This window comes from Rhodococcus sp. ACPA1 (genome assembly GCF_002300195.1).
GTDB classification, from domain to species: domain Bacteria; phylum Actinomycetota; class Actinomycetes; order Mycobacteriales; family Mycobacteriaceae; genus Rhodococcus_F; species Rhodococcus_F opacus.
Window position 1 is genome coordinate 1 of sequence record NZ_NSDX01000010.1, and the last position, 115,343, is coordinate 115,343.

Below are 115,343 nucleotides of genomic sequence, written 5' to 3' on the forward strand. Positions count from 1 at the left end.
TGAATCCGACGTCGGTGAAGAATTCCGGTGCCCAGCGGGCGGCGACGGCGGCCTCGTCGGTCAGTCCCATCAGCTGCATCCCGGCGGGGTTGAGGTAGCGCAGGCGTCCGGTGTCGTAGTCGGCGAGTGCGACCATGTTCTGGGCATGCTCGATCGCCGACAGCAACATGCGGGCTTCCGCTGTTTCCGGTTTCATCCTGGCCGTCCTCCCAGCCTCGATGTGCTGTACACCCTTGCAGGTCGAGCCTTCGCATTGCTTGTGATGAGTCGAGTGAACACCGACAGATCCGATCAGTCGATGGGCGATGCGTCCAGGCCGCGGGTGCACCGTCCCTCGCTTGCATCGTGACGGTGCCGGTGGTCGGGTTCAGTTACGTTTTCGGGTTCGGCGTTCGGGGCCCGTCGATTCCCGCACCGCCGCCTACGTCCGCGGCAGATTCGGCCGAACATCCGGACGATCGGGCTATTTCAGGAGCAGCAGGGTGAGCAATCGCACCGCTCTCCGACACCTCTTGTTTCGACATATATCAATATAGACAGAGATTGAATCAGGAGGCAGACCCAACAGGCGAACCGATACCCGGCCGAAGACCGGGGCGGCGCCTCCAACAGGCCTCGATGCTCGTAGTCCCGCAGCGTCTTCCGCATTCACTCCGGCGCGGGCGGCGCCCTCCCAGTGGTACGCATGCCGGTCGGTGACCGAGGGCCAATGCGGGCTACCGATTGCGTGCGGTGACGAGCAGGTACTCGGCCTCGTAGAGTGTCCGACCGGGCGCATCGGCCCGATTCCATGCGGTGAGGAACTGCAGGAAATCCTCCTCGAGGTTCGCGATCCGATCCGGGTCCGCGGCATTGTGGCGGTACACGGCGATCGTCGGGCCATAGTTGCGTTTCCAGAACTCCCGGAACTCGGTCGGGTCTGCGAAGCGGTCGATCACGAGCGACTGACGGTGCGCGTCGAGCGCGGTCACCCGGTCGCCGAACAGGTCGCGGACGTGTTGCTCGTCGCCCCACAACGGCGGCGGGGTCGCACCGCGCGGCGGGGGCGGTGCGTAGGGTCCCATGGTCTTGAACAGGTTGCCGATCAGGCCCTGCGGTGTCCAGTTGATCATCGCGATGGTGCCGCCGGGCCGGCAGACTCGCAGCATCTCGTCGGCGGTCTGCCGATGGTGCGGCGCGAACATGGCTCCGACGACCGAGATGACGGCGTCGAAGCTGTCGTCGTCGAACGCCAACGCCTCTGCGTCGGCCTCGACCCAGTCCAGCTCGACGCCGCGCTGGGCGGCGATCGCTCGCCCGGCGACGAACAGTTCCGGCGTCAGGTCCGACGCGACGACGGTGGCGCCGCGTGGGGCAGCCGGGATCGCGGCGTTGCCGCTGCCGGCGGCCACGTCGAGCACCCGCTGGCCGGAGCGGATATCGGCTGCCTCCACGAGCACCTCGCCGAGGGTCGGGATCAGCTCGGCGGCGACGGTCGGGTAGTCGCCGGAGGCCCACGACGCCCGGTGCTTGGCCTTGAGCGTGCGGTCGGTGTCTGTATCGGGGGAATGGTGGTCATGAAAGTGTCCTCGTACTCGATGTCGGGTGCCGGGATGTCGGCGCACCTATAGACGCCGGTCGGTTCGGAAGGATGCACGCGAGGTGATCGGCATGGTCGCCTACGTGCGACTGATGCCTCGACTCGTTGCCGCGAACCGGGCCCCGCCAGCTCCCCGAGTCGCTGGCGGAGTCCGCCTCAGGAAGCCTGATTGCGCTGCCGGGAACCCGCGCGGGTCTGAAGGTCGGCGACAAAGTCAAGGTTATGCCGAGGGCACCTCGGTGTTCACGATTGTGAGCATTGATGGCGACGAAGCGCTGATCGAGTCGGTTCTCAGCGCCCCGGGGACCTACCCATTCCACTGCAAGCTTGAAAGTCTCGTCCCGGTCGAGTCCTGAAATAGCCAAAAATGCGCCCGGAGCTGCTCAGATGACACGCCCCGATTTCGGGATGATTCTCAGCGGTGCAGGGCGGTGACCGGATCGCGAATCTGGGTGCGCTGCTCGGTGTCGAGGCCACGGACTCGGGGCCGATTTCGGCCTCGAGCGAGGTTCTGAGCCACGTCGAATACCGCACCGCGAATGTCCTTACGGCGCTGTGTGGCTAACTGGTTCTGCTCGTGGATAACTCGGTCGTTGTGGCCGGCGATCATGACGCACGGCACTTTTGACGGCCGGGGCCTGGCCCGCGTGGGCCACCACTGTCGGACGGGTTGTGCCATGCTGGGGGCACAGTGACGAAGTCGCGGGGGTGACATGACTGTTCATACGTTGGTGCGATCCACGGGCAGACGTGGCTGGACGGTGCGGTGCGATGCGTGTGAGCACACCTTCGCCGCTGCCGTGGCAGGTCGGCCCGAGGCGGTGGCCTTCGCCGAGACGAACGGGTGGATCGTCGGCGAGCGCACGTGGTGCCCGATGTGCGCGGCGGCCCACACCTCCCGCCGCACAGCCTGAAGTCGCCGGTCCACAGCCGTGACCCGGAACTCCGGGGCGGTTGCCGGGCTGTGAGGATGAACTCGAACATTTTTCGTCTTGCATTGAAGGGAACAGGGTCTGATGGGGGAGCTGGCCGCGGCGAGCACGGTACATGTGATGGTGTCGTACTGGTGGAGCCGCGGCGACGGTCTCGCCAACCACCAGCTCGGCCAGATCCTCACCCGCGCAGCAGGTGTGGATGATGTTGATCTCACCGATCCGCAGTCGCTCGACCGGGCCTTACGTGTCGCGGTCGCCGATCCCGCGGTGCTGGCCGAGCTGGACCAGTGGTGGCAGATGGTCGAAACCCGCAGGGCCGGAAACGGCACCCGCAACCCGGGTCTGGGCCTGGATCAGTCGATTCGGTACCTCACCGACCGCCTCGACGCCGTCACCGTCACACCGGAGGCGCTCGGCGAGTGCCGCCGGCAGGTCGCCGCGGTCGATCAGACGATCATCAGCGCGAAGAACCTCCCCGAACTCGCGCACCCGGACGCCGAGATGCTCGACCTCCTCGGCCGCTACCTGGAGGCACGTTCCCGCGTTCTGGCCCTGACATGACGACCCCACCCGGGTGAGCCGGTGCCGGGCGCGGGCCACAGGGGTGGACCGGCGAACCGCCACCCCCGGAAGCGACCTGCCAGCATTGCCATTAATGCGTGCATTGCCTGGCGATGCTGGCGATTCGGTGACTAGTGGGGACGTGTCGTTCCCTCTGGTCATGCCGCGTATTGGCCGCGGTGGTTCAGAGGTTCCAGAGTTGGAGCAGAGCGGTCCGCAGGCTGGGGGAGGCGATCCGGTGATCGGACCGGAGCCGGGGGCCCGGGTGCCCGAGGTCGGCGAGGGTCTGCTCGGCCTCCGAAACTGGGATGGGGGAGAGGTCCGCTCGGCTGCGCAGGAGGTGACCGACGGCGCCGCGGCTGTGGAGGATCGCGATCGCCTCGGAATCCACGACCGCTGGGGGGTAAATCCACTCGTTGTCGGCGGTGACGAAAATCAGGACGTCACCACGCTCGAGGCGGCTCTCGGACTTGTCGTGGTGGAACCATTCGAGCTGGTACTTCGCTGCCGGCCCGGCAGGGCCGCGATGCCGGCGCGCCTGCGCGGCCCACGTGTGCTGCTCGGTAGGACCGGGCGTGAAGTCGACGGTGTGCCGCAGAAACATCCGGGGGATCTTCGCGGGCAGGAACCCGGGGTCGGCGCGCCCGCGGCTCGTGACCCCGGGCAGTGGTACCGCCCGACCGATCTGCCACTGCGCGGTGGCGTTGTCGAGGAACGCCTGATCGACCTCGGTGATCTCCTCAATGCCGTCGATGAACGCCCGCACGGCGGCGACGACCTCCGGGTCGTCGGTGATGACCGCGGCCTCCTCGGCGAGGGTGGAGCTGTGAGAGGCGTTGGCGGAGCCGATGACCGCCCGCCGGTCGGTGGCGATGACATCGGCGTGCAGGTTCGGTGACGACAGCACCCGCACCCCGGCGTCCACGTAGTACGCGAGCGCGACCGGGGAGGTCGCGTGGGCGCGCACCGCGGCGCGGGAGGCGTTGACGACAAGGACATCCCCGGCGCGCAGCGGCAGCAGGGTAGGGGCGTCCTGGCCGAGGTGCGCGACCGCGGCACGGCGGGGACCGCGCGTGCGGATCGCGCGGGTGATGTGCGGCCACGGACTCGGCCCATGGAACGTGGTCCCCATACCCGGAAACGGTAGCGGGTGCGAACACCCGGTTGGGTGGATCCGCGATCGGCGGGCTCACAGACCGTACAGTGGATTCAGGCCGCTGACCTGTGAAGATGACACGTCCCCTTTCCCGCGCGGGGACCGATTCGCGCAGCCCGCTACTGGTGTGAGGCGGTTGCCGTCACGGGCGCGGCCATCGGTCGATTCGGTTCGGCTGCTCGGTACCACCCACGCATGCCGAGGCCGAATACGTCGAGGTTGACCTGTGTCGGGGTGGGGTGCGTCCACGCCTGGGGTGGGTGAACGGGTCCCCTGGGGTTGCTTCAGTTCGGGCGCTGGAGTGGGCAGAGTTGTCTCTGTCACCGACGCACCTCCCCGACATCCTCAGGAGCGAATGAATGATCAACGCCCGCCGAACCTTTACCGCCATCGCCTTCACTGCCTTTACGGTCCTGAGTGCGGCCGGGGCAGCGTCCGTCGCTCAGGCCGAGCCGATCGGCCCGAACGGTCCCACCGGTGGTCCGTGCCCGATCGTGAACACGGACTCGAACGGAAACGAGACGGTGACATACGGCAAGCCCGGCGACCGCAATGGCGCCCTGGTGTGCGGTGCGGACGGCGAATGGACGGTCGGCAAGACCAAGGCCAACCCCGGGCAGATCCAGATCCAGCCCGGACTCTCCCGCGGGTAACCGACAGCAGCCTCCGCCATCACCTCTCGAGGGTGAGTGCCCCGCATCGATGCCGATGCGGGGCACGACCGGTTCCGGGCCGGTGCGTCAACAGTCTCGAACGATCACCGTGGGATGCGAGATGACTCCGCACGCGCACGGCCCAGCGGCCCGCGGCGGATCGTGCACGGTGGGTTCACGGTGGGTTAAGGGCTGTATTCCGACTTGCTTAGGTGGCATGAGCGACTGCTGTACGTGCTCGGGTGACGAAGTTAGGGCTTGATCCACGACTCAAGCCAACGGAACCCGTGCTGCGGATCAAGGACCACAGTCCAGTCCCCCGATCCTTCCGTCAGCCCCGTCGTCCTCCACAAGCGCGGCAGCCTTGGCGAACTGCTGCTTGATCGCATCATGTACCAGGTTCTCGTGGGTTGTCAGAAAGATCACCACACCTGATGTACTTCGTCGAGCACCACGACAATCTGTGGAATGAGCAACGTCTCACAGCGGATCAGCTGATTCCGATGGCCCTGCGGCTCTTCGTTCTTCTGTTCCTGTCTGCTGTCGGCTACGTGGTAGTCACTGCGATGTCGCCATCGGCATCACGTCGCTAGGAGAGGGCAGTATCAGGCCGTCGTCGGAATGGTGAATAGTGCGGGCAGGAGACGACCTGTCGAGGCACGGGATACTTCGCGTGCCGAGTCCTGTCCGATCCGTCATTCACCAGCGTTCCTCAGCCGGTCTCACGGCAACACCTCGAGACCCAGGGCCTGGGGCGGGCCTTCATCGACTACCTCGAAAACGACTGGGACGACTTCGTCGCTTGATTACACCCCGAGCCGCGGTGCCGGGCTGTCGATGCGGCCGGCCACCGTGGCCGAGGACGCCCGGACCACCAGGACGGGTTCGAGCGCGACACTCGAAACGTCCTCTCCTTCGATCAACGACACCAGCCGCTGTGCGGCGGTCCGACCCATCAACCCGAGGTCTGTCCGGACGCTGCTGAGGGGTGGCTCGAGATATGCAGCCTGCGGAATGTCGTTGTATCCCACCAACGCAACGTCGTGTCCGACTCGCATGCCGTGATCGCCGAGGGCGCGGCCCGCGCCTATCGCAGTGTGGTCGTTGGCGCAGAACAGGGCCGAAGGGCGTTCGCGCTGAGCGAGCAGGGACGTGACGTACCGGTGCCCGTCCTCAACGCCGAACCCCCCGGCTTCGGGGCTCGACAGCACGGTGACCTGCGGGTGCCCTGCCATGACCTCCATGAATCCGGCTACTCGATCGATCGAGGTACTTGCCGCGGCCGGACCCGGCACCACGGCCACCCGCTCGTGTCCCATTGTGACGAAGTGCTCTGCCACCAGAGAGCCGCCGCGTCGGTCGTCGGCTGTCACCGATACCGCATCGTCGGACCGGCGCATCGCGAAGACGTACGGCACCGAGCTCGATTCGAGCTGGTGTGGAACCTCACGCCCCACCTCGGTGTCGCACAGTACGAATCCGTCGACTTTCCTGCTGAGGAGATGATCGATAGCCTCGGACCGCACCTCCGGATCGCCGTGGGTGGCGATGACCGCTGACAGGTATCCGAGTTCTCGCGACGCTTCCTCGATGGCGGTCGCCAGTATTGCCATCACGATGTCGCTGAGGACCGGAACGACGACACCGAGCATGCGCGAGCGCCCGCTCCGCAAGCTGGACGCAACCGGGTTGGGAACGTATCCCGCCTCGCGAGCCAACTCTTGGACCCGTTTGATCGTGGCCGCGGCCACTCGTCGGTTGTCACCGCGCAACGCACGGGACACGGTCGAGACGTCGACGCCGGCAAGTTCCGCCAGTTGCTTCATGTTCATGGTGGACAATCTTGTTCCCTCCCCGTAGACCCATCGTCGCGGCATATCGTTGCGAAGGCGAAACACCGATTGGGCCCATCGAGCCGGGCCCGCAGCACTGCCTGAACGGTCCATCCTACGCCAATCGATTGTTATGCCGCATCGCCCACGCCGCCGAGATCGAGGTCGAACCGCGTGGGCGCTGTCGGTCTCGGCGCCCCTGAGTGCGTCGATGAACTCGGGGCAGCAGACTGGCAGCAGATCGGGGCTCGTAGAGTCGGTGAGCCGATCTGTCTTAAATGGCGTCAGCGGTCATCGGCACGAAAATCGTCGCCTGGCTGTCTGGATTCCGGGTGCTGACATCAATGGGGAAACTAGAAACTAGGCATCGTGACGGGTAACGGCTCGAGTCGCCGATGATCAATGGCTCAGGCTGGAGGTTTCCGCCAGGCTCATATTGCGGGTCTCCGGCGCCCACATTGCCGAGATCACCAATCCGACGACAGTAATCGCGAAGGCCCCGTACATCGTCGTTGAGATGCCGAAATTCTCGAGGAAGATAGGCACCAGGAACGTGCCCACGGCCGCCCCGAATCGGCTCAGCGCGGTCACAATACCCATTGCAGATCCGCGTAGCTCGGTGGGAAAGAGTTCGTTGGGGTAGACAAACGACATGACTTCCATCCCCCCGCTGAACAGTGCATAGGCGGCGAAGAAGACAGCTGCCCAGATTGCGGGGGCATCCGAGAAGATAGCGAGGAGCAGCATTGGGATAGCCGCCCAAGCGAAGCTTTGAATCGTCATGGTACGGCGTCCCACGCGGTTGACCAGGAGGAGCGCGATGACGCAGCCAACCGCGAAGAAGAGCTCAATGGCGGCCGAGCCCAGAGTGCTCGCGCGTCCCTCCAAGTGCATTGCGCCCACCAACTGAGGTCCGAAGGCGAAGATCGCATACACCGGAATGATGAGACAGATCCATATCGCGGTGACGAACAGCAGCCGACCAACGTACCCGGCTTTCACGACTGCGAAGAGGCCCCCGCCTGCGCGCGCTTCTGCCGGCGATTCATCGACTCTGACGCCGGGTCCGAACACCTTGGCCATGACCGAGTTGGCCTCCTCGACTCGCCCATTCCGTGCCAGCCACAGGGGGGACTCCGGAGTGCCGATCCGCATGACGGCGATGATGGCAGCGGGGACGGCAGTACTTGCTAGCATCCATCGCCACGCTCCGTCCCCGATCGTGGACAACATGATTTCCCCTGTGACGTAGGCGGCCGCGCCTCCGACGAAGAAGAGAGAGATCAGTACACCCAGCAACGGGCCCCGCAAACGCTTGGGACTGAATTCGGTTAGCAGTGCCGGCGCGATCGGGTAATCGATGCCGACCGCCAAACCAACCAGCAACCTCATGATGATCAAACTGAATGCGCCCTCTACGAAGAACGAGGCGATCGACAACGCCGAGATAGCTGCGAGATCCCATTTGTAGATGCGCTGCCGTCCGAATCTATCTGTCAGGTAGCCGCCGATGAACCCGCCGAAGAAGACCCCGAGCAGCACCATCGCTGCAACGGCACCCTTGGCTGCGGCAGACAAAGCGAATTCGGGACCAATCTGCACCATCGCCACACCGAAGATCGCGAGAACGTATCCATCGATGAAGGCCCCCCCACTTGCACAGGCGGCAAGCCGGATATGGAACAGACTTATGGGTACGTCATCGAGGAGGCTTGGCATTGTGGTCTCCGCTAGGTCTGACGGCATACCGTCAGACTTCGTCGTTTCGATCTTGATCATTACTCTCTCCTGCCGGACGAGCGCTCGCCACATATGCCAAACGTTTGGTAAGACGATACGAGCGACTTCCCTGCAACACAAGAGCGGGAACGGAAATATGCACATCTGGTTGCGGCCGCGGGAGAGCTGGACGGCAAGAGCAACAGATCTGCGGTTGCCAAACGATTGGCAGGCAGTCGATTTATTGCTACCGTGCTTGCAGTCACATCGGCTCTATTGGGCTCGGACACACGTCCTTGGTAGGGCCGGTGCGATGACGACTTCCGGCAACCCCTGCGGCAAAGCCGCCGACCCGTCTACTGATCCGATCCGACAGGACTTCCGTGCCTGACACCGCTGACGACTCAAGGAATCGCCATGAACGTGAACCACGTACCGCCGGCAGGTGGTCGGGTGACCTCCCATCCGACCACCGCAGACTCGGTGCGTCTCGACCATGATGTGGACGCATACCGCACGCAGCGTCGCCGCCAGCTCAACGAACTGAATCGCCGCAACAACGCCCGCCAAGTTCGGACCGAAAAAGACGCAATAGTCCACTTCGCCCGGATCTGGGCTCCGTACGGCGGAGCACCAACAGAGGAGGTCTTCCAAACATTCGGCATCTCCCGCCAGCAGTTCAACGACAAACTTTGGCAGACGGTTGAGGGTGTTGAATTCGACGCGTCGATCGTCCGCGAACTTGCACGCGTCTACACGCGACAGCACCCCTAACGGCCAAGTTGCCTCCAGAAAAAATCTCCATTCAAGGAATGGAGATGCTCGAGACGGCCATGAGGCAGTTCATGGGTCCACGAGTCTCACCATATGAGGTCCGTCGACCGTGGGCCGACCAGTTCCTTCCGGCAAAGGTGCTCGAGTGGGTTGGACCGCGGATTCACTCGTACTTGCTGCGACATGCACCCACACCAAATTGAACCAATGCATCAGCATCTCGAAGGAGAGAGCGTAGTGACACGTGTGGAGAATCCAATGTCGTTGGAACGCGGCCCCGACTGGTCCAACCGGTTGGTCCTGGCACCCCTGACAAATCAACAGAGTCATGTAGATGGCAGTCTGCACGAAGACGAACTGCAGTGGCTGCGGACACGCGCCGCAGGCGGGTTCGGGATGGTGTTGACGTGCGCTGCGCACGTGTCGCGCGGAGGGCAGGGATTCCCCGGGCAGCTCGCAGTATGGAGTGACCGATTCTTGCCTGGTCTGGCCAGGCTCGCCACAGTATTGCGCGAGCAGGGAACTCCATCGGCGGTCCAGCTGCACCACGGTGGCATGCGTGCGCGGCCAGAGCTTTCGGGAGTCCCTCCGATTGCCCCGTGGGATGATCCCTCCAGGGGAGTTCGTGCGATGACGACGGACGAGATCCACTGCTTGATCGACGATTTCGCCAGTGCTGCTCGACGGGTCGAGCGAGCCGGTTTCGCAGGCGTGGAGGTCCACGGTGCTCACGGTTACCTGCTGTGCCAATTCCTGGACGCGCGCCGCAACAACCGTACCGATGGCTACGGCGGTACGTTCGACAATCGGTCACGAGTGATCTTTGAGGTACTGGAGGCCGTACGAGCAGCGACGGGGCCGTCGTTTCAGGTGGGTGTGCGCCTGAGTCCCGAGCGTTACGGCATAACGATTTCCGAGAGCCGTCTTTTGGCTGAAGAGGTGATGACGTCGGGGCTCGTCGACTACCTCGATATGTCACTGTGGGACGTGTCAAAACGGCCACATGGGGACGATTCCGGCAGCACGCTCATCGACGCCTTCGCTTCCCTGTCGAGAGGAAAGGCAAAGCTCGGGGTCGCTGGCAAGATACTGTCGGGAACCGTTGCGCAGTCGTGCCTTGACCGTGGTGCCGATTTCGTACTCATCGGCACTGCGGCCATCCTTCACCACGACTTCGCGGCCAGAGTGCTGGCCGACCCCGCGTTCACTAGCCTTTGCCAACCCGTTTCGCGGCGGCACCTGGAGACACAGCATTTGGGGGGCGCCTTCATTGATTACCTCGCGACCGACTGGGATGATTTTGTCGCGTGACAGACCCGATGTGCGATGGCGGGCTGTCGACCGAGTCGCCCGACTCAGAGGATGCCCGGACCGCAAGCGCTGGGCCCAACGCGACACCCGGGACGTCTCGTCCTTCCAGCACGGACACCAACCGTGTAGCTGCAACTTCGCCCATCGAATCGACTGCGAGATGCCGAGGAACCCAGCCAACCCAACATAATGTCCGACACCCAACTAACAGGAACTGGCCGCCGGTGTCCTTGAACAGCTCGAACTTCGCAGTTATCGCCACTCCCCAGCCATCGGCGGTGGCACACACTATTCCAGTGACTCTGTTCGATTGCGTGCACGGGCGTCTCTACCTACAAAGAGGTCCGAGTGCGGGCAGCAAGGTTCGACGTCGACGCCCTGATCAGGCTCGACTTCATTCTCGACGTCGACCTTCCCGACCCGCCCGACGTCACCACCGTGTAGCAAAGGATTGCCTGGTCGAACGGTCGGTCCCGTTATCTCCCGGCCCACCGTCGGGGCGCTCGTGGTCTCTCCCCTGGAAGTTATGAATGTTGTTGCTGCTCTGCGATCCATGCGGCGATCTGCGCCCGCGTATGGAACCCGAGTTTGGTGAGAATGTGCTCGACGTGTCCCTGGGCGGTGCGAGGGGAAATCACCAACTGGTCAGCGATTGCTTTATTGGTCAGGCCCTCGGCTATCAGTTCAGCGACCTGCCGCTCTCTTTTGGTCAGTGTGACTGTTGTGTCGCCGGTTGACGGCGACGGAGCCGCCGGGACTCGCTCGCCGACAGCGTAGGCGACGGCAGCCTCGAGCCCGAGTTGCCTACCTTCCTCAACGGCAGTCATGAAGGTCTTGTCGGTTAGCGTCCGCCGACAGGTTTGCACGCACTCTTCATGGTGCACGAGGAGGCCTGGAAGCAAGACCGGCGACGTTCCGACGACATGAGCGAGGGACTCGGCGGCTCCCATCAGGACAGCGGCGCGGTGTGCCTCGCGGGCATCACCGGCGATCCATGCGAGCGCGTCGAGGCACGCCGCTGAACCCACCGGGTCCTGCACACGTCTCGCGATCCGTATTAGTGCTTGCTGAAGAAGGTCCGTGGCCCGTGCGCGTTCACCTTGCTGCCACACCGCAACGGCCATGCCCCATCGCGCAAAAGCCGAGTTGACGGATTCACCTTGTGTGTCGGTGATGTCGAGGGCTTCCTGATAATAGGCCATCGACTGTGCGGTCTCTCCGCATAATACGTTCGAGAGCCCCAACATGATCAAGGCCTCGACTTGAAAGTAGATGCGGTTCTGTTCGCGAAACACTTCGAGGGCCTCCGCCAGAAGCGTGGGGGCACGGGTGTAGTCACCAGCGAAGACTTTGAGGACTCCGTCGGCGTGGACGGCCAGTGCACGCGGCAGCGGATCGGTCATCTGCTCGGCGAGCACGCGTGCCTCCGCTACGGCCGCTGCTGCAGAGCTGAGGTCGCCCTGCCAGTCAGCGAGGGCACTGACAGAATAGAGTGCTTTGACCCGATCGATGGTTGGTTGCCCGCTCTGGCGGGCCAGAAAGTGATCGAGCCAATACCGCCCTTCGCTGCACAGTCCTCGGGAGCTCCAGAAGAGGTGCATGGCGTTGGAGATTCGGAGGCCGGTGTCCGGATCTTCGGACAGGTAGTAGTTCAGTGTCTCCCGCAGGTTGGATTGCTCCCGCTCGAGGCGTGCGATCCATTCGAGCTGCCGCGGGCCGATCCATTCGGCCTCGGCGTTCAGCGCCAACTGCAGATACCAGTCACTGTGCCGACGAATCAGTTCCGGTAGTTCCTCGGTTTGCTCAGACCTCGTCCGGCCGTACTCGCGCAGGGTCTCCAGCAGTCGGAAGCGCACGACGTCGTCGCGTTCCTCGCGGATCAGAATCGATTTCTCGACGAGAGAGGTGATCGCGTCGAGGAGGGCTTCCGCTGTCAGGTTCATCCCGCAGACGGATTCTGCGGCGTCGAGTTCGACTCCGCCAGCAAACACCGAGAGACGTGCCCACACAAGTTGTTCCAGTGGTGTGCACAGTTCGTGGCTCCAATCGATACACAATCGCAGCGTCTGTTGCCGTGTCGGTGCAGTTCTGCTACCACGGGTAAGCAATGCGTAGCGGTCGGTGAGCCGCTGCAGAATCTGTTCCGGTGACATGGCCTGCAGTCGAGCCGCGGCCAGTTCGAGAGGGAGAGGTAACCCGTCCAGGTGCTGACAGATTCGGGTGACCGCCATTCGATTGTCGTCGGTGAGCTCGAAACCTGGTAGCGCAGTCGCGGCGCGGTCAGCGAACAATGTCACCGCGTCGTAGCTGGGCAGACCTTGAAGAGACGGATCACGGTCGGGATTGGGGACGCTGAGCGGGGGAACACGTAGTGCAACTTCGCCGCCGATGCCGAGCGGCTCACGGCTCGTGGTGAGAATTCGGACCCCGGGGCAGGTTCGAAGCAGCGACTCAGCTAACTCGGCCACCCCACCCACCAACTGCTCGCAGTTATCGAGCACGAGCATCAACTCGCGCGAGGAGAGGAACTCAATCAAGGCTTCCTGGCGTGGAATCGCCATCTGATCTCGAATACCCAGCGCCCCTGATACCACATCGACCAGTAGGGATTCTTCGCGGAGTTCTCCCAACTCGACGAACCAGACACCATCGGCAAACGCACGGTGCACGTTGTTGGCAACCTTCAGCGCGAGGCGCGTCTTACCGACACCGCCGATGCCCGTCAATGTGACCAGGCGAGAGGATCGCAGAAGGGTTTTTGCTTCGGTTAGCTCTCTTCGTCGCCCGACGAAACTGGTCAGCTCGAGGGGGATGTTCCCTTTGGTGCCCCGGCCGGATTGCGCGGAATGTGCGTGCGACATCGGCACCGGGCCGTGCGGCTCGGAAACTGGTTCGGCACGAAGTGCCATGTCGTCGACCTGGTGCCCGTGGCGGAGCTGGGTGCCACGAAGCTCGTTACCGAGTTGCTTCGCCGATGGGCGTTCGTGCGGATCACGGGACATGGCCCGCGCGATCGTTTTCGATATGTCGTCGGAGATGCCGTGGCCGCTCAAATCAGGGATGGGGTTGGTCGCGATGCGTAGGAACTGCGCGACGATTTGCTCGCCGCTGCGGCGTTCGAACGCGGCATGGCCGGTAAGTACGCAGAACAAAGTGGCGCCGACGGAATAGACATCCGACGACGGGGTCGGCGGATCTCCCCGGAGAACCTCGGGGGCTGTAAAGGCGGGTGACCCGGTGACCGAGCCGGTGGCGGTCTCGAACCCTCCCGAGATATGAGCGATCCCGAAATCTGACAGTGCCGGCTCCTGATAGTCGGTGAGCAGAATGTTCCCGGGTTTGATATCCCGATGAAGAATGCCCAGCCGGTGTGCGGACTCCACAGCACCTGCGATCTTCACTCCGAGGCGCAATGCTTCGTTCAATGCCAGTGGGCCTTGGCGGCGGATCCGCGCCTCGAGAGAGCCTTGCGGGTGATATGGCATCACAATGTATGGGCGACCGTTGTCGGTGGACCCGACCTGAAGGACTGTGACGATGTTCGGGTGCCCCGTCAACCTGGCCATTGCGCGCTGCTCGCGGAAGAATCTCGCCCGGTTCTCTGCATCCAGGTCGGCGGTCAGAATTTTCACAGCGACCGTGCGGTCGAGCTCGTTTTGTACGCATCGGTACACGACACCGAAACCGCCTCGCCCAATTTCTTGGGCGTTCCCGAATCCGGCAGCTTCCAGCTCGAACGTGATTGTCGACCCCATGCTGCGCTGGGTCCGCAGAGGATCATCTTCGGACATCGGGCACCCGCGATTCATCTGGTTTCGGCACCAATGCGATGCCGCACCCTACTCAACCTGCCAATGCTGTGCCTCAAGAGTAACTTGTGCGCATTACCAGCCTCGGTGCGAGGCTTCGGAGCGGGCACGGTTGTTGTCGCACGCAGGGCGCGACGGTCGTGGAGGCGTCGTGCGCCGCCGAGGTGACCGCGCCCACCGCGCGCCGGGGATCTCGACTCCGGCGATCATGGGCGAAGTCAACCGGTCGGTATCGGCACCCACGTCGAACGCAGGCTGCACCTGCCCGACGGGCACTCCGCGGAGAACGTGCGCGAGATCCTCACACGCAACCGTCTCGCTGCGTGGCAGGGATGTTTGTGGGGCCTCCAGTGCCCGAGCGGTCTAGTCGCACCAAGCCCATTCTGCAACGTATCTCGTTCGGCCGTAATTAGTTCCAGCTCTGACGGTGTCGATCCAAGATCATCACATGACGATGAATGAATCCAAGCCCGGGGACATTAGGGCAGGCCGGTTCCTATCCTGCGGGCTGCCTCACCGACGGACGCCCCGAAGTCGGCGCCGAGATCGTCGTTCAGTCGACTGATCGGTAGGGCCAAGGTAACGGCACCTACGACGCCGTCGTTTCGGTGCACGACGGCGGCGGCGATGCCGACGGAGCCGTCCCCTGATTCTTCTCGATTGAACGCATACCCGTTGCGCCGGATCTGATCGAGTTCTTCTTCGAGTTCGAGGCGGGTTTGAACCGATCGCGGCGTCACGGCCGGCAAGGTTTCACTGGGATACAAACGGCGGAAATCGAACGGGTTCAACGCAGCAAGTATGGCCTTGCCCGCCGCTGTGAGGTGCGCAGGAGCTCGGTCTCCGAGTCGCTCGACCACCCGCAACCGATGGCTTCCCGGAACGAAGTCGACAACGACGACGTCACGCCCCTCGAGTACAAGCAATCCGCTCGATTCCGACGTCACGTCGCTCAAGCGCTCGAGCTGCGGCCGAGCGACCGACTTCAGATCGAGATCCGCGAGGACCCTCAGTCCTACTTCGAGGAGAACGGGCCCCGCCTCGTATGCCTTGCTCTTGACCTGTTGCGTCACGAAGCGGTGATGCTCCAGCGTCGCGAGCAGTCGGTGTGCCGTGGATCGAGCGACCCCGAGCTCACGAGCAACATCGGCGACTCGCACAGCCGGAACAGTGCCGAACATCAGCAAGATCTTCAACGCATTGCCGACCGAACCGGTCACTCCTGAACCGCTGGTGTTCTCTCCTGCCGGGGAGTCGCCAAGACTACTATCGCGCATCCGCCGAACCACTCCCTTGCTGCAAAGCGAACCTGATTCCGCCACGCGGAATCTAGTAGCACCTTACAGCCCTTCGTTAAGGCGAACGGAAGGGCAAACCCTGCTAACCATCCCTTCCCTCAGCATTCGTGTTCTGCTAGGTTGAATGTCATTCCTATCAACGGAACGGTCGAAAGCCGCTCTTTACAGATTGCTCGCGGCAGCGCCTATTGGCTCCTATACAGAGGAGGCCGCGGCCGGCAGCTCAGGAGACAACATGTCAGAAAAGCCCGAATCCACGATTGGTGAACTCGGCAAACAGGGGATGGGTCGCTTCACGGGCGTGCAGACGTTCATGCGCGCCCCTTACCAACCCGATCTCGAGGGTGTGGACATCGCACTCGCGGGAATCCCGTTCGACTTCCAGGGCGGACGAGGCTCCGCGAAGCAGGGGCCGTCGCAGGTACGGCAGATGTCCGGCCTCATCCGACGGGTGAGCTTCGACGGCGTCTCGCCTTTCGATCTATGTCGAGTCGCCGATATCGGTGACGCCGTCCTCAATCCCATGAGCCCTCGCGTAAGCCAAGACCTCGCTGCAGAGTTCGTGGGCAGGGTGGCGGACCGCGGTGGAGCCCTCGTGGCTGTTGGAGGTGACCACGGGACCACCTATCCGATCCTCAAGGGCCTCGTCCGGAACGGCCCGGTCGGCCTGATCCACTTCGATGCCCACCCGGACACCTACGACGATCCGTACGGTGGCTACATCCATCACGGCAACGCGATCCGGGCCGCGATCGAAGAAGGATTGGTCGACCCGAAACGCACCATCAGCCTGGGCATTCGTGGAACTCGCTTCATGTCCACCGACCGTGATTACCACGCACAACATGGAATGCGCCTGCTCACGATCAACGACGTGATCGAACTCGGAATCACAGAAACCGTCGCCGAGATTCGCCGTGTGGTCGGTGACGGCCCGACATACATCACCTTCGACATCGACGCGCTGGATCCGCCCTATGCCATCGGTACGGGGGCACCCGAACCCGATGGGTTGTCGATGCGCGAGGCATTGGCAATCCTGCGAGGACTGAAGGGGTTGGACATTATCGGCGGAGACGTCATGGAGGTGGCGCCGCCACTCGACCCGAGCGGTCACACGGCGCTGAATGCCGCAAACATCATGTTCGAGATCATTTGCGCTATCGCGCTCGCTCGCGTCTCCAAGTGCGGAATCGCAGGCAACGGAGCGCGACATGAAGTATGAGGAATTCGAGAACCTGAGCTTCGAGCGCCGCCCCAACGGTGTGCTCCTGGTCCACATCGATCGTATCGCGGCCGACGCGCGAACTCATGACGAGTTCGCGGAGGTGTGGCGCACGATCGGGCGCGACGATGACACGCGAGTCGCGGTTATCACCGGACGGGGGAAGGTGTTCTCGGCCGGCGGGGATCTCAAGGAGCACGGCACCCCTGCGGCTAGCTTGCGCTCCGACCGAGTACTGAGGTCGGGCAAGGTCGCCCTCGACATCGTCTACAACATGCTGGACCTCGACAAACCCATTATCTCCGCGATCAATGGGGTCGCGGTCGGGGCCGGACTTGCCGTCGCACTGACCGCAGATATCAGCATCATCGCCGAGGACGTGCGGATCACCGACGGTCACAGCAGGATCGGCGTGGCGTCCGGTGACCATGCCGTAATGCTCTGGCCGTGGATGTGCGGGATGGCCAAAGCCAAGTACTACCTCCTCACCGCTGACTTCCTGACTGGGGCAGAGGCGGAGCGCATTGGTCTCGTCAGCAAGGCGGCGCCGGCGGAAGCGGTGCTGGATGAAGCGCTCGCCGTTGCCGACCGACTCGGGCGAGGGCCGCAGCGGGCACTGCGATCAACCAAGCGTTCACTCAACCATGTGTTGCGCAGCGCTGCGCCGGCCTTTGAACTATCGGTGGCGCTCGAAACCATCGATTTCTACCAGGAGGACGCACTGGAAGGACTCACCGCCTTCCAGGAGAAGCGGGAACCGCAATTCCCTTCGGCCTCGGGTAGCGCGACTGCCTAGGGCAGGGCGAGAGGGTCCCCGGCTTCTAGGACAACGGCGTTCTGCTGCCAGCGACCCTCAGGATGACGACGAGTCCCATCCGGACTCGTCGTCATCCGCATTCTCGATTGATCGTCGTAGTCATCAGGCAGTCTCCTGGTGGGGGCGTGCGCCTGTCTCGCAATCCCGCTGTTCTCGTGAGGTAGTCGCGTACGGTGCGCTAGCTCGCAGGAAGTCGGATTCTGCTTGACCAGTGAGCTTCCGGAGGAAGTGCGTTGACGACGCGCAGGCGGGAGATCGTGAACGATCGCGCTGAGAGTTGCGTGCGCTCGATCAGGTTCCCCGGAACGATTGCACCCACACCGCACCATTCCTCTCACGCAATTCGATCAGCATCTCTTGTGCTGCAGTATCGAACAAACGTAGAGTACGACCGGTTACCAAACGATTGGCAACCGGCAGGACGTGCTGGCGCTGCTGCTGCCGGTGTTCAGTCTCGTGAACGAGCTCCGAGGCGATGCCACGGCTGACGCCGGCTCTCGGTAGGGCCGCAGTCGACGACGAGGGGCACGAGCGCCACCCTGGATGCCAAACGTTTGGCATATTGGATGGTGCCTCCACAACGGAATCGGACACACCGAAGGACTTGTCATGACGACCGACCTGAACGCCGGGAGATCCCCTCTCGACCTCGAATCGCCACATTCGATCCCTGTCACTGCCACCGCTACCCCCGGCGGGGACGCTCCCGATGTTGACACTGGCCCACTGGCGTACGCCAGGGCGCAACTTTCGGACGCGATCGCGGTACTCGACCTGGATCAGGGCGTCTACTCCATGCTCGCCAATCCGAGGCGCGAAATGACCGTCAGTATTCCACTGCGGCGAGACAACGGAGATGTCGAGGTGCTGACCGGTCACAGGGTGCAGCACAACGTCTCTCGCGGCCCCGGCAAGGGCGGGCTGAGGTACAGCAAGGATGTCACTCTCGACGAGGTCCGCGCCCTTGCCATGTGGATGACGTGGAAATGCGCGCTCGTCGACGTGCCCTACGGCGGGGCGAAGGGTGGGGTTCGCTTCGACCCGAAGCGGTACTCCCGAGAGGAGGTCCAACGAGTCACACGCCGGTACACCAGCGAGATCATTCCCATCATCGGACCCACCCAGGACATTCCGGCGCCGGACATCGGCACCGATGAGCAGGTCATGGCATGGATGATGGACACCTACTCCGCCAGCCAGGGGTACACGGTGCTGGGCGTCACCACCGGAAAGCCGCTCGCGCTCGGCGGATCCCTCGGTAGGCCCACCGCGACCTCGCTGGGAGTGGCACACGTGGCCTTGGCGGCCCTGAGCCATCTCCGGAGGCGACCGACCGCGACAGCCGCCGCAGTTCAGGGCTTCGGAAAGGTCGGACGGGGCGCCGCGCGGTACCTCTGGGAAGCCGGAGTCAAGGTGGTCGCCGTCAGTGACGAATACGGTGCCATCTTCAATGCCGGCGGTCTCTCCGTACCGGATCTCGAAGCATACGTAGCGACATCCGGCACGGTTCTCGGGTTCGATGATTCCGAGGATCTCAACGACAGAGACGCACTGCTGTACCTCGAGGTGGACCTGCTCATCCCGGCGGCGATCGAAGGGGTTCTACACGGCGAGAATGCCGACCGCGTCCACGCTTCACTCATCGTGGAGGGCGCGAACGGCCCGACGACACCGGCCGCCGACGAGATCTTCCGTGCGAATGGGCAACTGGTGGTTCCCGACATCCTCGCCAACGCGGGGGGCGTCATCGTGTCCTACTTCGAATGGGTGCAGGCGAACCAGGCCTATTGGTGGAGTCAAACCGATGTCGAAAATCGCCTTCGCGAACGAATGGAGCGGGCATGGCATCGCGTCCTCGAATATGCTGCGACCCATCGTGTCTCGCTTCGCCTGGCAGCTACCGTGCTTGCTGTGGACACGGTGACAACCGCACATCTGACCCGTGGTCTTTATCCGTGACGACCCGTCGACCACGAATCCTGACGGGCAGGGTCGTACTCGCTGCTGCCGCTGCCGTTGGGACGACCGGCCGATTCACCGCACATGATGCTGAGACGAAAACGAATGGGGCAACAGACCATGGATGACAAGCGGGTCAGTGTCGACATCGACAGCGCCGGAGTCGCGACTGTGACCATGACACGAGGAACGCAGCACAACGCCCTCGACGGTCCCATGATCGCCGCACTGCTGGCGAGCGCGGAGCAGCTTCATCGAGATTCACGGGTCCGCGCGGTTGTTCTCCGTGGGGACGGCGAAAGCTTCTGCGCTGGGTTGGATGTGAAGCACTTCCTTCAGACGCCGGACAATATCGACGATCTGCTGGTTCGCGCGCCCGGGGAAGTTGCGAACCTGGCTCAGCGTGTGTCCTACGACTGGCACCGACTTCCGGTGCCGGTCATCGCTGCGATCACCGGCAATTGCTTCGGCGGGGGATTGCAGATAGCGCTCGGAGCTGACATCCGAGTCGCCGCACCGGATGCCCGCCTGTCGATCATGGAGGTTCAATGGGGTCTTGTACCTGACATGGGAATTACCCAGTCGATATCAAAGGTGGTCGGCATCGACGTGGCCAAGGAGCTGACCTTCACGGGCCGCATCCTGTCCGGCAGCGAGGCCAAGGATCTGCACTTGATCACCCACGCTGTCGACGACCCATACGCTTACGCGCAGCAGCTTGCGCACGACATCGCGAGTCGCCCGCCGAAGGCCGTGCGCGCCGCGAAAAGGCTCTTCAATGAGGCGTGGACCGCTGATCCTGCCACCGGGCTAGCCATGGAGACCGATCTTCAACGGGATCTCCTGGTCGACCTCGAGTCCCGATGAAGAGCGCAGTGAGCCTGGCGCCCTTGTGCGGCAGGAAGGCCCACCGTATGGTGTGTGCCAAACGTTTGGCAGACCACGTTGTGCTCCGACACCACTAGAGAGGTTGCGGGCTCAGCAGCGGATCAGCTGATTTCGGCAGACCGTGCATCGAAAGCTAGAGGGGATTACCGACCAAGATGGCGCATTACAAGAGCAACGTCCGTGACCTGGAGTTCAACCTGTTCGAGGTCCTGGAACTCGGCAGGGTGCTCGACACGGGCGTCTACGGGGACCTCGATCGTGAACTCGTCACCGACATTCTGCAGGAAGTCAGCCGCTTGGCCGAAGGACCGGTTGCGGAGTCGTTCGAGGTAGCGGATCGCGCACCGACGACGTTCGACGTGGACAGCAATTCTGTGGTCGTACCGGATGCGCTGGCGAAGACCGTTCGCATCGTCGCGGAGTCAGGGTGGGCACAGCTGGGGCTCCCCGCCGACATGGGCGGCTCGGCGGTCCCGTCCGTCCTGGTCTGGGCGGTCAACGAGATGTTGTCTTCGGCAAATGCGCCACTGACGTTCTTCAACTTCTCGTCGACCATCGCTCGGGTCGTGTTCGAGTTCGGGACCGCACAGCAAAAGCAGTGGGCGAAAGCCGGCTTGGAGAGGGGCTGGGCGGGAACCATGGTGTTGACCGAGCCCGATGCCGGTTCCGATGTCGGCGCGGGGCGGACCAAAGCGATCGCTCAGCCGGATGGAACCTGGCACCTACAGGGTGTCAAGCGTTTCATCACGAACGGCGACGTCGGCGACACGGCGGAGAACATCTTCCACCTCGTCCTGGCCCGACCTGAGGGTGCGCAGCAGGGAACCAAAGGTCTGAGCCTGTTCTATGTACCCAAATGGCACTTCGATCCGGTGACCATGGAGCTCGGGGCGCGTAACGGCGTTTTCGTCACCGGCCTCGAGAAGAAGATGGGCATCAAGTCCTCGCCGACGTGTGAGCTGACCTTCGGGGGTACCGACGTTCCCGCAGTGGGGTGGCTCGTCGGCGACGTGCACGACGGCATCGCCCAGATGTTCCGGGTCATCGAAAGCGCGCGGATGACAGTGGGCACCAAAGCCATCGGCACTCTCTCCACCGGCTACCTCAATGCCCGCGACTACGCGAAAGAACGCATTCAGGGTGTCGACATGACCGAGATGAGAAACCCGGCCGCGCCGCGGGTTCCGATCGGCCACCACCCGGCCGTCCGCCACAGCCTCGTCTTGCAGAAGGCGTACGCCGAGGGTCTGCGCGCCGTCTACCTCTATACCGCGGCGCATCAGGATCGCGAGGTCGCACTCGAGGTGTCCGGTGCGAACGCGGACTTGGCGCAGCGAGTCAACGATCTCCTCCTGCCGATCGTCAAGGGCGTCGGTTCGGAACGTGCATGCGAGCTGCTCACCCGTAGCCTCCAAATCTTCGGCGGCTCGGGATACCTTCAGGACTACCCGCTAGAGCAGTACCTCCGCGACAGCATCATCGACACGCTCTACGAAGGCACCACAGCGATTCAGGCCCAAGACTTTCTGTTCCGCAAGGTACTGCGCGACAACGGTGTCGCCCTCTCGCACGTCACGGAGCAGATCGAGCGGTTCATCGGATCGGCACCTGCTGAGTTGAGAGCCGAGTGCACACTGCTTCACGTGGCACTCGGCGACATCGGTGAGATGGTCGCAGCTTTCGGATGCTATGCGGCAGGCACGAACGACGGGCGAGAGATTTACAAGGCAGGCCTCGGGGCCGTTCGGCTGCTCGAAGCGGTGGGAGATCTGCTCATCGGATGGCGGCTCCTCGTGCAGGCGACTGTCTCACTGACTGCCTTGGCCAGTGACCCGGAAGTCAAGGATGCGCCCTTCTATAAGGGAAAGATCACGACGGCGTCCTACTTCGCAAAGACCGTACTCCCCGGCATCACGGCAACGAAGCAATCCGTCCTCGACCTCGATCTCGCGATCATGGAGCTCGACGAGAACGCCTTCTGACTCGGTGAGAAAGATGCAACACGTCGTGGCCTCGCCCGACTTCGGCGAGGTCCACGACGCACGGCCGGCGGGGCCGATTCCACCCGTGTTCATGGCGCCCACCGAAAATGTATAGTCATCCATCGTGGGCAACTTGGACTCGACGGCGACGGTCGAATCACCGCGCGGGGGTTCCCCCTCCTACCCGATCGGATCGGTCGGCAATGCACTGCAGATGCTTCTTATGCTCCGGAAATCACCAGCACTTCGTGTGACCGAGGTATCGCACGACTTGAACATTGCGCCTTCCAGCGCGCATCGGATACTTGCTGTGCTGCAGCAGTTCGACTTCGTCGAGCAAGACGTGACGACCCGCGCATACGCCCAAGGTCCGGCGCTGCTCGATATCGGATTGGCCGCCGTCAGTCATCTGCCTGTCCGCCAAGCCGCTCACCAGTTGATCCGGAACCTGCGCGACGTCACAGGTGAGACGACCGAGCTGTGTATTCTCGACGGGCCCGACGTCATCGTCGTCGACGTCGCCGAAGGATTGCTACCGCTGCGAGTAGTCGATGATCTCGGCGACCGGATGCCGGCCCACCTCACAGCAGCGGGAAAAGCAATGCTTTCCCACATGACCACCGCTGACCTTCGAGAACTCTTCCCAGACCCGGAGGAGAAGCTCCACACCGTGACTGAACGATCCATCGGCACCCGTGCCCTACTCGACCAGCACCTGGCCACCGCCCGCGAACTGGGCTATACGACCAATCTCGGGGAGGCAGGCCCGGAATTCGTCGGCGTGGCCGCCGCCATCGTCGACGAGACCGGGACAGTCCACGGCGCCGTCACGCTGGCACTGCCGTGGGCGCGAGCTGCCGACGGCTTTGCCAGCCACCTCGGCCCCCAAGTCAGACGCACCGCAGAGACCATCGGCACAGTCCTGTAACCGGTTCACACCTTCCCATCGTTGGTCGCGTTGACATGACCGGAAGATCGCCGGCCTTATCGCGAGCGGGATACAGCACGGCGCTCGACGGTATTGAGTGCTGGGTCCTCGCTCACATGTGAACGAGTGTTTGCCGACAGCAAATGTCGTCTCGGCCGGTAAGTCACGAGATGCGGGAGACCACACTGATTAGTCAGTGTAAGAATGTCGAGTTCGACGTGAGCGGTGATTTGACGGCCTCGGCGGCCAGAAAGTGACTTCGAAGCACTCGTGATGCCGGGCACGCAACCGCTCCACCTCGACGGCGATCTTCGACATGGGCCAGAAGTGCCCCGGAGCAACATCCGGGGCACTTCTGCGTATCTGCTCTTGAGCCGCTCACCCTGGCAGCGCACTGGTCCCTGACCACCCATTGTTCAGGCGACGGGTGGTCGCCGAATTCGGCCTCAGGTCCGCTACACGCTTCAGTGGTGCGTTTCAAACCAGCGGCGACGGACTCAGCCGTACTGGGACCGCGTCGGTCCTCGCCGCCCACAGTAACGTCCTTGAATCCGACTCGGCCGCAGTCGGGTCGGTAAAAGGCTGTTGCACAACAGTTATGAACTATTAACCCGCCAGCACAGGAGTTCCCTCAGATCGCACGGTCGATCCCCGCCTCCGCGTTCGGCTTCCTCGCCTCGAATCTCGGCGAGTCTCTGGCGCTCGACCGTGGACGAGGGTCAGAGTAAGGGCTTCGCAGCCACCTCGGCCCTCAGGCGAGGCGAACCGCAGAGACTGTCGGCGCGGTTCTATTCGCGACTGGCCGGCACTTCGCGCATCACCTGCCGATGCTGCTGACTGCGGTTCTGCCGTGCGGCGAGAGGGAGTGCCACGGTCAGTGCAATGATCACTGCAGACGAGAGATGAGCGATACCGAACCCGGAGTGATCGGCGACCGCGCCCGTCATCGTCGCTCCCAGGCCGATTCCGGCGTCCATGCTGATGTTCCATGCGGCACTGGCGAATCCGACTCGGTGCGGGGGTACTGACACTAATGTCCTCATCAACGTCACGTTCTGGATCCAGCCAAGGCCAAACCCGAAGGCCATCGCCCCGGCCAGAGCGACCGGGAATGCGGCATTCGCCGATGTGACGGCGACCGAGAAGCACATGGTTCCCGCGATCGCTGCGACGACTCCGATCTGTGCCGTCGACCGACGGTCGAGAATCCGGTGACTATAGTGTCCCGCGACGAACCGGCCCGCGACGACGGTGCCGCCTACCGTCGCCAGGATCACTCCGGCATGTGTGGACTGGGGATAGCCGACGAGCGGAACCAGCGCTGAAAGACCACCATACGCAGCAGCGATGCCAACAACGGCCAGGCTGGCCAAGGCGATAGGCCGTTTGAGGACACCACGCGTGGACTCGGAATCCGAATGCGCACCGATAGCGCCATACATGGCCCGCGGGAGACCAAGCGCCGCCAGCGCTGCTGTTACGGCCATTGCAGTCGCGACTACGGACACTGCCACCACACCCCCGGCTCGGAAGAGTTGCATTCCGATCAACAGAAAGACGGTCTGAGAGGCAGCATTGGCCATGCCCTGTGCGGCGACGGCCCGACCGAGCCGATCGCTGGTGGACAGGTGAGGAGGCAGCGCAGAGCAGGCCACTGTCACCAGGCCGAATCCGAGTCCTCGGACCGCGCTGATCACCATCAAAGCGGTGATGTCGTGTGACCACTGTACGAGAGCGATGCACGGCAACCCGAGAAGCAGACATCCGGACACCACAACTGGACGAAAGTCGTAGCGACGCAGCAATGTAGGGGTGGCGAGTTGGGCCGCGATAGTGGCGGTCATAAACACCCCGGTTGTTCCCCCCGCGGCGAAACCTGAGCCTCCAACGGCACTGACGAGGAGCGGAGTCACGGGGAAGATCAACGCCCAGGACCCGAATACGTTGGAAACGATGAAGATCACTCCACCCAACGTGGCCATCCGAGGTCTGCGAGTCACCACCATGAACGCCCTTTCGTACTCGTGAGTGGAAGCCCGGTTCGCGCAGGCCAGAGATAGAGATGGTGCCAATGGCAAATCCTCTTCGAGCGCAGCCCGCATGCATCTGAGGCGAACTGGAACGTCGATAATTCTGCTATGCAGAATTGAAATCCACCCTGAGGTCCGTTGCCGGCATCCGCATGAAGTCAAAGTCAGGATATATAACCGAATCCTGTATACCAGGTCTCGCCGAAGGTAACACTACGGAAATCACGCTATTCTTATCTATGGATAGCCGTTCTATTAGGCAGAACTTGCATCAGCGTCGTCCCCGGCTGCGGCAACGAAGGCAGGCTGCTCCGGTGGAGGTGGAAACCGTCATGCGTGCCCAGTTCCGCGGTCGGGCGACGTGCGCAGGCCGCGCCATTTCACGGAAGGGGGTGCCCAGCCGGGCCACCACAGGCTCCGGCCAGGCTGCTCTCCGGTCAGGTGTCTTGTGCTCACGGGCTGGCAAACGTAGAGTGATACCAAACGTTTGGCAACCGCCCATGCAGCTTCCGGAAAAGCGGGAGTGACCTGCGGTGGGCTGCCGCTCCTCGCTTCTCTAGTAAACAACGGCCACTAACAGGAAGGTCAGGCGCAGTGTCCACACGTGACGGCCTCGGGAACCATCAAGAGCAGTTCTATTCGAAGTCCTCGATTCCTCGACCGCATATCACCCGTTCCGAGGGTATTCGCTTCTACGGCGCTGATGGCACGGCGTATATCGATGCGAATGCTGGTGCGGCAGTAGCGAATATCGGTCCCGGTAACGAACGCGTCCTTCAGGCGATGGTCGACCAGGGCCGACGCATGACGTTCTCGTACGTTCGTTTCTCCCGACACGACCCCAACATCGAGCTGACGGCGCGGATCGCCGAGCTCGCCGGACCCGGATTTGAGCGCATCCACCTTGCGAACGACGGGTCCGAGGCCAACGAGATGGCCATCAAACTTCTCCGGGTCGCGGCCTACCAGGCAGGAAAGCCGGCGAAGCGGAAGGTCATCTCACTCACGCCGTCCTACCACGGCGGAACGCTCGGAACGATGGGGTGGACCGGGGACAGTGAGTACACCGCCTACTACGGCGACATGATGGTGCCCTCGACGAAGGTTCCCGCGCCGTTGACGTACCGCCGCCCCGACGGAATCAGCATCGAGGAGGCGGGATCGCTCGCCGCCGAGCACCTCGAACGCGCGATCCTCGAACTTGGTCCGGACAACGTCCTCGCTTTCATCATGGAGCCTGTTGGCGGAACAGCAACCGGCGCGAACGTTGCACCGGAATCCTATCTGCGCGCCGTTCGCGAGATCTGCACCCGCCACGATGTCTTTCTCGTCTTCGACGAGGTCATGTCCGCGACCCGGACCGGAAAATTCCTGGCTGCCCAGCACACCCCCGACGCACGCCCCGACGCGATCGTGATCGCCAAGGGCCTGGGCGCCGGATACGTCCCGCTCGCTGCGACTGCGGTCTCGGCGGAACTGCTCGAGCGCCTCACCTCGAACGGTGGCTTCGATCTGTCGCACACGTACAACGCGAACCCCATCTCCTGCGCGGCAGGCTGTGCGGTTCTCGACGAGATGACCGAGCGAGGCCTGATCGAGAACGGCGCGGTCATGGGTCGAGAGCTGACCAAGCAGTTGCAGGGTCTGGCGGAGAAATGGCCGCTGATCGGTGATGTCCGCGGCCGCGGGCTGATGGTCGGCGTCGAGATCGTCGCGGACCGCGCCACGAAAGCCTCCCTTCCCGGTGCTGCCAACGCGACGGGCGAGATCCGTCGTGTTGCCATGGAGAACGGATTGCTCATCGGTGGTCGTCGACTCAACGGGGGAGCCTTCGGTGAATTCCTCATGCTCACGCCCGCATTGATCATCACCGAGGCCGAAGTCACCGAGATCGTCGAGCGGCTGGATACGACCCTCGCGACGGTGACGAAGCGGCTGCAGGCCGCCGGATATCTCTCGGCCTGAGAAACGGAGACCGCATGTCTGTTCTCGACCCCCTCACCATTGCCGATCCGGGGCAACTCACTGCCGACCTGGTCCACCTGTCGACCATCGTCGACTCCACCGTTCCTGGCTGGACCAGGCAGGCGTTGACCGAGGCCGATGTCGTCGGCCGGCACTGGGTCAGAGCTCGAATGGCGGAGGCCGGCCTCGACGCTCACATCGACGGCGCAGGCAACGTCATCGGTGTGCTCCGCGGGACCGCGCCTGGCAACAGCGCAATCATGACCGGATCACATACCGACACCGTCGAGGGAGGTGGGCGATACGACGGCAACGTCGGTGTCGCATCCGCCCTCGAGGTGGTGCGGACCCTCCGCGCCAACGAAGTTCGACTCCGCCACGACCTCATCGTCGTCGACTTCTTCAGTGAGGAGCCCAACCGGTTCGGAATCAGCTGCATCGGCTCGCGGGCGCTGACGGGGTTCATCACCGCTGAGGATCTCGACCGGGTGGACTCGGACGGTGTCCGGTTCGCCGACGAGTTGGTGCGCATCGACATCGACCCCAGTGCGCTGCTGTCCTCACGGATGGACACCAGCCGCATCAAGGCGTTCGTCGAGCTGCACATCGAGCAGGGGCCGTATCTCGAGGAGCAGGGCAGCGATATCGGCCTCGTCACTTCCATCACTGGGATCAAGCGATTCCGGGTCGCGTTCAGGGGCCGTCCGGATCACGCCGGAACGACGCCGATGAACCGGCGGCACGACGCGGGATGTGCCGCCGCAGGATCGGTCCTGGCCATCGAACAGATCGCCTCCGCGAACGTCGACGGTAGAGGAACTACCGGGTTGGTCACCTTCACACCGGATGCAGTGAACATCGTCACCGAATCCGCCGAACTCTGGGGCGAGTTCCGCAGCCCCGATCTGCGCTGGCTGGACGACGCCGGAACCGAGTTTCACAGCGCGGTGCAGCGCGAGGGCGCCAGCCGTTCGGTGGAAGCCCAGCTGGACTGGCTCCCGTCGGAGCAGCCCGCCGGCATGGATGATCGGTTCATCGAGGTCACCGCGCGGGAGGCAGACCGACTCGGACTCAAACAATCCCGCCTCTACAGCGGCGCCGAACACGATGCGGCGATTATTGCGAAGAAGATCCCGACAGCCATGATCTTCGTGCCGTCGAAGGACGGCCGCAGCCACTGCCCGGACGAGTTCACCGCCGACAAGGACATCCACTCGGGCGCGAACGTACTTCTCAACACGATCATCACCCTTGATCGCGAGCTCGACTTCGCCTGACCGCGCCGTCTTCGCGACTGGTTCGGACTTCGCACTCTGGAGAACAACATGGATTTGTCACACCTTCTGTACCGAAGCGCGTTGCGTTATCCCGACAACCCGCTGTGGGTCTCGCTCGACCGTGCGCCCGTCACCTACGCGGAAGGCGCAGCCCGCGTTAGCTCCCTAGCCAACGCCATCCTGACCCGCGCTCCTCAGCGGGCGCGGGTCGCGATTCTGTCGACGAACCGCTACGAGGGGCTCGAAGGCTTCCTGGCCACCATCACGGCCGGCTGCGCCGCGGTCACCCTCAACCCGCGAGGCCATCAAGAGGACTACCGCCACGCTCTCTCGGACTCCAGGGCCACCATCGTCCTGTGTGATGCAACGCTCGCCGACCGACTGACTCCCCTTCACGAGGATCTTTCGCAAATCGAGCACTGGGTCAGTTTCGGCGGGGACGTCCCCGGTTTCGAACGGCTGGACGACTGGCTGAAGTCGCCGAGCGAACGTCCGGACATTGTGATCGAGCCCGATGATCCCGCGTGGCTGTTCTACACATCGGGAACCACAGGCAAGCCCAAGGGAGCTGTGGAGACCCACCGGAACCTGCTCGCGATGACGCGCCACTTCATGCTCGAACTCGGATCCGATCTCGGGTCCAACGACGTGATGCTGCACCTCGCTCCGATCTCGCACGGATCGTGCAGCGTCGCGATGCCACACCTCGCGGTGGGCGCGGCGAACGCGTTTCCGAGCTCGCTCAGTTTCGACCCCTCCGCAGTGCTCGAAACGATTGATCGCCTGAACGTCACTGCAACGATGCTCGCCCCCACGATGATTCGGATGCTGCTCGACGCTCCTGATGTGGAGAAGCACGATCTGTCAAGCCTGAAATCGGTCGTGTACGGGGCTGCTCCCATGCCGGTCGCCGACCTGAAGCGCGCGCTCGAGGTCTTCGGCCCCGTGTTCGTGCAGTTCTACGGACAGGCAGAGGCAGCCGCGACCATCACCTGTTTGCCGAAGGCCGAGCACCGTCTGGACGACGAGGACTGCGTCCGACGACTCGCCTCGGCCGGCCGCGAGACCTTCTCGACTCGCATTCGAATCGTCGACCCCGAGGGACGGGAAGTCCCCGCCGGCACCGTCGGAGAAATCACCGTCCGCGGTGAGCTGGTGATGTCCGGCTACTGGGAACGCCCGGACGCGACAGCCGAAACGATCAAGGACGGCTGGCTGCACACCGGCGATGCCGGCTACCTCGACGAAGGGGGATACCTCTTCATCACAGACCGCATCAAGGACATGATCATCAGCGGTGGATCCAACATCTATGCCCGCGAGGTAGAAGAGGTCCTCGGCCAGCATCCGGACATCGCGCAGGCCGCGGTAATCGGCATCCCCGATGAGAAGTGGGGTGAAGTCGTCGCAGCTGTGGTTGTCGCGCAGGAGGGCACAGATCTGACTCCCGAGTCCGTCATCGATTTCGCACGAAAGTCGATGGCCTCGTACAAGAAGCCACACCACGTCTGGATCGTGGACGAACTGCCAACCAGTGCCTACGGCAAGATACTGAAGCGTGAACTGCGTAAGCAGTACCAGACCGCGGGGCAATAGCGGAGTGATCGAGTATCCGTCGCCCCGCCCCTCGAATGGCGTGCTCCACGAAACGCCGGATTCGGTTTGGTAATGACGTGCGCAGCGCATGTGTCCCGGGCTGGCCAGGCATTCCCCGGACAGTTGGCCGTATGGAACGATCGTTTCTTGCCCGGCCTGACACGACTGGCCTCCGCACTGGCCGAGCGGGATGCGCCCTCGGCAGTCCAGCTCCATCACGGTGGTGCGCGCGCACGCCACGAATTTGCAGGACTTGAGCCGGTCGCCCCCTAGGATGATGCATCCAGAAGTATCCGCGTACTGATCACCGAAATCTGTTACATAGTACGAGATTTCGCTTCTACTGCACAACGGGTCGAGCACGCGGGACTCGATGGCGTCGAGATTTCTGGAGCGCACGGTTACCGCCTGTGCCAGTTCCTGGACTCGCGACCCAACACCAGGACCGACGGCTACGGTGGCACGCTGGAGAATCGTTCCCGGATGGTTCTCGAGGTTCTCGAGGCGGTGAGAGCGGCGACCGGACCCTCGTTCCAGGTCGGTCTGCGTCTGCGCCCCGAGCGCTCCGGTGTCCTTCTTCCGAGAGCTGTCACGTGGCAGAATGCACCATGACATCGGACCTTGTCGACTATCTCGATGTGGGATGTAGAGAAGCGCCCACACCGTGAAACCAGCCCGAACCGGCTCTCACGCGACCTGGCCGCTGGTGCCACACTGCTGGATGTCTTCGCATCGCTTCCGCGAGGGAGCACACGGCTCGGCGTGGCGGGCAAGATCCCGTCCGGCGCCGTGGCCCAGTCGTGTCTTGATCGGGGAGCGGACTTCGTTCTAGTCGGAACGGCGGCGATTCTTCAGCACGACTTAGCTCGCCGAGTGTTGATCGATCCGTCTTTCAGCAGCATCGATCAGCCGGTGTCGTGAATATCTCGCGTCGCAGGGACTGGGCCGCACCTTCATCGACTATCTCGCGAATGATTGGGACGATTTCGTCGCGTGATGATCACGCCCCTGGCCGAGGTGCCGGTCCTACCAAGGCGCCGCGCACCTCGGACGAGGAGGCACGGACGATCAGAGCGGGCTCCAAAGCGGCGCTTGCCGCATCACGTCCCTCGATCAACGACACCAGCTTGCGCGCTGCCGTCCGCCCCATCGCGCCCAGATCCGTGCGGACGCTGCTGAGGGGTGTTTCGAGGTATGCGGCCTGCGGAATGTCGTTGTACCCGACGAGCGCGACGTCCTCGCCGACCCGCAGACCGCGGTCGGCGAGCGCCCGGCCTGCTCCAATCGCAGCGTGGTCGTTCGCGCAAAACAGGGCAGTGGGGGGTTCCTGGTGCTCCGCGAGAAGCTCCGTGACGTAGCGATGCCCGTCGTTGACACCGAATCCCCCGAGACTGGAAACGGACACGACGGTGATCTGCGGGTGTTGCGCTATCACTTCGGCAAATCCGGCCACTCGATCGAGCGACGTACTCGCTGCGGCCGGCCCGGGGACCACTGCCACCCGTTCGTGTCCCATGGCGACGAAATGCTCAGCCACGAGCGAACCGCCACGGCGATCATCGGCAGTCACCGAAACCGCGCAATCCGACCGGCGCATGGCAAAAACGAACGGCACAGATTCCGATTCGAGTTGAGAGGGAATTGCACGCCCCACCTCCGTGTCGCACAGTACGAAACCGTCCACCTTCCGGCTGAGGAGATGATCGATCGCGGCGGAGCGCACATCGGGGTCGCCGTGTGTCGCGATGACGGCCGAAAGGTAGCCCAATTCTCGGGACGCTTCCTCGATGGCTGTTGCGAGTATGGCCATGACGATGTCGCTGAGGACGGGGACGACCACGCCGAGCACGCGCGAGCGCCCTCCGCGCAGACTGGACGCAACAGGATCGAGAACATAGCCCGCGTCGAAAGCCAGCGTCTGGATGCGTTCGATCGTGGACGCGGCCACGCGTCGGCTGTCACCTCGCAATGCGCGTGACACAGTGGACACGTCGACACCGGCCAGCGCTGCCAACTGCTTCATATTCATCGCGGTCAAGTCGTCCCCCCCTTTTCGAGTTAGTTGCGGTCGTGAGGCAAAGGATAGGAACCCGGCGTCGGGCTGTTAGAGCCACCAGTCCAGTGGTGCGCACAGCAATCTACGCCAAACGATTGTCATCTGCGTCATACTCTCGCTTGATTTTGAAACCGTGCTCTCCCGAGATCTCGCCCCTTGCGTTCACTCGACGCGGTCGATTATCGTCACACCAAACGTTTGGCAAGGCCTAGGTCACATGAGGGCTGCAGACGAACGAGAGCGGTACGGGTGTCCACCTGCCGCGGACCTCGACGTCGTCAGCCGATCGCGACCGGGCAGCCGGAGAGTCGGAACGGTGAAGCAACACGCCGTCGTGACAGCCTCAGCGCCATGGGGGTCCGGGTAATCAGGCCGGCCAGACCAGACGTACCGTCACACCAGGCCCCGCGCACCGGCCACATCCAGCCACGAAACCCGAAGAGACATATCGACATGGGTATACGGCAAGCGCGCGAGTCCACCCAGAACAGGAGCGTCACATGTCCGAGATCGCGGGCACCGCGTACCCATCCACATCACCGTCCCCGCCTAACGGCGATGCTTCGCTCGACAATGAAAGACTGAGTCTGTTCCAGATCCGGCTTGCCGCGTGCGCGGGCGGTTCGGGGTTCATCGACGGTTACGTCCTGTCGATTTTCGGTGTTGCGCTGATCCAGATCGGGCCGGAGTTCGCTCTCTCGTCCGCCGCCAAGGGCGCCATCGCCGCGACGATTCTCATCGGTGTCTTCTTCGGAGGCATCGTCGGTGGCTACCTATCGGACAAGTTCGGCCGGCAGCGGATCTACAAATGGGATCTCTTCGCCATCGCCGTACTCTCCATTGCGTCGTTCTGGATCGATGGGCCACTCGCTCTGCTCATCATGCGGCTGCTCATCGGTTTCGCCGTCGGAGTCGACTATCCCATTGGTTCGGCCCTACTCACCGAGTTCAGTCCGAAGCGATTCCGTGGGCCGCTCTTGGGAGTGCTCATCTCGCTGTTCTTCCTGGGCGGTGCCGTTGCCTATGGCGTCGGCCAGGTGCTGTTGTCCACGGTCGGGGACGACGCCTGGCGATGGATGCTGGTCAGCGCTGCCGTCCCCGCGCTGCTCATCGGGGTGCTGCGCGTCGGAACCCCCGAATCTCCGTACTGGCTCACCCGAAACGGGCGCATCGAAGAGGCGAACACCGTTATGGAGCGCGTGTTCGGTCCCGGGGTTACGGTCGACGAGGTCCCCGCTGAAGGGGAGCGGACCGTCGGGCTCCGCGGAATCATCCGCTCCGGCTATCTCGGGCGCCTCGCCTTCGTGATCGCCAGCTGGACCAGCGCGATAATCCCCGTGTACGCGATCTTCTCGTTCGGCCCTCAACTCATCGGCGCGCTGCATCTCGAAGGTAATGCTGCTACCTACGGGTCCGCCGTCATCGAGCTGTTCTTCGCTGTTGGCTGCTTGCTCGCACTCGGGATCGTCAACAAGGTTGGCCGTAGAACCCTGACCATCCGGAGTTTTGCCCTCAAGTCCGTTCCGTTGCTGCTGCTTGCCGTGTTCTCCGATGCGCCGGCCATCTGGATCGCCGTATTCTTCATCGCGTTCGCCCTCTTCAGCGGAGGTCTGGAGGTGATGAACTTCGTGTACCCCAACGAGCTGTTCCCCACCGACCTTCGCAGTTCTGCCATGGGGCTGGTCACCGCGTTCACGCGATTTGGTGCGGCCGCAGGAACTTTTCTCGTACCGGTTGTACTCGAGCAGTACGGCATCTCCGCCACCATGTACGCCGCCTGCGCCATCACGTTGGTCGGTCTGCTCGTATCCATCGTGTGGGCTCCCGAGACCCAGGGGATGAAGCTCAGCGAGTCGTCCAGTCTCCACCACTGAGATATGTTACCTGCAGTGTTCCTGCCAGGTCCGACTGCACGGATCGGGTTGGACGACGAAAGTGCGGGTGGGGGAGTGGCTCTCGTACTTCAATCGACGTCGCCTCACTCCGCCCTCGGACACCTCACCCCAGAGGAGTTCGATCAACGACTGATCGCGTCGTCTGCGCTGTCAGTCGCCGCATGAAATCGGGTGTCCACTCCCGGGGGACGACCTCAGACCTGGCTGCCGTCGCCGCGGCCCTCGCCAAGGTGCCGGAGCTCGACCCGGCCAAGGTCGACGACCTCGACCTCGACGAGGACAAGATCAACATCTCCGGCGGGGCGATCGCGCTCGGTGACCCGTTCGGCATGACCGGTGCCCGCATCACCAACGCCCTGCTGAACAACCTACTTGAGCAGGACAAGGCCTTCGGCGTCGAGACCATGTGCGTCGGCGGCAGCCAGGGCATGGCGATGATGCGCGAACGCCTCAGCTGACTAACAGTCACTGCAAGACAATAGGATTCGCTATGAAGATCGAGTATGACACGGGCTTCCACGAGGTGGCCGACGGCGTCTGGATGGCTCGCTACGCGTGGCACGACGTCAACGTCACACTGGTGGAGGGCGGCGGCGGTGTTCTCCTCGTCGACACTCATTCCTCGGCCGAGGCGGCACGCGCGGTGCTGGCGGACGTTCGGCGACTCGGCCGCGGCGACGTCCTCGCAATCGTGAACACTCACGAGCACTTCGACCACGTCTTTGGAAACGCAACCGCGAAAGCCGTGTGCGGCGACAACATCCCGATCTACGCAACTCGTCGTGCGGCCGAGCGCACTCCTGTGTCCGCGGAGTTGTTCAAAGACCGGTACCGGCGGGAGCATGCGGCGGACCCGACCAAGGATCCGCGGACGTCCGAGATCCTCGGAACGCCCGTCCTTCCCGCCGACCACCTTTTCGACGATCGGATGACCGTCGACATCGGTGGTCGCCGGGTCGAGCTTGTTCATCCAGGGCGCGGCCACACGGCCGGGGACCTCGTGGTGTGGGTGCCTGATGCCAACGTCATGCAGTTCGGTGATTTGCTGGAAGCGACAGGCCCACCGGTCTACATCGATGACTGCTATCCGCTGGAGTGGGCGAGCGCCCTCGATTCTGCACTCGCACTCTTGGATGCGCGGTCGGTTGTGCTTGCGGGACACGGGCAACCCGCCGATCTGACCTGGGCGCGAGGTCAGCAACTGGAGATCGCCAGCGCTGCTGACTCGATCCGCCGGCTGGTCGACGAGGGTGCGCCGATGGCCCTCGCCCGCGAAGCAGCATCGTGGCCGTGGCCACTGGACTGGAGATTCTCGGGAGCGCTGCAGGCAGGCTACGCCCAGCTTGGTGTGCGGGCGTCGTCAGCCGGCGGCAGGAGCTGAGTCTGGCGCGAGCCTTGCGCACCCCGTATCCATCGCATACGTTGGGCAAGCATGCCAAACGATTGGCGTTAGCAGTCGATCTGCTTCCGTTCGCACTGGTCAGCGCCCTCGTCAGTCACCTGCAACAAACCTTCCGACGACAGAATGGTGATCAAACCCATGGTGCATACCGGCACGGCCTACCCGTTCATTGACGGCAAGAATTACGTCCCGACCTCAGAGGACGTCGACCGCATCGTCGATCCCTCGACAACCGAGGAGTTCGCAGTCGTCCCGCGCTGCTCGCCCTCGGATGTGGATCATGCCGTGCGAAGCGCCGATCGCGCGTTCGGGACATGGCGACGTGTGTCGCCGAGTCAGCGTTCCACCGCGCTGCTGAGGATCGCCCAAGCGGTGGAAACCAGGGCCGAGGAGTTCGCGCAGCTCGAGTCCCGTAATGCAGGTAAGCCGATCACCGCAGCACGCGGAGAGATCGAGACCGTCGTTGATCATCTCCGCTTCTTCGCGGGGGCGGCGCGAACCCTCAGCGGCGCGACCGCGGGGGAGTACCTCGCTGGCACGACCTCCTACCTACGTCGTGATCCGCTCGGCGTCGTCGGCCAGGTCACCCCGTGGAACTACCCGCTGATGATGGCGGTGTGGAAGTGCGGCCCCGCGCTGGCCGCGGGTAACACTGTCGTGCTCAAGCCGGCGGAGTCCACCCCTCTGACCACCCTGCTTCTGGCCGAGGTGGCCGCGGAGTTCCTCCCAGCCGGAGTTCTGAACGTCGTCACCGGCGCAGCCGACTGCGGTGAGGCGATCGTCGGGCACCCGCTGGTGAAGATGGTGTCGATCACGGGATCGACGGCGGCAGGTCGTCGTGTTGCCGAGCTCAGCGCGCGGGGCCTCAAGCACTCCCATCTGGAGCTTGGCGGGAAAGCACCTGTCGTCGTGTTCGATGACGTCGATCCCGCGGCGGCCGCCCAATTCATCGCTCTCGCGTCTTTCTGGAATGCGGGGCAAGACTGCACCGCGGCTGCGCGAATGATCGTCCACGAGTCGATTTTCGACAGCTTCCTCCACGAACTCCGTGCCGCCGCGTCAAGCATGACAATGGGTCTCACCAGTGACGCCGCAACCCGATTGGGCCCCGTCAACAATGTTCGGCAACACGAACGCGTGCTTGGCTTTCTCGACCGTTGCCCGGACCACGTCGACGTGCTGCGGGGTGACGCTGCGAGGGCGCTGCCCGGTTACTACGTGGATCCGACCATCTTGGTCGGAGTCCAACAGGACGACGAGGTCGTGCAGAACGAGATCTTCGGACCAGTGGTCACGGCGCAGTCCTTCAAGACCGCGGAGGAGGCGTTGCAGCTCGCGAACGGCACCCCATATGCCCTGGCCTCATCGGTGTGGACCCGCGACATCGACCGAGCACTCCGCTTCACTCGCGAGCTGGAATTCGGCTGCGTCTGGGTCAATCACCACCTCAGCGTGACTCCCGAGTTCCCGCACGGTGGAGGGAAGGCCTCCGGCGGCGGCAAAGACCTGTCGACGTCGATCGTCCACGAGTACACAGAGGCGCGGCACGTGATGTTCGGGTCGCTGCCCGAGTAAGACGCGTCCCGGCCACCAAACCCTCTCAAGGAGATCTGCATCAATGTCTCTCACCACTGCCCTTTCCCGCCAAGTGCTCGAGCGCGGCGTCCTCCTCGGTGGCGAGGAGATCTCCACCTCGAGTCGGGCGCATGTCACAAACCCGTACGACGGCGAAGCAGTCGGGAGTGTCGGCCAAGCGACCGCCGCGCAGGCCACCGCGGCGGTCGGCTTAGCCCATGCCGCGCTCGACGCTCCAATCCCCGCACACGAGCGGGCCACAGTTCTCGACCGGGTGGCCGAGGAGTTGCTGCGCCGGCGTGAGGAGCTGGCACTGCTGATCTCGTCCGAAGTGGGTAAGCCGATCGCCCTGGCACGATCCGAGGTTGTCCGGGCAGCAAGCACGTACCGGGTGTCGGCCGCTGTTGCGCGAACACGCACTGGAAATATGGTCGCAATGGACGCCACGGCTGCGGGGGCGAACAAGTTGGCCTACACCGTAAACCGCCCGATTGGGGTCGTCACCGCAATCACGCCGTTCAACTTCCCACTCAATCTGGTTGCTCACAAGCTGGCTCCGGCGTTGGCTGCAGGATGCCCGGTCGTATTGAAGCCTGCCCCGCAGTCCCCGCTCACCGCGTTCGTGCTCGCCGACATCTGTACTGCCGCAGGTCTCCCGGCTGGGTACCTCTCGGTGGTTCCAGGGGAGCCGGCAGAGATCAGCGCCTCGATCGTCCAGGATCCGCGAGTCGCGGCGATCAGCTTCACCGGGTCGACCGAGGTCGGCTGGCACATCGCGGCAAGCGCCCCCCGCAAGAAGGTCCTCCTCGAGTTGGGAAACGCGAGTCCGGCCATCATCGAGCCCGACGCCGACCTCGAACGAGCAGCGAATCTCCTCGCTCCGAACGCGTTCGTCTTCGCCGGGCAGACCTGCGTCTCGGTCCAGCGGATCTACGTCGATCGCGCCGTACACGGCGAGTTCCTCGACCTGCTCGTCGCACGAACCGGTGAAATCGTCTCCGGCGACCCACGGGACGAGCAGGTCGTGTGCGGCCCACTGATCGACAACCGGGTGGCCGAACGCGCCCTTGCAGCAATACGTTCCGCAACCGAGCAAGGAGCGGAAGTCGTTTCCGGCGGCGAACGCCGATCCGACGGGGTTGTACCCCCGACCGTGGTGAACAACGCTGCGCAGTCCAGCGATCTCATTCAGAAGGAAGCCTTCGCCCCGGTGGTCAGTGTCGTCGGAGTAGAGAGTTTCGACCAAGCGATCGACATGGCGAACGACTCACAGTACGGCCTGCAGGCCGCCGTCTTCACCCAGAACCTCGACAAGGCCCTGGCGGCCACCGACAGACTCGATTTCGGCGCGGTTCTGGTGAACGAGGCACCGTCGTTCCGCGCCGACAACATGCCCTACGGAGGACTCCGGAACTCCGGAAACACCAAGGAGGGGCCCGAGTCGACCGCCTCCGCACTCACCGTGGAGCGACTCTGTGTCTTCTCCCGATGACTGCGGACGCGGACCGGACAAGATGATCTCCTCGGTGACGCACCCCGCACCCGCCGCGGTTGTCGAGGCAGTGATGGCGCTACGGCGTCAGGGAGTCGAGGTCGACGACAGTGCACTGACCAAATCGCTGTACTCCTCGGATGCCTCGGTTTACCGGGTACCACCGAGCGCTGTGGTGTTCCCGCGGGCCATCGACGAAATCGACGCCATCATGTCGGTCTCCACCGCACACGGCATCCCGATTACCAGCCGCGGCGCCGGCACATCGATCGCAGGCAACGCCATCGGCACCGGACTCGTGGTTGATCACAGGAGACACCTCAACGGCGTGCTTGGCGTGGACTTCGAGAGCAACCGGGCTCGAGTACAGGCGGGCGCCGCACACGCGACGCTGCAGCGAGCCGCAGCCCCGTACGGTCTGCGTTTCGGTCCAGATCCGTCCTCCCACTCTCGATGCACGATCGGCGGAATGATCGGAAACAACGCATGCGGTTCGCGGGCTCTGGGGTACGGACGCACCAGCGACAACGTGTACGGCCTGCATGTGGTGACCGGTACGGGTGAGCACCTCCGCCTCGGAAGCCTCGCAGACGGATCCAGCGACGGGTCATCTGTTCTGCGGGGATTGCAAACCACCACGATGAACTCGCTAGCCACCATCCGCACCGAGTTCGGCCGGTTCGGGCGGCAAGTCTCGGGCTACGCGCTTGAAAACCTGCTTCCTGAGAACGGCTTCGACGTCACGAAAATGTTGGTGGGCAGCGAAGGAACGCTGGCAACGGTAGTGGAGGCCGATATCCGTCTCGTTGCCGACGCTGCGCACAAAGTCATGGTCGTGCTTGGATTCCCCGACATGATCGCCGCTGCCGCCGCGGTCCCGGCGATCCTTCCATTTTCTCCGGTTGCCTGCGAAGGCCTCGACCGTCGCATCACGAACGCAGTCGCGGACAGGTCGGCTGCAGTACGCGACCTTCCAGAGGGCGCCGGATGGCTGTTCGTCGAAGTGGTCGGCGAAGAGAAGTCTGCCCTCGCCGCTGTGGCCGACGCTGTGGCCGACGCCAGCCGGGCCTTGGACCATCGGGTCGTGACCTCGTCGGCGCAAATGGCTGCCCTGTGGAAGATCCGTGAAGACGGGTCTGGTCTGGTCGCACGTACGTCCACAGGCCGCCCCGCCCACGCAGGATGGGAAGACGCGGCAGTGCCTCCGCAGCACCTCGCGGATTATCTGACTCGTTTCGAAGAGTTGCTCACCGGCCACGGGTTCACGGGTGTCCCATACGGTCACTTCGGGGACGGGTGTGTACACGTACGCATCGACTTCGACCTCGACGACAGTGGGGGTCGCCGGCGCTATCGGGACTTCCTCGACGATGCAGCGACACTCGTGGCCAAATACGGGGGATCAATGTCGGGTGAACATGGTGACGGTCGAGCGCGCGGCGAGCTGCTCGCGCACATGTACTCGGCTGCAGCCATCGACGTCTTCCGGAAGGTCAAGGCGCACTTTGATCCCGAGAACCTGCTCAATCCCGGAATCGTTGTCGATCCCGTTCCGGTGGAGGCCGATATCCGCTACACGACGCCACTGCCCCTGGCGCGCTCCGCGGCGTTCAGCTATCCGGACGACTCGGCCGGTCTCTTCGATGCCGTGCACCGCTGCACGGGCGTCGGACGATGTGTCGCAGCGAACCCGGCACCTGACAGCGTCATCTGCCCATCCTTCCAGGCCACGAGGAACGAGAAGGACTCCACTCGCGGGCGGGCACGGGTGCTCCAAGACGCGGTGTCGGGAAAGCTCGGTCCGAACGGTTTGCAGTCTCCGGAAGTAGGCGATGTGCTGGACCTGTGTTTGGGCTGTAAGGGGTGCAAGTCGGACTGCCCGACCGGTGTCGACATGGCCAAGTACAAAGCCGAGGTGCTCAACGCTCGGTATGCCGGGCGGCTGCGCCCGCGTTCGCACTACTCGCTCGGCTGGCTGCCGTTGTGGTTGCGTCTCGCGCGTCGCCTCCCAGCACTGTTCAACGGCCTCAGCAGCGTAGAGCCTCTGCACCGGCCGCTGATGTGGTTCGCGGGTATCGACGCACGACGCTCCATCCCTCAGTTGGCCGCGTCCACCGACAGGGCCGCGTTCAAGGCTGCGGTGAAGACTGGACCACCGGGTGTCGGAAAGTACACGCCAGGTCGAGAGGTCGTTCTCTTCGTCGACACCTTCAGCTCGAGCTTCAATCCGCGGGTGGTAACAGCCACCATCGACCTTCTGAACGACGCGGGATACGCGGTCCATCTGCCCGCAAGCGAGGTGTGCTGCGGACTGACGTGGACTTCGACCGGCCAACTCGACGGAGCGCGGCGGCGGCTGCGGCGCACGGTTGACGTGTTGTATCCCTATGTACAGCGTGGCGCCACCGTGCTGGGAATCGAACCGTCCTGTACCGCCGCGCTGAGATCTGATCTGGTCGAGCTCGTCGACACCTCGGACGCGGCACAGGTGTCCTCGGCAGTGCGTACCTTGGCCGAACTACTCTCTGCGGACGCCGATTACACCCCGCCAGACCTCTCAGGCCTGGAGATCACCGCGCAGCCCCACTGTCATCACCATGCCGTGATCGGCTGGGACGCCGACCGTGCACTTCTGGAGCGAGCCGGCGCCAAGGTAACGACGGTCGGTGGTTGCTGTGGCCTGGCCGGAAACTTCGGTGCCGAACGTGACCACTACGAGGTGTCCGTAGCGGTAGCCGAGACGCAGCTCCTCCCGGCGCTGCGCACCCTCCCCCCTCAGGCCGTTGTCCTTGCCGATGGATTCTCCTGCCGCACCCAGATCGACAACCTCCACCCCGCCACCGAGGTGCTCCACCTTGCCGAGCTCCTCGCCGGCCGCTGACCTTCACTAAGGTCAGAGACAAACTCTGCCCGCCCACCGAGCCGGTGGGCGGGCAGAGTCAAGTAGTTACTCGAGCTCTGCAGATCAGTAGCAGACGACCGAGCGGAGGCCGCGTCCGACCTTCATCTCCTCGAACGCATGCGGCACGTCGCCGAGCTCGATCCGACGTCCCACCAGCTTGTCCAGGGGAAGCCGACCCGACATGTACAGTTCCGCCAGCATCGGGAAGGTAAGCGACGGGGTGGAACCGCCGTAGCTGCATCCCACGACCGACTTGCCGTTGAGGGTCACGTCGAGCAGGTTCAAAGGCAGGGCCGTACCGCCCGATGGCATGCCCACCAGAACTGCGGTTCCTGCGGCACATGTCATCGACACGCACTGCTCGGCGGTGTCCACCCGCCCCGCTGCCTCGAAGGCGTACTCGACGCCGCCGTCGGTCAACTCCCTAATCTGCTCCACGACCGTTCCGTCGGCGGCATTTATGACGTGCGTTGCACCGACCGCCTTGGCTGCTGCCAACTTCTCGTCGGACATGTCGACTGCAATGATCGGGTTGGCGCCGGCAAGTGCAAGGCCCATCACCACCGATAGTCCGACACCTCCACATCCGACAACCGCGGCGGAACTCCCCGCCGGCACTTTGCCTGTATTGAGCACCGCCCCGATTCCGGTGGTTGCAGCACACCCGATGAGTGCGGCGATCTCGAACGGAAGCTCGGCGGGGATCGTAATGGCGCCGGACTCCGGCACCACCGCGTACTCGGCAAAGCTGCCGACGTTGAGGAAGGCGTGAATGCTGGCACCTGCTCGGCGGATGCGGGTGGTCCCGTCCGCCATAACCGCGTCGTTGGCGGTAGTGTCGCGGCACGCCCACTGCCGACCGCTGACGCAGTACTTGCACTTGAGGCAGGGAGCGAACCAGGACAGTGCGACGTGCTCCCCGACTCGGTCTGGGGATACTCCGGGGCCGACCGATTCAATAATTCCGGCCCCCTCATGGCCGAGAACCGTCGGAACCTTTGAGCCCCAGTCTCCGTTGGCGACGTGCAGGTCGGAGTGACACACGCCGCTGGCCTTCAGCCGCACGCGGATCTCGCCCGGGCCCGGCGCCTGGATGTCCACGACGTCTAGTTCGAGGTTCCCTTGGGCAGTGAACACGAGCGCGTTGGCCGTAATCGAGTTCATGATTGTCCTTCGTCGAGATGGCAGTCGAGGATGACAGGGCGGGCTCCAGAGGGGATTCGGGAAACGATGGCCAACCCTTGCCAATCGTTTGGAACGATACCTGAAGGCCACGCTGCAGTCGATGGTTGAGCATCGGATTGCGTAGCGAATCAACAGCCTTGGATCTTGGGATGTCACACGCGGCTGCAGCTGCGGCAGCGCGCAAATTTCGCGCGGCGTTCGGCTCCAGGTGTCGGTTGTTGCGGACATATCTAAGGACGAAAGTGACGCGCCGGCGAGACTGAGGGCGGGGGAGCATCTGTTGCAGAACTGTTTCATTAGCTCAGCTTCAATTGCGTCCACGTAAACACTCACTCTCGGACTTGTGTGCGACACACATCACAGCTATGGTCGATACCAATCGATTGGCAAAGCGATCAGTGATGAGGATGAAAGCCGCCACACCAGGACAGGCGAGAGTCCGACCAAATTGCACTGCGATGTGAGCATCCCCCAGTAACCGCGGACGCGACGGTCACCCCACCGGCGGGCCGTCCCGCAGCGTCGACAGGAGAAGAAACATGAAGAAGCCTATCTCTGCAGCAGCGTTCGCCGGGAGCGTTGCTCTACTCACCGCGTGTGGCGCGTCGCCTGGAGCGGAAGATGCGATGACATTTGTGTCGTGGGGGGGCGACGGTCAGGCGCTTCAGGAGCAGTACTGGACCGATCCGTTCGCGGAGCAGAACGGCATCACGGTGGTTCAGGACTCGCCGACCGATTACGCCAAGCTTCAGGCAATGGTGCAGTCGGGCAACGTTTCCTGGGACGTCGTACAGGTGGCTACCGACGTCGCTGTCGCCAAATGTGGTGAACTGCTCGAACCGATTGACCGGACCGTTGTCGACATGTCACAGATCGATCCGGATCTGATCTTCAGCGACTGCGGGCTGCCGGTGCTGCAGCAATCGTTCGTGATGGTCTACAACGAGGACCTATTCGGCAACAATCCACCCACCTCGATTGCGGACTTCTTCGACACCGCGAAGTACCCGGGTAAGCGGGGGATGTGGGATTATGCAGTGCCAGGACAGCTAGAGCTTGCTCTCATGGCAGACGGTGTCGCGCCCGAGAATCTCTACCCACTCGACTACGAGCGCGCGATGGCGAAGTTGGCCACATTGCGGAACGACGTCTCGTGGTACGGGACGACTGCCCAGTCGACCGAGCAGCTCAACTCGGGCGGGGTTGCGATGGCGTTGGTATATAGCGGCCGGGCGCATACCGCCGCGAAGGACGGCGCACCGTACGCGCCCGTGTGGAACACCGCGATGCGAGCAACGGATCAGCTCACCATCCCAAAGGGGGCTCCCAACAAGGAGGCGGCACAGAAGTTCCTCTCCTACATCGCGACGCCCGCGCCACAGGAGCAGTTGGCGGAAGCAGTTCCGTACGCACCGACCGTCGAAGGCTCCAGTGTCGAACTGGACGAGCTCGGCAGGAAGTTCTCTGCGACAGAGTCCGGCCATCTGGATGACACGCACATCGTAGACATGAAGTGGTGGAGCGAGAATAACGACCGAGTTGACCAGGCATGGCTTACCTGGCAGGCGGGCTGACGCCATGACACTTACAGCTGACGTCGACGGTCGCCACTCCAGCGACGCTCGACCCAACGGCGAAGGGGAATCGTCGTCGCGACCCAAGCACCGCAGGAGGCTGCCATCGGACTGGCTCTGGCTGGCGCTACCGGCGTTGGCGATGATCACGGTGCTCTTCGCCTGGCCGACGTTCGAGGCGCTGCGGCGGGGCTTCACGGATTTCCAGGCTCCCCAGGTCGGCGGATTCGACAACTTCACGTGGTTTCTCGGCGAATCAGTGAACGTCACCATTCTTGTCCGAACTTTGGTCACAGGTGTGGCGATCACGATCGGATGCCTCCTGATCGCCTACCCCTACGCCTACCTCATCACCGTCGCGAAGCCGATGTGGCGAACGGTTCTCCTCGGTGTGGTTCTGGTGCAGTTCTGTTCGTCGCCCGTGGCATTGACGTTCGCCTGGGTGATCCTGTTGCAGGACAATGGACCGGTGGACCAGCTCGGTCGTTCTCTGGGGCTGGAACAGCTGCAACTCTCGGGATCGGTACCCGGCGCGACCATCGCGATGATTCAGGCGATGCTTCCGTTCATGGTGCTGCCGCTGTATGCGACGATGAGCAGAATCGACATGAGTCTTGTGCGTGCCGCACACACCCTGGGCGCTCGTCCTGCCGTCGCATTCTTGAAGGTGTATTTTCCGCTCTCGATTCCGGGGGTTCTGGCGGGAAGCCTCTTGGTCTTCGTCATCTCGCTCGGCTTCTACGTCACCCCGGACCTACTGGGATCGCCCAACCAGGTACTTCTGTCACAGTTCCTCTATACACAAATCAGCACGCTGTTGTCCTGGGGTCGTGGCGGTGCCATAGCTGCAGTCATGATCGTGGCCACCGCGGTTCTGTTGCTCGCAGGAAGACGGTTCGTCGGGCCGGCAATCACGTCCCTGGGCACCGACTCGAGGGAGAGTTAATTCGTGTCGCGCATAGCTCCAAGCAGGTTTCTGCTGGCCGTCTGGGCAGCCATCGTGTTCGTATGGATTGTGGCGCCGATCGTCGTCGTGACGATCGTGAGCTTCACGAGCGCGGGAAGCTTTGTGTTCCCGCCTCCTGGATGGTCACTGCAGTGGTACGAGAACTTTTTCCAGAACGCCAAGTGGTACAACGCCTTTTTGAACTCCCTGCAAACAGCCACCATCGTCATGGTCCTGGCGACAGTCCTAGGCACTATAGCTGCGCTGGGGCTCCATCGGTCCAAGTCGCGGCGTCTGGTCGCAGGTATCCAGTCGATCATTCTCCTTCCCACCGTTGTTCCCGCTGTCGTCGCCGGCATCGGAATGTACTCGATGTTCCTCCAGTGGCGGATCTCCGGCACTGTCCTCGGTTTCGTTCTGGCTCACGTAGTGCTCGTGCTGCCGTTCGTGGTGATCAGCGTGACCTCTTCACTACAGAGTCTGGATCGAAGCCTCGAACAGGCTGCGGCCTCGTGCGGCGCACCGCCGGTGACGACTTTCATGCTGGTGACGCTCAGAATCATCCTGCCCGGTGTGGCGACGGGCGCTTTGCTGGCCTTCCTGGGGTCCTTCAACGAAACCCTCGTGTCGATCTTTCTCGCCTCGCCGCTTCAAACCACCCTTCCGGTCCAGATGTATTCGAGCGTCGCAAGGGACTCGGATCCGACAATCGCTGCAGCATCAGCGTTGGCGAGCGGCGTGACTGTGGCGCTGTTCCTTGCTGTCATCGCCGTACGTATCACAAGGAGTAAGAAGAATGCGGTCTGAAACGCACAGCGGGGCGGGCGTTGCCCTTGACCTCGTAGGCCTCAGCAAAAACTACGGCAAGAATGGCGTGGTCAAGTCGGTCGATCTGTCCATTAAGCCGGGCGAGTTTGTCACCCTGCTGGGCCCCAGTGGGTCCGGAAAGACGACGACGCTCAGCATGATCGCCGGTTTCACTCCAGCGACAGCGGGAGAGATCCTGCTCGGAGGAGAGTCGATCAGCTCTCGTCCGCCGCATCGTCGCAACATCGGCGTGGTTTTTCAGAACTATGCTCTATTCCCGCATATGACGGCATCGGAGAACATCGCCTTCCCACTCAAGCGGCGGAAGATGACTCGGGCACAGATCAAGGAGAAGGTCGGTCTGGCACTCGATCTCGTGCATCTCCGAGAGTTCGGTGATCGCTACCCGAAGCAGCTCTCTGGCGGTCAACAGCAGCGAGTCGCCCTAGCCAGGGCCGTGGTATTCGACCCTCCGATTCTCCTCATGGACGAACCGCTCGGCGCACTGGACAAGAAGCTGCGTGACTCCCTCCAAGGGGAGATCCGCCGCATTCACCGAGAGCTTGGCGTCACCATCATGCTCGTCACGCATGATCAGGAAGAGGCGCTGACGCTGTCGGATCGTATCGCGGTGTTCAACGAGGGCAGGATCGAGCAGTGCGACACGGGTGAAACCCTGTACCGTCGGCCGGCCAGCCGTTTCGTGGCGAACTTCCTCGGTGAGTCGAACATCTTCACCGGACCCGCTGAGGACATCGGCAATGAGGCTGTCGTCGCCATCGGCGACTCACGAGTTCGCGTCGAAAGAACGGATGCTCCGATCGGAGTGTCGGCGTCCTTCCTCCTGCGACCGGAGGTCTGCCGAGTCGGCGCTTCGAACTGCACGAATGCCTCCGACGGATGCTCGCTGCCGGGCGTGGTGGCGGATCTTGTCTACCTCGGCGCCACCCGCCGCTTGGAAATCGATGTTCCGGGGCACGGCCGGATCACGGTGCGAGAGCCTGCGGTGACCGGCGATCAGCTTCGCCGCGGCGACGACGTCACCATCTCGTGGGACTTCGGTGCTGCAACGCTTCTGCCGGATGCGCAGAGCAGCGCGGAGCGGGAACTGGCGACGCCCGCCCTCACCTGACCGTGATCGGGAGAGGGCTCTGCCCCTGATTGGGGTGTGGACCATGAACATACTGCACACTGGTGCACGAAAGGACTGAACGATGACTATTACCGCGTCTTCAGAAATTGCAATCAAGGATCTGCCGAACGTTGGTTTACCGCGTGATGCCTATGTCAGCCCGGACTGGTTCCAGCGGGAACTGGACACATTCTTCCTCAAGCGGTGGCACTATGTCGGGCACATATCGCAGCTTGCAAACCCGGGTGACTTCATCAAGTTCGACTTCGTCGACTACTCGGTGATCGTGACCAAAAATCGTTCCGGTGACCTGAACGCCCTTCACAATGTCTGTCGTCACCGGGGATCACGCCTCGTGGATGCGGAGGAAGGGAACTGCAAGCGTGCCATCGTGTGTCAGTACCATGCGTGGTCCTTCGATCATGACGGAAAGCTCATGTCCGCGCCTCGCATGCATGCTGACTTCGACAAGTCCGCCTATCCGCTAAAGAGGGCAGCAGTGGACGTCTGGGCTGGTCTGGTGTTCGTCAATTTCAGTGAAAACCCGGAAACCACCGTCGCGGAGCATCTCGCCGCAGCAGATCTGAGCCAGTACAGGCTCGAGCACACTCGGGTGGCATGGGACGTGAAGAAGATTCTGAATTGCAACTGGAAAGTGCTGTGGGAGAATGGCTTAGAGTGCTATCACTGTGCTGTGAACCATCCTGAGGTCAGTAAGGTAGTTCGCGTCGAGCGCGACGGGCCGCTCGGGGACACGATCCCCGACGGGGACTTCGACTGGACCGATAACTACCCGCTCCTGGACGAGTCGTTGACGATCGACGGCAAGTTCGGTGTCAAGAAGATGCTCGGCGATCCCGACAGCCCGCCGACCCAAGCCTCGTACGTGTCTTGGCACACGGGTTCGCTGGAGATGGTCGTCCTGCCCGACTTTGTCAAAATTACGACCTACAAGCCACTTACCCCAACGACGACCGAGTCCCGCGTCATCGGCCTTGTGAACGCAGACGCAATCGAGGGCGTCGACTACGACCTCGCGCATCTGCGCGAAGTCGGCATTGTCACCCGTCAACAGGATGACGACCTGTGTGAGTTGATCCAGCGTGGTCTCAAGTCTCCCGCATACGAGCCTGGTCCTTACAACGATGTCTACGAGACCATCAACCGCAATTTCAAGCGGCTATACCTCGAGGCGATTGGGCGATAGTCGTGGCCGAGGCGTGCTCACGCACGCCTCGGCGCACGTCCGTGTCACGTTATGAGAGCGATGGTGAACTGGTGAGCGACAGCGGAGGTGTCACGGTGAAGCCTGCCCGTGCTGACCGCACGTCCGATATGGCGGTGCTGGTGAACGAGCGTCTAGATGTCGCGGACGACGTCATAGCCCTCACCCTTACGCCGGCGCCAGGTACCGACGGGTTGCCGGCGTGGGGGCCCGGCGCTCATATCGACGTCGTTATCAGCGATTCTGTGACTAGGCAGTATTCGTTGTGCGGTGACCCCCGCGATCGCGATAGGTATCGCATTGCGATTCTGCGGGTGGCGGATGGCCGCGGCGGATCGCAACTGCTTCACGATATTGCGGTTCCGGGGCGCGAGCTGATAGTCCGCGCACCGCGGAATCACTTTGAATTGGTTCCCGCGGAAAGCTATCTCTTCGTCGCCGGCGGGATCGGCATCACCCCGATTTTAGCGATGATCGCCAGCGTTGAGCGAACCGGATCAGACTGGAAGTTGCTGTACGGAGGTCGGACTCGGGCCTCGATGGCCTACAGGGACGAATTGGCGGCATACGGCGACCGGGTCGTCCTCCAGCCACAAGACGAGTTCGGACTGCTCGATCTCCACGGAGTTCTGTCGAACACGCCACGGGGTGCGGAGGTGTACGCATGCGGTCCCGAGCCGCTGTTGACGGCCCTTGAGGCGGCATGCTCGCATCAGGGAAGGGCAGCGCCCCATTCGGAGCGGTTCAGTCCCAAAGTCATCGAGAATGCCCTGGACATCCAATTTGAGGTTCGCCTTGAGCGCAGTGACCGCACCGTTATCGTGCCTGCGGGGCGTTCCGTACTGGAAGCTCTTGAGGCGGATGGATTGGCGCCAGCGTTCACGTGCCGCGAGGGGACGTGCGGAACCTGCGAAACCGTTGTTCTGGCGGGGCGCGTCGACCACCGTGACTCACTCCTGTCAAACGAGGAGAAGGAAGCGAACGACACCATGATGATCTGTGTCTCGCGTTGTCACGATACGCGGTTGGTGCTGGATCTCTAAGACTTGGAGTCCTGTGGCGTGCCGGGGTGTTCGATGATCGTCGTCGGGCACCCCGGTGCAGAGGGGCTACTCCCGTGTATGCGGACCGAGCGTCCATCGTCGGGGACGCACGTCGTGTACATCCGGCGAGTTTCGAGAATTGCCCAATTCCGCGCGCGAACTCATGTCACGGATGATTGAGTCTGCACTGTCCAGAACTCGTGTGCATCGACGTCGGCGGCGAGGAAAGTCTCCACCACGATGAAGTTATAGAAGACATGACTGGGCCCCATTCTCAATTCCAACGAATTCCTCGCCTGCGAGGTGTTCCATCGCTGACCGAGGAGCAGGCCCTTGTTGACGATTGGAGGCTCGAGTACAACAGTTACCGACCACAGGGATCGCTCGAGTTCCGATCACCCGAGGCGTACCCCGCTTGAGCACTTCGATCAACTGATTCGTGCTGCAGGACCGAAACGCCTGCGTCGCAAGGGCCTCTGAGGTGAACTCGTCGACGATATGGAGGAACCGCACCTGTCGGCCGTCGACCGTGGTATCGACCTGGAAGTCCAACGCCAACATCTGGTCCGGATCCGTGGCCCGCAACCGTTGATTGCGACCCTCGCCGATTCGGCGTTTCTAGCGAACTTTGACCGGACGTCTCAAGCCTTCCTCGGGCCACAATCTCTGTGTGCGCTTATGGTTCACGGCCAAGCCTTCTGCTCGACATAGGGCGCGGGCTCTGCGTCAGTCCCTTCCGGTAGCTCTCGTGAACGGGCCACCCATGTCTTCGCCCGAGGGTCGCGCGAGCTGTTGCGGGAACCTCTCCGGCGCCGCCGCGACTGGTGAAGCCACTATCAGACAACCGCCCAAGCGTTACCGTGTCGTCGTCGATCGCGAGTTCGGAGAACCGACGCAACAGTGGTACCAACTCGGGCAGTGTCGGTGCCAGGCGCTTGCCGGCGGGCATTCCCAGAAGAATACCAGCGCCGCAATGACCTTCGGTCCGTATTTTGCGGGCCGAGGTGCGCGTGCTGTGACGACGCGAGGGATCAACACCGTATGTAGTACCTATGCGAGCGTGGTCACGGTTCCAGCCGGTCGTGCGACACAGTTCGTCGAGGATGATTCCCTGGCGACCTTGTCGGCCCGCGTGTAGCGGGTCGCGATCGTCTTCGGCACAGCTTTGCGCTCGGCCCTCGACAGTCCCATCATCCGGCCCTACCGCCACCACCCGAACTCCCGACCGACACGCCGCTACGCGGGCATTATCAGGTGAGGCAACGAATGGACCTACGCGGGATTTCCGATGAGTCAACGCGGAGCCTTGCTGCGGGCGCCTTTGCGGCGGTAAAGTCGGCACCAATCGATTGGCAAGATGCGGCTGATGCCCCTCGGCCTTCCGGTTTTCCACGCTTCAGTCGTTCCTCGACATGCGCTCGACCGCCGTCGCCGGAATCGGCTCGACCGACACATCAATCGCGAGAGGATCGCCGAGTGAAATTCCCCAGTCTGCGGCGTATTAGACTGTGTCTCAGTGTGGTTGTCGTCCTCGCCAGTGTTGCCGTAGGGTGCACTGCGGAATCCTCCGAGGGCCCCCTCAAGACGCCTTCGTCTGGAGAAGGTTGGGAACTGGGCCCTGCGACGTACGGACAGGTCGTTTCCGACAACATTCCGGTGCGAATGGATGACGGTGTCGTCCTCGACGCGACCGTCAAATATCCAGCAGATGTGGCTACCGGAGAACGCGCTCCGGGAACTTTTCCCGTAATAGTGAATATTACGCCGTACGCTCCCGATACCGAGCCGTATGCGGTCGAACACGGCAAACTATTCACACAGCATGGATACATCTTTGCCAGTGTTTCGATCCGAGGTACCCAAGACTCGGGCGGTAGTTTTGGACTCTTTTCCGGGCGCGATGCTGCCGACGGTGTGGAGATCGTCGAGTGGGCGGCGCGAAAATTGGACGGCTCTAATGGCGCGGTGGGCGGCTACGGCTGTTCCTACCCTGGCATGGCACTGATTGCCACAGCCGGCATGGTTGGTAAGGGCTCGCCTCTAAAGGCCATCATCCCGGCGTGCACTGGATGGGACTACATTCGCGAGATGTCGCTCGTAGGAGGTATTCCGACAGGTGATTCGGTCCTTTATGATCAAATGGGCGAGTTCGTAGGGAACCAGCCTTCCGCCCGAGATGCTTTCGGTGTAGTGGCAAACGATTTGCGCACGGGTGGGCCGGCCGCCTACAACGAGTTCTGGCAAGAACGCCAGCCGATTGGCTATGCAACAAAGATCGTCGATAACGACATTCCGACGCTTTTGTGGACGGGCTGGAGTGATGTCGGGCGACGTGGAGCCTTGGAAATGTATGCGGCAATGCAGAATGCAGCTGTCCGCGTGGAGTCAACCAACGGTCCTGCTTTCTCTGACTCGGCATCGGGAAAGTACCAGCTGATCGTAGGCCCTTGGCACCACACTGAAGGTCTGGACCCTGCCGTCATGCTGAGATGGTACGACACTTGGCTCAAGGATGAGGCGACTGGCATCGACCGCACGGAGCAGCCTATGCATCTGTACGAGCAGGGAAGCGAACGCTGGATTAACGCGGCGTCCTACCCATTGGACTCCGATTATGACCCGTTCTACCTTGGCCCAGCCGCCACCTTGGCGAACGGCCTCGCGACCACCCCGGGGCGCGAAACGATTGCTTGGACGCCACCAACCGAATCTGATGGAGTTCTGAATTTTACGACAGCACCATTCACCAATGGCGTGACTTTAGCCGGTCCCTCAAGTGTCGAGGTCTTCGCCCGAACCAACACCACGAATCTCGCACTGATAGCGACTCTTTTGGACGTCGCGCCAGACGGCACTGAAATTCCGATCACTTTCGGTGTCGTTCTCGGCAGCCAGAGTGCTCTAGATTCCGATCACACGTGGCGCGACAGCAACGGGACACTCATTCGGCCCTACGCCACCCAGTCTCAGGATACGTACCTGACGCCGGGACAGCAGCAACTGTTCAGTATTCCGTTGCACCCGAATCTTTGGTCGGTCGAGCCTGGGCACGCTCTGCGCATCCGATTCACCACTCAACCCTCCGCCCAGGATTGCGACATCGACGGCGGTGTGGGAGTGCTACTCCCGTGCCGGCCGAATGATCCTCAGCGGGCTTCGCTCGCTGGTGGCATCTTCGACATCGAGTGGTCGGCGGATGACCCTTCTGCGGTTAACCTTCCTCTGCTCCCTTATCGATGTTTTGAGACATCAACTGCAAGAGCAACGTCAGGCAGTCACGGCGCAGTCATCCCGGTAGAGTGGTCCTCCTCTGAGAATCACTGCTAGGGCATGTCGGGGGGCGACCCCGACGACATCTCCCTCTTTCACCGATGACGTTCTCCCCGATGATGACGCTGTCTCCGTCGATGCTGGTGTCGGCGTCGCAGCCGAACGAGTTGACTCGGAGCCAGCCGCTAGCTGCACCCCGTGTAGCGGACTACTTGCGGCCTACGGTGCCTTGCGTAGGCGAGAGCCTGCTAAGGCTCGGGTCGTGAGAGGGCCGACCTGAGCAGTCAACAGGCCAGTGCCTCCAGGTAGGTCAGGAGGGCGGTGATCGCGATGGCCAGTCCGATCGCGATCGTTCCCGCTCGTTCATTGTTGTCGGCACCGTTCCCAGTCATCGGTGTCCTTCCGTCCGTACTTCGTCACCCCGGTTCGGCAACCGCGGTGCGGTGCGGGCGTGTCGTCGCGAGAAGGGTTTTGTCCGTGCACCTGTGGATGTGTCTCGGTGTCCCTGCCGTCACGCGTCGAGGTTGATGGTGATAGGGACATGCCGGCGTGCGTAGTCGGTGCACGCCGGCATCTCGGTGGGTCCTCTGTGGGGGTACGAGCACTCAACCGGGTCCGGTCACTGCCCGCCCACCCGTTAGGTGAGGTTCTGGGTGTAGAACTCGGTCAACTTGTCGAAGGGGATCATGTCGACCCGGTCGTAGAGGTCGACGTGACCGGCACCGGGCACGATCATCAGTTCCTTGCGGTCACCGGCGAGGCGGTAGGCCTCTTCGGTGAACTCGCGTGAGTGCGCGTTTTCGCCGGCGATGAACAGCATCGGGCGGGGCGAGATGGTCTCGATGTCGTTGAAGGGGTAGAAGTTCATGAACTTGACGTTGCTCGACAGCGTCGGCTGGGTGGTGGTGTCGGGGCTGTTGCCGCGCGCGGTGCGGTAGAAGTCGTAGAACTCGCGCTCGATCGGGCCGGACTGATCGGTCAGCTGTTCGGGTGTGCCGCCGGTGTATTCGGTGGGTCCGCCGGTGAATTCGATGTCTCGCTGGGCTGCGGCTTGCGCCAGGGCGGCGTTGCGCTGATCGAGGGTGACCGAGTGGCCCAGCCCATTGCGGGCGGCACCGCCCATGTCGTACATGCTGACCGTGGCGACGGCCTTGATGCGGGGGTCGATCTTCGCGGCGCTGATGACGAAGCTGCCGCTGCCGCAGATTCCGAGCGCGCCGATGCGTTCGGTGTCGACGAAGGACTGGGTGCGCAGGAAGTCCACGCCGGCGCTGAAGTCCTCGGTGTAGATGTCGGGGGCGACGGCGTTGCGGGGCTCGCCGGCGCTGTCACCCCAGAACGACAGGTCCAGCGAGAGCGTCACGAAACCCTGCTCGGCCATCTTGGTGGCGTAGAGGTTGGCGCTCTGCTCCTTGACCGCGCCCATCGGGTGCCCGACCACCATGGCGGCGTTCTTGGTGTTGCGGTCGAGGTTTTTGGGGACGAACAGGTTGCCGGAGACGTCCATCCGGTACTGGTTCTTGAATGTCACCTTCTCCATGGTGACCTGGTCGCTGGTGTAGAAGTTGTCGGCACCTTGGGACAGATCACCGGAGGCCAGGTTCGCGACCGGCGAGGCAGGATCTGCCGATGAGGTGGGCGAGTCGGCGGCCGAGCAGGCCGAGGCGGCCAGGACGGCGAGCGTGGCAATACCGGCGCCGGCCAGCTTCATTGAGCGGTGAGTGCCTCGCCGTGTGCGGGGGGTGTTCATCGTTGTTGTGCTCCTTGTGGTGTCGTGTCAGAGGGTGAGCAGCGTTTTGATGGCGCGGCGCTCGTCCATCGCCTGGTAGCCCTCGGCCGCCTGGTCCAGCGGGAGGGTGAGGTCGAAGACCTTGCCGGGGTCGATCTCGCGGCGCCAGATCAGGTCGATCAGCTCCGGCAGAAAGCGGCGGACGGGTGCGGGGCCGCCCATCAGGTGAATTTCGGCGAAGAACAGTTGGTTGGCGGGCAGGGTGACACCGTCGTGGGAGACGCCGACGTAGCCGACGTGCCCGCCGGGCCTGGTCGAGCGGATGGCCTGCAGCATCGACTCCTCGGTGCCGACGGCTTCGATGACGCTGTGTGCGCCGAGCCCGTCGGTGAGTTCCTTGATCGCGGCGACGCCCTCGTCGCCGCGGGATTCCACGATGTCGGTGGCACCGAATTGGCGGGCCAACCCTTGGCGGTCGGCGTGCCGGGACATGGCGATGATCCGTTCGGCGCCGAGCTGTTTGGCGGCGAGCACACCCATCAGGCCGACGGCACCGTCCCCGACCACGGCCACGGTCTTGCCGGGTCCGGCCTCGGCGGCGACGGCGGCGAACCAGCCCGTCCCGAGGACGTCGGAAGCGGCCAGCAGCGAGGGAACCCGGTCTTGGTCCGGCTGACCGGGCGTGGCGACGAGCGTTCCGTCGGCGTAGGGGATGCGGGCTTTCTCTGCTTGGGTGCCGATGTCTCCGGCGACGAAGGAGCCGTGTACGCAACGGGATTGGTAACCGGCTCGGCAGATCTCGCAGGTGTTGTCGGAGACGGCGAACGACCCGACGACGAAGTCGCCGACTTTCAGGGTCCTCACGGCCTCACCGATTTCCTCCACGACGCCGACGTACTCGTGTCCCATCAGGGTGTGGTCGACCGGTTCCACACCCCGGTATGGCCACAGGTCGGATCCGCAGATGCAGGTCGCGGTGATCCGGATGATCGCGTCGGTCGGCTCGATGATCTTCGGGTCTTGCCGCTCGACGACGCGAACATCGCCGGGGGCATACATCACTACTCCACGCATGGTGGTCCTCTTCTGTCGTTGGGGGTCAGCGGGCGGTGTAGCCGCCGTCGATGGGCAGGGCGACGCCGACGACGAAGCTGGCGCCGGGGCTGCACAGCCACAGCACGGCGGCGGCCATTTCGTCGGCGGTGCCCAACCGGCCGATGGGTTGGTTGGCGGCGGCTTCGTCGGGGTCGAGGTCGCCGGAGGCGATCATGTCGGTGACCAGTGGGGTTTCGATGGTGCCGGGACAGATCGCATTGATCCGGATGCCGCGGGGCGCGTATTCGAGTGCGGCCGAGCGGGTCAGACCGATGACACCGTGCTTGGCGGCGTGGTAGGCGGCCCGGCTGGGGAGCCCCACGAGGCCGCCGAGGGAGGAACAGTTGACGATCGCGCCGGAGCCTTGGGTGCGCATGTGGGCGAGTTCGTGTTTCATGCAGGCCCACACCCCGCACAGGTTGATGCCGGTGACGCGGTCGAAGGTTTCGGCTGGCTCGTCGGCGGCATCGGTGGCGGGGGCTTGGATTCCGGCGTTGTTGTAGGCGAAGTCCAGTCGACCGAACGTTTCGACCGTCGAGGTGACCGCGGCGGCGACCTTGGTCTCGTCGGAGACGTCGCAGTGCACGGTCAGGACCTGGTGCCCGGTGTCACGCAGCTCGGTGGCCGCGGTGTTCAGCGCGTCGTCGTCGACATCGGCGAGAGTCACCGCGGCACCGGATTCGGCGAACGCCCGCGCTGTGGCACGTCCCATGCCGGAACCGGCGCCGGTCACGAAGGCGACCTGGCCGGTGAAGTCGTACGTCGGGTTCACGATGATGTTCCTTTCATTGGGGTGGTCAGGCTGCGCTGATGGTGAGGGTGTCGGTGCCGTCGGCGCGGATGATGGCGTCGAGTCCGGTGTCGATCTCGCCGATCATCACGATCCCGGGATCGGGAATCGTGAACCCGTCTTCGCGGTAGTAGATGGCCAGGTCATTGCTGGGTGCCCAGTAGCCGAGTTGTCCTGCGCGGTAGCTGCTCTGGCCCGCACCGTCGGCGAGCTCGCGAGGCAGCGGTCCGGCCTTCTCGCGACCGCCGAGGTCGTGCAGGGTGATCGTCACTGGTAGCAGGGAGGCGAAGTCTCGTGCGGCGGCGTTGTCGTAGAGTCGTGCGGTTGCCTCCGTCGCGCCGATCCTCAACCGAATCTGCATGAACGGTGCGTCCTGACCAGGTTGTGACGTCGCAGGTTGCGCTGTCGGTGACGCCGGCGTCGCACTGTGCGCGGCGGGGTCCGATGTGCTTGCGCAGGCGGTCAGCCCGGCTACGGCTGTCGCGAGGACGACCAGCCCGGTGATCCTGGGGCGCATGGGTTTTCTCCTCTCGATGCCGGTGTTCAGCCGCGCTCTAGCTCACTGACGTGGGGACCCGCAGCGTCTCGTCGGAAGGTTGGGGCGGCGGGTTACCGGCGGCAGGACGCGCCCGGTTGGTCGCCAGCAGTGCGATCGGTATCAGCGCGGTGGCCGTGATCGCGGCGCCGAGGACCGCCGGCCCGACCACACCCAGTGACGTCGACAGGGTGGTCGCGGCTAACGCCGTTCCGGCGGCGGTGCCGAGGTTGAAGGCAGCGGTCGCCAGCGACGAGGCCAGCCGTGAGCCATGTCCGGCGAATCGCATGGTCTGGGCAATCAGCACCGGGTTCGCCCCGAGCCCGGAGGCACCCAGGACAACGATCAGACCCACCACGATCGCCGAGTGGCTCGCGGTCGCTGCCAGGACGAGCAGCAGAACCGAGGTCACCGTCACCGCCGCGGCGATGGTCGCCAGCGGCCACCTGTCGCCGATCCGACCGGCCAGCGCGGTCCCCACCAGGGCACCCACACCGAACCCGACGAGTACCAGCGGCACCAGCGCGGCGGAGATGCCGGCGCGGTCGGTCAGCAGGGGGCTGATGAAGCTGTAGGCGCCGAGGAATCCGGCCTGCGCCAGCATGATCGCACCCAGCACCGCCCACACCCGCCACGGCCGCACTGCCGAGACCTCCGAGCGCACCGACACACTCACCGTGTCCCCGGTCGCGGTGCCCGGAGCGAACCGAACGACAGCGACGATCGCCGGAACCGCCAGCACGGCCAGCATCCAGAACGGACCCCGCCACCCGGTGAACTGGCCGGCGAAGGTGCCCAACGGGACACCGGCGACCACGGACAGGCTCAACCCGCCCGACATCACCGCCAATGCCCGCGCGCTCGCCCCGGGGCCGACGACCGCGGCCGCCACCACCGCACCGGTCGCCCAAAACGTGCCCGTCGCCAGCGCGGTGAGGACGCGGGAGGCGGTGACGACGGTGAACGAGTCGCTGACCGCGGCCACCACGTGCCCGGCGGAGAACACCATCAGCGCCCCGATCAAGGTGGCTCGGGCGGGCAACCGCAGCGTGGCCAATGCCATTACCGGTGGGCCGATGATCATGCCGACCGCGAACGCCGTGACCAGCAACCCGGCCCGGGCGATATCCACACCCAGATCCGCGGCGACGTCGGGCAACAGTCCGGCGACCATGAACTCGGTCGTGCCCATCAGGAAGATCCCGGCCGCCAGCACATACACCAGCACAGGCAGGGGAGTGCCGGTGTTCGGTCGGACAGGCGTTCGCGTGGTCATGTCACCTCGTCGATATCGAAGGATTCGGTCTCAGAGCACCTCTGCGCTCGCAGCACCCATGCAACGCCGTCAGCTGCCCGCGTGGGAGGCGAGGATTAGGGGGGTGCTGGCAGCACCCCCCTCACAGCACCTGGCATCGGCCGACGCGCGGGTCGTAGCCTCGTTTGTATGGAGTCCACCAACCGAGTCGCCGAGATCGGCCAATTCCTGGCGTCACGGCGGGCCAAGATCACCCCTGAACACGTCGGGCTGCCCGTCTACGACGCCGCCAAACGCCGCGTCCCCGGCCTACGCCGCCAAGAGGTCGCCACCCTGGCCGGGCTCTCGGTCGACTACTACACCCAGATCGAACGCGGCAAGGTCACCGGCGTCTCCGAGTCCGTGCTCGATGCCATCGCGCGTGCCCTGGAACTTGACGACGCCGAACGCTCCCACCTGTTCGACCTGCACCGCAGTGCCCTCACCAGCCCGCAACGAGTTCGCTCACGCCGCACCACCAAGGCGGTGCGTCCGATGGTGCAGCGACTCCTCGACGGCTACAACGGGCCCGCATTCGTGCGCAACGCACGCCACGACCTCGTCGCCGCGAACCGCCTCGCCTACGCCTTCTATTCGCCCCTGTACCCGGACCAACTGCACCCCGATCCCAGCAAGGCGGTCAACTTCGTCCGGTTCTGCTTCCTCGACCCCCGCGCCCACGAGTTCTATCCCGACTGGGACCAGATGGCCGACGGCGCGGTCAACCTGTTGCGCACCGACGCCGGCCGCGACCCCTACGACCGCGGCATCTCCGACCTCGTCGGTGAACTGTCCACCCGCAGCGACGAATTCCGGGTCAGGTGGGCCAAACACAATGTGCGCCTGCACTACACCGGCACCAAAACCTTCCACCACCCCGTCGTGGGTGAGATCACCATCGGCTACGAAACAATGCCGCTGCCCGCCGACCCCGGCCTGGTCCTGACCCTCTACAGCGTCGAACCCGGCAGCCCGTCCGCCGACGCCATGACCCTGCTCGCCAACTGGGCGGCCACCACCCTCACCGCCACCGCAGCCGACCACCCGGCCCTCACCACCGGCGAATAGCGCTTCGGCGACTCCGACCTTGTCGAAAGGACAATTATGACGACCATCGCAATCATCGGGGCCGGCCGAGGGCTCGGCGCGGCAACGGCCAGACGTTTCGGGCGTGACGGATTCACTGTCGCACTGATCTCGCGCACCCAGGACAAGGTCGACCGAATCGCGGCCGAACTCGCCGAGCACGGGGTGCAGGCGGGCGGATACGCCGCAGACGTGCAGGACCGGCCGAAGCTGGCCGGCGCGCTCGATCGGGCAGCCTCCGAACTCGGCCCGATCGAGGTACTGCAGTACAGCCCGGTCCCGCGCAAGGACTTCCTGCGCCCTGTCCTGAAGACGACGGCCGCCGACCTCGCCGCGGCCGCCGACTTCTCCATCCTCGGCCCCGTCACCGCCGTCCAACAAGTGCTTCCCGGAATGCGGCAACTGGGGCGCGGGACGATCCTTCTCGTCAACGGTTCCAGCGCAGCGACACCGAACCCCAACGTGGCGGGCACCTCGATCGCCTTCGCCGGCGAATCGGCCTATGGTGCAATGCTCCACGAGGCGCTCACACCTCAGAACATTCACGTCAAACAGCTCATCATCCCCGGCGCAATCGGAGGCGGGGACCCGCTCTACGCCCCCGATGCCCTGGCCGATCAGCTCTGGAACATCCACGCCCAGCCTGGCCCCTTCCGAGCCACCGTCAGCGGAATCGGCCTGACCACGTGAGTATTCCACCGAATGACCGATAGTGGCGACTCAGCGCCGCGGGTGAGATCACCAGGCGGTCGGCGATGCCACCTCATCGACCAGTGATGACCCGTCGCGCAGCTCATCCAACTCGACGAGGCACACCGTCGGCGTAGTCGCGCTGCACAGCGGACGCGACCCGCATCGCCAGCCGCGTCTTGCCGACACCGCCGATCCCGGTCAACGTCACCAGCCGAGACCCGGCCAGCAGATTCTTCGCCTCGGTCAACTCGTGCCGGCGGCCGACGAAACTCGTCAGCTCCTGGGGAAGACTTCCCGTCGCGCCCGGCGTGGAGGAAGGCTGCGACAATCGCCCGCCGCGCCAGGTCGGTTGCTCCCCGTTCCCCTGCGCATCGGCCTCCGCACGAAGTGCCATCTCGTCGACCGGGAAGCCGTGGTCGCGTTGCAGCCCTCGCAGCTGTTCCCCGAAGTCGGCGGCAGTGGCCGGGCGCTGACCGGGGGTCCGGGACATCGCGCGGGCGATCACCGCGGACACTTCGTCGGGGATTCCGTGCTCACGCAGGTCGGGCACCGCCTGCGTGGTGATCCGCCGCGCATCGACGTACCTTCCTCGGGGACTGTACTCACTGTGGAATTGCTCTTGGGGGTGTGCGAGCTGGTGGTGCGTGGAACATGGTTGTTGTGAGGTTGCCCCTCGGGAGTGGACACCGGATTTCATGCGGCGACTGACAGCGTAGACGACGCGATCAGTCGTTGTTCGAACTCCACTGGGGTGAGGTATCCGAGGGCGGAGTGACGGCGACGTCGATTGAAGTACGAGAGCCACTCGAACAGCTCCAGCCGTGCCTGCGACTTCGACGTCCAACTCCGTCCGTGCAGCCACTCCCTCTTGAGTCCTTGGAAGAACGACTCGGCGAGAGCATTATCGTAACTCGAGCCGACCCGTCCCCGACTCTGCTGGATCCCATGACGGCGGCATACATCGACGAAAGCTGCTGCGGTGTACTGGGCGGGCTCAACCGGTCGATGCAACACCTCGATCACGGAGGTGTGCGATGGGATGGGGCAGCAAGCAGATGTTTCGGGCGCCGGTGGGTGCCAGGCGGCAGTGGGCGGCGGACAGGGCATTGCGACCTCCGATGCGTTCACCGGGCCGGCCGGAGCCCTCTCGTGCGGTGCAGCGGGACTTCTGGCGGCGGATCGCATCGGGAGTGACGACGGTCGAGGCCGCGGAGGCCGTCGGCGTGTCGTGGCCGGTCGGGTGCCGTTGGTTCCGCCACGCTGGCGGCATGCCGCCGATCAGCCTGGACGAGCCCACGGGCCGCTACCTGTCGTTCGCCGAGCGTGAGGAGATCGCACTGCTGCGCGCCCAGGATGTCGGCGTGCGCGACATCGCTCGTCGGATCGGACGTGACCCGGGAACGATCTCACGCGAACTGCGCCGCAACGCAGCGACCCGGGGCGGCAAGCCGGTCTACCGGGCACTGGTGGCGCAGTGGAAAGCGCAACAGGCCGCGAAGCGCCCGAAGACGGCGAAGCTCGTGGACAACGACAGGTTGCGAAAATACGTGCAGGAGCGGCTCTCCGGCAGCGTCCGCCGACCCGACGGCACGATCGTCCGCGGGCCGCAGACGCCCGCGTGGAAGGGACTGAACAAGCCGCATCGGCAGGACAGGCCATGGGCGACGGTGTGGAGCCGAAGAACAGATCTCGCACCGGCTCAGGATCGACTTCCCCGATGATGAGTCCATGCGCATCAGCCATGAGGCGATCTACCAATCGTTGTTCATCGAGGGCCGTGGCGCGCTCAAACGGGAGCTGGTCGCGTGCCTGCACACCGGGCGGGCGCTGCGGGTCCCCCGAGCGCGGTCGCAGAACAAACCGCAAGGGCATGTCACCGAGGACGTCGTGATCAGCGAACGCCCCGCCGAAGCCGCCAATCGCGCCGTCCCGGGGCACTGGGAGGGGGATCTGATCATCGGAACCGGCCGGTCCGCAATCGGCACGCTCGTCGAGCGCAGCAGCCGATCGACGATTCTCGTGCACCTGCCTCGGCTGGAGGGTTGGGGCGAGAAGCCACCCGTGAAGAATGGTCCTTCCCTCGGCGGCTATGGCGCCGTCGCGATGAACGCCGCGCTGACGACATCGATGACCACCCTCCCCGAGCAGCTCCGCAAGACCCTCACCTGGGACCGCGGGAAGGAACTCTCCGGTCATGCCCAGTTCGCCCTCGATACCGGCACGAAAGTGTTCTTCGCCGACCCGCACTCACCCTGGCAACGACCGACGAACGAGAACACGAACGGCCTGCTGCGCCAGTACTTCCCGAAGGGAACCGATCTGTCCAGGTGGTCCGCCGAGGACCTCGAAGCCGTCGCCCTGGCGATCAATAACCGGCCCCGCAAGATCCACGACTGGCGAACCCCGGCCGAGGTCTTCGCCGAGCAGCTATGCTCACTGCAACAGCCAGGTGTTGCGACGACCGATTGAATCCGCCCTGTGATCCGCGGTCACTGTGGAAGATGACGCCACCGACGTCACCACCTCGGGTGCGCACTGCCATCTCGATCGCGTCCGTGACGAGATCGGTGCGCATGTGGTCGGCGATGGACCAGCCCACCACCCGGCGTGAGCAGATGTCGATCACCGTGGCCAAGAACAACCACGAGGATCCCACGGGGATGTAGGTGATGTCCCCACACCATTTGGTATCGACAGCCGTAGCGGTGAAGTCTCGCATCACCAGATCCGGCACCGACGGAGCCGACTTGTCCGCGATGGTCGTGCGCTTGCTGCGGCGCAGGTGCCGGCCGACCACGTGGTGGATTCGCATCAGCCGGGTCACCCGTTTGCGGTTGATCTTGCGTCCGCGGGAGCGGAGTTCGGCGTGAACGCGCGGGGCGCCGTAGGCGCTGCGGTGCTCGGCATGGATGGCGCGGATCTCGGCGACTGTCGCAGCCTCCTCCGCCGCGTGCTCGGCGCGAGCATCCTCGGTGGCCAGGTGCCGGTAGTAACCGGAGCGGGAGGTTCCCAGCACCCGGCACAGCCGCTGCACGGAAGAACTCGGCGCGATGGTCGGAGATGAAGTCCCAGCGGCGGGTCTTCACTTCACCTCTTTGATGCTTCTATGTCAAGCCGCCGCCGAAAGCGATGATTCCGAGGCGTTTCCGGTCGCGGACTCGTGGACGCGCAGGACCTGAAACACCCGGTCGGAAACACGTCGGCGGAGCAGGCGCACTGCTTCCCGCTTCGTCTTCCCGGCTGCCTGCAACTTGGCCACGTAGTCCTTGCCCGGCCCGCCGCGAGCGACCTGCGTAGTGGCGATCGCGTGCAGCGCGGCGTTCACGGCACGGTTGCCACCGCGATTGAGGCGGACCCGCTCGTGGGCCGACCAGACCGGGATCGGGGCGGTGCCGTTGAACTTCGCGTAGGCATCTTTCGAGTGGAACCGTCGAGCGTCGGCTGTCTCGCCGATGATGACCGCGGCGGAGAGGACTCCGCACCCGGGTATCGCGAGCAGCGACGGCGCGATCCGCCGAACGCGGTCACGGATCTGGCGCTCGAGATCGTTGACCTGCTCGGTCAGCTGCCGGCACCGGTCGAGGAGTTCGCCCGCGATCTGGGCGACCACACCGGTGAACGCGGTCAACCGTTCGGCGAGCTCGTCCATGACGCGATACCGCCGGATCCCCCGCACGGGAATCACCAATTCGGGGTCCAGTTCGTGCAGGTGCCAGCGAAGCCTGTTGATGAGTTTCGTTCTCTCGCAGACCAAGTTGCGTCGGTGATCGGACAGGAGCTTGACCTCCCTGGTGGATTCGTCCAGTCGGGCGATCGGCAGATTCTCCTCACGCAGCGCGGCCATCGCCACGGCGTGGGCGTCGATGGGGTCGGATTTTCCCGGCTGGCGGGCGCTGCGCCGGTGCAGGGCCATCAACTGGGTCTTGACCCGGACCACCGCGTGGCCCCGGGACAGCAGATCCGATTCGAGCCGCCGAGTCACATGGCGGCAGTCCTCGAGCGCGAACTGCACCTGCGGCCACTGGGCGGCCCACTCGATCGCCGACAGATGACCCTCGGTGGTGGCCTTGACGGTCCGCTGCCCGACCTGACGGCCGATGTCGTCGACCGCGACGAGGGTGTGGGTGGATTTGTGGGCGTCGACTCCGATCACGATCAACTGGCGACTCCAATCCGGTTGACGGGCTGTAGGCGTCGGATCGGTGCGTTCGCGGGCAGGCCTCAATCGGGCATCAGCGGCAGGCTTCTATCAAGCCACACGAACGACCCTCCGGGCCCGGTGGGACCGCACATCAAGACAAGCCACCAGGCCGTGGACCGGGGCAGCAAAATACCGAGCGAATCCCACCGGACCTCTCCAGGATGACATTGACGCGAAATACGCGGCTGCCCGGCGCAGGATGTCGCGTTCGAGCTGCCATTCCTTCTCGGCACCGCGTAACCGGGCGTTCTCTGCCCGCAGCCGCGCGAGCTCGTCCGCTTGGGTTTCCCCACCGGCGGTGCTGCGGGCCTCCGGGCGTCCATTGCGGGCGGTGGCCTTGCGAACCCACGTCCGTAGCGTTTCGCCACTGATGCCCAGGTCCGCGGCGACCGCCGCATATGTGCGCTGGCCGTCGGCCGCGCGGTACAGCGCGATCGCGTCTTTCCGGAATTCCTCCGTGTACAGAGACTGGCGTCCCACTTCGACATCCCTCCTGGCTCTCCTAGAACCATTGTCAGGGGTGTCCACTCCAAGGGTGCAACCTCAGTTGCGCTTTCTAAGGCTCTCTAGCGACCACGGGTGGGGCCGGCAGAATCCGCGGCGGTGGGCGTGGCGCCGGGATCTCTACGGGCCATGTGGCTAGGGTCGGGCAGGTGAGCGGCAGCGAGCGGGTGGTGATGTTCGACATCGACGGCGGCCTGGCGGACCTGTCGGCATTCACCCACCTCCTGACCGGCCAGCCGGAGGGGAGCCGTCGACAGGCGTGGCAGCGGTTCTTCGACCATGTCGGGCAGGCGGCGGTCATCGAACCGGGCCGAGATCTGGTGGAGGCGGTGGCCGGTCTGGGGTTGGTGGTGGTGTATTCCACGACCCGGCCCGTCTCCTGCGCAGGTCAGACCCGGATATGGCTCGGGCATAACGGTTTTCCACCCGGCCGGGCGCTGTTGTGCCGCTCCCGCAATGACGTCCGACCGGCGGTCGAGGTCAAGGCCGGCCACTGCCGAGCCGTTGGGTCGTGGTTGTCGGCATTCGTCGACGACGACCCGGAAGCCGTGGACGCACTGCGCTCCGGCGGGGTGCGGGCGCACTCGTTCGACGAGTTGTCGGGCCTGCGAATACGCGAGCTCAAGACAGTGCTGGCCGCAGGGCGTCCCGCCGCGCGGACCGGCAACGGGACGAACCGGCGACGGCGTCACCGCACCACACCGCACCACCGACCGGGGCAGGTGGCACAGAGATCGCCCTCAGCCGGGACTTGACCAGACTCCGGTGATCGGTGTTGCAGCGACTCCCGAGACTTCTTACTCATGCTGACTGCCTGGGGCGATGAGAGCGGATCGCAGCCCGACCGCGACCCCGACACGTACCTGATCGCGGCAGCGTTATGCGACGAGGACGATGCCCGGACGTCCGCAAAACAATGGAAGCGCTCCGCCTGTCCACGGAGAAAAAGGTCCATTGGCACGGCAGCAGCGCCGACCGCCGGCACGACCTCATCGAGGCCGTCGCAGCGCTCCCGCTGGCAGGACTCGTCGTCATTCACACCGAAGCCGCCGTCTCCGACCGGTGCCACCGCAGAAAATGCCTGGAGTATCTGCTCCCCAACCTGGCCGAGATGCCGTGCAGCCACATCACACTCGAATCCCGCAGCCACCTGGACGCCAGCGATGTCGACATCCTGCAGAAAATTTCGAGCCCCGAAGGTGATCACCTCATCGCTGCGGGTGAATCACGCAGTCGGCATGGTCGAGCCGGCGCTCTGGGTCGCGGACATCGTGTGCGGAGCGGTGGTCCAATCCCGGGTCGGAAATCCCAGCTACCTGGCGAAACTGGCAGGTGCGGTCGACCTGCGCCAGATTTGATCCGGAAACGACGCGAGCCACAGGCCTCGTCGTCCGGCGAGTAATCCTGTGGCTCACTTCCAGCCCCACCTCGATGGGTGGCATCACCATGGAATATACCGTCACCGAGGCGGTCAGTACCCGAGCTCGCGGTCCAGTCCGGGGCCGTTCGCCTCCACAACGCCGGGGCGCTGCCTGAGGGGTCCGGATTTCGGGCCGGGTGGGGCGGGAGGGCGGATACCCGCAACCTCGGCCGTTCATTCAACTCCCGAACAAGCTCGATCCCTCACCGGGCTCAACAATCGGCGGGTTGGGCGTTTCAGTCGGTGGAGGATTGACGTGCACCGAGAACGTTCCGGTTCCGCGACCACCGGCACTATTGACCGTGCAATTAACCAAGGTCTGCCCGACCGGGAATCGGTCGCCAGAGGTGCGGTCGCAGCCCTCGAAGACGGTTCCGGGCAGATTGGCGGGTGCGGGCCATGTAACCGCGGCGGTGCCCGATTGGTCCGCGTCGGTGTAGATGACTGAGGGCACCAGCAGGGTGCTGGTGAGATTGGCACCTGACAGGTTCGCGCCCGTGAGGTCTGCGGCTGCGAGGTTCGCGCCGGCAAGGTCGGTGTCGGTGAGGTTCGCTCCGACGAGTTTGGTGTTGGACAGGTCAGCTGCGAGCCAGTAGCCACGAGTGATGTCCGTGCCTGATAGATCGGCGGAATGGAGAACGACGGTGAGACCGTATGAATCCTTGAGGTTGACGTTGTTGAGCTTCGCACCGGACAGGTCCGCTAGATGGATGTTCGCGCCTTCGAGGTTTCCGCCCGAGAGATCCGCGCCCTTCAGGTTGGCTCCGACGAAGTTCACTCCGTGAAGGTCCGCACCCCTCAGATCCGCACCGGGGCAGGAAGTCAGCGGCTCGAGCGGCCACGGATTCGGCACCCTAATCGTGCACGTCCCAACCACCGTGTCCGCCAGAGCAACAGGGGCTGTGATCCCAACTCCAGCCACCCCCGCAACCGCGACACCGAGCCAGGAGATCGCATGCCGCCAAGTGCGGCGCGGTCGGAAACGATGCACAGCAAGACTCATCTTCACTACAGGTTCTTACCAACCCCACTGAGTTGAAGGTATCCGCTGCGCGAATGAATCTCAGAGGGTTGAGGGACCCAGGACCTTAGACGCCGGCGGCAGATGTCGCCGAGGACGGCACCGCTTACCACGCCGCCGCACTGAACACAATCAACGGAATCGCCTGCAATACAAGCACTCCACCTGCACGACGGGGGCGACCACCACCGGTCAGCCGGGCAAATCCTGCCATGGGGGCCACGATAGCGCAGGGCAGCTCACGCGGTCGTGGGAATGGCGATCTGCTCTCTCCCGTCGATGGCAGAGAGCAGATAGTGCGGGGAGGTGACCACCTGTCGAGGCACGGCAATCGCCTGCCGGTCGGTGTCGAGGTAGAGGCGGTATGCGAGCTGTCCGTCCCGGTGGCCGCCGGTGTCCGGGTCGACAGCACCGAGGAAGTATCCGTGCGAGGCGCCGGCGGTGGAGAAGATCGCGCGCGCCCACTCGGCGGGCTCGGCGGGCGGCAGATACCGTGGCCGACCTGTCTCGGCGTCGAGGGTGTGCACGAGGACCGTGACCGCGAACCCGGCCACGGCCGGGAACCACTGCTCTGCCGCGACGTCGAACGGTGCGATGGAGGTGTGGATCCGCAGTTCGATGTCCTGTCCGGTGCGCGCCGACACCGTGATGAGGTGCGGATCCGCTGAGATGTCACCGGTGGCCAGAGACGGCAGAGCCTGGTCGGCGCTGGGGTTTCCGGTGCTTGCGGACATGGGACAAAGGGTACGGGGGCTTCGGCGCCCGGCTGAGAGGGCGACCGGGAGTTCGCATCGCCGACGACAGGACCGGCTGAATGTTCCATTTAGCGGAGACGACATGTCCCCCTGAAGGATTTTTGGCCGAACATGCACAGCGCCGGCCTTCGTCTCGACGTCGCCGGGTGGCACAGTTCGGATCACCGCCCACCCCGGGGCAGGATGAGACCGTGAGCGACCGAACCACAGCAGACCTTGAGCGTGAACTCGCCATGCTCGCCTACGTACGCGACCGTCTCCGGGCTTCGGAGGGCGAAGGCTTCCGTATCCCGACCACCGCCGTCGACCAGGTTCTCGATGAGCTCAACAGTCTCGAACGATCGCCGTGGGATCCGGCTTGATTTCGTCCGCGCAGTCCGAGCTACTTACGGATGCGCAGCGGTTCACGGGCGGCTCCCGAAGTGCCGTCGGTGCGGACCTCTGGCCGGCCAGGATGTAACGAAGACAGCTGACCTCGCGAACCAGACTGCGGTGCCATTCCCAAAACCTTCGGGATCCTGATGCCCCCGCCTGAACCTCCTGGGATTGGGGGGTCCTCGACACGGACTGATTGGAAACCCCGCAATGACTTCCCCGACAACGCCGCCCGGCTGGCATCCGGATCCGGTTGATCCGAACCTCGTGCGTTACTGGGACGGCGCTCAGTGGACCGGAGACACCCGGCCGAAGGCCGGTCAGACCCCGAATCCGCCTAAGAAAAAGGGGGGTGTTCGGGAAGGTGCTGCTGGTCGTTGCCGCTGTGCTGGTGGTCATGGCGATCCTCGGGACAGTGCTCGGTGGGAACGACAAGAAAGACGACAGGCCCGCGGTAGCGGCTGCGGCGACCCTCGCAACCACTACCACGACCGCGGCACCCACGACCTCGAAGGCAGCGGCGTCGACGTCCGCACCGGCTACGACGCCCCCGGTGACAACCACCCAGGCGCCGGCCGCTGCGCCGAGGCCCGCGATTCCGGCATCGGACCCGAGGTGCGCCCCGGCGAACGAATCACTGGTCGCCATGGTCGAATCCGGCTTCTCGGCTTCCGGGCTGTCGCTGATCAACGGCACGGTCATCGACTCCGGACCGTACACGTTCCTGGGCGGCACCACCGTCGACACCACCGGCAAGGTGAAGAACCGCTCCGATGTCTGGGTGATCTCGAACGGCGCGGTCTATGCCTCGACCGGCGGCGCCCGCAACACCACAACCTGGCCGAAGGCCAGTGCGGCACCGCTGCAGATCTCACCGGGTGACGAGATCGTCCAGGCGCTCGACACCTGCGTAGTCAACCTGACCCGCTGATGGCCGGAGTTGTCGTCGCTCGTGGGCTTCGCGGATAGCGCGGTTGCGGTGAGTTGGACGACGGAGCAGGTGGCTGCCTCGAACTTGGCCGTACCTGCGGATACGGCGCTTTTCGGCGGTACTGCAGAGCAGTCGGGACGGACGACTGGGTCCGCCCCGACTGCGTGCGAGCACTCCGAGCTAGCCGAGCAGATTGCTGAACCATTCCAGCAGTTTGCTCAAACACTCCCACAGTTCAGGGACGTGCCGGAGCGATACCACGGTCCGAATGCCATTGAACAGCAAATGGATTCGCTCTGCCCGTGTCATCTTATTCTTTACTTCACTATTTGATTGTTCTCTATCTATTTCTCTTTTAATTTCCATTTTAGTTATTCCTTCCGGTGATCCATCACCTTTCTTTGTTGTCCGAAAAATGGCATAATACGATCCAAGGAGTAATTCTCTGGAGTGCTCGTCGCCGCCATTCTTCGGTGTAGAGGGTCCCACATTACAGGATGCGTCACCGCAGGTCTAGTGCCCATGGCGTGTATTTTTCTGCGGATTGGGAATTGCGTATTCGGGTATTAATAGCCCCGCAATAGTCAAAGCTAAATGGAAATTCCGGAGTAATACTTATATCTGCACTTAATATTGTTCGCCCACTCTGGCAGCTGGCTGGAACCCTGAAGGTGAGTCCTCGGCTCGGAGTTCCTCCCCGTGGATGAGTGCGGAGGCCGGCTGATGAGTTGGCGCGACTATCGTCACGACTACCTGCGAGCAGGGCTGTGGCGGGTGGGAAATCGGTGCGAGCAGACGGGGCCGTTCCATGGAAATGTGAGGAGCGATGGTGCCGACTCAGGAGTGCTCGACCACGGACTGCGGGCGGCCAGCTGCCTTCGCCACCCGCAGCGAACCCGCCTGGTGCCTCGACTGCATCGACAACTTGGTACGCGCTGGTGGCCTCGAACCGGCGGAGCCGTTCACCAAACCGAGCACGTGGCGGCTCACCACCTGCAGCACCTGCGGGGTGCAGGCCCACTACCTGCTCAAGTACATCGTCGGCAACAACGCGGCCGGGATCGCGACCTGTCGGGCATGCCACTGGAAAGCCTGGCCGGGCAACCGAGGCCCTCGCCCGGGAGCCACTCCCGATCGGGAGAAGATCGCCCGCCGACTCGACGAGTTCGGGTACAAGCTGATCGATCCGCTCGACGAGGTCAGCGACGACGGCAATGGCCCCCTCGTGGCCAAATGCCGCCAGTGTGGGCGTATCTGGGCCGCCCGCATGGCGGACTTCGGATGGCACTGCAACTGTTCCCGCAATTCCCGCTCCTCGAACCCGGCAAGCCCCCGTGCTGGCCGGGTGCTGCTGTCCGAGTCGGACTCTCCGGCGCTGCAGTGGTGGGACCACGAACGCAACGACGAGGCGACGTTTCGCACCGTAACGGTCCGGGCCACCCGAGCGTGTCAGTGGCGGTGCCCGGAGTGCGGGCTGCGATTTGAGGCGAAGCCGGCGACGATGACCGACCGGCCGACCTGCCCGGACTGTTCGACCCGCCGGCAAGAGGAATGGGAGATCGAATACGCGCAGTGGAGGACGACCCCGATCGCTGACGTACCCGAGCTGGCGGCAGCGTGGGCGGACGACGCCGACCCACGAAAGGTGATGGTGGCCAATGGCACACAACGGCGGTTCCGTTGCCCGAAGGAACACTATCCCCGGCTGACCCCGATACGGTTCCTCAAGGCAGGGTGTCCGCAGTGTCGCGGCGCGAAGACGGCGACCGCGAAGAAGTGGCTCGCCGACACCTCGCCTGAAATCGCCAGCCAGTGGCATCCGACATTCAACGGCACGCACACTCCACAGAACGTGGTGTGGAACTCGCAGCGCACAGTCTGGTGGCGGGCGGACTGCTGCGGCCACGAATGGCCGGACACAGTCCGGGCGCGCGACAAGTATCAGCGGCTGAGGTGCCCGGCCTGTCGCACCTTCCTCGGCTCGCTGGCCTGGCACGACCCAGGGTTGGCCGCGGAGTGGAGCCCGGCGAACCCGATCACCGCATGGAACGTGCGCCCACACACCTCCACGCCATTCGTGCCGGAGTGGATCTGCGCCACCAACCCCGGACACACGTGGCAGGCACCGCTGAGCAGCCGCTCGAACGGCGCCGAATGCCCGGACTGCCGCGAGGCCGGCAAATCGCGAGTGGAGCTGGCTCACCACGCCGCCGCCGAGGAGCTGTTCGGCAACGCGCGCTCCGGGGTGACCATGAAGGACAAGGCCTTCACCACCCGGAAGTCGTGGACCACCGACATCAGCGTCAGCGTCAACGAGCACACGCTGGTGATCGAGTACGACGGCGCGTACTGGCATCGCGCGCCGGCGAAGGTCCTCGTCGACGAACGCAAGAGCCGAGACCTGCTCGCGGCCGGATTCTGGGTGGTGCGGCTGCGCGAAGACGACCTCCCCGCTCTGGAGATTGACCATCCCCGCTACCGGGAAGTGCGGGTGCACTCCAGCGTTGCGCGACCAGGACCCGTCATGGAGGACATCCGCGACTGGGTCACGGACCTGACCGCGTAACTCGACAGGAAAGTGCCCCTCCTTGAGGACATCCGAGCGGTGGAACGGAACAAGGACGCCCTCGAGCAGGCGGCACGGTCTGCGTGAACTCCCCGGATCCGCTGCGCGGCAAGGTCGCCGCGCAGCTCACCGCCATGTCTATGCCCGGTGGTCCGCTGCACACCAAATCCGACGCGAGCACGATGATCCGCTTCGCGGCATCACCGGCCTGGCTGCGGTTTCGCCGCACCGTCATCGACTGGTGTCTGGCGCGGGAAACCCCACTGCGCGAGGGCCGGGTGGCCATTCTGATGGCCGGTCCGCCCGGTGCCAGCAAATCCACCGCCCAAGCCCATATGGTGGGGGAGCACCTGCAGGGGTGGCGGCATATGGATGCGGACGAGTTCGAACTTCGCCTCCTCGCGGCGGCTGACGCGGACGGCTTGCTGCAGCAGTTCCTGCCCGAGGAGCTTCGATCAGCTTCCGGGCAGCCGAGCCGCTTCTATCCGAACGACCTGTCCGCACTGGTCCACATCGAATCGAACTTTCTGCTCGAAACGGTGGTCACGCAGTCGTTGAGGGAGTACGTGATCATCGACGGCACGAGGGCCTGGAAGCCATGGGTGCCCGAGTTGGTGACGCGACTCGGGCGGGAGCAGTACACGATCGGTGTCGCCGACGTCGAAACCTCCCGATGTAGAAAGGGTGCACGCTGCTCAAGTGATGGTCATGCCGCCGTCGACGACTATCGTCTGTCCGGTGACGTAGCCGCCCGCCTCGGATGCAAGCCACACCACCGTACTCGCCAACTCTTCTGGTTCGCCGGTTCGTCCGAGGAGCATGCGCCTGTCCAGTTGTTCGATGTGGCTCTTTGGGTATTTCCTGCTGATGGCACTCGTGAAGACGCCTGGAGCAATTGCATTGACGCGAATGCCTTTTCGGCTGCCCCATTGTTGTGCGAGGTCGCGGGTGATGCCGGCGATGGCAGCCTTGCTCGCGCTGTAAGCAGCTTGCGGCAGGCCCGTGTTCGTGATTCCCAGAATGCTCGAGATGTTCACTATCGAGCTCCCCGGTTGCATCACTCGCCCGCATGCCTGTGCCGCCCAGTAAGAACCGTGTAGGTTCACATCGATCACGGATCGGAATTCGTGAACGCTCTCACCGATCGCAGGTCCTACGGACATGAGTTCGGCGTTGTTGACCAGGACATCGACCCTCCTGAACTTGTCCAGTGTCGCTTCGACCAGAGCAGTGCAGCGGCCTGGATCCGTGATGTCGGTCGGAACCGTCAGTACACGTCGACCTGATCGGCGGACGATGTCGGCCGTTTCGTGGAGTCCGTCCGTGCGAGGAGCGGCGAGGACTAAGTCTGCACCCGCTTCGGCCAGTCCTTTGGCCAGGGCCGCGCCTAGCACCGATGAAGCGTCGGTGACGATCGCGACGCGGTCGTCGAGGCGAAATCTGTCGAGGATAGTCATCCGTCTGCGCTCCCGCGGATCAGAACCACGCGGGGTTCATGTCGAGTGTCGTTCTGTCCAAGCTCGCCAACAACTCCACCTGCGGTCCGACCTTCGGCAGTTCGTAGGCGTAGAAGTACCGGGCCGCTTGCCGTTTTCCATCGTAGAAATTGCCGGCCTGACCATCCGCGGCGATGACTTGCTCGAGCCACATCCATGCGATGACGGTGTGCCCGAAGGCTTCCAGGTAGATGGTCGAGTTGGCGAGTGCAAGTGAGGGGTCACCTGATTCCCAGAGCGCGGCTGTCAGGTCCACAATTCGTCTCCAGGTAGAGGCCAGTTCGGCCGCATAACGCTCGGCGTCTCGGCCTATCGCCTGTGCTCGTTGCACGGTCGCCGCGATCTTCGAGTCCAGTAGCTTTAGTCCAGCGCCGTCCTGCATTGTGACCTTGCGGCCGAGCAGGTCGAGGCCCTGTATTCCGTGAGTACCCTCATGAATCGGATTCAGCCTGTTGTCGCGGTAGTACTGTTCGACGTCGTAGTCCCGTGTGTAGCCGTACCCTCCGTGAACTTGTATGGCGAGGTTGTTCGCCTCCAGGCACCATTGTGACGGCCAGCTTTTTGCGATCGGGGTCAATACGTCGAGCAGTAACGTCGCGTTGGAAGCATCTTCCTTGTTGTCGGCGCTGTCGTGTTCGTCCACCAAGAAGGAGCAGTACAAGCCGAGTGCCAGCGCTCCTTCCACGTAGGACTTCTGCGCCAGCAGCATGCGGCGCACATCGGCGTGTTCTACCAGGGCCACTGGAGGCGAGGACGGATCTTTCGCGCCCAGTGCCCGGCCCTGTGTCCGCATCTTCGCGTACTCGACCGACTTCAGGTAGCCGACGTAGCCTAGGGCGATGGCCACGAACCCGACGCCGATCCGCGCCTCGTTCATCATGTGGAACATATAGCTCAGCCCACGATTTTCTTCGCCGACGAGAAAACCGATCGCCCCGGCGTCGCCCTCCGGCTGATGCGTGCCGTCACCGAAGGCAAGGAGCGTGTTGGTGGTTCCGCGAAAGCCCATCTTGTGATTCAGGCCGGTCAGCGTCACATCGTTGCGGATGCCGGGTTCTCCGTCCGGGCCGGGTAAGAATTTCGGGACAATGAACAGCGAAATTCCTTTCACCCCAGACCCGCCGCCGGGAACCTTTGCCAAGACGAGATGGATGATGTTCTCGGTCAGCTCGTGGTCGCCGGCGGAGATCCACATCTTGGTACCGGTGAGTCTGTACCGGCCGTCGTCCTGTTTCACGGCACGAGTGGTGATGTCGGCCAACGACGAGCCGGCCTGCGGCTCCGACAGACACATGGTTCCGAAGTATCTGCCCTCGATCATCGGGCGGACGTAGTCGTCTACCTGCTGGTCGGTGCCGTGGGTCGAAATCAGATTCGCATTTGCGATGGTGAGGAACGGGTACGACGAGGTCGAGGCGTTGGCGGCCTGAAACCACGCCATCGCGGCACGGGACACCGTCGTCGGCAACTGCATGCCCCCGACGCGCTCGTCGAACTGTCCGGCCAGTAGTCCAGCCGCGGAGTAGATGTCGAGAGCCTGCTTTACCTCCGCGATCATCTCTATCGAACCGTCTGGCGACATGGTCGGCTCGTTCGCATCGGACTTCTTGTTGTGCGGTGCGAAATGTTTGTGGGCGATGTCCGCGCTGAGTTCGAGCACCGCGGCGAACGTGTCCCTCGAGTGCTCGGAGAACCGTTCGCGCGATGTCAGCGACACCACATCAAGCCACTCGTACAGCAAGAAGTCCAAGTCGCGGCGTGACAGCACGTCGGTCATCGAGATCTCCGAATCCTGTGCAACATCACATCGACACCCCGCCGTCGACGGGAAGCACGACGCCCGTGATGTACGCGGCTTCCTCCGACGCGAGGAAGCAGATGGCGTCGGCCATCTCGGATGGGTCCGCGAGCCGGGCGATCGGACCGGTGAGCTCGGAGAGCTTCTCCTCCGGGATCGTGGCGGTCATGCGTGTGGCTGCATTGGGCGAGATCGCATTGACCGTAACTCCGAAGGCAGCCAACTCTTTTGCAGCAGTCTTGGTGAATCCGATGATCCCTGCCTTCGCTGTTGCGTAGTTCGCCTGTCCGCGGTTGCCTCGGAGCCCGGTGTACGACGTGATATTGATGATGCGCCCGAATTCTTGCTTGCGGAAGTGGGGGACCGCTGCGCGGGTAAACCGAAAAGTACCTCCCGCGTGCACCTGCAGGACCTGATTCCAGTCGTCGTCGGTGAGCTTCCACAGCACTTTGTCACGCAGGATTCCTGCGTTGTTGACGACGATGTCGACGCGGCCGGTCTCGGCGACAACGGTCGAAATGACGTGTTCGACATTGTCGGTAACGCTGACGTCCGCTGGGATTCCGATTGCACCGACGTCTGCGGCCGAGCTGGCAAGTTCGTCCTTGTCGAAGTCGACCATGAACACGGTCGCTTGTGCCTCTACGAAATGTCTCGCGATCGCCTGCCCGATGCCGCGGGCCGCGCCGGTGACGATGACGGATTTGCCTGTGAAGTCGTACGTGATGTTGCCCATTGCGTTTTTTGCTTTCGGTTTAGTGTTGTCAGGGGGTTGTCACGACAGGCGTTCGAGAATCATGGCCATTCCTTGGCCGCCGCCGACGCACATCGTCTCCAGGCCGAACTGTTTGTCGTGAAATTCCAGCGAGTTCATCAGCGTGGTGGCAATACGGGCGCCGGTCATGCCGAAGGGGTGACCGAGTGCGATCGCGCCTCCGTTGATATTCAGTCGGTCGTCGTCGATGCCGAGTTCACGAGCCGACGGAATGACCTGAGCCGCAAATGCTTCGTTGATTTCTGCCAAGTCGATATCACCGATGCTCATGCCGGCGATGTCGAGTGCGCGCCGGGTCGCTTCGACGGGTCCCAGACCCATGATCTCGGGTGAGAGTCCCGATACGCCGGTCGATACGATGCGGGCCAGGGGGGTGAGTCCGAGCTCCTTCGCCTTCGCGTCCGACATGATGACCAGTGCTGCCGCGCCGTCGTTGAGCGGGCATGCGTTGGCTGCGGTGACGGTTCCGTTCGGACGGAATGCCGGCTTCAGCTTGCTGACGGCGTCGTACGTCGTTCCGGGCCTGGGGCAGTCGTCAGTGCTGACCACGGTGCCGTCGGGGAGGGTGACGGGTGTGATTTCGCGGGCGAAGAAGCCCTGCTCGATTGCGGCCTCGGCGCGATTGTGGCTGCGGACGCCGAATTCGTCTTGTTCTCGGCGTGAGACCCCACTGTATTCCGCGACGTTCTCGGCAGTGTGTCCCATGGTGATGTACAGATCGGGAAGTGCCCCGGTTGTTCGCGGATCCACCCACGGGTCCTGGTTGCCACCAGCGCGCCGTTCGGTGAGGGACTCCGCGTCGGAGAACACGGCGTTGTGCGTCTCGGGGTTCTCGTCGGCCATGCCTGTGTTGAAACGGCTGACAGTTTCGACTCCGGCGGAAATGAAGATATTTCCTTCGCCTGCCTTGATCGCGTGCAGTGCCATCCGGGTGGTCTGAAGGCTCGAGGAACAGTAGCGGTTCACGGTGACGCCTGGTAGATGGTCCATTCCGGCGAGAACGCTCACTGCCCGTCCGAGGTTGTATCCGCTTTCGCCGGCGGGCTGAGCCGTGCCGAGCATGAGGTCGTTCACCGTTCGGGGATCGACCTCGGGCACCTTTCCCAATGCGGCGAGCACCATCTGTGCTGCCAGGTCATCGGGGCGCATCTCTCGGAGTGAACCCTTGACTGCGCGACCGATCGGGGACCGGGCGGTCGCGACGATAACTGCTTCAGGCATAAATCTCGTCCGTTCATGTTGTCGACCAGTGGGTCGAATATTCGATCTTGCGGTCTACTTATCGCAGTATGGCTGCGCCGGGAGTGGTGGTCAAGTAGGCCTGTCGTAAGCCGGTTGCGGCGTGCTTACGTAACGGCCGCAGGCGAATACGCGGTCTTGGGCGTGTGGTGGGGCGGCTTGTTCGGCGGGTTTCGACGCGTATGACTCGACCGCGAGCGCCGAATTTGCAGTCTGCGCCGGTTCGGCTGGCCGGCTTGGGGCAGGTCTGCGTCCTGCCCTGCGGACGACGAAACAGATGCGTCTCTCGAACAGGTGCCCGCCGGAGGAGTGCAGCGCGCGGCAGAGCCGTGCGAGTCGGCCGCAGCGGCTCATAGTCTGCTGCCGTAACCGCTCCCACCGCGGCGCCAGGCAAGTCTGGAGTGATGGTCCTGGTCGGGGCTGTGCAGTGTGGGCGCACCCCTGTGCTGCCCCAGTCCCGACAGTGGACCATTCGCGTGCCGGACGTCGCCTCATTCGCCGACGAGCACCCCGGTCATCTCGGGGATCCGTCTAAAGGGCGTGCAGTACCGACGCTCAGAGAGGGTCAGAGGGCGTACCTCGAAGAAACCAATCAAGGCGACGCGCTGAAAATTTACCGATTCCTCAACAAGAGTTCGAGCTGGCTTGTGTGATGCCGTATCTCGCGGGCGTGGTAGGCAAGCGCCCCATCCACGCCCTGGACGTCTTCGGGCCAGCCGGCGGATGCCGTCGACGTGGTCGTCATGACTCCGCGCAGAATCAAGTGGGCGAAGGTCTCGGCGATGTCGTCAGCGGGTTTACCGTCTTCTCCCGGGCGATACCACTTCCAGATCCAGTTGCACATGCCGTCGATCGCAAATGCTGCCAGGGTTTCATCGATTGGTTCGAAGATGCGAGCCTCTACGCCCTCTCGAATGATCTGCCGGATCAGCACATCATGCTCGCGCTTGGCTGCCCGGAACTCGTCGCGGACGTCGTCGGGAAGCTCGCTTTCTTCGCGAAAAGTCAGTGAGTAGAGATCCAGGTGATCGACCAGGGAGTTCAGGTGGAAACGAATGAAAGCTGTGAGCTTGGTAGCTGCGTCGGCATCCGATGCAGCGATCACCCGGGCTTTCTCGACCTCACCCCTTGCCCAGTCACCGAAGACGTGCCGGAGCAGGTCGTCTCGGTTTTCGTAGTAGTGGTAGATGGACGCCTTCGACAACCCCACCTCCGCAGCGACTTCCTGCATGGTGACTCCGTTGATCCCCCGGGCCTGGAAGAGTCGGGCCGCACCCTCTGTGATGCGGTCACGCATCACGGAATTGCGTACCGAACCACCGGCGCTCTTCGCAGCCGCCGCGTCCGCACGATCAGAAGCCGTTGTCATAGCTTCCGAGGATAGACACCGCCGCAGCCAAGCCGGTACCGGTGGGCACTGCAATCAGCGCGACGACGGCGTTAGTGCAGCTACGCGCCGCGTTGTTCATGCATGCTCGATCAGTTCGAGCTGCACGCCGTTGAGTGCTCGGGGGTGGTAAAAGTTGACCGCCCCGAAGTCTCCGCGGACGGCCTCGTCGAGCAGAGGTGACAATCCCTGCTGCTTCAGCTCGTCCGTAGCGATATCGAGGTCGTCTACTTTCGCAGAGAAGAGAAAGACGCCTTCACCGTGGCGCTCGAGAAAGCGCGCCACCGACGTGCTCTCCTGGGTCGAGGCGATCAAACTGATGATGAAGCCCCCCACGTCGAGCTTCGTACCCTCGAGGCCGGGGAACGCAAATCCGTCGGGGCCGACGTGCTCGCCCCTGACATCGAACAGGCGTTCGTAACGCTCGGTCGCGGACGGTAGGTCGCGAACGGCGATGTTGATTCCATTGACTGCGAGGCTCATCTTCGTCTCCTGTTGTTGCGGTTTCGTGTAATTCGCTGTCGCGCCGGACATCTGCACGGGTGCCTCGCCGCAGTGGGCGTGCCCTGGTAGGTGGGCGCGTACGGAACGCTGACCTTCAAGGGTCTGCACCGAGACAGTACCGACCCGAGGGTCGATAATTCAAGGAGTCGGTCGGATTCGTTCGGCGAGCCCGCGGCAGCGGAACCGTAGCGGCACGCGCGCAGGACGCGACATCACGCCATCTGGCCGAGGCGACGCGACTGTCGCCCGGGGTCGAACCGAACGCCTTCGATGCACAAATCGTCGGGATGCCTGGAATGTGCGGCAGAGGGGTGGTACAACTTGTGTCGACTACACAGTCGGGTTTTCAACCTTCGGGTAGATTTGGTCGTGCACGCAGCAGTGGACACCGGCGCGGCTTCCCGCGGAGTGGACAACGGCGCCCACGCGGTCGGTGACGAGCGTCGATGCGGCGTTCTCCGTCGCCATTTCCACGGCCGTCAAGCCGGGAACAGACCAGCGAACCGTCCCATGTCGAGGTGAGGTGGAGGAACGATGGCACAGGCCGATAGTTATGCGCATCGACGCGCACAGGTAGTGGTGGTCGGACTCGGCGGCATTGGCGGTGGAATTGCCCGTCGCATGGCCGAACAAGGCCGATACGTCATCGGCATGGACGTCGACGGGGTCCGTGCGAGTGAGTGGCAGGAGCAAACGGGAAGTCGGGCGGTGTCCTCGTTCGATGGTATCGACTGGGGCGATGTCCGGTGCATGTTCATCGCGGTGCGAACGGTGCAGCAAATCGAAGCGGTGTTGTCCGACGACAGCGTGCGCTCGGCGATGGACGACGGCGCCAGCGCCTTCATCATCACCACGATGACTCCGTCGGACGCCCGCCGCGTCGTCGACGCGCATCGAGCGTGGCGTCTGTTCGAGCTGCCCGTTTCAGGCGGCGAGGTGAGGGCGCGAGAAGGCGAACTCACCGGTCTGATCGCAGGCCCGCAACCCGATGCCTTCGAAGAAGCCCTGTTACACGACGTCTTTGCGAGACTGTTCCCGCTCGACACCGTCGGTCAACCCTCGTTGCTCAAGTTGATCAACAACACCCTGGCCGCCCGCAATGTGCTGAGTGCGGCAGTGGGGCTTGCTACCGCACACGAGCAGGGAGTCGACCCGTCGATCGCAAGCGAAGTCATCCGGTCGTGCTCAGGATCGAGTGCGGCCGGCGACGCCCTGGCCACCCTTTCGGACAATCAAGTCGACCTCCTGCTCAAAGACACGCGGTTACTCGGCGGTGAGTTGCCGTCGTCGCCGTTCGATCGCGCGTCCATGAATGACATCACCTCCACCGTCAGCGCTGCCCGGGGGCTACTCGAGGCTGCCGATCCAGAAAGGACACGGTCATGATCGAAGAGTGGAAAGACGGGATGGCATTCCCGCACCTGACAAGTTCGGTGCGTATCGGCTCTCGAGTAGTGAAGAACCGCATCGTCTCACCCCCGCACGGCACGTACTACGCGTCCAACGGAATGGTCACAGAACAGCAAATCGCTTACTACGCCGAAAGAGCGGCGGGCGGCGTGGGCATGATCGTCGTCGGAAACATGGCCGCATGGGATCGGTCGAAGACCGGCGGAGGACAAAACTACGCCTTCTCCCCGGAGGCGGTCGAGGGCCATCGCAAGCTCGCACAGGCTGTCCAATCGCATGGTTCGCTGCTATTGGCGCAGCTCTGGGACGGCGGCCGCCAAGGTTCCTCACGGCTGAGCCATCTGCCGCTTCTGTCAGCGTCGCCTCTACCCGACCCTGTTGTTCGGGAGATACCCAAGAAGATTGAAGCATCGGAGATCGAAGACATGATCTCGAGCTTCGCTCGGTCCGCGGCGCTCATGGAGCAAGCCGGTTGGGATGGAGTCGAACTCCTCGCAGCGCAGGGTTACGGACTCGCCCAATTCGTTTCTCCCCAGATGAACCATCGCCACGACGAATGGGGTGGCTCACACGAAAACCGCGCACGCGTCGTGAGTGAGATAGTCCGACGTATCCGGTCAGTGGTCTCCGCGGACTTCCTGGTGGGTGTGCGCATCAACGGCGACGACATGATTGCCGGCGGTAACACCCCCAGCGACGCCATCATCACGGCGACACTGTTGGAGCAGACCGGTGGGGTCAGCTATCTGAATGTCAGCGGCGCAAGCAACGAAAACTATCCACTGTGGATTGCCGATATGGGGCACGACACCGGACTTTTCGTCGACGCCGCCCGAGCGATCAAAGATGCGGTGTCCATCCCGGTCATTGTCGCCACGAGAATTAAGGACCCTCTTGTCGCCGAGTCGATTCTGGCGCAGGGCTCTACCGACATGGTGGGGATGAATCGGGCGTTGATCGCAGACCCATCCATGCCGGCCAAAGTCGCATCAGGCCGTCTCAGCCAGGTTCGACCATGCATCAGCTGCAACCAGGGTTGCGTCGGCAAGACCGCTCAAGGCGGACAGATGGAATGCACCGTCAACCCTCGGGTCGGGTTCGAGTGGTCGAGTACCCGGGGGCAGGTCACCCGACAATCGGTCGTGGTCGTCGGTGGTGGCCCGGCAGGCATGCAGGCAGCGGCAACCTGCGCCGAACGCGGCGCCGACGTCGTGTTGTTCGAAACCCGCGAGACGTTGGGTGGCCAAATCGAACTGGCGTCACGCACGGCAAGTCGATCGGAGTTTCGACTGCTGATCGAACATCTACGTCGCCGACTCAACACCTTGGGTGTCGAGATGCACCTGGGTACCACAGCGACCGTCGACGACCTCTCTGCCTTCGATCACGTCTTTCTCGCAACAGGCTCGAGGCCGTGGACGACCGGCTTCACCACTCACCGACCAGATGCCAGGGCCGTACCAGGACACGACTTGCCGCATGTCGTCACATCATGGGAAGTGTTCGACACGACCGCGACAGTGGGGAACAGAGTTCTCGTCGTCGAGGACGACTTTCAAGGGCACGCGACCACGGCTGCCGAATACCTCGCAGAGAACGGCCACGAGGTGACCATCGTGACGAGGTCGACCTCGGTGGGACTCTGGAGCGGGGCCGGCCAGGAATTCCTGTACAAGCGGTTGCGCAATGCACGGGTCGAGCTACGGCCCCACACCTGGATCGACACCATTCGAGATAAGACAGTCGACGCTTACGATGTATTCTCCGGCGTGCCCGTCGAACTGGGCAGCTTCGACACCGTGGTTCTGGCAACCGGTAGCGCCGTCGACGACACCCTGTACCAGCAGCTGGGCGATGACCATCGTGTGGTTCGCATCGGCGACTGCTTGGCACCCCGACGTCTCGACAATGCCATGTGGGATGGCCTGCACGCCGCCGACCGGCTGTCCGCAGTGGGCACAGCTCTGAAACTGGCCACCCCATGACGGGTGCGTGTCGCGACCGGGCCGAGTCATCTCTGAAGGAGCTTCAGCACCCATGCGCATCTTCACATCACCGGATCAACTGAAAGCCGCAATCGGAGAGGACTTGGGCACCAGCGACTGGCTGCACATCACGCAAGAACGCATCGACACCTTCGCCGACGCCACGGGGGACCATCAATGGATCCATGTGGACGTCGAACGTGCGACACGCGAGAGCCCGTTCGGAGCCCCCATCGCGCATGGGTTCCTGAGCCTGTCTCTCGTGTCGTTGCTCAACTGGCAGATATACACGATCGAGAACACAACGCTAGCGATCAACTACGGATTGAACAGAGTTCGATTCGTCAACCCGGTGAAGGTCGAGGCCCACGTTCGTTTGCGGACGACGTTGAACTCCGTCGGGGACGCACCCGGAGGGGCCCTTCAGATCGTCACGACAAACACCCTCGAGATCGCAGGCGAAGAAAAACCGGCCCTGGTTGCAGAAACCGTCGGCCGCATCATCTTCTGAACTGCCCCCTGCCAGCCTCCGAGCGACCGCGGTGATCGATCGCCCGCTGCCTCCGGGGTCACGACCGACCCCGGAGGCCGCGGGCCTATCGGTCCACCGAACACACCAGCAACAACAGGACGCTTCAGTGGAGCGACCCACACGGCGAATGGGCTACCGGAACACCGTTTCGCGGCGGATTCCGATCAGGTGAGCCACACCTTATTGACAAGCCTGTGTGACCTACGCCATTATCGGCTTTGAACAATCGGTTGGGTTTTCGACTCTCCGGTCAGCCCCCGGATGGCCAGTCGAGCCGCGACGAGACGAGGAAACATCATGACCAAGCATCCGGCGCTCTGGCAGCCCATCGAACTGGGCCCGGTCAGTGTCAAGAACCGCATCGTGGTCACCGCACACGCGCTGATGTACGGCGACAAAGACAACCTGATGACTCAACAGAGCATCGACTACTACGAGGAGCGGGCGAGGGGAGGCGCGGGGCTCATTCTCACCGAGGCTCAAGCCGTGCATGCAACGAGTCGCGGACTGGGGTACCGCACCCACCAGGGATGGCCCACCGAGGTGATACCGGTGTACGAGCGACTGGCGAAAGCCGTGCACCGCCATGGAGCCAAAATTTTCGTCGACCTTTCACACTTCGGCGTGGAAGACTACAACGGAATGTTTCTCGAGAACTGGAGGGCGCTCTGGAGTCCCTCGGGTCTGCCCTCGACTACATACGGTGAGATCGGCCGAGCGATGTCGCAAGCCGACATCGAGCAGCTCGTCGCGGGATTCGGCCGAAGTGCACGCAACGCACGGGTTGCCGGTATCGACGGAGCCGAGGTACATGCCGCTCACGGGTATCTCCTGTGCAGTTTCCTCTCCCCACTGACGAATCGTCGAACGGACGAGTACGGCGGCAGCACCGAAAATCGATGCCGCGTCGTTCGCGAGTGCGCCGAAGCGGTGCGCCGAGAGGGAGGCCCCGACTTCGCGGTCGGCGTGAGACTATCGCTCACCGAATACGTTCCGGGCGGTATCGACGAGGCCGAGGGCGAGAAGATCGCCGAGAACCTGGCGGACTCGGGATTGTTCGACTACTTCAGCATCAGCGCCGGGAACGCTTCCACGTTCGATCGCGTCGTCTCTCCCATGAGCCTGCCCGGCCCCCAGTTGGTCGACCTGGCTGCACGCGCGAAGAAGGTCGTCGGAAACTATCCGGTCGTGACCGCAAACGGAATTACCGAGCTGTCGGTCGCCGAACAGATTGTGACCTCGGGTGACGCCGATCTCGTCGCTATGACCAGAGCACACATCGCAGATCCCTTCCTGGTGCAGAAGGCGCAGACCGGACGCGAGGACGAAATTCGGCATTGCGTCAGGGCCAATCAAGGCTGTATCGGCCGGATGTCCAAGGGCTGGGAGCTGACCTGCACGCAGAATCCCGCCGCTGGGCGCGAGAAAGACCTCGGCAGCGGAACATTGGAGTTGGCCTCCACCCCCCGGAAGGTGCTCGTCATCGGCGGCGGCCCCGCCGGTATGCGGGCAGCGGAAGTTGCCGCATCGCGAGGGCATGACGTTGTACTGATGGAGCGCGGCGACACGCTCGGCGGGCAAATTCGCTATGCCGCCAAGTTGCCCACGCGTGGCCGATGGTCCGTCATGGTCAAAGACATGGAGCGAATGCTCGAAAAATACAAGGTCGATGTCCGTCTCAATACGACCGCCGACATCGAGAGCGTGCATGAAGTCGGTGCGGACCACGTCATACTTGCATCCGGATCGACCTGGCGCACCGACGGGTTCTCCGCCGTCCTGGCCGCCCGCCCGGCAATCCCGGGGTTGGAGCGTATCCGCGTGCTCAATCCGATCCAGGCCATCGAGGATCCCTCGGCATGTGGGGAGAACGTCGTCATCATCGACGACACGGGCGAGTACCTCGCGCTGGGACTGGCGGAGCTTCTCGCGAACGCGGGCAAGAAGGTCGAAGTGGTGTCCTCGAAGCTGTTCTTGGGCGACAACACACTCTTCAACCTCGATGTCGGGCATCTCTATCCGAGGCTGTATGCGCAGGGGGTGACACTGACACCGCAACACATTGTCGCCGAAGTGAATTCGGACGGCGTCGTACTGAATCGCATCTGGGATGGTGCCGCCAGAGTGGCACCGGCGCAGTCTCTCGTGACCGTCATGCTTCGCGATGCCGATACGGCCCTTCTACCCCAACTGGAAGCGCAGTTCGACGTGACGGCCGTCGGAGACTGCTTGGCACCCCGCCGGGTGGACGAGGCGATCTACGAAGGCGAAATGGCCGGCCGCGCTGTCTGAACAAGCACCACACACACTGAACGAAAGAAGCAAACACCATGACTCATAGCTGGCAGATCGGTGATGTGAAAATCACCCAGATAAACGAAATCGCGGTCGAGGTCGGTGAGCTCGACGGACTGATCGCAGAGGCAACGCCGGATGCGGTCAAGGCCGTTCCGTGGCTGTACCCCGACTACGCCAACGAACACGGGCAGACACTCTGGAGCGTACACTCGTTCGTCGTCGACACCGGGTCGTCTGTCGTGCTCGTCGACACCGCGTGCGGCAATCACAAGGATCTACCGCTGATCCCGGCCTGGGGTGGCCTGGACACCCCCTATCTGGATCGACTGGCGGATGCCGGCTACAAGCCCGAACAGATCGACTACGTCGCCATCACACATCTGCACCTCGATCACGTGGGATGGAACACCGTGCTCGACGGTGACCGATGGGTGCCGACATTCCCGAACGCCCGGTACACCTTCGTTCAGGACGAGTTCGAGTACCACAAGGGACTCACCGAGGGCGGCGACGTCTCCGACGACCTCGGGCATGCCGTCACGTACAACGGAGCGGATCCGGACATCCACCGGCAGACGCGTCTCGTGTTCGCGCAGTCGATTCAACCGTGTGTCGAGGCGGGCCTCGTCGATCTCGTTCCGGTCAACCACACCATCTGCGAGGGCGTGCGGTATACATCCACGCCTGGCCATACCAAATCCCATCACAGTCTCACCATCGAATCGAAGGGTGAGACCGGGTTCATCACTGGTGATTTCGTGCATCACCCGATTCAGGCCGCCCATCCCACGTGGAGTTCGCGAGGTGACTGGGACCGTGAGCTGTCCTCCGCTCGGCGTCAGGAGTTCCTCGCGTCGGTTGCAGACAGTGATGTTCTTGTGTTCGGCACGCACTTCGCCGGGAACAGCGTCGGTCGTATCGTGAGCGACGGCAACGCCTACCAATTCGTTACTGCTTGAGCCGAGCACTTCTACAACACCACCGGCGAACACACTGCCGGCATAACGACAGCTTCAGGAGCATTGATGTCGAAGAACGAAATTCCCTACTACTGGTCGAGCATCGACTGGCGTCAGCTCACCGAGGACTACCCGCCGCCGCCCCTGTTCAACTCCGTCATGTCGGCACGGTCCGACGACGAGATGCGACAGATTCAGGAATCACGCTTTCTCGCACGGGTGGCCGACGCTTGGGCGGTCCCGTTTTATCGCGAGCGGTGGTCGGACTCCGGTTTGAAGCCGGGAGACATACGAGGCCTGGACGACCTCGAGAAGATCCCTACGTTTACCAGTGAGGACATCAAGCACTCGATCGAGGAGCACCCGCCGTTCGGAAACCATCAGAACTTCGCACTGGACGCGATGCGAACACCGCTGAAGATTCAATCCAGTGGTGGCACCTCAGGGCTGCCGCGGCCGACACTGTTCGATCCCGTAGCGTGGGAAGTGCAGGCAATTCAATTCGCCCGAGCTTTCGTTGCGCAGGGGGCCGAGGTCGGGGACATTCTACAGATCACCCTCACCAACAGTTTGGCCAACACCGCGTGGTGTTCGTCGACCGCCGCCATGCACTGGTGTGGCATGGTCCCCTTGACCACCGGTTCGGGTGCCGTCACCAGTTCGGCAAGGCAACTGGAGCTGGCGCGCTCCTGGGGAACAAGTGGTTGGGTCGCCTTCGGCGAGTACCTCAAAATTCTGGCGCAAGAGGCTGATCGATCTGGCATCGACCTCAAGAAGGATCTGTCCACGCGATTCATTCATACCTATCTCGGGGTGGATACAGAAGGACACCTGCGCGACTTGCTCGAAGATGCATGGGGTGTTCCGGTCTACGACAACTACGGAACCCATGAAGTCGGCCTCATCGGATACGAATGTGCTGCAAAAGATGGGTTGCACGTCAACGACGACACCGCCATCGTCGAGATCGCCGACAGCGAGACCGGACGCATCCTCGGCCCAGGGCACGATGGCGACATCGTGGTCACAAGCCTGCATCGCTCGGTTCCACCCATCATCAGATACGACCTCAAAGACCGTATGCGTAGTTCCGAGCGCGCAGCGTGCGCGTGCGGTGCCCGGACGACCAAACTGTCCGGGTTTTTGGGCCGGCTCGACGAAATGGTGAAACTGAGAGCGACAAGCGTGTATCCGCGGTCAGCACAGGACGTCGTCCAGGGCGACGCGCGATCGACGGGCGAGTTCCTGTGCGTGGTGGAGAACGTCGGCGAGGGTCTCGGTTCCCGTGAACGAATGACCGTGTTGATCGAGCAGGCGAACGACGAAGACACAGCACCTCTCCAGGAAGACATGAAGCATCGTCTCAAGTCGACCTTCGGTGTCTCGGTCGAGGTGACGATCGTCCCTGCTGGATCCCTCGCTCCTCAGACTGGGCTGGGAGGAGAGGGGAAGGTCAAGCGTCTTCTCGACCGCCGTGGTGAGGCTCCCTCACCCGTCTGAGCGCTCCCAATAGTTGGTCAATAGACCGGTCCCGGCTCCAGGTGTCGACAGCGGTAGCCAAACCTCGAGAGTCGACGAAACTTTCAGCAGAGTCGGTCGGTACGGCGTAAGCCGTCGAAATTCGGGTCGAGGCTGACTTCGAAGAGGGAAGTGAAATGCACGAACAAGAGGCGGCCGACAACCTAGGCGCCTTCGCGGAAATGTTTCGCCTCGACGATCGAGTTGCGATCGTCACTGGGGCGTCAGCAGGTTTAGGCGTATCGCTGTCCACGGCCATGGCCCGCGCCGGAGCCCACGTAATCGTGGCATCGCGCAGGGTCGACCGCTTGGAGGCAACCGCGCAGGCGGTACGCGGGTACGGGCGCGAGGCCCTGGTACAGAACGCCGACGTGGCCGATCCTCGACAGTGCGTAGATCTGGTCGAGGCGGCGATGGCACGGTTCGGTCGTGTGGACATCCTCGTCAACAATGCCGGTATGGCGAGCGCAGTCCCGGCTACGCGGGAAAGCCCCGATGCCTTCCGGGCGGTTGTAGATGTCAATCTCGGAGGTAGCTATTGGATGGCCCAAGCCTGCGCCGAAGTGATGACGCAGGGGAGCTCGATCATCAACATCTCGAGTGTTCTCGGCTTCACTACTGCCGCACTGCCCCAGGCGGCCTATACCGCAAGCAAGGCCGGCCTCGTTGGACTCACTCGTGACCTCGCGTCGCAGTGGGGCAGAAAGCCGGGAATCAGAGTAAACGCGATTGCGCCGGGCTTCTTCGAGACCGAAATGACGGAGTCGTACTCCCCAGAGTATGTGACCGATTCGCTCGAGCCCCGGTTCTTGTTGGGAAGAGCGGGCAAGCCCGAGGAACTCGCCGCAACCGCGGTCTGGCTCGCATCGCCCGCAGCGGGGTACGTCACCGGCCAGACCATTTTGGTCGACGGCGGGATGTCGACGACGTGAGAGTTCAGCCTGCTCCGCCGTTGTCAGGACCCACCGAAACAACTCCGCGGGGAAACCGCTGAGCTGCAACAGCTCCCCGCGGAGACGTCGAGCTGCAACAGCTGCTGCGAAGGCTGATGGCCAACGTCGTTGTAGTTCGAACCATGACAGTATCCTCGTCGCCAGAAACTGATCCCCAGCCGCGGTACGTGACAGTCAACGCCGGACGAATCCACGCATGCGAGAATATAACTCGCGTGTGGGACTCGTCCGGCGTTTCAATACTGCAGCTGCCCTGCCCAAACCGGCGTGTAGATCCGGACACGGGCAGGGCACCTCGCCAGATCTGGGCGTCTGTGACCATTGACACATCCATGCGCTGGAACTAGGTTACTAACCAGTGGGTCGATATTACGACTCAAGAGTCGGATTCAATGTCCGGTGAGTCGCACACAAAAAGATATCCGGTGCCACCGGTCAGCTCGCGTATTCGACAGTGCCTGTACTGCAATTGGTTTCGATAGAACACGGGCACCGAGCGGTTCTTCGATACACATCACGCGTACGGCACGCATAGATACCTCCAGTCAAACTTCGAGAACAGGTGAGTGATAGAGCATGGGGAAGCTGGATGGAACGGTTGCACTCATCACCGGCGGAGTAAAGGGCTCAGGTCGATCCCACGCTCTGACACTGGCACGCGAGGGGGCGGACATCGCACTTGTGGACAACTGCGTTGCCGATGTCGCGGGGCAGAACTACCCAGGCGGCTCCGAGGAGGAGTTGGAACAGGCCCGCGCCATGGTTTCCGACGTGGGACGTAAGTGCATCAGCATCGTCGCGGATGTTCGCGATGACGAAGCTATGGTGGACGCTGCGCGACAGACGATCGATGAACTCGGACAAATCGTTCACCTGCTGAACAGTGCAGGTATCATCCTGAAATTCGGCAAGCTGGCAGACATCTCGCCCGAACAGTGGCGTACGGTCATTGATACCAACCTGACCGGCGTCTTCAACGTGTGTCGCGCCGCCCTGCCGCACATGGTCGCGAAGCGCAAAGGCAACATCGTGATCACCTCGTCCACCGCAGGCCGCGCCGCCTACCCCCACATCTCGGACTGCGGCGCCTCGAAGTGGGCAGGATCGGACTGATGAAGACCCTAGCAATGGAATACGGCGAATACGGTATACGCGCCAATTGTGTGGCCCCGACGAATGTCACTCCGGTGACCTTCCCTCGATGAACAACAACGAGGAAGCCTACAAACTCTTCTGCCCGGACATCGAGAACCCGAAGCGCGAGCAGATGATCGAACGAATGAAAACCATGCATCCGCTCGACGTCGCAGGTGTGGACTGCCAGGACGTCTCCAACGCCTACCGGCACCTCCTGTCAGACGACGCTCGCATGGTCACCGGCGAAGTGTTGCACGTTTCTGCCGGGCTCTCGCCAACAACATTGCGTGAACCCTGGGGAGTACAAACCGCAAGAAACCGAACGGGTAACACCGAACGGCTCCGCGGCAACAATATCTATTCTACGACAACAGATCACGAGAAGACCGACCTGCGAGTCGATCGGACGGGGAGATAGAGAATGCATGACCTGACAGGCAAAGTCGCTCTGGTCACCGGGGCGGCCCGAGGGCAGGGCCGTTCGCACGCCACCTTCCTCGCTGAGTCGGGCGCGGACGTCATCGTGCTCGACATCTGCAGACAGGTTGCAACCGTGCCATATCCGACGTCGACGGCAGAGGACCTCGACGAAACGGTCGGTCTTGTGGAGAAGTACGGACAGCGTGCTTACCGCCTCGAATGCGATGTGCGCGATCCGTCCGCGGTTGCGGAGGGTGTCGAGAGGGCGGTACGCGATCTGGGGCGACTGGACATCGCGGTGCTCAATGCCGGCGTATGCGAAATCACCGCGGCAGAATCGATCACGCCCGAGCAGTGGAACACCGTGGTGGGCACAAACTTGTCCGGCGCGTTCTTCTCGGCGCAGGCCGCCTCGAAGCATATTGTCGATGGTGGACGCGGTGGATCGATGGTATTCATAGGTTCGGCCAGTACCCTTACTCCCGTTGAGTCGATGGTGCACTACATCGCCTCGAAGCACGGTGTTGTCGGTGTAGCAAAGTCTTTGGCCAAAGAACTGGCACGCCATCAGATTCGGGTGAACGTCATCCACCCGACCAATTGCGATACCCCGATGATCCAGAACTCGATGATCTACGATCTCTTCGCGCCGGACGTGGATCAACCCACGCGCCACAGCGTCGAACCCGTGTTCCAGACACTCGCTGCACTCGATACACCGTGGGTGGACCCGGCCGACATCTCCCGCGCCGTCCTGTACTTGGTAGGGGAGAGTGGCCGATTCGTCACCGGAACCCAGCTGGAGGTTACCGCTGGATATCCGCTTCTGTAGTTTTGCGCACCTGTTGTGCACCGTCTTCGGTGGTCAGGAAGCTGCGATGGTTCGCCACCCCAGGTTCGATTCGAACCCGCGCTCGAGGGCGTTGTTCGCTCGATGCGGGCTGATAGGAAGGTATGCCGTGTCAGAGATCGTCCCCGCCGAGTTGTTGTCCAGCGAGACACCGGTTGCGTTTTACGGTTACGCGCGAGCCAAGGAAGGAACACGCCACATCCTGATGGAGCGGATGCTCTCCCTGGGAGACCCGAGTCGCGCCGAGCCCGGCATCCTTGTGTACGAGATCCATCATGATGCATCCAGGCCCGACAGCATCGCATTCTACGAGCTCTACGCTAACGGTGCCGCAATCCGTGAGCACCTCGAAAAACCCTACATGAAAGCATTTTTCGCCGATAGTACGACATTGCTGCAGTCGAACCTCGAAATCATCCCTCTCCAGCCCATCCGCTCCGTGGCAGCAATCTCGACTGACTGCCCCGGTTGACCCTACGTCCCTGTCCTATGAGTCTTCTGACGGCCGTGCTGGTGCAGAAGGTAGAATCGGACCCTCCGTGCGAGGGGTATCCCGTTCCCCCACTCGGCATCGCGCCGCAAACCTAGAAGGCCTCCCAAATGCCGTTGCTCATCATTCATGCTGTCATTGCATGTGTCAGTCTGATCACACCCCGCCGCGCCACCGAATCGATCCAAAGAATCTTTACAAATATCGCTCTTGCACGAGCCAATGCAAGATATTTAGCCGTGGCAGCGAGCGGCACACAACACGAGCCGTCTAGCCGTCAGTCATTCACCGATGCCCCGGCCGAGGCGAACCGCGCAACCTCCTAGCCCAAGCATTCCGGGCCGCAGCCTCCGCCCGACCCTCCGTCGAATTCGCGGAGACAACTTCGGGGTCCAGCGGGCTTACACGCTCAACAACCACTGTCAAACTACTTCAACCAATGTCGGGCTAGCGCTCCACGCGTGGGGATCCAGGCAATGAACCGGTGACAGTGCTTCAGCGACCGCCGAGACCAGACCGTCCGATTCCGGGCGATCAACACATCCGCCCCGTTCCCCGAGACTCCCCGTCGACGGCATCTCGGGGATTCAACCAAGTCGGATCAACCCGTGACTCGAGAAGGAGTCGGCATGACCCTCAATGGGGCTCGCTCGATGGCGTCCATGACGCCGTATCAAATAGCGATCGTTCTAGTATGCTCGCTCGTCAACCTGCTCGACGGCTACGATTTGTTCATCATGGGGTACGCCCTTCCCAACCTCCCCGAGGGGTACGCAACAGCGTCCGACAAGGGCTACTTGATCAGCGCAGCCTTGGTGGGCATCGGCGTCGGGGCCTTCTTCCTGGCTCGAATGGCCGACGTCCATGGGCGTCGTCCGACGTTGCTCGGCGCGCTGGTACTCAACACCGCCGGCCTCCTTGTTTCCTCACTGGCCCCCAACTACTCGGTGTTGATCGCATCCCGATTCGTTACGGGAATGGCAATCGGTGTGCTCGGCGCAATCTCTATGGTCATCGCCCAGGAAATGTCTCCACCATCACGCCGCAGCCTCTCGGTGGGCGTGGTGCTCTTCGGTTACCCCCTGGGAACTTTCGTCGCAGGCCTGGCAGGTGCCTCGGTAATCGAAGCCGCAGGCGGATGGAAAGGGTTGTTCTGGGTAGGGTTTGCCCTCAGCGCAACTGTCACCGTCGTTGTCGCCGCTTTCATCCCAGAAACAGTGGCCTACCTTCGACGGTCATCGGACGACACGGCGCAGGAGACGGCCGAGAAGTTGTCTACGCGGGTCAACCTGGAGGAAGGACTCCTCAATGGCGGTGTTCTAGCCGACGAGGCGATAGTCGATCAATCGGATACGAAACTCCTCGGACCAGGACTGCGGGTAACCACCCTGCTCCTCTGGCTCGGTTATGGATTTTGCACTGCCGCGTTCTATTTCATCGGTTCCTGGACCCCTCAGCTGATCAAGAATGAGACCGGAGACACCGGCAGCGGGGCGCTAGTGGGCATCATGTTGTCGGTCGGCACGATGATCGGGGCCATCCTGTACGGATTTCTTGGCCTCAAGCGGCCGTCTGCCCAAATATCCTGGATGTCGATGGCCCTGGGCATGGCTGCCCTGGTTGCCTTCGCACTGACCCTGCAGGGCCCCTTCGCGCTGACCATGGCCCTGCTGCTGGGTCTGTTCGTCTTCGTCTCACTGACGGCCTTCACCGCGATCGCAACCACCGTGTACCCAATACGAATACGAGCCAAAGGATTCGGCACGATGCTAGGCGTCGCCAGAGTTGGATCGATCCTGTCGCCCATCCTCGGCGGCTACGCAATCGGCTTCATGTCACCGAAAGATCTGTACATCGCAGTACTGGTGCCCTTGGCAATCGCTGGGATGTGCTCGTACGGGCTACTCAGAGCAACGCGACCAAAGACCGCGACCGGCCAACATCCCGCGCGGCACACCGACTTCGTGTAACCGCACGGGAAGACTGGCAGGGGCGTCGAAGTCACCCGCAATCACTGCGCAGAGCGCCCAGCCGTAGCAGGGAAGGAAGTCGGAATGAACCATGCCGCACCTGATGACGGCGAACTGCGATATGCCGAGGACCTCGCCGTAGGAGACGAGTTCGACCTCGGGGAGTACCTCGTCACAGCGGAGGAGATCATGTCGTTCGCCGACCACTGGGATCCTCTGCACATACACACCGACGTCGCACTCGCCGAAGCAAGCCACTTCGGCACGATAATCGCGAGCGGCGTCCACACGCTCGCGGTATTCCAACGCCTCGCTGTCAACCGAGTATTCGGAAACTGGCACATAGTCGCAGGCCGAGCACTGCGTGAGGTGCAGTTCCGCGCACCGGTCCGTGCCGACACCTACTTGCGGGGTACTTTCAGCATCACCGCAATCGGTAATACCCACCCGCACTGGGATCGGGTGACAACCATCGGAACCCTATCGTCACGAGACTCGCAGCCTGTCATGACGCTTCAAATGGAGATGTACGTTCGTCGCCGTCCGCGTCCGAGCGAACACAGCGCCCTCTAGTTCACGGGCGAGAGGCGGCACGCGGACGGGTTCTATTCATCCACGAGTGTCCGAACAAACTGACTCGACAAGGAGATCACTATGACCGGTCGTCTGGAGGGCAAAGTCGCAGTAATCACCGGTACCGGCCGCGGAATGGCGCGGCAGGTCGCGTTGCGGTTCGCAGCCGAAGGAGCGTCGATCGTCGGATGCGACATCAACGCCGAAGCCGCCGAGGAAACACTCGCAATCGTGCGTGCGGCCGGCGGACGGATGGAATCGCTGCACCCGATCGACCTCTCGAACGAGGAGGAAGCGCACCAGCTACTCGAGTTCGCCGCCGGGAAATTTGGCGGCATCGACGTCCTACACAACAGCGCGATGCAGTTACGATTGGGAACAGTCGAAGACTCCAGCCTCGCGGACTGGAAATTCACCCTCGACCACACACTGACCGTTCCCTTCCTGGTCTCCAAACACGCCATTCCTCACCTACGCGCACGCGGCGGCGGCAGCATCATCTTCATGGGCTCGGTGGCCGGTTCCGATATAGGAACGGGATACCCGGGCAACCTCCCCATCATCCAGGCCTACTCAGTGGCCAAAGCTGGTGTCATCCGATTGGCAAGCTGCCTGACGAACGAAGTGGCCAGAGCAAACATCCGGGTGAACACGATCTCACCAGGCTGTGTGGCAACCCCGAACGGCCTCCTGTTCTACGGCACGGAAGGCACCGAACAACGCCGCGTTACGCTGACACCGAACCTGATTCCGCGCCTGGGGGAGCCCGAAGATATTGCAAGCGCGGCTGTCTATCTGGCCTCAGACGAGGCCTCCTGGGTTACGGGGCTCAACCTGGCCATCGATGGTGGTTCTTACGCATCCGGCGGAGCCGGCCTAGCGCGCCCCGACGACATCGCCGCCTACGCACCCGGGATGGCCGAGATGTCCGAGGTCGACCACTGGGCGACGAGTGGGCGACGCGCCCAATCGGGTGGTACCCCTCTTCGTCAGTAACAGTCGCGCATGCCACGCCGGAAGCCGTCGTCTCGACGTCGCCGAGCGGGCACAGTTCGGATTGCCAGCCGCTCGGGGCGGGGTGAGGCAGTGAGCGACCGAACTGCAGCAGACTTCGAGCGCTTAACTCGCCATGCTTGCCTACGTGCGGGACCACCTCCGGGCTTGGGAGAGCACAGATTTCCGGATCCCGACCACAGTTGTCGATCAGGTTCTAGATGAGCTCAACAGTCTCGAACGATCGCGTTCGGATCGGAATTGGTGCGCGCCGTGCAGTGGTGTGGGTGACCGACCGTCCGCCGCTGCCGGCAGTCGCCGCTCGAATGAAAAGAGGGGGTACATGTAGCGGCCACCGAGCTGGTATCCGCCGATGTCACCGCGTTCGCGTAACCGGCTGCCGGGGTTGCGTCGGTTGCTGTCGCGCGAACGCAGCACGTCGGTTGTGTGCTGAGTGCATCTGGGTGGCCACCGACTGCACGATGGCAGCCGACTGCTTCGGCGGCGTTCCCGATCGTGGGTGGTGTTCGTGCAGGTCGGGTCGCGGACCGGGCCGGGTGGTGCTTATGCTCGATCTCGGGAGTTTCGCCGAGCGGAGAGGTGCATCAGCATGGCCCGAAACAGCAGCAATCGGCCGGTCGGTGGCCCGGAGTTGACGGTCGGTGTCCGGGTGCTGGTCCGCAGGAGTGCCGGGGCCGATCTCACCGGTGAGGTGGTCGAGGATTATGCGGCGGTGACCGACCTTGGTGGTGGTGGGCACGAGTGGGCGCCGGTGCATCGGTGGGCGGTCGCGCTCGACGACGGGCGGCTGGTCTTCGCCGACACCGAAGACCTGACCATCGATCCGGGCTCCTACCACTCCGCCCCGGACCGGGATTCGGCTGTGCGGACACCCGGCCGACACCGGGGAGAGTGATCGGCGGTAGCCGCGTCGTGGCCGCTTCTGGGCGGCGTCATGCATCGTGCCCACGAATTGCGCTAGCAGTCAGTTGATTACATGACTGACGCGGATGAGGTCCTGAAGGTGGTACGTCGATTTCACCGCACGATCTGTCGGGGTATGCCTCAGTCGTGGCATAGCCGCACCGGACGTGTCTTGCGCTGTGGTGCTGTTCGGAACTGATGTTGCAGGCTTACCGTGTCCCGTATGAGAGGTGATGAGGCGCGCGTGGCCCGGGACTTCGCGGGGTGGTTGTCATCTCAGGGCTGGACGGTGCGAACGGATACGGAGTTCGTCGACATCGTTGCCGAGAAAGATGGACGGCGGCTCTACGCCGAGGTCAAGGGTGCGACGACCGCGCCGGGGTTGGATGTCGATACCGCGATCGGGCAGCTGGTGAGGCGGATGCCGAGCGAGGCGGATCAGTCGGTGTCGTTTGCGTTGGTCGTGCGGGACGAGCCTGGTTCGGTGGAAGCTGCGGTGCGGGCACCTCAGCGGATTCTGGATCTGTTGGGGATGGCGCTGTATGCGGTCGACGAGGACGGTGGCGTGCGGCAGCTCTTCGGCCGCGCATGAAGATTGTCCTCGGTACGGGCCGGCCACGGCCAGCAAGTGGCCGGTAGCATCACCACGCCCCACGATGGTGGGGATGGTGCGGTGATGGGGCGGTAGCTCAGTCGGTTAGAGCCGTGGACTCATAATCCATTGGTCGCGGGTTCGAGCCCCGCCCGCCCCACCGCGTCGCCGAAAGGCCCGTGGAAGGGCGATGGCCGGCTGCCGCTCCGGCGGGGCAAGTGTGTGCGATGCAGTTGCAGTGGCGGATGCCGCTCAGTCTGGAGGTGTCCGGGTCGTCGGATGCTCCGACGTTCTCAGGCGCAGTCCCGGCAGATCAACTGTGTAGCGTCGGCGAGGCGGCTGCGGTGATGGACCAGGAAGCAACTGGTGCAGGTGAACTCGTCGGCCTGCTTGGGGATGACGCGGACGGTGAATTCTTCACCGGACAGGTCGGCGCCGGGCAGTTCGAAGGACTCTGCGGTGTCGGAGTCTTCAACGTCGACGACGGGGGACTGGGTGTCTTTCCGGCTGACGGTCAGCTGTTCAAGGGAGGTGTCCGGCTCGTCGGATTCGGTGACTCTGGGGGCGTCGTAGTCGGTGGCCATGGCTGTTGCGTCCTCATACTCAGGTTGTTCGGACTCGCCAGGGCAGGAGGGGTTCGGTGGCGCGATGCAACCGGGCGGCTTCCGCTCGATCCCAGGCGGGCGGGGATCGTGCTCCGTCGGTTCGGTTCGGTGGCCGCCGGGTTGTCTCATTGTCGTTTGTTGTCAGGGGAATTGGCTCTGTCGGTGTGGGCGGGTGGGGGTTGAGGATTAACATTCGCCGTGTCTGGTGGACCCCTCGGTTCCCACCAGCGCTGACGGCGGGTGTGTGAATGCCTGTCTGTCGGCCCGTCGGACAGGCGCCCTGCAGTCGGTACTGCGCCCGCTCTGCCGCGCCATCCGGCGTGGGTCGACATCGTCGCCGACGCAACTACCTTGGCATGATAGTTACATACCATGCCATGGTTATGGGGGGAACTGTGTATTATTGTGGCATGAGATCGGATAGTCGTGCTGCTCAGGTGGTGGCGCTGGCTGCTGAGCAGGGGGGTGTGGTGACCAGCCGGCAGGCGCGGGCGGTGACGTCGGTGTCGGTGCAGCAGCTCAAGCGGATGGTCGATTCGGGGGTGCTCGAGCGGCTGCATCATGGGCTGTACCGTCTGGCGCGGATGCCGGAGGATGTTCATCTTGATGAGCGGGTGGCGTGGCTGGCGCTGGACCCGGATGTGGTGGTGTGGGAGCGGCTGGATCAGCCGCTCCCGACCGGGGTGCTCTCGCATCGCACCGCCGCCGGCCTGCTTGGGCTGGGGGATCTGGATGCCGATGTGGTGGAGCTGACCGCGACCCGGCGGATCCGGCTGTCGCTGCCCGCCGTGAGAGTGCATCGGGGTGTGCTGTCGCGGGAGGATTGGCAGCTCGTCGACGGGCTGCCGGTGACCACCCCGGTCCGCACCATCGCTGATCTGGCCGCCGCCGGGACCGATGCCGGGCATCTGGCGTCGGTGGTCCGCGACGCCCTCACCCGAGGGCTGGTCACGGTGGAGGAGGTGGTGGCGGTGCTGACCCCATATGCCTTCGATTACGGGCACCGGGCGCTGGACGGGCAGGGCTTCCTCGAGGTGCTGATCGCGCAGGCGGGGGTGCCGGCCACCACCCTGGCCCTCGCGGACCTCGCCCGCAAGAACACCACCACCACCGACACTGCCGCTACTGGGGCCGCACCGGATGCCGGGCAGCTGAGCGTCGCCGCCCTGATGAAGGCGGTGACCGAGTCACCGCAGGCGCGGGACGCGCTGCTGCGGTCGCTCGCCGCCGCTCTCGGGCAGTCCACCGCAACTGCGAGCGGCAGTGAAACCACCGACGCCGACCCCGGGGCGGCCGGACCCGCCGCCCAGCCGGCGGACGGCACCAGCACGACCGGATCCGGCCGGACGGCCCGGACGGCCCGGACGGCTCGGTCGGCGAAGACGGCCGACCGGTGAGCCCGGCGCCGCGGTCCCCGCAGGCGGTGCGGGCCAGTATCACCGACCGCCTCAACCGGTACGCCCACGACCACGGCCAGAACATCGCCCTGGTGCGCCGCCGCTTCGTCATCGCCCGCTTCCTCACCCGCGTCTTCGATACCGACCCGGACGGGTGGATCCTCAAGGGCGGCATCGGAATGATGGTGCGCCTGCCGCAGGCCCGCTACAGCAAGGACATCGACCTCCTCGCCGCCACCGACCTTCCGGACTCGGTCGACGAGCTGCGCCGCACGGTCCGCGACCACCACCTCGACCACTTCCGCTTCGAGGTCGGCCCGTCCACCGAGCTCAGCCACGACAAGGGGGTCACGGTCACCGTCACCGCCTCCCTCGGCGGCAAGACGTACGACAGCTTCTCCCTCGATGTCGTCGGCAGCCGCCGCACCCTCGTCGGAGAAATCGAACGCCGCCCGATCCCGCGGCTGGTCGACACCGACGACTTCCCACCCGAGACCAGCGTCCCGCTGTATCCGCTGGCCGATCAGATCGCGGACAAGATCTGCGCACTCTACGAGGTGCACGGTGCGGCGGGGGCGGCGTCGGGACGGTTCCGTGATCTGGTGGATCTGCTGCTGATCAGCATGTTCCTGCCCATCGATCTGACCTCCACCGTCGACGCGGTCGAACGGGAACGGCGCGTCCGCGGCCTGCCCGCACTGCCGGCCACGCTGGTGAGCCCGGGCCCGGCCTGGGCGACGCAGTGGGCCAAGGCCGCCCGCAACTCTCCACTGACCACGGACCTCCACGACCTCGAGAGCGCGCTGGCTGCGGCGGGCCGATGCTACGACCGCATACTCGGCTCGCTCCCCACTGCCCGGCAGTCGGCGGTGTGGAGCCATGAGCGCAGCGCCTGGGAGACAGCAGCGCAGCAGGGTGTCAGAGTCGCGGACCTTGAATGAGACCAGAGCTCGGATGATCGCGAGTACCCGAGAGTCATCCTCGGCGAGTGTCATTCACGCGAACGGCAACGCAGGGAGTGTAGGGACGACATGTCCGTCCCCCCAGCTACGGCATCGGGCGCCGGTGCGAGAACCCGATCGGCCAAAAGGCGGACCGGCTGAATCCCGAGGGTATCCAGATGACCCATCCGCTCACCACATTGTTGGGTCCAGAAACTCATCTCTCTACGTTGTGGTCGATAGGGCGGGGGAACCAGGATCACGGTTGCTGGCGCCGAACCGAGGGGCGTCCGGTTGAGCCCAGACGAGCCCAGACGAGCCCAGACGAGCGCAGGCAACGTTGCCGTTCACCGACGTCGGGGCAGGATAGGGGGTCGCAGAAAGTAGCATCGGCGGGTGTGAAGAATCGGCCCTTGTGTGGACGTGCGACAAATGCGGGTGGCTCCTGTCAGGCCCCGGTGCGGTATTCGAGGCCGTTGGAGCGTTTCGCGCCGGCGTGCCGGGCGCATGTGACGGCGGCGGAAGCCGCGGAGATCGACGCGGATCCTTTGTGGTCTGACGAGGGCCAGGTGCTGTGGTGTCTGCAGCGGCACGCGAAGGCGGCGGATCTGGTCGCTCCGGCGCAGATCGCCGCGGAGTTGGGCTGCCAGGTTCCGCGGGTGATGTCTGTACTGGAAAGGCTCGAAGCCGGCGGGGAAGTGGCAAGTCACTCTGAGGGTCGGCGCCGGATGTGGGGCACCGCGGAGCAGGTGCGGCGTCTGGACGAGGCGGGCCGGCAAGCTGAAGCTGACCGGGTTGCCTCCGCCCGGAGAACCGCTGACCGTAATACGGCGCTGAGGAAGGTGGGGGAACGACTCGAGGGAGTGTTTGCCGGACGGGACATCGGCGTGACGAGCCTGACACGGATGGTGGGCTACGAACCGGCGCAGGTGCGTCCGGATCCATTGATCATTACCGTCGACGACCCCGAGGCGGCGGAATGGTTGCTGAACCGGCTCAGCGCGGCGAGCCGGTCAACGGAGGAACCCACGCAGTTGCAATGGTCGGAGCATTGGGAGCGTCTGCACGAACTGTTGGATGCCCTGCGGTGGGCGGGGTGGTCGACGGACGAGGACGAGCCGTGGGGTGAGTTCGTCCCGGATATCGGGCCGATCCTGGCAACGCGGATGCGTCGAACATGTATGGCAATCGATGTGGAGTACCAGCCCCAACAGGGCGCATTGCTGTTGCAATCGTTCGACGGTTTCGGAGACGAAGAATCGTCGGAACTGTTCAGCATGCTCGATGACGACGAGGTCATCGACCTCGCGGGAGACATCGACCAGCAACAGCGTGCGGTGACCCAGCGTGCCGGTGAGTGGGGATTGCTCGATGCCACCCGAATAGCGCTTTCGGACAGCGCTGTGGTGTCGCTTCCGGACTTCATGATGGGCAAGTACGCCGAGTGGATCTTCGCGGTAGCGGCCGTGGAACGCGACGTCACGGCCGAACAGGTAATCGCCGATGTGACGACGTCGGACGAGTTGGTGACCTTTATGACCGCGGTCGTAGGGATGCTGGCCAGCGACGTTCTCCCTGACTGTGTACCGGACGCTGTTGTGTTGGGGATCGCCGCGTGGTGTTGGCGCAACGACACCGCCGTCGAAGCGTGGCACCTGGCCGACGACGTTCTGATGGCCCGGGTCAACATCGCGGTCACCGCGGCAATCCGTCCCCACATCGACCCAATCGACGGGATCGACTGGGACGGCATACGGGTCGTGCTGACCGACTCCACCTGGACGCTGCCGGACGGTCGAGTGATCGCCGATTTGTTCGGCGACGGATGGGCCCAGGTCCAAGAGACCGTCGGCTCGCGACTGGATGCGTGGCGGGAGATTGACGCGCAGATCCTGGGCGGCGGAGCCACGATGCGGTTTCTGACGATCGGAGGCTCGACCGAGTACACCCGGCACTGGTGGGGGCAGGGCCGTTGGCGGGCGATCTGTACTGAGATTGTGCGCGATGCCATCAAGGCAGGGATCGATCTGCCGTCACCGTACGACGAGCGCGGCCAGGAGGCGCTGCTCGCGGACCTGGAGGATCCGAGTCAGCTCTCCGACGATGTGTTCACTTGGCTGATAGATATGCCCGGTGCCGCCGAAGATGGTCCGCGCGGGCTGCGCATGCACGACGCGACGCGTCCTCGGACTCGGGTGATTACACCGATTCCGTATCGCTAGATTGTCGATCGAGACTAGCCTTTTGGCATCGACACACGGTCCGCGGCACGAAGCGGGTTGGGGCTTCGAGCATCCTGAACGACCCCATTGCAATTACGGCGGCACTCGAATCAAGCTGAAATGGGCAGATATCGCGCCCCGCGACCGTTGCTTCCGGGTTCGAAGGGGCGACTACGCTCCAGAAATATGGACTATGGGCAGGTGTGGGGTGACGGTGCTTACGCACTCGTGTTTTCGCTGGTGTGGCTTTCTGCCGCGTCCTTGACAACCAAGCCGGACAGTCTTTGTTAGGTAGCCGGCTTCGAAACGCTACTGATGCGCCGGACTTTCCCGGCTGATCACCGACGCCGACTGGGTCGAGCCACACATCTAACGCAGGCCCGGGGCCCAGATCGCGCGCGAAGCTAGTCAGCTGGTTGGCGAGGCGTGCGGGATCGGACGACTTGCTCTGCAACTTCGAGTGGAATGCGTTCTTGCTCGATTCGTAGCGGACCGGAATGTTCTGAGTCGGTGATGCGGTTGTATACAACTCGTTCCGAATCGGTGAGATTCGGAAGTGGCTTACGCTGAGCGGAGATCGGGTTTCCGCGCCGATCAGTGCGTACACCGAATTGGTGGTATTCGTCGTATGTTTGTGGGCCCATGAGTATCGAATCGACCGAGCTGTGTTCGCTGCGGAGTTTGTTGAGGATTTCGTAGCCGTGGGCGTCGATGTCTCCCCAGTAGACGATACGTGGGCAATGCTGGAACCAGGTGTGGCGGGTGATTCGGTGGGTGATCGCCCATCCGCCGCCCTCGACGGCGATCCCTCTCGGGAGGGTAGGGAAGAACAGTGCGCTGTCCTTGTTTTCGGTGATAACGATGATGTCGGGTGGGTAGGCGACGGTGGCGTTGGTGTCGTCGGTGGCGAGGCTGTCGCGCATCCGGTTTCCGCGAGCACGCCAGTTCTGGTCCAAATAGGTCAGGTCGATGCGCTGGGGCCGGTCGATCAGGTCGAGGCTGTCCCGGTCGAGGAGGGCCAGGACCAGCGCGGTGTGCTTGTCGAGCCACTTTGCGTCTAGACCGGGGATCGGGACCTGCCGGGTAGTGAGGCCGGTGGCGTCGTGGTGGTGGAACCAGTCGACGGTGCGACAGAGCAGCGTGAAGTCGGTGTCGGCGAGGGCAACTGTCTGTTGAAGAAGGCGTGGCTGTAGCTCGAGGTCGAGGGTGTCGGAAAGGATTTGGCGGCGACGGCGGGCGCGGGCGATCGTGATGGACCAGTTTTCGGCGGCGAGAGCGGCGGCCGTGTCGAGGTCGGAGATGTCGAGATGTGTGGGGATGTTCAGGAGAAGCCGGCCTACACGGCGGCGCGCATAGCGGAGACTGCACGAGAGGTGGACGTGCTGAGCACCCCACTGGTCCCAGGCCTGCATGACCGGCCGGTGGGTGGTGGCGTAGTTGGTCTCGAGGTCGCCGCGGGCGGATGTGCCGATCGGGTAGGACCGTGGCCATCCTGCTGGCTCGTCGACAACCCAGGCCGCCCAGTGCTTAGCGAGCGCCTTGGTGAGGTCGGTGACGACGGCGGCAGGGTCTTTCATGATGTCGGCACCGGTGCGTCTGCGATGAATGCTGATGCCGTGGAGTAGCCCTCCGTGTCCTTGTTGATGAGGATGACCCGATCGACCTTGCGGGAGATCGCGGAGACCTTGTCGACAACCGATCCGGCAATGAGCTGGAACCCCAGGGTGATCCAGGCCTGCACGGCCCGAGAGGCGAACTGGGAGTCAGCCTTGATGAACGCCTCGTCGAGGATGATCGGGGCGAAGGTCGGGCGGGAGTTCTGTTCGTCTCCGAGCTGGTATCGCAGCGCCGCACCGACGATGAACGCCACCATCTCCTGCATCTCGCCACCGGACTTGGCGTCGAATTCGGCGTAGGTGCCCTTGATGTTGTCGGGGTCGGCGGGGTCGACTTTCTGGGCTTTGATGCTGATGTGGCGGCGCACATCGAGGATTTCCTCTCGCTGGGAGGACTCGCCGCGAGGTAGTTGGTCGGCAGGCATGATCTGCCGGATGAACTGAGTAATGGTGTTATAACGCGCCTTGGCCACGTCGAGCGTCATGGGTGTTGCACTGCTGGATGTTTCGATGAATTGCTGCAGGCTGGACCAGAAGTGGCGCGACGTCGGGGTTTCGCGTTCGGCGGGGTCGATGCGGAGGCGGTCGCCGTCGCGCCCGAACGGGATTCTTTCCAAGATCGCGTTCACGTCGTGCAGCCGGTCGATGATGCGCCGCCTCTCGGTCTCGAACTCGCTACTGAGCAACCCCAACTCCATTCCGGTCCACTTGTTGACCTCCCCGAGGAAGTCGTCTCGATGACGGATGACGTCGGAGTCGACGAGCCGGCGGTAGTGGTTGTAGTAGTTCGGGTAGGACGCGATGTCGGTGCCCCACTCGTAGTTGTCCCATTCCGCTTTGAACCGTTTGAACATGTCCTCCAGTGCTCGGCGTGCATTAAAGGTTTCGTCAGTGGCGTCGGCTAACCGGTCGGTGATGCTTTCAAAGACCTTCCCGAACGCTTCCTGCAGGGTGTGGGCGTCACCGGTGTAGGACAGTCCCAGCATTTTGTCGAGCAGACTTTGCTGCGCGTCGGTCACGGTGACCGAACCAGTGATCACCAGTGCGGCGTGGGTGCTGGCGTAGCGTTCGGCCAGCGGCTCGAGGGCGGCGATGGAGGCATTGAGGTCCTTGCGCTGGTTGCGTGCCACGGCTTTGGCCTCGCTGGCGGTGTCGCGGTCCTCCTCTGCCTGTTTCTGCTGTCGTTTCAACTCGGCGATTCTGTCGCTGGCAGCCAGGATTGCGTCGCGTTCCTGCTCCAACGCGTCGATGGCGTCGCGGGCGGATCCGGTGTCGATCTCGGCCCAGTTCAAATCGAGCACCGCTTCCCATGTGACGCGGTGATCGACCATCGTCGAGCGCTGACTGTGCAGCTGTTCCGCCCGTTGGTGGGCTGCGTGTACCTCGTCGGTGAGGCGTTCGACCTCCGTTTCCAGTTCGGCGATGCGTTCGGCGTTGCTGAATCCGAGGACGTAGTCCTTGGGTAGCGGCGCACCGTGGGCACCGGACCGTCCTTGCCGGGTCTGCCCGTGGGCGGTGATGCGTTTGCGCCCGTCGTCGATGAGCAGCGCGTCGGCAGTGTCGACGCATTCATGGGTGAACGTGGTGTTGATGAATCCTTCGAGCCAACCGATGAAGGGGCTGCCGGGCTTGTACTGGACCTTCCCCGCGAGGGTGGAGGGATCGGGGATCGTTGTCGGGGTGGACGCGTTGAAGGGGACCGCTTCTGACCGTAACCGCACGCCCTTGGATAGGCGGTCGGCGTTCCGGACGAACTGTGCCCGGATGTTCTCGTTGTAGAGGATGTGGCGGCCGATGCCGCCCATCTCGGCTTCGGCAGCGGTGCGCCAGCGTTCGTCGTCGGCGTGCAGATCGATCAGTTCTCCGATGAACGGAAGATCGCGGCGCGGATCGGTGATACCGCACAACTCGGCCAACTCGGTGCGCCGTTGGTGGAGGTAGGCTGGAATTTTCGAGTCCGGACGGGTACGGAGATCGTCCAATTCGTCGGATACGGATTTGTGTGCGCGCTGTGCGTCGGCGTGACGGGCGTCGGCCTTGCGAGCTGCCGCGGTGACAGCCTCCAGTTGTTCTGTGTGGCTGTCCATGAAAGCGCGTGCTCGGAGCTGTAGCGATGACATGTCTCTCGCGTTGGCCGGAGCTACGACGTCGTCGAGATGGGCGATGCGGGCTTGGAACTGGGCTTCCTTGCGTGCCCGGTGCTCGAGTGTCTCGCTCCAGTTCTTGAGTTCCGCTGTGATGTGGTCGAGACGTTCCCCGCCCTCGGTGCGGATTGCGTTCTTCAACTCGTCGACCTTGCGGTCTGCCGCGTCAAATGCTGTTGCGGTCCGTCGGCAGGCGTCTTCGGCCTCCTCGAGGTCCTGTTCGGCCGCGTTCAGGGCGGCTCCGTACTCGGCGTCACCGACGCTGCTCTGCCACAGCACCCACGGAGTGTCCCCCGAATCCTTGTGCCGCAGAGTAACGATGTCGGAGGCGTTGGCAATCGCGCGCTGGTACCGGTCGTGGCGCTCCTGAATGTCGGAGAGCACCTCTACCTGGTCGTACGCGCGCTGCATCGTCTCGTAACTGTTGGACAGCTCCGAGAAGTGATCGAGTGCCTGCTTGGCCGTATCAAACGTGGAGGGCTGCTCGAAGACCAGCTTCTTGTATAGGTCATCAATCGTGGCTTCTTGCTGCCCGGCCTGGATGCGGGCTAAGAGGGCCAGCGCCTTATCGCTCTCGCCCTTCCTGCCGATGCTGAGGGTGCTCTGGGCGACGGTGAGGAACTTGGTGTAGGTGTCGTGCACCTTCGACCCAACGAAAGTGGTTTCCAGCTTCCGCTGGTAGCCCTGTTGCCCGAGACCCTCGACGAACAGGTCGTAGAGTCGCCCGACGTCGACGGTCCCGTCGATGGTGAGGCGCAGCGGGTTTCCCAGCTCGCCGTCGGAACTGATCGATGCTCGAACGAAGAAGAGCCTGGCGGCGGTGAAGCGTGCGCCGGTGTCGTGGCGGAAGGTGACTGCCACAACTGCCGCGGCGTTGCAGGGCAGGCCTCGGGCATCGATTCCCCGAAGCCGGCGGTCGGTGAGTTCGCCGCTGGTGTTTTGCACACTGTCGGTCTTACCGCGCACGTAGGAGACCACATTGCGCTGGTTGCCGCCCCGAGCACGTCCCTGGCCGGCGTTGGAGGCCCCGTTGAACGGAACGTTGCTGGGCATCATCAGCGCGGTGTAAGCGTCCATCAGGGTCGATTTCCCGACCCCGGACGGCCCGGAGATCATGGTCGATCCAGGTGAGAAGTCGATGCGGTGGTAGCCGTCGTAACCGCCCCAATTGAGCAGATGCATGGATTCGATCCGCCACTGCGGGCTGCCGGTGTCGGGGAACAAGGTGCCCGTCTCAGTCGAGGTCATCGTCTGATCCTTCGCCGGGGCTCAGGTCGACCGCGGCGATCTCTCCGTCGGTGTCCGTGGGCTCTACCGTGTCGTCGGCGTCCAGGGTGTCGAGGTAAGCGCTGAGCGCCTTTAGTTTGTCCAGCGATATCAGTGGCACGATCACCGGGGAGATGCGGTAGCGGTCCGCGCCGGTGTCGCGCGTCGAGACGAGAATGCCCGCGCTCTCGATGCGTTCGAATGCCTTCTCCGCATTCTCGCGTTGCTTCTTCTCGTCGTTGCGCTGGATCGACTTGTCTGCCTGCAACCGCTCTACCATCTCCGTCTTGGAGATGACCACGTTCGCGTTACCGTCCCGGCCCAGTTCGTTGGCATAGGTTTCCCGCAGATGCCGAAGCAGGATCGTTTCGGTCCAGGTGTAGGCACGGTTCTGTGTCGACATCAGCGTGGGGAACCGGGTGCCGGGGACCTGGACCTTGTAAGCGATCCCGGCGTCGGTGTCGCACACCAACGTCAGGAACAGGTCGTTGAGCCGCGATTCGACGTCATAACGGTGTTTGAGCAGCAACGTCCACAGCTTCGGATGCTGGTCCGCCGACAGGTAGTTACGTTTGAGAATTGCTGTCAGCACCGACCGGGCCTCATAGGTCAACGTGCCCTGGTCGCCGGTGAACAAGATGGTGTCCGACGGCCGGAACCGAAACTCGTCCGGTTCGTCGTCGGACTCGGCGGGCTCACTGTCGTCGACGGCCTGCGACAGCAGGTCATCCCACTCGTCCAAAGGGTCGGTATTCATTGCTGTGCTCGTTCCATGTTGGCGATCAATACGCTGCGGTCTTCATCGGTGTAGGTCAGCCGGGGTGCTTCGAAGACACGCTCCTCGATCCCCAACGGATGTACGGTGAGATACCTGTCGGTCATTCCGACTGTGTGGGAGCGACGGAGGGCCATCGTGTCGGCCGACGCCTCGAACAAGGCGAACAGGTCCACCAGCCTCCGGTCCTCTCGGGGCAAGGCATTGAAGACCTCGGCGACGGTGGCGCGTGGGGACGCCTTCAATCGGGTGATCAGGATGCCTCGCATCTTGTCCACGTCCGGCCCACCCATGCGCAGCAGCTCGCGCTGTTCTTCGGCCGACATGGGGATGGCCAGATGTGGACGGGCCGCCGGGGGTGCGGCGAAATCGGCAGGATCAGCAAGGTTTGTGCGCAATCGATCGAGCTCGATCGTGGCGGGTACGAAGGCGATCGGAACCCGGCTGCGCACCTTCGCCACGGCCTTTCGCTCTGAAAGCCGACGATCCAACTCCCGCAACAGAGTCCGCAGCTCTGTTGCTTGGATACGATCCGGGGCACTCAGATACGAGTAGATGGTCTGCACGATGTGCCGATGCGAGACCATCACCTGCTGCACCTCCCGGCTCAACTCCCTCGAGGTCCGCTTGAGCCGTCGTCGCTCTTCCGGCTTCAACCCCTGCGCAGCTTCGTGCGCCAGCACGATGTCCATGTCCGTCGCGAACGCCCGCATCATGCCGGTCTTCTGCAGCAACTCGACCGCGCCTACGAACGCCCGCCCACGGTCGTCATTATTGAGCAACGCATCCATGCGCTGCCGGTACAAATCCAACACTTCACCGGTAGAACGGTCGTCGTCACGGAACTCCTGGCGCAACTGTTCACGCATATCCGCGAACAGCTCGCCGACCTTACGAATGTCAGACGGCAAATTGTTGACTTCGGAGAGTATCTGGTCCAAGACCTCGATGACCTCACCCGTCCCGGCGAACTCCAAATCACCACCGGCGAGCAGACGGTCACGTTCCTCCGTCAGCTTCTCGATCTGGGTGCTCAAAATGCCGATCCGCCGCTCCCGATCTTCGCTGATCATCAGCGCGGTGTCCTGCACCTTTGTGATGAGGTCCTTGACTCGAGACTCGGACACCATCGCGTGGCGACCGGTCTCGCGGACGTACCGCAACGCGTCGAGCGCCTCATTGGTGATCTCATACGTGGTGGGCCCACTCGGCGTCGACCCGTCCTTGTAGCGCAGCCACCCGCGCGCTGCGCCCTCTACCCACGAATAGGCCAGGGCTCGACCCCGCTGTTGCGGTAGTTCAGTCCCGGGAACGGCGTCGCCGATCTGCTCCAGCAGGAAGTCCACCTGATCGTGCAGGTCGTCTTCGGCCACCACGCGCTGGTCGTCTTCGGAGAACACCTCGCCCAGCACCGCCACGATCACCGGCGCGTACTTCTGATGTAGCAGCCGCAGCGTGTCGCGATCAAACGCGCCGGAAACATCGTGGTAGCGAGCAATGACCGACATATCCGAAAGTCCTTGTCAAGTGCGGTGTTGAGCGTCAACTTGTGCAACCTCGTCAGACTGTAGCCCGCAACCCCGACACTCGGCGTAGACCGACTGCCCGCGCATCCGAGGGACTTTCAACCGGGGTGACACCCCGAGCCCGAAATGGTGAGAGGCCGCCGGGAACAGCGAGGCAGATTATTGGTTGGGTGTGACACGGCGAGCAGTATGTTGGCCGTGGCCTGCAGCGGTGGATATTCTGGCGAGCCGCTGTCATTCGCGTGAATGACACTCAGATTCAGGACAACTACATCCTCAGCCCGGTCTAAGCCGTCTCGCAGGAATGGTCGGATCGATCGGTGATACCGACCTTCTGTGTGAGAGGAGAGAGGGTGGTCGTGTCAAGGAACCATGTTGATCGAATTTGGCGTGCGGGAGTTGCCGGAGTCGGTGGCTTGGCGGCAGCGCTCGTGTCGTCGACGATGCAGGATCCCGGTCTACTCCCGAAAAGTTGCGCGGGGCTTCGCCTGCCGCGGCTGTGGGTGCCTGCCGGCAGTGAGACCCCATCAGCAGGCGTCACGGTTCGGCCGGTGGGATCACCGTACGGTCAGCCGTCGATTGGTTCGCAGATCGCGACAGGCCCGGGACAACCCGGGGTGGCGCATTCGTACAGGTCGGTCTCGATGAGCACGCCGCCGAGGCTGGCGTAGATGTAGTGCCGGAACGCGGCGTTGCCACACGTCACGCAATCTCTGTCGATCTGGATCCACTCGCCGCCCATGGCTGGACCCTAACTGGACGGGGCACGGCATCGACCGCGAGGTCGCGGCGCGCTGGCGACGATCCCGTGGAAGCGCATCGGGTTCGAATCGCGGCTGTGGTGCGTGAGGCCGCAGAATCGCGTGTAGAAATATTCTCCACGGGCCGCGCACCCCTCCTCAGTCTCTTCGTGACCGAGGTCGGTCTCGTCGAATGTTAACTGTGTGAACCCACGTAAGTGCCCGGTCGCACACGACCGCTGGGAGGCGGGAACTGTTGTTCGGGTGACGCCACAGCGGAGCTTTCGCTACGCATGAGTCTGAGGCAATCGCGGTCCGGTGACCGGCAGGACGTCCTGTCGTGTCGTGGTGCGGTTGACAGCGGTGTGGACAGCGTCGGGAAGTGAGCCGGCACCGAGGAAGACGTGCCATCGTCAATCGCTAGTCGTGCGTCGTGTTGATATGTCATGTTTCTGTATCCCGAACGCCCGATGTCTACCTGCACGGCCGTGGACGGCTAGGTTGTCTGTTCGTGCCCCGGCGACTGACGGATGTGGAAGCGACCGAGCGGATGCGTGCTGCAGGTGCTGAGCCGCTGGATCCGTATCCCGGCGCGGGGCGCCCGTGGCGCTGTACGTGTGCGCGTTGCGGACGCACCATCACCCCCAGTCTCCATAGCCTGACGAAAGGCAACGGGCCGTGTGCCTACTACGCGGGGAAAGCCGTGGACCCCGTCACCGCCGTCGAAGTGATGCGAGCGGCGGGCCTGGAGCCGTTGGTCCCGTACCCAGGGAGTAAGAACACGTGGCTATGCCGTTGCAGGCGCTGCGGTAACGACATCGCGCCTCGCTACAACAACGTCCAGCAAAGCCAAACTGGATGTAAGTACTGTTCGGGGCACATCGTCGACGAACTGGCGGCCGAGTCGCTGCTGCGCCAGCACGGTCTCGAACCACTCGAGCGCTATCCCGGTGTCCAGGTTCCGTGGCGCTGTCTCTGTCTGCGATGTGGACGCGAGACCACCAAGCGGTGGAATGACGTCAAGAACGGGGTATCAGGCTGCAAGTTTTGTGCGAGACGGGCGGTCACCGAGGTGGATGTCGTCGCGGCGATGCACGCGGTCGGCCTCGAGCCTTTGGATCCGTATCCGGGAAGCAACAAGCCGTGGCGGTGTCGGTGTCTGACCTGTGACTCGCTCGTCAGTCCCCGTTACAACACGGTCAAGAATGACGATGGTGGATGTCGGGTCTGCGCGGCACGCAAACGCGGACTGGGCCGGCGTCGGGATTCCGATGAATGTGCCGAACTGATGCGAGAGCTCGGACTCGAACCTCTGATTCCGTATCCCGGCAGCAATGTTAAGTGGCACGCCAGGCATCGGGTCTGCGGACTGGATGTCAATCCGACTTTCCACCAAGTGATGTCGATGGGCGCTATTTGTCCGCACTGTGCGGTCAGCGGTTTCAAGCCGGCGCTACCCGCCGAGGTGTACCTGATCACGGACACGCTTCGTGCCGTGCACAAGATCGGAATCGGCGGCCTTCATTCCAACAGGGTCAAGCTGTGGACCAAGAAGGGCTGGAGTGTGTATCGCACGAAACGCTTCACGGTCGGGGCGGACGCCTACGAAGTAGAACAACGAATCCTGCGATTGCTACGGGTAGACCTCGCTCTACCACCATATTTGGCCGAGGAGGACGGTTGGGCTGAGACCGTGTCCGCCGAAGCCGTCAGCCTGCACGAACTCTGGTCGACTATCGAACTTATCGCGGCAGAGGTCCTCACGGCGGGTACGACTGCGCCTCGATCGGATGGATCTCCTTTCCACGACCACGAGGAAGTCGGGGCAGACGGAGTCACGCGATGATCTGATGACCTGAGGGACAGGGCTCACGTGCAGCGCACAACGGAAGCAGTGGATCACAGTCACCGACCCCGGCGGAGTAGACCGCCGCGCCGACGCGATTGCTGTCCGAGGACGTGTCGTCACCACAAATCGCAGCGCCTTCCTATGATCACCCGAGCCGCTGGTTGGCTTTCACCAACTGCTGCTGGTGAGGCGGCCGTCTGCGTGGTCGACGGTCGCGGTGATCATGGTGTCGAGGCGCTCGTGAGGGTGATTGGGCGTCAGTCCGGGAACTACCGGGTCCGACATGACCTCGAGCATGAGGGCATAGGGGCCGTTGGACCAGCTCGTTCTCGAGACACCGAGTTCGGTGTTGATGATCTTCGCCCCACCGCGGTTGGCGTCGAACGGAACCCGCGTGCCACCGTCGATCAGGAACGTCTGATCGGCGCTGGTGGCGAAGTCGGCGTCCTCCCGAGCTGCCTGCGGGCTGTTGTGCAGATCGACCTCGACGACGACGCTGCCGTCGGAGTTGCCGCACGAGTAGGTGGCGAGGATGTCGCCATGTGCGGACGTCGCAGGGGAGCCGGGGGCCTGCCCAGTCCGGTCGCTGAATCCGCCAGCTGTCAGGGCATCGGAGTCGAGAAGGGCGCAGGGATCGTGAGCGGGAACCGTAGCCGCCGGCGGGGCGGGCGCCGACGGTACCTCGTCGGGGTAGCGGACACCGCCCGGGCATCCGAGGGTTGTGTATTCGTGGGCTGACTTCGTCGTCTCGGTACCGGGTGGCCCCGCGAGCGGTTGACCGCCGTGTGCGATCCAGCAGGGCCGGCCGCCGCCGTAGATGCTCTCGTCGAACTCCGGAGTCCACTCCACCGTGGTCAGTGCGTAGTCCGCCTCGGTGGCGTAGCCGTAGCAGTAGGCGGCCTTCGTGGTGTGAAGGTAGTGCTGCACGCACTGTCGCTGGAGTTCTTCGACCTGGTGCGGATCCTCGATGCCCGCGACGAAGCGCACGTTCGACTGTCCTCCCTCGTCGTCCTTCGTCATCCCGTGTGCGCGCACCATCGACTCGGAGAAGGTGAGCGGCGCAGGCTCCGCAGTAGGCGTGGTCACCTCGGCCGGCGTGGTCGCCTGGGACGGAGTGGTCGCCTCGGTCGGTCTGGGTTCTGGTGCCGCCGAGGATGCAGTGCGCTGGGTTTCGGAGCTTGAGTCTTTGATCGCGTTGCCCACTGCGCCGATCGCGAGGAGGACCGCCACGATCGTCAGGCCAATCCACCAGCGGAGGTTCGTGCGCTTCTGCTCCGGTGTCCACCCCTTCGTAGTTGTCGGCGGGGGTGGTGACGGCTGGGAGGGCGGGGTGGACGCTGCCTGGGTCGGGTACGCAACCTGTTGCCACGCCCGCCCGTCCCAATACCTGAAGGAGTTCGAGCCGTCAGGATTCGGGTACCACCCCGGAGTTGTCATGGGAATGAGATAGCACACTCTGCTAACTGCGGTGAACCGTTCCGATGCTGTGTCGGTTCAAAGGGGCCAGCACTCAGCAAACTCAATGGAAATCGCGCCACCGACGCCAATCGGGGATCCCGCCACTCGTCCCCACGACGGACGAGTCGCCGAGCCGGGCATCGTGCCCGACTAGCTTTGGGCCTCAGCGTTACCCGTTCTCCTCAACCCGCTCGTGCATATCTGTGTTGGCGACATCGCCGGCGTAGACCTCACCGAGCGCGGGGTGGCCCCTCTGTACGTGAGAGGACCTCGGTTGTGGTCGTGGAGATTTCGATGGACCACATTCCGGCGGCGGTAGCCGGGTTCGCGTCGTTTGCGACCTCGCCGGGTGCGGTCAACCATCTGCGGCACGACGGCTGCTGGCGCCACCGGGCAACGGTCGCTGCTGCGGGTACTTCTCACCTCGAGCTGGGCTTCTCGATCGATTTCGCCCTCATCTCCTCTGCACGGCCCCGATGCAACGGCGGAATGACCCGAAGGTCTTCGTGGTCGCGCCGGCGCCGGTAACTCCGCCATCGACCGGCAGTCTCGACCGCCTCAACTCCGGCAGCTAGCACCGGATTTACCCGCTCGACCAGTACGTACCGGCTGTCGTTGCCTCGGGCGTCCCTGTGAACCCGGCCTCACCCACCCGACCGGAGAAAATCGTGCGCAGGAACATACCAGCCCTCACGATTCGCCAAAGAAGCCACTCAACGGCGGATACAATCGACGATCCTCATCGAGGTCGTCAGCCATCCCTGGGCGCCTGACGCACCCAGCCGAGGTCCTGAGGTCACCCCTCGCTCCACAGCGCCGTTTCCCTCTCGTAGTCGTCGCGGTTATCGATCATCACGCGCAAGCCGGTGTCCACGGCATCGAGATAGTTAGCGACACCCTCCATCGTCTCGTGAAAGCCCCGGAGGTGGATACGGCCAAGTGTTCCTAGCGTGTCCGAACCATCGTTCAGCATCGGGTAGCGAAAATGCTCGGATGACGGATCAAATTCGTCGAGTTGCGTCAGAATTCTGGTCACATGAACGATCTCGGCATCGTCGTCAGGACATGCCCGTTCCAGCAGCGGCCGCACCTTGTGCCAGAGCAGACTAATTTTGTGCGTTCGCTGTGGTTCGGCGGACGAGCGATGCCAACGATGCAGAAGCAAGTACAGGTTCTTGAGCTGAAGCTCGATGTGATGGCGCCAGCACATCAGGAAGGGGTAGACGAGGTAGTCCTGGTCGCGGCCGGCAATGGCAACGTTATCGACTATGAGTGTGGCCGCCTTGCGGTACCCCGAGACGTAGCCGATCCATCGGTCTCGTGGCCAGTCCATGCATGCAACGAGCCACCAGTTCGAGTCACTGTTGAGCAGGTTGGAATGGGGACCAGGCCACACTTTGTTGCTGTCGTGGTCGTGGTCGTGGTCGTGGTCGTCGTCGTCGTCGTCGTCAGGAGTTTGCACCGCGTCAGTGTGCATCAGATGCCGTGATTGTGGTGAGTGCCCAGTGGCGCCCTATCGCCGTCCCATAATGAGCCACTGAAACCGGAGCAGTGGCTGGGTGCTCCCTCCACTGCTCCAATATACGGGAACAAGTAAACCCACACTGGGGGGTTCGGTCGGGTTCACTGCGGAGTCTGACGGGCGACGCGAGCGTCCGTCCGTTGAGTCTTCCCTCGATGCATCTGCGTTCCCGTTCGCACGAACACATTGAAGTGTTCACTGCACCTGCCGCCTTCAAGCTGTTGGCTGCAGAACCTAGCTGAGTGGGGTAAGCGCGCGGCGTTTGGATAGCAGTGCAACGTCTTTCGAAACTACGCGGTGTTGGAGGTGGGCGAGGACGGCTTGCTGCGTCTCCGGGGTCCAGAAGATCTGGAGGCGTTCCCGTGCCCTCGTGACGGCGGTGTAGAAGATGCTGTGCGAGATGTCCTCTTCGTTGGCGTCGGTTATGACGATTTTGACTGAGTCGTATTCGAGGCCCTGCGCTTTGTGGATTGACACGGCGTAGGCCACCTGAAATGGCACGTTCGTGTTGAGGGAGTCGTCGTCCTCGTCGCTGGTATCGCGTTCAAAGACATCGAAGCGCACCGTCGCGTCCCCAAGCCACTTGAGGTCTTCACCATCGACGTCGAATTCGCTGATCGTTCGATCGAGTTCGACGTCGAACTGCGCCCGGTCGGGGAAGCGCTGGACGCCGACGATCTTCCCCT

Annotated in this window: 86 protein-coding genes, 1 tRNA gene and 10 pseudogenes (1 of these 97 running past the window's edge); 59 read left to right on the forward strand and 38 right to left on the reverse strand. The window is 63.4% G+C overall.

Annotated features, from left to right (window positions below):
* Together CJ177_RS35820 and CJ177_RS35825 are read right to left on the reverse strand one after the other, a co-directional pair.
* Window positions 1-196: PAS domain-containing protein (locus CJ177_RS35820; RefSeq protein ID WP_143548775.1), on the reverse strand; the 196-nt coding region annotated here is incomplete at its 3' end.
* A gap of 520 nt (window positions 197-716) precedes the next feature.
* Complete coding sequence (locus CJ177_RS35825; RefSeq protein WP_143548776.1) at window positions 717-1,604, reverse strand: class I SAM-dependent methyltransferase; 888 nt, start codon at window positions 1,602-1,604, stop codon at window positions 717-719.
* 688 nt (window positions 1,605-2,292) lie between these two features.
* On the opposite strand from CJ177_RS35825, the gene CJ177_RS47050 reads away from it, so the two are divergent.
* Window positions 2,293-2,493: a hypothetical protein gene (locus CJ177_RS47050; protein ID WP_143548777.1), complete on the forward strand. Its 201-nt coding sequence runs from the start codon at window positions 2,293-2,295 to the stop codon at window positions 2,491-2,493.
* Window positions 2,494-2,595: 102 nt separating this feature from the next.
* Window positions 2,596-3,075 (forward strand): hypothetical protein, encoded by a 480-nt coding sequence (locus tag CJ177_RS35830; RefSeq protein WP_095870018.1) that lies wholly within the window; start codon window positions 2,596-2,598, stop codon window positions 3,073-3,075.
* 184 nt (window positions 3,076-3,259) lie between these two features.
* On the opposite strand, the gene CJ177_RS35835 is transcribed toward CJ177_RS35830, so the two are convergent.
* Entirely contained in the window at window positions 3,260-4,207 is a 948-nt protein-coding gene (locus tag CJ177_RS35835) for a hypothetical protein (RefSeq protein ID WP_095870019.1), read from the reverse strand.
* Window positions 4,208-4,590: 383 nt separating this feature from the next.
* Between CJ177_RS35835 and CJ177_RS35840 the strand changes: the two genes are divergently transcribed.
* The gene (locus tag CJ177_RS35840) at window positions 4,591-4,884 is read left to right on the forward strand and encodes a hypothetical protein (RefSeq protein ID WP_054713554.1); all 294 of its coding nucleotides are present in this window, start codon (window positions 4,591-4,593) and stop codon (window positions 4,882-4,884) included.
* Window positions 4,885-5,690: 806 nt separating this feature from the next.
* On the opposite strand, the gene CJ177_RS35845 is transcribed toward CJ177_RS35840, so the two are convergent.
* Window positions 5,691-6,716: a LacI family DNA-binding transcriptional regulator gene (locus CJ177_RS35845; protein WP_179443378.1), complete on the reverse strand. Its 1,026-nt coding sequence runs from the start codon at window positions 6,714-6,716 to the stop codon at window positions 5,691-5,693.
* 399 nt (window positions 6,717-7,115) lie between these two features.
* Window positions 7,116-8,495, reverse strand: a complete 1,380-nt coding sequence (locus tag CJ177_RS35850; protein ID WP_257014853.1) for an MFS transporter — start codon at window positions 8,493-8,495, stop codon at window positions 7,116-7,118.
* A 357-nt stretch (window positions 8,496-8,852) separates the two neighbouring features.
* Between CJ177_RS35850 and CJ177_RS35855 the strand changes: the two genes are divergently transcribed.
* On the forward strand, window positions 8,853-9,209 hold the full coding sequence (locus CJ177_RS35855; RefSeq protein WP_095870021.1) for a hypothetical protein: 357 nt from the start codon (window positions 8,853-8,855) through the stop codon (window positions 9,207-9,209).
* A gap of 258 nt (window positions 9,210-9,467) precedes the next feature.
* Window positions 9,468-10,520: an NADH:flavin oxidoreductase gene (locus CJ177_RS35860; protein ID WP_240960675.1), complete on the forward strand. Its 1,053-nt coding sequence runs from the start codon at window positions 9,468-9,470 to the stop codon at window positions 10,518-10,520.
* A gap of 524 nt (window positions 10,521-11,044) precedes the next feature.
* On the opposite strand, the gene CJ177_RS35865 is transcribed toward CJ177_RS35860, so the two are convergent.
* Together CJ177_RS35865 and CJ177_RS35870 are read right to left on the reverse strand one after the other, a co-directional pair.
* Window positions 11,045-14,311, reverse strand: a complete 3,267-nt coding sequence (locus CJ177_RS35865) for a protein kinase (RefSeq protein WP_095870022.1) — start codon at window positions 14,309-14,311, stop codon at window positions 11,045-11,047.
* Window positions 14,312-14,808: 497 nt separating this feature from the next.
* Window positions 14,809-15,549, reverse strand: coding sequence for an IclR family transcriptional regulator (locus CJ177_RS35870; RefSeq protein WP_164060184.1), 741 nt, complete (start codon window positions 15,547-15,549; stop codon window positions 14,809-14,811).
* A 247-nt stretch (window positions 15,550-15,796) separates the two neighbouring features.
* Between CJ177_RS35870 and CJ177_RS35875 the strand changes: the two genes are divergently transcribed.
* The 6 genes from CJ177_RS35875 (at window position 15,797) to CJ177_RS35900 (ending at window position 23,426) form a co-directional block, all read left to right on the forward strand.
* Window positions 15,797-16,852, forward strand: a complete 1,056-nt coding sequence (locus tag CJ177_RS35875; RefSeq protein ID WP_257014855.1) for an agmatinase — start codon at window positions 15,797-15,799, stop codon at window positions 16,850-16,852.
* Window positions 16,842-17,648 (forward strand): enoyl-CoA hydratase/isomerase family protein, encoded by an 807-nt coding sequence (locus CJ177_RS35880; RefSeq protein ID WP_095870025.1) that lies wholly within the window; start codon window positions 16,842-16,844, stop codon window positions 17,646-17,648. The genes CJ177_RS35875 and CJ177_RS35880 overlap by 11 nt, the downstream gene beginning before the upstream one ends.
* 630 nt (window positions 17,649-18,278) lie before the next feature.
* Window positions 18,279-19,628: a Glu/Leu/Phe/Val dehydrogenase gene (locus tag CJ177_RS35885; RefSeq protein WP_095870026.1), complete on the forward strand. Its 1,350-nt coding sequence runs from the start codon at window positions 18,279-18,281 to the stop codon at window positions 19,626-19,628.
* Window positions 19,629-19,748: 120 nt separating this feature from the next.
* Window positions 19,749-20,495 carry a crotonase/enoyl-CoA hydratase family protein gene (locus tag CJ177_RS35890; protein WP_095870097.1) on the forward strand — a complete coding sequence of 249 codons (747 nt, stop codon included), beginning with the start codon at window positions 19,749-19,751 and terminating at the stop codon, window positions 20,493-20,495.
* 176 nt (window positions 20,496-20,671) lie between these two features.
* Window positions 20,672-22,498: an acyl-CoA dehydrogenase gene (locus tag CJ177_RS35895; RefSeq protein ID WP_095870027.1), complete on the forward strand. Its 1,827-nt coding sequence runs from the start codon at window positions 20,672-20,674 to the stop codon at window positions 22,496-22,498.
* 124 nt (window positions 22,499-22,622) lie between these two features.
* Window positions 22,623-23,426: an IclR family transcriptional regulator gene (locus tag CJ177_RS35900; RefSeq protein ID WP_095870028.1), complete on the forward strand. Its 804-nt coding sequence runs from the start codon at window positions 22,623-22,625 to the stop codon at window positions 23,424-23,426.
* A 788-nt stretch (window positions 23,427-24,214) separates the two neighbouring features.
* Here the strand turns inward: CJ177_RS35900 and CJ177_RS35905 are convergent.
* On the reverse strand, window positions 24,215-25,390 hold the full coding sequence (locus CJ177_RS35905; protein WP_164060181.1) for an MFS transporter: 1,176 nt from the start codon (window positions 25,388-25,390) through the stop codon (window positions 24,215-24,217).
* A gap of 660 nt (window positions 25,391-26,050) precedes the next feature.
* Here CJ177_RS35905 and CJ177_RS35910 point away from each other — a divergent pair.
* From CJ177_RS35910 to CJ177_RS49565, 4 genes and pseudogenes are all read left to right on the forward strand, one after another.
* Entirely contained in the window at window positions 26,051-27,421 is a 1,371-nt protein-coding gene (locus CJ177_RS35910; protein ID WP_164060180.1) for an aspartate aminotransferase family protein, read from the forward strand.
* Between the two features lie 14 nt (window positions 27,422-27,435).
* A complete protein-coding gene (locus CJ177_RS35915) occupies window positions 27,436-28,698 on the forward strand; it encodes a M20 family metallo-hydrolase (protein WP_095870031.1) in 1,263 nt (420 codons plus the stop codon).
* 48 nt (window positions 28,699-28,746) lie between these two features.
* Window positions 28,747-30,294 carry a class I adenylate-forming enzyme family protein gene (locus CJ177_RS35920; RefSeq protein WP_095870032.1) on the forward strand — a complete coding sequence of 516 codons (1,548 nt, stop codon included), beginning with the start codon at window positions 28,747-28,749 and terminating at the stop codon, window positions 30,292-30,294.
* A 45-nt stretch (window positions 30,295-30,339) separates the two neighbouring features.
* Window positions 30,340-30,906 (forward strand): annotated as a pseudogene (locus CJ177_RS49565) (NADH:flavin oxidoreductase); the annotation flags it as partial.
* Window positions 30,907-31,294: 388 nt separating this feature from the next.
* On the opposite strand, the gene CJ177_RS35930 reads toward CJ177_RS49565, so the two are convergent.
* On the reverse strand, window positions 31,295-32,323 hold the full coding sequence (locus CJ177_RS35930; protein ID WP_095870034.1) for a LacI family DNA-binding transcriptional regulator: 1,029 nt from the start codon (window positions 32,321-32,323) through the stop codon (window positions 31,295-31,297).
* A gap of 527 nt (window positions 32,324-32,850) precedes the next feature.
* Between CJ177_RS35930 and CJ177_RS35935 the strand changes: the two genes are divergently transcribed.
* From CJ177_RS35935 to CJ177_RS35965, 7 genes and pseudogenes are all read left to right on the forward strand, one after another.
* Window positions 32,851-34,224 carry an MFS transporter gene (locus CJ177_RS35935; RefSeq protein ID WP_095870035.1) on the forward strand — a complete coding sequence of 458 codons (1,374 nt, stop codon included), beginning with the start codon at window positions 32,851-32,853 and terminating at the stop codon, window positions 34,222-34,224.
* A 34-nt stretch (window positions 34,225-34,258) separates the two neighbouring features.
* Window positions 34,259-34,410, forward strand: a pseudogene (locus CJ177_RS35940) (IS3 family transposase); the annotation flags it as partial.
* Window positions 34,411-34,505: 95 nt separating this feature from the next.
* Window positions 34,506-34,703 (forward strand): annotated as a pseudogene (locus CJ177_RS35945) (acetyl-CoA C-acyltransferase); the annotation flags it as partial.
* 32 nt (window positions 34,704-34,735) lie between these two features.
* A complete protein-coding gene (locus CJ177_RS35950; protein ID WP_095870036.1) occupies window positions 34,736-35,626 on the forward strand; it encodes an MBL fold metallo-hydrolase in 891 nt (296 codons plus the stop codon).
* A gap of 159 nt (window positions 35,627-35,785) precedes the next feature.
* Complete coding sequence (locus tag CJ177_RS35955) at window positions 35,786-37,222, forward strand: aminobutyraldehyde dehydrogenase (protein ID WP_095870037.1); 1,437 nt, start codon at window positions 35,786-35,788, stop codon at window positions 37,220-37,222.
* Between the two features lie 43 nt (window positions 37,223-37,265).
* Entirely contained in the window at window positions 37,266-38,714 is a 1,449-nt protein-coding gene (locus tag CJ177_RS35960) for an aldehyde dehydrogenase family protein (RefSeq protein ID WP_095870038.1), read from the forward strand.
* 22 nt (window positions 38,715-38,736) lie between these two features.
* Window positions 38,737-41,595, forward strand: coding sequence for an FAD-binding and (Fe-S)-binding domain-containing protein (locus tag CJ177_RS35965; protein WP_179443382.1), 2,859 nt, complete (start codon window positions 38,737-38,739; stop codon window positions 41,593-41,595).
* 84 nt (window positions 41,596-41,679) lie between these two features.
* On the opposite strand, the gene CJ177_RS35970 is transcribed toward CJ177_RS35965, so the two are convergent.
* Window positions 41,680-42,780, reverse strand: coding sequence for a zinc-binding dehydrogenase (locus tag CJ177_RS35970; protein ID WP_095870039.1), 1,101 nt, complete (start codon window positions 42,778-42,780; stop codon window positions 41,680-41,682).
* 560 nt (window positions 42,781-43,340) lie between these two features.
* Between CJ177_RS35970 and CJ177_RS35975 the strand changes: the two genes are divergently transcribed.
* The 7 genes from CJ177_RS35975 (at window position 43,341) to CJ177_RS36010 (ending at window position 52,855) form a co-directional block, all read left to right on the forward strand.
* A complete protein-coding gene (locus tag CJ177_RS35975; RefSeq protein WP_095870040.1) occupies window positions 43,341-44,375 on the forward strand; it encodes an ABC transporter substrate-binding protein in 1,035 nt (344 codons plus the stop codon).
* Window positions 44,376-44,379: 4 nt separating this feature from the next.
* A complete protein-coding gene (locus CJ177_RS35980) occupies window positions 44,380-45,321 on the forward strand; it encodes an ABC transporter permease (RefSeq protein WP_095870041.1) in 942 nt (313 codons plus the stop codon).
* 3 nt (window positions 45,322-45,324) lie between these two features.
* The gene (locus CJ177_RS35985; protein WP_241031764.1) at window positions 45,325-46,128 is read left to right on the forward strand and encodes an ABC transporter permease; all 804 of its coding nucleotides are present in this window, start codon (window positions 45,325-45,327) and stop codon (window positions 46,126-46,128) included.
* The gene (locus CJ177_RS35990; RefSeq protein ID WP_095870042.1) at window positions 46,118-47,260 is read left to right on the forward strand and encodes an ABC transporter ATP-binding protein; all 1,143 of its coding nucleotides are present in this window, start codon (window positions 46,118-46,120) and stop codon (window positions 47,258-47,260) included. The genes CJ177_RS35985 and CJ177_RS35990 overlap by 11 nt, the downstream gene beginning before the upstream one ends.
* A gap of 82 nt (window positions 47,261-47,342) precedes the next feature.
* Window positions 47,343-48,467, forward strand: a complete 1,125-nt coding sequence (locus CJ177_RS35995; RefSeq protein WP_095870043.1) for an aromatic ring-hydroxylating dioxygenase subunit alpha — start codon at window positions 47,343-47,345, stop codon at window positions 48,465-48,467.
* A 128-nt stretch (window positions 48,468-48,595) separates the two neighbouring features.
* Window positions 48,596-49,528, forward strand: coding sequence for a PDR/VanB family oxidoreductase (locus tag CJ177_RS36000; protein WP_095870044.1), 933 nt, complete (start codon window positions 48,596-48,598; stop codon window positions 49,526-49,528).
* A 1,662-nt stretch (window positions 49,529-51,190) separates the two neighbouring features.
* Window positions 51,191-52,855, forward strand: coding sequence for a CocE/NonD family hydrolase (locus CJ177_RS36010; protein ID WP_164060177.1), 1,665 nt, complete (start codon window positions 51,191-51,193; stop codon window positions 52,853-52,855).
* A 580-nt stretch (window positions 52,856-53,435) separates the two neighbouring features.
* On the opposite strand, the gene CJ177_RS36015 is transcribed toward CJ177_RS36010, so the two are convergent.
* Genes CJ177_RS36015 through CJ177_RS36035 form a run of 5 tightly spaced genes read right to left on the reverse strand, consistent with a single transcriptional unit; the run spans window position 53,436 to window position 58,223 of the window.
* Window positions 53,436-54,548: an alpha/beta hydrolase gene (locus CJ177_RS36015; RefSeq protein WP_095870047.1), complete on the reverse strand. Its 1,113-nt coding sequence runs from the start codon at window positions 54,546-54,548 to the stop codon at window positions 53,436-53,438.
* Between the two features lie 27 nt (window positions 54,549-54,575).
* Window positions 54,576-55,601: a zinc-dependent alcohol dehydrogenase family protein gene (locus CJ177_RS36020; RefSeq protein WP_095870048.1), complete on the reverse strand. Its 1,026-nt coding sequence runs from the start codon at window positions 55,599-55,601 to the stop codon at window positions 54,576-54,578.
* A gap of 25 nt (window positions 55,602-55,626) precedes the next feature.
* Complete coding sequence (locus CJ177_RS36025; RefSeq protein WP_095870049.1) at window positions 55,627-56,394, reverse strand: SDR family NAD(P)-dependent oxidoreductase; 768 nt, start codon at window positions 56,392-56,394, stop codon at window positions 55,627-55,629.
* A 25-nt stretch (window positions 56,395-56,419) separates the two neighbouring features.
* Window positions 56,420-56,929: a cyclophilin-like fold protein gene (locus CJ177_RS36030; protein ID WP_095870050.1), complete on the reverse strand. Its 510-nt coding sequence runs from the start codon at window positions 56,927-56,929 to the stop codon at window positions 56,420-56,422.
* Window positions 56,930-56,966: 37 nt separating this feature from the next.
* The gene (locus CJ177_RS36035) at window positions 56,967-58,223 is read right to left on the reverse strand and encodes an MFS transporter (RefSeq protein ID WP_095870051.1); all 1,257 of its coding nucleotides are present in this window, start codon (window positions 58,221-58,223) and stop codon (window positions 56,967-56,969) included.
* Window positions 58,224-58,391: 168 nt separating this feature from the next.
* Here CJ177_RS36035 and CJ177_RS36040 point away from each other — a divergent pair, with 168 nt between their 5' ends.
* Both CJ177_RS36040 and CJ177_RS36045 read left to right on the forward strand, forming a co-directional pair.
* Complete coding sequence (locus CJ177_RS36040; RefSeq protein ID WP_095870052.1) at window positions 58,392-59,309, forward strand: helix-turn-helix transcriptional regulator; 918 nt, start codon at window positions 58,392-58,394, stop codon at window positions 59,307-59,309.
* A gap of 36 nt (window positions 59,310-59,345) precedes the next feature.
* Window positions 59,346-60,017: an SDR family NAD(P)-dependent oxidoreductase gene (locus CJ177_RS36045; RefSeq protein WP_095870053.1), complete on the forward strand. Its 672-nt coding sequence runs from the start codon at window positions 59,346-59,348 to the stop codon at window positions 60,015-60,017.
* Window positions 60,018-60,080: 63 nt separating this feature from the next.
* On the opposite strand, the pseudogene CJ177_RS36050 reads toward CJ177_RS36045, so the two are convergent.
* Together CJ177_RS36050 and CJ177_RS36055 are read right to left on the reverse strand one after the other, a co-directional pair.
* Window positions 60,081-60,588, reverse strand: a pseudogene (locus CJ177_RS36050) (protein kinase); the annotation flags it as partial.
* Between the two features lie 125 nt (window positions 60,589-60,713).
* Window positions 60,714-61,010 (reverse strand): annotated as a pseudogene (locus CJ177_RS36055) (transposase); the annotation flags it as partial.
* Between the two features lie 65 nt (window positions 61,011-61,075).
* On the opposite strand from CJ177_RS36055, the pseudogene CJ177_RS36060 reads away from it, so the two are divergent.
* A pseudogene (locus CJ177_RS36060) lies at window positions 61,076-62,489 on the forward strand (IS30 family transposase).
* On the opposite strand, the pseudogene CJ177_RS36065 reads toward CJ177_RS36060, so the two are convergent.
* From CJ177_RS36065 to CJ177_RS36075, 3 genes and pseudogenes are all read right to left on the reverse strand, one after another.
* Window positions 62,386-63,112 (reverse strand): annotated as a pseudogene (locus CJ177_RS36065) (IS3 family transposase); the annotation flags it as partial. The pseudogenes CJ177_RS36060 and CJ177_RS36065 sit on opposite strands and share 104 nt — an antisense overlap.
* A gap of 17 nt (window positions 63,113-63,129) precedes the next feature.
* Window positions 63,130-64,179 (reverse strand): IS110 family transposase, encoded by a 1,050-nt coding sequence (locus CJ177_RS36070; RefSeq protein WP_095870054.1) that lies wholly within the window; start codon window positions 64,177-64,179, stop codon window positions 63,130-63,132.
* Window positions 64,180-64,393: 214 nt separating this feature from the next.
* A pseudogene (locus CJ177_RS36075) lies at window positions 64,394-64,701 on the reverse strand (transposase); the annotation flags it as partial.
* Window positions 64,702-64,874: 173 nt separating this feature from the next.
* Here CJ177_RS36075 and CJ177_RS36080 point away from each other — a divergent pair.
* Window positions 64,875-65,480, forward strand: coding sequence for a hypothetical protein (locus tag CJ177_RS36080; protein ID WP_257014856.1), 606 nt, complete (start codon window positions 64,875-64,877; stop codon window positions 65,478-65,480).
* Between the two features lie 444 nt (window positions 65,481-65,924).
* Window positions 65,925-66,083 (forward strand): hypothetical protein, encoded by a 159-nt coding sequence (locus CJ177_RS48765; RefSeq protein WP_257014858.1) that lies wholly within the window; start codon window positions 65,925-65,927, stop codon window positions 66,081-66,083.
* A gap of 240 nt (window positions 66,084-66,323) precedes the next feature.
* On the opposite strand, the gene CJ177_RS47065 is transcribed toward CJ177_RS48765, so the two are convergent.
* Together CJ177_RS47065 and CJ177_RS36095 are read right to left on the reverse strand one after the other, a co-directional pair.
* Entirely contained in the window at window positions 66,324-67,148 is an 825-nt protein-coding gene (locus CJ177_RS47065; RefSeq protein ID WP_257014859.1) for a pentapeptide repeat-containing protein, read from the reverse strand.
* A gap of 257 nt (window positions 67,149-67,405) precedes the next feature.
* Entirely contained in the window at window positions 67,406-67,900 is a 495-nt protein-coding gene (locus CJ177_RS36095; protein ID WP_095870057.1) for an N-formylglutamate amidohydrolase, read from the reverse strand.
* Between the two features lie 212 nt (window positions 67,901-68,112).
* Between CJ177_RS36095 and CJ177_RS47670 the strand changes: the two genes are divergently transcribed.
* From CJ177_RS47670 to CJ177_RS36115, 4 genes and pseudogenes are all read left to right on the forward strand, one after another.
* Window positions 68,113-68,283: a hypothetical protein gene (locus CJ177_RS47670; RefSeq protein WP_179443379.1), complete on the forward strand. Its 171-nt coding sequence runs from the start codon at window positions 68,113-68,115 to the stop codon at window positions 68,281-68,283.
* 223 nt (window positions 68,284-68,506) lie between these two features.
* Window positions 68,507-68,581 (forward strand): annotated as a pseudogene (locus tag CJ177_RS48770) (DUF2510 domain-containing protein); the annotation flags it as partial.
* Window positions 68,582-68,648: 67 nt separating this feature from the next.
* Window positions 68,649-69,227 carry a DUF2510 domain-containing protein gene (locus tag CJ177_RS36105; RefSeq protein ID WP_257014870.1) on the forward strand — a complete coding sequence of 193 codons (579 nt, stop codon included), beginning with the start codon at window positions 68,649-68,651 and terminating at the stop codon, window positions 69,225-69,227.
* A gap of 826 nt (window positions 69,228-70,053) precedes the next feature.
* Complete coding sequence (locus CJ177_RS36115; protein ID WP_257014860.1) at window positions 70,054-71,793, forward strand: zinc-ribbon domain-containing protein; 1,740 nt, start codon at window positions 70,054-70,056, stop codon at window positions 71,791-71,793.
* 695 nt (window positions 71,794-72,488) lie between these two features.
* Here the strand turns inward: CJ177_RS36115 and CJ177_RS36120 are convergent.
* From CJ177_RS36120 to CJ177_RS36145, 6 genes are all read right to left on the reverse strand, one after another.
* Window positions 72,489-73,250, reverse strand: coding sequence for an SDR family NAD(P)-dependent oxidoreductase (locus CJ177_RS36120; RefSeq protein WP_095870060.1), 762 nt, complete (start codon window positions 73,248-73,250; stop codon window positions 72,489-72,491).
* A gap of 19 nt (window positions 73,251-73,269) precedes the next feature.
* Complete coding sequence (locus CJ177_RS36125) at window positions 73,270-75,066, reverse strand: acyl-CoA dehydrogenase (protein WP_095870061.1); 1,797 nt, start codon at window positions 75,064-75,066, stop codon at window positions 73,270-73,272.
* Between the two features lie 25 nt (window positions 75,067-75,091).
* Window positions 75,092-75,823 (reverse strand): SDR family NAD(P)-dependent oxidoreductase, encoded by a 732-nt coding sequence (locus tag CJ177_RS36130; RefSeq protein WP_095870062.1) that lies wholly within the window; start codon window positions 75,821-75,823, stop codon window positions 75,092-75,094.
* A 39-nt stretch (window positions 75,824-75,862) separates the two neighbouring features.
* Window positions 75,863-77,083 carry an acetyl-CoA C-acetyltransferase gene (locus CJ177_RS36135; RefSeq protein WP_095870063.1) on the reverse strand — a complete coding sequence of 407 codons (1,221 nt, stop codon included), beginning with the start codon at window positions 77,081-77,083 and terminating at the stop codon, window positions 75,863-75,865.
* 631 nt (window positions 77,084-77,714) lie between these two features.
* Complete coding sequence (locus tag CJ177_RS36140; RefSeq protein WP_095870064.1) at window positions 77,715-78,470, reverse strand: TetR/AcrR family transcriptional regulator; 756 nt, start codon at window positions 78,468-78,470, stop codon at window positions 77,715-77,717.
* A gap of 96 nt (window positions 78,471-78,566) precedes the next feature.
* Complete coding sequence (locus CJ177_RS36145) at window positions 78,567-78,971, reverse strand: VOC family protein (RefSeq protein WP_179443380.1); 405 nt, start codon at window positions 78,969-78,971, stop codon at window positions 78,567-78,569.
* A gap of 555 nt (window positions 78,972-79,526) precedes the next feature.
* On the opposite strand from CJ177_RS36145, the gene CJ177_RS36150 reads away from it, so the two are divergent.
* The 17 genes from CJ177_RS36150 (at window position 79,527) to CJ177_RS36240 (ending at window position 96,756) form a co-directional block, all read left to right on the forward strand.
* On the forward strand, window positions 79,527-80,378 hold the full coding sequence (locus CJ177_RS36150) for an NAD(P)-binding domain-containing protein (protein ID WP_095870066.1): 852 nt from the start codon (window positions 79,527-79,529) through the stop codon (window positions 80,376-80,378).
* Entirely contained in the window at window positions 80,375-82,387 is a 2,013-nt protein-coding gene (locus CJ177_RS36155; RefSeq protein ID WP_095870067.1) for an FAD-dependent oxidoreductase, read from the forward strand. Before CJ177_RS36150 ends, CJ177_RS36155 begins: the two co-directional genes overlap by 4 nt.
* A 52-nt stretch (window positions 82,388-82,439) precedes the next feature.
* Window positions 82,440-82,898, forward strand: a complete 459-nt coding sequence (locus CJ177_RS36160; RefSeq protein ID WP_061045877.1) for a MaoC family dehydratase — start codon at window positions 82,440-82,442, stop codon at window positions 82,896-82,898.
* Between the two features lie 318 nt (window positions 82,899-83,216).
* Complete coding sequence (locus CJ177_RS36165; protein WP_179443381.1) at window positions 83,217-85,211, forward strand: FAD-dependent oxidoreductase; 1,995 nt, start codon at window positions 83,217-83,219, stop codon at window positions 85,209-85,211.
* Between the two features lie 38 nt (window positions 85,212-85,249).
* On the forward strand, window positions 85,250-86,176 hold the full coding sequence (locus CJ177_RS36170) for an MBL fold metallo-hydrolase (RefSeq protein WP_095870069.1): 927 nt from the start codon (window positions 85,250-85,252) through the stop codon (window positions 86,174-86,176).
* 66 nt (window positions 86,177-86,242) lie between these two features.
* Window positions 86,243-87,676: a phenylacetate--CoA ligase family protein gene (locus CJ177_RS36175; protein WP_061696914.1), complete on the forward strand. Its 1,434-nt coding sequence runs from the start codon at window positions 86,243-86,245 to the stop codon at window positions 87,674-87,676.
* A 155-nt stretch (window positions 87,677-87,831) separates the two neighbouring features.
* Window positions 87,832-88,626: an SDR family NAD(P)-dependent oxidoreductase gene (locus CJ177_RS36180; RefSeq protein ID WP_095870070.1), complete on the forward strand. Its 795-nt coding sequence runs from the start codon at window positions 87,832-87,834 to the stop codon at window positions 88,624-88,626.
* A 597-nt stretch (window positions 88,627-89,223) separates the two neighbouring features.
* Window positions 89,224-89,760 carry an SDR family NAD(P)-dependent oxidoreductase gene (locus CJ177_RS36185; protein WP_095870071.1) on the forward strand — a complete coding sequence of 179 codons (537 nt, stop codon included), beginning with the start codon at window positions 89,224-89,226 and terminating at the stop codon, window positions 89,758-89,760.
* A gap of 88 nt (window positions 89,761-89,848) precedes the next feature.
* Complete coding sequence (locus CJ177_RS36190) at window positions 89,849-90,202, forward strand: SDR family oxidoreductase (RefSeq protein WP_095870072.1); 354 nt, start codon at window positions 89,849-89,851, stop codon at window positions 90,200-90,202.
* A gap of 3 nt (window positions 90,203-90,205) precedes the next feature.
* Window positions 90,206-91,036: a mycofactocin-coupled SDR family oxidoreductase gene (locus CJ177_RS36195; RefSeq protein WP_095870073.1), complete on the forward strand. Its 831-nt coding sequence runs from the start codon at window positions 90,206-90,208 to the stop codon at window positions 91,034-91,036.
* A 127-nt stretch (window positions 91,037-91,163) separates the two neighbouring features.
* Complete coding sequence (locus tag CJ177_RS36200) at window positions 91,164-91,526, forward strand: putative quinol monooxygenase (protein WP_164063567.1); 363 nt, start codon at window positions 91,164-91,166, stop codon at window positions 91,524-91,526.
* Between the two features lie 647 nt (window positions 91,527-92,173).
* Window positions 92,174-93,514, forward strand: coding sequence for an MFS transporter (locus CJ177_RS36210; protein ID WP_095870076.1), 1,341 nt, complete (start codon window positions 92,174-92,176; stop codon window positions 93,512-93,514).
* 84 nt (window positions 93,515-93,598) lie between these two features.
* Window positions 93,599-94,087 carry a MaoC/PaaZ C-terminal domain-containing protein gene (locus tag CJ177_RS36215; RefSeq protein ID WP_095870077.1) on the forward strand — a complete coding sequence of 163 codons (489 nt, stop codon included), beginning with the start codon at window positions 93,599-93,601 and terminating at the stop codon, window positions 94,085-94,087.
* A gap of 81 nt (window positions 94,088-94,168) precedes the next feature.
* Complete coding sequence (locus CJ177_RS36220; protein WP_095870078.1) at window positions 94,169-95,083, forward strand: SDR family NAD(P)-dependent oxidoreductase; 915 nt, start codon at window positions 94,169-94,171, stop codon at window positions 95,081-95,083.
* A 607-nt stretch (window positions 95,084-95,690) separates the two neighbouring features.
* Window positions 95,691-95,996, forward strand: a complete 306-nt coding sequence (locus tag CJ177_RS36230; protein ID WP_095870080.1) for a hypothetical protein — start codon at window positions 95,691-95,693, stop codon at window positions 95,994-95,996.
* A 252-nt stretch (window positions 95,997-96,248) separates the two neighbouring features.
* Window positions 96,249-96,596, forward strand: coding sequence for a hypothetical protein (locus tag CJ177_RS36235; protein ID WP_095870101.1), 348 nt, complete (start codon window positions 96,249-96,251; stop codon window positions 96,594-96,596).
* 86 nt (window positions 96,597-96,682) lie between these two features.
* Window positions 96,683-96,756 (forward strand) — tRNA-Ile (locus CJ177_RS36240).
* A 133-nt stretch (window positions 96,757-96,889) separates the two neighbouring features.
* On the opposite strand, the gene CJ177_RS36245 is transcribed toward CJ177_RS36240, so the two are convergent.
* Window positions 96,890-97,180: a DUF4193 domain-containing protein gene (locus CJ177_RS36245; RefSeq protein WP_095870081.1), complete on the reverse strand. Its 291-nt coding sequence runs from the start codon at window positions 97,178-97,180 to the stop codon at window positions 96,890-96,892.
* A gap of 431 nt (window positions 97,181-97,611) precedes the next feature.
* On the opposite strand from CJ177_RS36245, the gene CJ177_RS36250 reads away from it, so the two are divergent.
* The 3 genes from CJ177_RS36250 (at window position 97,612) to CJ177_RS36260 (ending at window position 101,761) form a co-directional block, all read left to right on the forward strand.
* A complete protein-coding gene (locus CJ177_RS36250) occupies window positions 97,612-98,598 on the forward strand; it encodes a type IV toxin-antitoxin system AbiEi family antitoxin domain-containing protein (RefSeq protein ID WP_095870082.1) in 987 nt (328 codons plus the stop codon).
* Window positions 98,595-99,539 carry a nucleotidyl transferase AbiEii/AbiGii toxin family protein gene (locus CJ177_RS36255; protein ID WP_095870083.1) on the forward strand — a complete coding sequence of 315 codons (945 nt, stop codon included), beginning with the start codon at window positions 98,595-98,597 and terminating at the stop codon, window positions 99,537-99,539. The genes CJ177_RS36250 and CJ177_RS36255 overlap by 4 nt, the downstream gene beginning before the upstream one ends.
* Before the next feature lie 476 nt (window positions 99,540-100,015).
* On the forward strand, window positions 100,016-101,761 hold the full coding sequence (locus tag CJ177_RS36260) for a hypothetical protein (protein WP_257014863.1): 1,746 nt from the start codon (window positions 100,016-100,018) through the stop codon (window positions 101,759-101,761).
* A gap of 404 nt (window positions 101,762-102,165) precedes the next feature.
* On the opposite strand, the gene CJ177_RS36265 is transcribed toward CJ177_RS36260, so the two are convergent.
* The 5 genes from CJ177_RS36265 to CJ177_RS47675 form a co-directional block, all read right to left on the reverse strand.
* Window positions 102,166-103,338, reverse strand: coding sequence for a Wadjet anti-phage system protein JetD domain-containing protein (locus CJ177_RS36265; protein ID WP_095870084.1), 1,173 nt, complete (start codon window positions 103,336-103,338; stop codon window positions 102,166-102,168).
* Window positions 103,335-106,769 (reverse strand): ATP-binding protein, encoded by a 3,435-nt coding sequence (locus CJ177_RS36270; protein ID WP_095870085.1) that lies wholly within the window; start codon window positions 106,767-106,769, stop codon window positions 103,335-103,337. Before CJ177_RS36270 ends, CJ177_RS36265 begins: the two co-directional genes overlap by 4 nt.
* Entirely contained in the window at window positions 106,756-107,544 is a 789-nt protein-coding gene (locus tag CJ177_RS36275; protein ID WP_095870086.1) for a DUF4194 domain-containing protein, read from the reverse strand. Before CJ177_RS36275 ends, CJ177_RS36270 begins: the two co-directional genes overlap by 14 nt.
* On the reverse strand, window positions 107,541-109,070 hold the full coding sequence (locus tag CJ177_RS36280) for a DUF3375 family protein (RefSeq protein ID WP_095870087.1): 1,530 nt from the start codon (window positions 109,068-109,070) through the stop codon (window positions 107,541-107,543). The genes CJ177_RS36275 and CJ177_RS36280 overlap by 4 nt, the downstream gene beginning before the upstream one ends.
* 586 nt (window positions 109,071-109,656) lie before the next feature.
* Window positions 109,657-109,830, reverse strand: a complete 174-nt coding sequence (locus CJ177_RS47675) for a hypothetical protein (RefSeq protein ID WP_164063559.1) — start codon at window positions 109,828-109,830, stop codon at window positions 109,657-109,659.
* Window positions 109,831-110,531: 701 nt separating this feature from the next.
* On the opposite strand from CJ177_RS47675, the gene CJ177_RS36285 reads away from it, so the two are divergent.
* Window positions 110,532-111,674 (forward strand): hypothetical protein, encoded by a 1,143-nt coding sequence (locus CJ177_RS36285; protein WP_143548781.1) that lies wholly within the window; start codon window positions 110,532-110,534, stop codon window positions 111,672-111,674.
* Between the two features lie 171 nt (window positions 111,675-111,845).
* Here the strand turns inward: CJ177_RS36285 and CJ177_RS36290 are convergent, their stop codons facing one another.
* From CJ177_RS36290 to CJ177_RS36300, 4 genes and pseudogenes are all read right to left on the reverse strand, one after another.
* Complete coding sequence (locus tag CJ177_RS36290; protein ID WP_257014864.1) at window positions 111,846-112,763, reverse strand: hypothetical protein; 918 nt, start codon at window positions 112,761-112,763, stop codon at window positions 111,846-111,848.
* 261 nt (window positions 112,764-113,024) lie between these two features.
* A pseudogene (locus tag CJ177_RS49570) lies at window positions 113,025-113,114 on the reverse strand (DUF2510 domain-containing protein); the annotation flags it as partial.
* 817 nt (window positions 113,115-113,931) lie between these two features.
* A complete protein-coding gene (locus tag CJ177_RS36295) occupies window positions 113,932-114,612 on the reverse strand; it encodes a hypothetical protein (RefSeq protein WP_218835174.1) in 681 nt (226 codons plus the stop codon).
* A gap of 279 nt (window positions 114,613-114,891) precedes the next feature.
* Window positions 114,892-115,343: the final stretch of an ATP-dependent RecD-like DNA helicase gene (locus CJ177_RS36300; RefSeq protein WP_095870091.1), read on the reverse strand. It continues 2,251 nt past the right edge of the window; 452 of the gene's 2,703 nt are visible here — the last part of the coding sequence; the start codon falls outside the window, past its right edge — the gene reads right to left on this strand; it ends in the stop codon at window positions 114,892-114,894.

Excerpts from the sequence above, each read along its gene's own strand:
- CJ177_RS47050 (WP_143548777.1), top strand. The coding sequence starts at position 2,293 with ATGACTGTTCATACGTTGGTGCGATCCACGGGCAGACGTGGCTGGACG.
- CJ177_RS35830 (WP_095870018.1), top strand. The coding sequence starts at position 2,596 with ATGGGGGAGCTGGCCGCGGCGAGCACGGTACATGTGATGGTGTCGTAC.
- CJ177_RS35835 (WP_095870019.1), bottom strand. The coding sequence starts at position 4,207 with ATGGGGACCACGTTCCATGGGCCGAGTCCGTGGCCGCACATCACCCGC.
- CJ177_RS35840 (WP_054713554.1), top strand. The coding sequence starts at position 4,591 with ATGATCAACGCCCGCCGAACCTTTACCGCCATCGCCTTCACTGCCTTT.
- CJ177_RS35845 (WP_179443378.1), bottom strand. The coding sequence starts at position 6,716 with ATGAACATGAAGCAACTGGCGGAACTTGCCGGCGTCGACGTCTCGACC.
- CJ177_RS35850 (WP_257014853.1), bottom strand. The coding sequence starts at position 8,495 with ATGATCAAGATCGAAACGACGAAGTCTGACGGTATGCCGTCAGACCTA.
- CJ177_RS35855 (WP_095870021.1), top strand. The coding sequence starts at position 8,853 with ATGAACGTGAACCACGTACCGCCGGCAGGTGGTCGGGTGACCTCCCAT.
- CJ177_RS35860 (WP_240960675.1), top strand. The coding sequence starts at position 9,468 with ATGTCGTTGGAACGCGGCCCCGACTGGTCCAACCGGTTGGTCCTGGCA.
- CJ177_RS35865 (WP_095870022.1), bottom strand. The coding sequence starts at position 14,311 with ATGTCCGAAGATGATCCTCTGCGGACCCAGCGCAGCATGGGGTCGACA.
- CJ177_RS35880 (WP_095870025.1), top strand. The coding sequence starts at position 16,842 with ATGAAGTATGAGGAATTCGAGAACCTGAGCTTCGAGCGCCGCCCCAAC.
- CJ177_RS35885 (WP_095870026.1), top strand. The coding sequence starts at position 18,279 with ATGACGACCGACCTGAACGCCGGGAGATCCCCTCTCGACCTCGAATCG.
- CJ177_RS35890 (WP_095870097.1), top strand. The coding sequence starts at position 19,749 with ATGGATGACAAGCGGGTCAGTGTCGACATCGACAGCGCCGGAGTCGCG.
- CJ177_RS35895 (WP_095870027.1), top strand. The coding sequence starts at position 20,672 with ATGGCGCATTACAAGAGCAACGTCCGTGACCTGGAGTTCAACCTGTTC.
- CJ177_RS35915 (WP_095870031.1), top strand. The coding sequence starts at position 27,436 with ATGTCTGTTCTCGACCCCCTCACCATTGCCGATCCGGGGCAACTCACT.
- CJ177_RS35920 (WP_095870032.1), top strand. The coding sequence starts at position 28,747 with ATGGATTTGTCACACCTTCTGTACCGAAGCGCGTTGCGTTATCCCGAC.
- CJ177_RS35930 (WP_095870034.1), bottom strand. The coding sequence starts at position 32,323 with ATGAATATGAAGCAGTTGGCAGCGCTGGCCGGTGTCGACGTGTCCACT.
- CJ177_RS35935 (WP_095870035.1), top strand. The coding sequence starts at position 32,851 with ATGTCCGAGATCGCGGGCACCGCGTACCCATCCACATCACCGTCCCCG.
- CJ177_RS35950 (WP_095870036.1), top strand. The coding sequence starts at position 34,736 with ATGAAGATCGAGTATGACACGGGCTTCCACGAGGTGGCCGACGGCGTC.
- CJ177_RS35955 (WP_095870037.1), top strand. The coding sequence starts at position 35,786 with ATGGTGCATACCGGCACGGCCTACCCGTTCATTGACGGCAAGAATTAC.
- CJ177_RS35960 (WP_095870038.1), top strand. The coding sequence starts at position 37,266 with ATGTCTCTCACCACTGCCCTTTCCCGCCAAGTGCTCGAGCGCGGCGTC.
- CJ177_RS35965 (WP_179443382.1), top strand. The coding sequence starts at position 38,737 with ATGATCTCCTCGGTGACGCACCCCGCACCCGCCGCGGTTGTCGAGGCA.
- CJ177_RS35970 (WP_095870039.1), bottom strand. The coding sequence starts at position 42,780 with ATGAACTCGATTACGGCCAACGCGCTCGTGTTCACTGCCCAAGGGAAC.
- CJ177_RS35975 (WP_095870040.1), top strand. The coding sequence starts at position 43,341 with ATGAAGAAGCCTATCTCTGCAGCAGCGTTCGCCGGGAGCGTTGCTCTA.
- CJ177_RS35980 (WP_095870041.1), top strand. The coding sequence starts at position 44,380 with ATGACACTTACAGCTGACGTCGACGGTCGCCACTCCAGCGACGCTCGA.
- CJ177_RS35990 (WP_095870042.1), top strand. The coding sequence starts at position 46,118 with ATGCGGTCTGAAACGCACAGCGGGGCGGGCGTTGCCCTTGACCTCGTA.
- CJ177_RS35995 (WP_095870043.1), top strand. The coding sequence starts at position 47,343 with ATGACTATTACCGCGTCTTCAGAAATTGCAATCAAGGATCTGCCGAAC.
- CJ177_RS36000 (WP_095870044.1), top strand. The coding sequence starts at position 48,596 with ATGGCGGTGCTGGTGAACGAGCGTCTAGATGTCGCGGACGACGTCATA.
- CJ177_RS36010 (WP_164060177.1), top strand. The coding sequence starts at position 51,191 with ATGGATGACGGTGTCGTCCTCGACGCGACCGTCAAATATCCAGCAGAT.
- CJ177_RS36015 (WP_095870047.1), bottom strand. The coding sequence starts at position 54,548 with ATGAACACCCCCCGCACACGGCGAGGCACTCACCGCTCAATGAAGCTG.
- CJ177_RS36020 (WP_095870048.1), bottom strand. The coding sequence starts at position 55,601 with ATGCGTGGAGTAGTGATGTATGCCCCCGGCGATGTTCGCGTCGTCGAG.
- CJ177_RS36030 (WP_095870050.1), bottom strand. The coding sequence starts at position 56,929 with ATGCGCCCCAGGATCACCGGGCTGGTCGTCCTCGCGACAGCCGTAGCC.
- CJ177_RS36035 (WP_095870051.1), bottom strand. The coding sequence starts at position 58,223 with ATGACCACGCGAACGCCTGTCCGACCGAACACCGGCACTCCCCTGCCT.
- CJ177_RS36040 (WP_095870052.1), top strand. The coding sequence starts at position 58,392 with ATGGAGTCCACCAACCGAGTCGCCGAGATCGGCCAATTCCTGGCGTCA.
- CJ177_RS36045 (WP_095870053.1), top strand. The coding sequence starts at position 59,346 with ATGACGACCATCGCAATCATCGGGGCCGGCCGAGGGCTCGGCGCGGCA.
- CJ177_RS47065 (WP_257014859.1), bottom strand. The coding sequence starts at position 67,148 with ATGAGTCTTGCTGTGCATCGTTTCCGACCGCGCCGCACTTGGCGGCAT.
- CJ177_RS36095 (WP_095870057.1), bottom strand. The coding sequence starts at position 67,900 with ATGTCCGCAAGCACCGGAAACCCCAGCGCCGACCAGGCTCTGCCGTCT.
- CJ177_RS36115 (WP_257014860.1), top strand. The coding sequence starts at position 70,054 with ATGGTGCCGACTCAGGAGTGCTCGACCACGGACTGCGGGCGGCCAGCT.
- CJ177_RS36120 (WP_095870060.1), bottom strand. The coding sequence starts at position 73,250 with ATGACTATCCTCGACAGATTTCGCCTCGACGACCGCGTCGCGATCGTC.
- CJ177_RS36125 (WP_095870061.1), bottom strand. The coding sequence starts at position 75,066 with ATGACCGACGTGCTGTCACGCCGCGACTTGGACTTCTTGCTGTACGAG.
- CJ177_RS36130 (WP_095870062.1), bottom strand. The coding sequence starts at position 75,823 with ATGGGCAACATCACGTACGACTTCACAGGCAAATCCGTCATCGTCACC.
- CJ177_RS36135 (WP_095870063.1), bottom strand. The coding sequence starts at position 77,083 with ATGCCTGAAGCAGTTATCGTCGCGACCGCCCGGTCCCCGATCGGTCGC.
- CJ177_RS36140 (WP_095870064.1), bottom strand. The coding sequence starts at position 78,470 with ATGACAACGGCTTCTGATCGTGCGGACGCGGCGGCTGCGAAGAGCGCC.
- CJ177_RS36145 (WP_179443380.1), bottom strand. The coding sequence starts at position 78,971 with ATGAGCCTCGCAGTCAATGGAATCAACATCGCCGTTCGCGACCTACCG.
- CJ177_RS36150 (WP_095870066.1), top strand. The coding sequence starts at position 79,527 with ATGGCACAGGCCGATAGTTATGCGCATCGACGCGCACAGGTAGTGGTG.
- CJ177_RS36155 (WP_095870067.1), top strand. The coding sequence starts at position 80,375 with ATGATCGAAGAGTGGAAAGACGGGATGGCATTCCCGCACCTGACAAGT.
- CJ177_RS36160 (WP_061045877.1), top strand. The coding sequence starts at position 82,440 with ATGCGCATCTTCACATCACCGGATCAACTGAAAGCCGCAATCGGAGAG.
- CJ177_RS36165 (WP_179443381.1), top strand. The coding sequence starts at position 83,217 with ATGACCAAGCATCCGGCGCTCTGGCAGCCCATCGAACTGGGCCCGGTC.
- CJ177_RS36170 (WP_095870069.1), top strand. The coding sequence starts at position 85,250 with ATGACTCATAGCTGGCAGATCGGTGATGTGAAAATCACCCAGATAAAC.
- CJ177_RS36175 (WP_061696914.1), top strand. The coding sequence starts at position 86,243 with ATGTCGAAGAACGAAATTCCCTACTACTGGTCGAGCATCGACTGGCGT.
- CJ177_RS36180 (WP_095870070.1), top strand. The coding sequence starts at position 87,832 with ATGCACGAACAAGAGGCGGCCGACAACCTAGGCGCCTTCGCGGAAATG.
- CJ177_RS36185 (WP_095870071.1), top strand. The coding sequence starts at position 89,224 with ATGGGGAAGCTGGATGGAACGGTTGCACTCATCACCGGCGGAGTAAAG.
- CJ177_RS36190 (WP_095870072.1), top strand. The coding sequence starts at position 89,849 with ATGAACAACAACGAGGAAGCCTACAAACTCTTCTGCCCGGACATCGAG.
- CJ177_RS36195 (WP_095870073.1), top strand. The coding sequence starts at position 90,206 with ATGCATGACCTGACAGGCAAAGTCGCTCTGGTCACCGGGGCGGCCCGA.
- CJ177_RS36210 (WP_095870076.1), top strand. The coding sequence starts at position 92,174 with ATGACCCTCAATGGGGCTCGCTCGATGGCGTCCATGACGCCGTATCAA.
- CJ177_RS36215 (WP_095870077.1), top strand. The coding sequence starts at position 93,599 with ATGAACCATGCCGCACCTGATGACGGCGAACTGCGATATGCCGAGGAC.
- CJ177_RS36220 (WP_095870078.1), top strand. The coding sequence starts at position 94,169 with ATGACCGGTCGTCTGGAGGGCAAAGTCGCAGTAATCACCGGTACCGGC.
- CJ177_RS36230 (WP_095870080.1), top strand. The coding sequence starts at position 95,691 with ATGGCCCGAAACAGCAGCAATCGGCCGGTCGGTGGCCCGGAGTTGACG.
- CJ177_RS36245 (WP_095870081.1), bottom strand. The coding sequence starts at position 97,180 with ATGGCCACCGACTACGACGCCCCCAGAGTCACCGAATCCGACGAGCCG.
- CJ177_RS36250 (WP_095870082.1), top strand. The coding sequence starts at position 97,612 with ATGAGATCGGATAGTCGTGCTGCTCAGGTGGTGGCGCTGGCTGCTGAG.
- CJ177_RS36265 (WP_095870084.1), bottom strand. The coding sequence starts at position 103,338 with ATGAAAGACCCTGCCGCCGTCGTCACCGACCTCACCAAGGCGCTCGCT.
- CJ177_RS36270 (WP_095870085.1), bottom strand. The coding sequence starts at position 106,769 with ATGACCTCGACTGAGACGGGCACCTTGTTCCCCGACACCGGCAGCCCG.
- CJ177_RS36275 (WP_095870086.1), bottom strand. The coding sequence starts at position 107,544 with ATGAATACCGACCCTTTGGACGAGTGGGATGACCTGCTGTCGCAGGCC.
- CJ177_RS36280 (WP_095870087.1), bottom strand. The coding sequence starts at position 109,070 with ATGTCGGTCATTGCTCGCTACCACGATGTTTCCGGCGCGTTTGATCGC.
- CJ177_RS47675 (WP_164063559.1), bottom strand. The coding sequence starts at position 109,830 with ATGGGCGGCGAGTGGATCCAGATCGACAGAGATTGCGTGACGTGTGGC.
- CJ177_RS36295 (WP_218835174.1), bottom strand. The coding sequence starts at position 114,612 with ATGCACACTGACGCGGTGCAAACTCCTGACGACGACGACGACGACGAC.